Annotated in this window: 81 protein-coding genes, 3 pseudogenes and 1 riboswitch; of the genes and pseudogenes, 61 read left to right on the top strand and 23 right to left on the bottom strand. The window is 69.1% G+C overall.

The genetic code is table 11. The features are described from left to right. Positions 1 to 290: 290 nt before the first annotated feature. The 5 genes from ACWDKQ_RS07075 to ACWDKQ_RS07055 all read left to right on the top strand — a co-directional run bounded on the left by ACWDKQ_RS07075 (position 291) and on the right by ACWDKQ_RS07055 (position 6,330). Positions 291 to 2,537: a polyribonucleotide nucleotidyltransferase gene (locus ACWDKQ_RS07075; protein WP_450137833.1), complete on the top strand. Its 2,247-nt coding sequence runs from the start codon at positions 291 to 293 to the stop codon at positions 2,535 to 2,537. A gap of 340 nt (positions 2,538 to 2,877) precedes the next feature. Further along, on the top strand, positions 2,878 to 4,218 hold the full coding sequence (locus ACWDKQ_RS07070) for a M16 family metallopeptidase (protein ID WP_450137832.1): 1,341 nt from the start codon (positions 2,878 to 2,880) through the stop codon (positions 4,216 to 4,218). Positions 4,219 to 4,412: 194 nt separating this feature from the next. Next, positions 4,413 to 5,165, top strand: coding sequence for a 4-hydroxy-tetrahydrodipicolinate reductase (gene dapB, locus ACWDKQ_RS07065; protein ID WP_450137831.1), 753 nt, complete (start codon positions 4,413 to 4,415; stop codon positions 5,163 to 5,165). A gap of 21 nt (positions 5,166 to 5,186) precedes the next feature. After that, entirely contained in the window at positions 5,187 to 5,639 is a 453-nt protein-coding gene (locus ACWDKQ_RS07060) for a hypothetical protein (protein ID WP_450137840.1), read from the top strand. Positions 5,640 to 6,162: 523 nt separating this feature from the next. Beyond that, complete coding sequence (locus tag ACWDKQ_RS07055; protein WP_450137830.1) at positions 6,163 to 6,330, top strand: hypothetical protein; 168 nt, start codon at positions 6,163 to 6,165, stop codon at positions 6,328 to 6,330. A 317-nt stretch (positions 6,331 to 6,647) separates the two neighbouring features. Here ACWDKQ_RS07055 and ACWDKQ_RS07050 read toward each other — a convergent pair whose 3' ends face one another. Together ACWDKQ_RS07050 and ACWDKQ_RS07045 are read right to left on the bottom strand one after the other, a co-directional pair. Then, positions 6,648 to 7,139, bottom strand: coding sequence for a VTT domain-containing protein (locus tag ACWDKQ_RS07050; protein WP_450137829.1), 492 nt, complete (start codon positions 7,137 to 7,139; stop codon positions 6,648 to 6,650). Between the two features lie 84 nt (positions 7,140 to 7,223). Then, the gene (locus ACWDKQ_RS07045) at positions 7,224 to 7,787 is read right to left on the bottom strand and encodes an N-acetyltransferase family protein (RefSeq protein ID WP_450137828.1); all 564 of its coding nucleotides are present in this window, start codon (positions 7,785 to 7,787) and stop codon (positions 7,224 to 7,226) included. A gap of 228 nt (positions 7,788 to 8,015) precedes the next feature. Between ACWDKQ_RS07045 and ACWDKQ_RS07040 the strand changes: the two genes are divergently transcribed. Further along, a complete protein-coding gene (locus ACWDKQ_RS07040) occupies positions 8,016 to 9,233 on the top strand; it encodes a winged helix-turn-helix domain-containing protein (protein WP_450137839.1) in 1,218 nt (405 codons plus the stop codon). On the opposite strand, the gene ACWDKQ_RS07035 is transcribed toward ACWDKQ_RS07040, so the two are convergent. Then, the gene (locus ACWDKQ_RS07035) at positions 9,223 to 9,606 is read right to left on the bottom strand and encodes a winged helix-turn-helix transcriptional regulator (protein WP_450137838.1); all 384 of its coding nucleotides are present in this window, start codon (positions 9,604 to 9,606) and stop codon (positions 9,223 to 9,225) included. The genes ACWDKQ_RS07040 and ACWDKQ_RS07035 overlap by 11 nt on opposite strands. A gap of 45 nt (positions 9,607 to 9,651) precedes the next feature. Here ACWDKQ_RS07035 and ACWDKQ_RS07030 point away from each other — a divergent pair. Further along, positions 9,652 to 9,759, top strand: a pseudogene (locus tag ACWDKQ_RS07030) (NAD(P)-binding domain-containing protein); the annotation flags it as partial. A 42-nt stretch (positions 9,760 to 9,801) separates the two neighbouring features. Here ACWDKQ_RS07030 and ACWDKQ_RS07025 read toward each other — a convergent pair. Together ACWDKQ_RS07025 and ACWDKQ_RS07020 are read right to left on the bottom strand one after the other, a co-directional pair. Next, the gene (locus ACWDKQ_RS07025) at positions 9,802 to 10,785 is read right to left on the bottom strand and encodes a DUF4097 family beta strand repeat-containing protein (protein WP_450137827.1); all 984 of its coding nucleotides are present in this window, start codon (positions 10,783 to 10,785) and stop codon (positions 9,802 to 9,804) included. Positions 10,786 to 10,801: 16 nt separating this feature from the next. Beyond that, positions 10,802 to 11,365 carry a toxin-antitoxin system HicB family antitoxin gene (locus ACWDKQ_RS07020; RefSeq protein ID WP_450137826.1) on the bottom strand — a complete coding sequence of 188 codons (564 nt, stop codon included), beginning with the start codon at positions 11,363 to 11,365 and terminating at the stop codon, positions 10,802 to 10,804. 164 nt (positions 11,366 to 11,529) lie between these two features. Between ACWDKQ_RS07020 and thyX the strand changes: the two genes are divergently transcribed. The 6 genes from thyX to ACWDKQ_RS06990 all read left to right on the top strand — a co-directional run bounded on the left by thyX (position 11,530) and on the right by ACWDKQ_RS06990 (position 17,937). Next, positions 11,530 to 12,282 carry an FAD-dependent thymidylate synthase gene (gene thyX / locus ACWDKQ_RS07015; RefSeq protein ID WP_450137825.1) on the top strand — a complete coding sequence of 251 codons (753 nt, stop codon included), beginning with the start codon at positions 11,530 to 11,532 and terminating at the stop codon, positions 12,280 to 12,282. A 237-nt stretch (positions 12,283 to 12,519) separates the two neighbouring features. Continuing rightward, complete coding sequence (locus ACWDKQ_RS07010; RefSeq protein WP_450137824.1) at positions 12,520 to 13,977, top strand: serine/threonine-protein kinase; 1,458 nt, start codon at positions 12,520 to 12,522, stop codon at positions 13,975 to 13,977. A 44-nt stretch (positions 13,978 to 14,021) separates the two neighbouring features. Further along, positions 14,022 to 14,648 (top strand): TIGR03085 family metal-binding protein, encoded by a 627-nt coding sequence (locus ACWDKQ_RS07005; RefSeq protein ID WP_450137823.1) that lies wholly within the window; start codon positions 14,022 to 14,024, stop codon positions 14,646 to 14,648. Positions 14,649 to 14,806: 158 nt separating this feature from the next. Next, entirely contained in the window at positions 14,807 to 15,739 is a 933-nt protein-coding gene (dapA, locus tag ACWDKQ_RS07000) for a 4-hydroxy-tetrahydrodipicolinate synthase (RefSeq protein ID WP_450137822.1), read from the top strand. Positions 15,740 to 15,746: 7 nt separating this feature from the next. Next, a complete protein-coding gene (locus ACWDKQ_RS06995; RefSeq protein WP_450137821.1) occupies positions 15,747 to 17,471 on the top strand; it encodes a ribonuclease J in 1,725 nt (574 codons plus the stop codon). Between the two features lie 226 nt (positions 17,472 to 17,697). Further along, a complete protein-coding gene (locus ACWDKQ_RS06990; protein WP_450137820.1) occupies positions 17,698 to 17,937 on the top strand; it encodes a hypothetical protein in 240 nt (79 codons plus the stop codon). A 593-nt stretch (positions 17,938 to 18,530) separates the two neighbouring features. Here ACWDKQ_RS06990 and ACWDKQ_RS06985 read toward each other — a convergent pair. Next, positions 18,531 to 19,367, bottom strand: a complete 837-nt coding sequence (locus ACWDKQ_RS06985) for a lysophospholipid acyltransferase family protein (protein WP_450137819.1) — start codon at positions 19,365 to 19,367, stop codon at positions 18,531 to 18,533. Between the two features lie 120 nt (positions 19,368 to 19,487). Here ACWDKQ_RS06985 and ACWDKQ_RS06980 point away from each other — a divergent pair, with 120 nt between their 5' ends. Beyond that, the gene (locus ACWDKQ_RS06980) at positions 19,488 to 21,980 is read left to right on the top strand and encodes a DNA translocase FtsK (protein WP_450137818.1); all 2,493 of its coding nucleotides are present in this window, start codon (positions 19,488 to 19,490) and stop codon (positions 21,978 to 21,980) included. 131 nt (positions 21,981 to 22,111) lie between these two features. On the opposite strand, the gene ACWDKQ_RS06975 is transcribed toward ACWDKQ_RS06980, so the two are convergent. From ACWDKQ_RS06975 to ACWDKQ_RS06960, 4 genes and pseudogenes are all read right to left on the bottom strand, one after another. Continuing rightward, a complete protein-coding gene (locus ACWDKQ_RS06975; RefSeq protein WP_450137817.1) occupies positions 22,112 to 23,326 on the bottom strand; it encodes an alpha-hydroxy acid oxidase in 1,215 nt (404 codons plus the stop codon). 130 nt (positions 23,327 to 23,456) lie between these two features. Beyond that, on the bottom strand, positions 23,457 to 24,026 hold the full coding sequence (locus ACWDKQ_RS06970; RefSeq protein ID WP_450137816.1) for a phospholipase: 570 nt from the start codon (positions 24,024 to 24,026) through the stop codon (positions 23,457 to 23,459). A gap of 121 nt (positions 24,027 to 24,147) precedes the next feature. Beyond that, positions 24,148 to 24,681, bottom strand: a complete 534-nt coding sequence (locus tag ACWDKQ_RS06965; RefSeq protein ID WP_450137815.1) for an amino-acid N-acetyltransferase — start codon at positions 24,679 to 24,681, stop codon at positions 24,148 to 24,150. Positions 24,682 to 24,734: 53 nt separating this feature from the next. Then, positions 24,735 to 25,238: pseudogene (locus ACWDKQ_RS06960) on the bottom strand (amino-acid N-acetyltransferase). A 146-nt stretch (positions 25,239 to 25,384) separates the two neighbouring features. Here ACWDKQ_RS06960 and rimO point away from each other — a divergent pair. The 7 genes from rimO (at position 25,385) to ACWDKQ_RS06925 (ending at position 32,189) form a co-directional block, all read left to right on the top strand. Beyond that, positions 25,385 to 26,821 (top strand): 30S ribosomal protein S12 methylthiotransferase RimO, encoded by a 1,437-nt coding sequence (gene rimO / locus ACWDKQ_RS06955; RefSeq protein WP_450137814.1) that lies wholly within the window; start codon positions 25,385 to 25,387, stop codon positions 26,819 to 26,821. Further along, the gene (pgsA, locus tag ACWDKQ_RS06950) at positions 26,818 to 27,441 is read left to right on the top strand and encodes a CDP-diacylglycerol--glycerol-3-phosphate 3-phosphatidyltransferase (protein ID WP_450137813.1); all 624 of its coding nucleotides are present in this window, start codon (positions 26,818 to 26,820) and stop codon (positions 27,439 to 27,441) included. The genes rimO and pgsA overlap by 4 nt, the downstream gene beginning before the upstream one ends. Continuing rightward, positions 27,438 to 27,929, top strand: a complete 492-nt coding sequence (locus tag ACWDKQ_RS06945) for a CinA family protein (RefSeq protein ID WP_450137812.1) — start codon at positions 27,438 to 27,440, stop codon at positions 27,927 to 27,929. The genes pgsA and ACWDKQ_RS06945 overlap by 4 nt, the downstream gene beginning before the upstream one ends. Positions 27,930 to 28,111: 182 nt before the next feature. Continuing rightward, positions 28,112 to 28,585: a helix-turn-helix domain-containing protein gene (locus tag ACWDKQ_RS06940; RefSeq protein WP_450137811.1), complete on the top strand. Its 474-nt coding sequence runs from the start codon at positions 28,112 to 28,114 to the stop codon at positions 28,583 to 28,585. A 475-nt stretch (positions 28,586 to 29,060) separates the two neighbouring features. Further along, the gene (locus ACWDKQ_RS06935; RefSeq protein WP_450137810.1) at positions 29,061 to 29,897 is read left to right on the top strand and encodes a PspA/IM30 family protein; all 837 of its coding nucleotides are present in this window, start codon (positions 29,061 to 29,063) and stop codon (positions 29,895 to 29,897) included. An 11-nt stretch (positions 29,898 to 29,908) separates the two neighbouring features. Next, on the top strand, positions 29,909 to 30,754 hold the full coding sequence (gene pspM, locus ACWDKQ_RS06930; RefSeq protein ID WP_450137809.1) for a phage shock envelope stress response protein PspM: 846 nt from the start codon (positions 29,909 to 29,911) through the stop codon (positions 30,752 to 30,754). Between the two features lie 157 nt (positions 30,755 to 30,911). Next, complete coding sequence (locus tag ACWDKQ_RS06925) at positions 30,912 to 32,189, top strand: uracil-xanthine permease family protein (protein WP_450137808.1); 1,278 nt, start codon at positions 30,912 to 30,914, stop codon at positions 32,187 to 32,189. 135 nt (positions 32,190 to 32,324) lie between these two features. Here ACWDKQ_RS06925 and ACWDKQ_RS06920 read toward each other — a convergent pair whose 3' ends face one another. From ACWDKQ_RS06920 to ACWDKQ_RS06910, 3 genes are read right to left on the bottom strand one after another with little or no spacing between them, the layout of a single operon-like run. Then, complete coding sequence (locus ACWDKQ_RS06920; RefSeq protein WP_450137807.1) at positions 32,325 to 33,104, bottom strand: DNA-formamidopyrimidine glycosylase family protein; 780 nt, start codon at positions 33,102 to 33,104, stop codon at positions 32,325 to 32,327. Positions 33,105 to 33,111: 7 nt separating this feature from the next. Beyond that, a complete protein-coding gene (locus ACWDKQ_RS06915) occupies positions 33,112 to 33,750 on the bottom strand; it encodes a LysE family translocator (RefSeq protein WP_450137806.1) in 639 nt (212 codons plus the stop codon). After that, positions 33,747 to 34,583 carry a ParA family protein gene (locus tag ACWDKQ_RS06910; RefSeq protein ID WP_450137805.1) on the bottom strand — a complete coding sequence of 279 codons (837 nt, stop codon included), beginning with the start codon at positions 34,581 to 34,583 and terminating at the stop codon, positions 33,747 to 33,749. Before ACWDKQ_RS06910 ends, ACWDKQ_RS06915 begins: the two co-directional genes overlap by 4 nt. A 203-nt stretch (positions 34,584 to 34,786) precedes the next feature. Between ACWDKQ_RS06910 and ACWDKQ_RS06905 the strand changes: the two genes are divergently transcribed. Both ACWDKQ_RS06905 and ACWDKQ_RS06900 read left to right on the top strand, forming a co-directional pair. Next, the gene (locus ACWDKQ_RS06905; protein WP_450137804.1) at positions 34,787 to 35,518 is read left to right on the top strand and encodes a class I SAM-dependent methyltransferase; all 732 of its coding nucleotides are present in this window, start codon (positions 34,787 to 34,789) and stop codon (positions 35,516 to 35,518) included. 309 nt (positions 35,519 to 35,827) lie between these two features. Next, positions 35,828 to 36,244 carry a DUF3040 domain-containing protein gene (locus ACWDKQ_RS06900; protein WP_450137803.1) on the top strand — a complete coding sequence of 139 codons (417 nt, stop codon included), beginning with the start codon at positions 35,828 to 35,830 and terminating at the stop codon, positions 36,242 to 36,244. Positions 36,245 to 36,642: 398 nt separating this feature from the next. Here the strand turns inward: ACWDKQ_RS06900 and ACWDKQ_RS06895 are convergent, their stop codons facing one another. From ACWDKQ_RS06895 to ACWDKQ_RS06885, 3 genes are read right to left on the bottom strand one after another with little or no spacing between them, the layout of a single operon-like run. Beyond that, positions 36,643 to 38,892: a transglutaminase family protein gene (locus ACWDKQ_RS06895; protein WP_450137802.1), complete on the bottom strand. Its 2,250-nt coding sequence runs from the start codon at positions 38,890 to 38,892 to the stop codon at positions 36,643 to 36,645. Beyond that, positions 38,889 to 40,142, bottom strand: coding sequence for a DUF58 domain-containing protein (locus ACWDKQ_RS06890; protein ID WP_450137801.1), 1,254 nt, complete (start codon positions 40,140 to 40,142; stop codon positions 38,889 to 38,891). The genes ACWDKQ_RS06895 and ACWDKQ_RS06890 overlap by 4 nt, the downstream gene beginning before the upstream one ends. 2 nt (positions 40,143 to 40,144) lie before the next feature. Further along, positions 40,145 to 41,140, bottom strand: a complete 996-nt coding sequence (locus ACWDKQ_RS06885; protein ID WP_450137837.1) for an AAA family ATPase — start codon at positions 41,138 to 41,140, stop codon at positions 40,145 to 40,147. A 627-nt stretch (positions 41,141 to 41,767) separates the two neighbouring features. Here ACWDKQ_RS06885 and mraZ point away from each other — a divergent pair. The 4 genes from mraZ (at position 41,768) to ACWDKQ_RS06865 (ending at position 46,095) form a co-directional block, all read left to right on the top strand. Further along, positions 41,768 to 42,199: a division/cell wall cluster transcriptional repressor MraZ gene (gene mraZ / locus ACWDKQ_RS06880; RefSeq protein ID WP_450137800.1), complete on the top strand. Its 432-nt coding sequence runs from the start codon at positions 41,768 to 41,770 to the stop codon at positions 42,197 to 42,199. Positions 42,200 to 42,450: 251 nt separating this feature from the next. After that, a complete protein-coding gene (rsmH, locus tag ACWDKQ_RS06875) occupies positions 42,451 to 43,437 on the top strand; it encodes a 16S rRNA (cytosine(1402)-N(4))-methyltransferase RsmH (RefSeq protein ID WP_450137799.1) in 987 nt (328 codons plus the stop codon). A gap of 22 nt (positions 43,438 to 43,459) precedes the next feature. Beyond that, on the top strand, positions 43,460 to 44,242 hold the full coding sequence (locus tag ACWDKQ_RS06870) for a hypothetical protein (RefSeq protein WP_450137798.1): 783 nt from the start codon (positions 43,460 to 43,462) through the stop codon (positions 44,240 to 44,242). Continuing rightward, positions 44,242 to 46,095: a peptidoglycan D,D-transpeptidase FtsI family protein gene (locus ACWDKQ_RS06865; protein ID WP_450137797.1), complete on the top strand. Its 1,854-nt coding sequence runs from the start codon at positions 44,242 to 44,244 to the stop codon at positions 46,093 to 46,095. The genes ACWDKQ_RS06870 and ACWDKQ_RS06865 overlap by 1 nt, the downstream gene beginning before the upstream one ends. A gap of 73 nt (positions 46,096 to 46,168) precedes the next feature. On the opposite strand, the gene ACWDKQ_RS06860 is transcribed toward ACWDKQ_RS06865, so the two are convergent. Then, the gene (locus ACWDKQ_RS06860; protein ID WP_450137796.1) at positions 46,169 to 46,357 is read right to left on the bottom strand and encodes a DUF397 domain-containing protein; all 189 of its coding nucleotides are present in this window, start codon (positions 46,355 to 46,357) and stop codon (positions 46,169 to 46,171) included. After that, positions 46,314 to 47,114 carry a helix-turn-helix domain-containing protein gene (locus ACWDKQ_RS06855; RefSeq protein ID WP_450137795.1) on the bottom strand — a complete coding sequence of 267 codons (801 nt, stop codon included), beginning with the start codon at positions 47,112 to 47,114 and terminating at the stop codon, positions 46,314 to 46,316. The genes ACWDKQ_RS06860 and ACWDKQ_RS06855 overlap by 44 nt, the downstream gene beginning before the upstream one ends. A gap of 815 nt (positions 47,115 to 47,929) precedes the next feature. Here ACWDKQ_RS06855 and ACWDKQ_RS06850 point away from each other — a divergent pair. The 21 genes and pseudogenes from ACWDKQ_RS06850 (at position 47,930) to ACWDKQ_RS06750 (ending at position 70,804) form a co-directional block, all read left to right on the top strand. Continuing rightward, the gene (locus ACWDKQ_RS06850; protein ID WP_450137794.1) at positions 47,930 to 48,184 is read left to right on the top strand and encodes a hypothetical protein; all 255 of its coding nucleotides are present in this window, start codon (positions 47,930 to 47,932) and stop codon (positions 48,182 to 48,184) included. Between the two features lie 365 nt (positions 48,185 to 48,549). Continuing rightward, entirely contained in the window at positions 48,550 to 50,118 is a 1,569-nt protein-coding gene (locus ACWDKQ_RS06845) for a UDP-N-acetylmuramoyl-L-alanyl-D-glutamate--2,6-diaminopimelate ligase (protein ID WP_450137793.1), read from the top strand. Next, on the top strand, positions 50,115 to 51,584 hold the full coding sequence (locus ACWDKQ_RS06840) for a UDP-N-acetylmuramoyl-tripeptide--D-alanyl-D-alanine ligase (RefSeq protein ID WP_450137792.1): 1,470 nt from the start codon (positions 50,115 to 50,117) through the stop codon (positions 51,582 to 51,584). Before ACWDKQ_RS06845 ends, ACWDKQ_RS06840 begins: the two co-directional genes overlap by 4 nt. Then, on the top strand, positions 51,581 to 52,654 hold the full coding sequence (gene mraY, locus ACWDKQ_RS06835) for a phospho-N-acetylmuramoyl-pentapeptide-transferase (protein ID WP_010306504.1): 1,074 nt from the start codon (positions 51,581 to 51,583) through the stop codon (positions 52,652 to 52,654). The genes ACWDKQ_RS06840 and mraY overlap by 4 nt, the downstream gene beginning before the upstream one ends. 76 nt (positions 52,655 to 52,730) lie before the next feature. Further along, positions 52,731 to 54,131, top strand: coding sequence for a UDP-N-acetylmuramoyl-L-alanine--D-glutamate ligase (gene murD / locus ACWDKQ_RS06830; protein ID WP_450137791.1), 1,401 nt, complete (start codon positions 52,731 to 52,733; stop codon positions 54,129 to 54,131). 6 nt (positions 54,132 to 54,137) lie between these two features. After that, the gene (gene ftsW, locus ACWDKQ_RS06825) at positions 54,138 to 55,553 is read left to right on the top strand and encodes a putative lipid II flippase FtsW (protein ID WP_450137790.1); all 1,416 of its coding nucleotides are present in this window, start codon (positions 54,138 to 54,140) and stop codon (positions 55,551 to 55,553) included. A gap of 35 nt (positions 55,554 to 55,588) precedes the next feature. Next, positions 55,589 to 56,704, top strand: coding sequence for an undecaprenyldiphospho-muramoylpentapeptide beta-N-acetylglucosaminyltransferase (murG, locus tag ACWDKQ_RS06820; protein WP_450137836.1), 1,116 nt, complete (start codon positions 55,589 to 55,591; stop codon positions 56,702 to 56,704). Continuing rightward, positions 56,701 to 58,140 carry a UDP-N-acetylmuramate--L-alanine ligase gene (gene murC, locus ACWDKQ_RS06815; protein WP_450137789.1) on the top strand — a complete coding sequence of 480 codons (1,440 nt, stop codon included), beginning with the start codon at positions 56,701 to 56,703 and terminating at the stop codon, positions 58,138 to 58,140. Before murG ends, murC begins: the two co-directional genes overlap by 4 nt. After that, entirely contained in the window at positions 58,137 to 58,880 is a 744-nt protein-coding gene (locus tag ACWDKQ_RS06810) for a cell division protein FtsQ/DivIB (RefSeq protein ID WP_450137788.1), read from the top strand. Before murC ends, ACWDKQ_RS06810 begins: the two co-directional genes overlap by 4 nt. A gap of 937 nt (positions 58,881 to 59,817) precedes the next feature. Next, on the top strand, positions 59,818 to 60,087 hold the full coding sequence (locus tag ACWDKQ_RS06805) for a hypothetical protein (RefSeq protein WP_450137787.1): 270 nt from the start codon (positions 59,818 to 59,820) through the stop codon (positions 60,085 to 60,087). Between the two features lie 185 nt (positions 60,088 to 60,272). Next, positions 60,273 to 60,458, top strand: a complete 186-nt coding sequence (locus tag ACWDKQ_RS06800) for a hypothetical protein (protein ID WP_450137786.1) — start codon at positions 60,273 to 60,275, stop codon at positions 60,456 to 60,458. Between the two features lie 37 nt (positions 60,459 to 60,495). Continuing rightward, positions 60,496 to 60,594 (top strand): annotated as a pseudogene (locus tag ACWDKQ_RS06795) (hypothetical protein); the annotation flags it as partial. Positions 60,595 to 60,728: 134 nt separating this feature from the next. Then, positions 60,729 to 62,324, top strand: a complete 1,596-nt coding sequence (locus tag ACWDKQ_RS06790; protein ID WP_450137785.1) for a salicylate synthase — start codon at positions 60,729 to 60,731, stop codon at positions 62,322 to 62,324. Positions 62,325 to 62,366: 42 nt separating this feature from the next. After that, a complete protein-coding gene (locus tag ACWDKQ_RS06785) occupies positions 62,367 to 63,191 on the top strand; it encodes a class I SAM-dependent methyltransferase (protein WP_450137784.1) in 825 nt (274 codons plus the stop codon). A gap of 36 nt (positions 63,192 to 63,227) precedes the next feature. Then, positions 63,228 to 63,731: a transposase gene (locus ACWDKQ_RS06780; RefSeq protein ID WP_450137783.1), complete on the top strand. Its 504-nt coding sequence runs from the start codon at positions 63,228 to 63,230 to the stop codon at positions 63,729 to 63,731. 456 nt (positions 63,732 to 64,187) lie between these two features. Then, complete coding sequence (locus tag ACWDKQ_RS06775) at positions 64,188 to 65,165, top strand: LuxR C-terminal-related transcriptional regulator (RefSeq protein WP_450137782.1); 978 nt, start codon at positions 64,188 to 64,190, stop codon at positions 65,163 to 65,165. A 32-nt stretch (positions 65,166 to 65,197) separates the two neighbouring features. Next, positions 65,198 to 66,436, top strand: a complete 1,239-nt coding sequence (locus ACWDKQ_RS06770) for a nitric oxide synthase oxygenase (RefSeq protein WP_450137781.1) — start codon at positions 65,198 to 65,200, stop codon at positions 66,434 to 66,436. A 273-nt stretch (positions 66,437 to 66,709) separates the two neighbouring features. Next, positions 66,710 to 68,050 (top strand): ABC transporter substrate-binding protein, encoded by a 1,341-nt coding sequence (locus tag ACWDKQ_RS06765; protein WP_450137780.1) that lies wholly within the window; start codon positions 66,710 to 66,712, stop codon positions 68,048 to 68,050. Beyond that, the gene (locus ACWDKQ_RS06760) at positions 68,047 to 68,937 is read left to right on the top strand and encodes a carbohydrate ABC transporter permease (protein WP_450137779.1); all 891 of its coding nucleotides are present in this window, start codon (positions 68,047 to 68,049) and stop codon (positions 68,935 to 68,937) included. Before ACWDKQ_RS06765 ends, ACWDKQ_RS06760 begins: the two co-directional genes overlap by 4 nt. Continuing rightward, a complete protein-coding gene (locus tag ACWDKQ_RS06755) occupies positions 68,930 to 69,730 on the top strand; it encodes a carbohydrate ABC transporter permease (RefSeq protein ID WP_450137778.1) in 801 nt (266 codons plus the stop codon). Before ACWDKQ_RS06760 ends, ACWDKQ_RS06755 begins: the two co-directional genes overlap by 8 nt. A gap of 81 nt (positions 69,731 to 69,811) precedes the next feature. Continuing rightward, the gene (locus tag ACWDKQ_RS06750) at positions 69,812 to 70,804 is read left to right on the top strand and encodes a helix-turn-helix transcriptional regulator (RefSeq protein WP_450137777.1); all 993 of its coding nucleotides are present in this window, start codon (positions 69,812 to 69,814) and stop codon (positions 70,802 to 70,804) included. 37 nt (positions 70,805 to 70,841) lie between these two features. On the opposite strand, the gene ACWDKQ_RS06745 is transcribed toward ACWDKQ_RS06750, so the two are convergent. Continuing rightward, on the bottom strand, positions 70,842 to 71,759 hold the full coding sequence (locus ACWDKQ_RS06745; RefSeq protein WP_450137776.1) for an SDR family oxidoreductase: 918 nt from the start codon (positions 71,757 to 71,759) through the stop codon (positions 70,842 to 70,844). A gap of 556 nt (positions 71,760 to 72,315) precedes the next feature. On the opposite strand from ACWDKQ_RS06745, the gene ftsZ reads away from it, so the two are divergent. From ftsZ to ACWDKQ_RS06685, 12 genes are all read left to right on the top strand, one after another. Next, positions 72,316 to 73,758: a cell division protein FtsZ gene (ftsZ, locus tag ACWDKQ_RS06740; RefSeq protein ID WP_450137775.1), complete on the top strand. Its 1,443-nt coding sequence runs from the start codon at positions 72,316 to 72,318 to the stop codon at positions 73,756 to 73,758. Between the two features lie 105 nt (positions 73,759 to 73,863). Beyond that, positions 73,864 to 74,583, top strand: a complete 720-nt coding sequence (gene pgeF / locus ACWDKQ_RS06735) for a peptidoglycan editing factor PgeF (RefSeq protein ID WP_450137774.1) — start codon at positions 73,864 to 73,866, stop codon at positions 74,581 to 74,583. Further along, a complete protein-coding gene (locus ACWDKQ_RS06730; protein ID WP_450137773.1) occupies positions 74,580 to 75,314 on the top strand; it encodes a YggS family pyridoxal phosphate-dependent enzyme in 735 nt (244 codons plus the stop codon). The genes pgeF and ACWDKQ_RS06730 overlap by 4 nt, the downstream gene beginning before the upstream one ends. Before the next feature lie 68 nt (positions 75,315 to 75,382). Beyond that, positions 75,383 to 76,015 carry a cell division protein SepF gene (locus tag ACWDKQ_RS06725; RefSeq protein WP_450137772.1) on the top strand — a complete coding sequence of 211 codons (633 nt, stop codon included), beginning with the start codon at positions 75,383 to 75,385 and terminating at the stop codon, positions 76,013 to 76,015. Between the two features lie 19 nt (positions 76,016 to 76,034). Beyond that, on the top strand, positions 76,035 to 76,319 hold the full coding sequence (locus tag ACWDKQ_RS06720; RefSeq protein ID WP_450137771.1) for a YggT family protein: 285 nt from the start codon (positions 76,035 to 76,037) through the stop codon (positions 76,317 to 76,319). A 47-nt stretch (positions 76,320 to 76,366) separates the two neighbouring features. Further along, complete coding sequence (wag31, locus tag ACWDKQ_RS06715) at positions 76,367 to 77,200, top strand: DivIVA-like cell division protein Wag31 (RefSeq protein WP_450137770.1); 834 nt, start codon at positions 76,367 to 76,369, stop codon at positions 77,198 to 77,200. 89 nt (positions 77,201 to 77,289) lie between these two features. After that, positions 77,290 to 77,712: a hypothetical protein gene (locus ACWDKQ_RS06710; RefSeq protein ID WP_450137769.1), complete on the top strand. Its 423-nt coding sequence runs from the start codon at positions 77,290 to 77,292 to the stop codon at positions 77,710 to 77,712. A 356-nt stretch (positions 77,713 to 78,068) separates the two neighbouring features. Beyond that, positions 78,069 to 81,221: an isoleucine--tRNA ligase gene (ileS, locus tag ACWDKQ_RS06705; RefSeq protein ID WP_450137768.1), complete on the top strand. Its 3,153-nt coding sequence runs from the start codon at positions 78,069 to 78,071 to the stop codon at positions 81,219 to 81,221. Positions 81,222 to 81,507: 286 nt separating this feature from the next. Further along, positions 81,508 to 81,623, top strand: a riboswitch (SAM riboswitch). Positions 81,624 to 81,662: 39 nt separating this feature from the next. Then, positions 81,663 to 83,000, top strand: coding sequence for an aminotransferase class V-fold PLP-dependent enzyme (locus ACWDKQ_RS06700; RefSeq protein WP_450137767.1), 1,338 nt, complete (start codon positions 81,663 to 81,665; stop codon positions 82,998 to 83,000). A gap of 226 nt (positions 83,001 to 83,226) precedes the next feature. Continuing rightward, positions 83,227 to 83,877 carry a signal peptidase II gene (gene lspA / locus ACWDKQ_RS06695; RefSeq protein ID WP_450137766.1) on the top strand — a complete coding sequence of 217 codons (651 nt, stop codon included), beginning with the start codon at positions 83,227 to 83,229 and terminating at the stop codon, positions 83,875 to 83,877. Between the two features lie 41 nt (positions 83,878 to 83,918). Beyond that, positions 83,919 to 84,803 (top strand): RluA family pseudouridine synthase, encoded by an 885-nt coding sequence (locus tag ACWDKQ_RS06690; protein ID WP_450137835.1) that lies wholly within the window; start codon positions 83,919 to 83,921, stop codon positions 84,801 to 84,803. 45 nt (positions 84,804 to 84,848) lie between these two features. Continuing rightward, the gene (locus ACWDKQ_RS06685) at positions 84,849 to 85,148 is read left to right on the top strand and encodes a hypothetical protein (RefSeq protein ID WP_450137765.1); all 300 of its coding nucleotides are present in this window, start codon (positions 84,849 to 84,851) and stop codon (positions 85,146 to 85,148) included. 48 nt (positions 85,149 to 85,196) lie between these two features. Here the strand turns inward: ACWDKQ_RS06685 and ACWDKQ_RS06680 are convergent, their stop codons facing one another. The 4 genes from ACWDKQ_RS06680 to ACWDKQ_RS06665 all read right to left on the bottom strand — a co-directional run bounded on the left by ACWDKQ_RS06680 (position 85,197) and on the right by ACWDKQ_RS06665 (position 89,236). Continuing rightward, positions 85,197 to 86,579, bottom strand: a complete 1,383-nt coding sequence (locus ACWDKQ_RS06680) for an NAD(P)(+) transhydrogenase (Re/Si-specific) subunit beta (RefSeq protein ID WP_450137764.1) — start codon at positions 86,577 to 86,579, stop codon at positions 85,197 to 85,199. Beyond that, positions 86,576 to 86,881: an NAD(P) transhydrogenase subunit alpha gene (locus ACWDKQ_RS06675; protein WP_450137763.1), complete on the bottom strand. Its 306-nt coding sequence runs from the start codon at positions 86,879 to 86,881 to the stop codon at positions 86,576 to 86,578. Before ACWDKQ_RS06675 ends, ACWDKQ_RS06680 begins: the two co-directional genes overlap by 4 nt. A gap of 94 nt (positions 86,882 to 86,975) precedes the next feature. Continuing rightward, positions 86,976 to 88,076: an NAD(P) transhydrogenase subunit alpha gene (locus tag ACWDKQ_RS06670; RefSeq protein WP_450137762.1), complete on the bottom strand. Its 1,101-nt coding sequence runs from the start codon at positions 88,074 to 88,076 to the stop codon at positions 86,976 to 86,978. A 152-nt stretch (positions 88,077 to 88,228) separates the two neighbouring features. Continuing rightward, on the bottom strand, positions 88,229 to 89,236 hold the full coding sequence (locus ACWDKQ_RS06665) for an AsnC family protein (RefSeq protein WP_450137761.1): 1,008 nt from the start codon (positions 89,234 to 89,236) through the stop codon (positions 88,229 to 88,231). A gap of 217 nt (positions 89,237 to 89,453) precedes the next feature. Here ACWDKQ_RS06665 and ACWDKQ_RS06660 point away from each other — a divergent pair. Further along, positions 89,454 to 89,557: PHP domain-containing protein (locus tag ACWDKQ_RS06660; RefSeq protein WP_450137834.1), on the top strand; the 104-nt coding region annotated here is incomplete at its 3' end.

Here is an 89,557-nt window from a genome sequence, read left to right as displayed (position 1 = left end):
GCACGGCCTTCCCGGCGTTCACGGCGGCCCGGCGGGCGGCCAGCGGTTCGAGCTGCACGCGGATTTCGCCGCTCCCCCCGGTGCATGAAAGACGGACGGCGCCGGGCGCCGTCGCAACTGAAGAGCGCTCACGGTGGCACGCACCGGACAGGCGTCCGCCGGTCCTCGGTAGTGGCTGCCGGGCAAGTCGTCGCAACAGACGTTCCCGGGGGCTTCGATCGATGGCCGGCCTCGTCGGACCACGAACCGGATGCTCCTGCCGTGGGCCTCGTGAACCCGAGGAGTCAACCTTGACTGAACCCCAGATCGATGAGGGCGTGTACGAGGCGACCGCCGTGCTGGACAACGGCGCGTTCGGCACCCGGACCGTCCGGTTCGAGACGGGCCGACTGGCCAAGCAGGCCGCCGGCAGTGTCGTCGCCTATCTCGACGACGACACCATGCTGCTGTCCGCCACCACGGCGTCCAAGCAGCCGAAGGAGCACTTCGACTTCTTCCCGCTGACCGTCGACGTCGAAGAGCGGATGTACGCCGCGGGCCGCATCCCCGGCTCGTTCTTCCGCCGCGAGGGCCGCCCGTCCACCGACGCGATCCTGACCTGCCGGCTGATCGACCGGCCGCTTCGCCCGTCCTTCGTGGACGGCCTGCGCAACGAGGTCCAGGTCGTCGTCACGGTGATGAGCCTGGCGCCGGGCGACCTCTACGACGTGCTGGCGATCAACGCCGCATCGGCGTCCACCCAGCTGTCTGGTCTGCCGTTCTCCGGCCCGGTCGGCGGCACCCGAGTGGCGCTGATCGACGGCCAGTGGGTGGCCTTCCCGACCCACGAACAGCTGGAGCGGGCCGTGTTCGACATGGTTGTCGCGGGCCGCATCGTCGGCGACGACGTGGCGATCATGATGGTCGAGGCCGAGGCCACCGAGAAGACCGTCGCGCTGGTCGCCGGTGGTGTGCAGGCGCCGACCGAGGAGGTCGTCGCCGCCGGCCTGGAGGCCGCGAAGCCCTTCATCCGGACCCTGTGCCAGGCGCAGCAGCAGATCGCGCAGGCCGCCGCCAAGGCAGTCCAGGAGTTCCCGGTGTTCCCGGCCTACGCCGAGGACGCCTTCACCGCCGTCGAGCAGGCCGTCTCCGGTGAACTCGCAGAGGCGCTGAAGATCGCCGGCAAGCAGGAGCGGGAGAACCGCCTCGACGAGATCAAGGCCGCGGTGCTGGAGAAGGTCGGCACCGGCGAGGGCCAGCAGTTCGAGGGCCGCGAGAAGGAGGTCGGCGCCGCGTTCCGGTCGCTGACCAAGAAGCTGGTTCGCCAGCGGATCATCCGCGACCAGGTCCGCATCGACGGCCGCGGGCTGACCGACATCCGCAGCCTGTCCGCCGAGGTCGGCGTGATCCCGAGGGCCCACGGATCGGCGCTGTTCGAGCGCGGCGAGACCCAGATCCTGGGCGTCTCCACGCTGAACATGCTGCGCCTGGAGCAGAACATCGACTCGTTGTCCCCGGAGACGACGAAGCGGTACATGCACCACTACAACTTCCCGCCCTACTCGACCGGTGAGACCGGCCGGGTCGGCAGCCCGAAGCGGCGCGAGATCGGCCACGGTGCGCTGGCCGAGCGGGCGCTGATGCCGGTGTTGCCGTCGCGCGAGGAGTTTCCGTACGCGATCCGGCAGGTCTCCGAGGCGCTGGGCTCCAACGGGTCCACCTCGATGGGCTCGGTTTGCGCCTCGACGCTGTCGCTGCTGAACGCGGGTGTGCCGCTGAAGGCGCCGGTGGCCGGCATCGCGATGGGCCTTGTCTCCGACGAGGTCGACGGCCAGACCCACTACGTGGCGCTGACCGACATCCTCGGTGCCGAGGACGCCTTCGGCGACATGGACTTCAAGGTCGCCGGCACTAAGGACTTCGTGACCGCCCTGCAGCTGGACACCAAGCTCGACGGCATCCCGTCCGAGGTGCTGGCCCAGGCGCTCGGCCAGGCCCGCGACGCCCGGTTCACCATCCTCGAGGTGATGGCCGAGGCGATCGGCAAGCCAGACGAGATGAGCCCGCACGCCCCGCGAGTGACCGCCATCAGCATCCCGGTGGACAAGATCGGCGAGGTCATCGGCCCGAAGGGCAAGATGATCAACTCGATCACCGAGGAGACCGGCGCGGAGATCACCATCGAGGACGACGGCACGATCTACGTCGGTGCCGCCGATGGCCCGTCCGCGGAGGCCGCGATCGACAAGATCAACGCCATCGCGAACCCGCAGCTGCCGAAGGTCGGCGAGCGCTTCCTGGGCACCGTGGTCAAGACCGCGGCCTTCGGTGCGTTCGTCTCGCTGCTGCCGGGCAAGGACGGCCTGGTGCACATCTCCAAGCTGGGCAACGGCAAGCGCATCGGCAAGGTCGAGGACGTGGTGAACGTCGGCGACAAGCTGCGCGTGGAGATCGCCGACATCGACAGCCGCGGCAAGATCAGCCTGGTACTGGTCAACGACGAGGCCGAGAAGGCCGAGGGCGAGGTCAAGCCGGAGGCCGAGACTTCGGCGCAGTGATCGGAAGACGCACACTTCGATGCGGCCCGTCCCGGACTCCCGGGGCGGGCCGTATCGTCTTGGGTGGTTTGGAACTCGTGCGGTTCAGGGGTGTGGCGACGTGTTCAACTTCAACTGGACATTGGCATCAGGAAAGCGGCGTCAGCCGCTTCCTGCCACGCACACAACTGGCGCCGCTCGGGTTCTCAGGCTGTGCCCGCCCCGAAGGGCTCCTCTGGGAGGACCTACCCCAGCGTGGCGTATTGGTCACGCAGGAGTCGGGGATCCCGGACCGAGGGGGCGACGGTAACTCCCGCAGGGGGCCGCTACCCGTACCGCTACGCACACTTTTAAAAGGGACATGAAGCAGAAGCAGACACGCGCCGGGCACCTTCAGCGCCCCGGAACCACTCGAGTCCTCGGTCGAAACGGAGACGCCGCTGTGCGCCGCACGGTGTTGCCCGGCGGGCTGCGGGTCGTCACCGAACCCGTGCCGGGCGTGCGTTCGGCCTCCGTGGGGATCTGGGTCGCGGTGGGCTCGCGCGACGAGGGGCGGCCGCACGCAGGCGCCGCGCACTACCTGGAGCACCTCCTGTTCAAGGGCACCGCCAAGCGCACCGCGGTGGACATAGCGCAGGAGATCGACGCGGTCGGCGGCGAGCTGAATGCGTTCACGTCCAAGGAGCACACCTGCTACTACGCGCACGTGCTTGACAGGGACCTGCCGCTGGCCATCGACATGCTCTGCGACGTGGTCTTCGACGCGCTGAACGCGAAGTCCGACGTGGACGTCGAGCGCAGCGTGGTCCTGGAGGAGATCGCGATGCGCGACGACGACCCCGAGGACCTGCTGCACGAGCTGTTCACCTCGGCCGTGCTGGGCGACCACCCGCTCGGCCGCTCGGTGCTGGGCACCGAAGACTCCATCGCCAACATGACCCGGGCCCGGGTGCACGGCTTCTACCGGCGCAGCTACGAGATGCCGAAGATGGTCGTCGCCGCGGCCGGGAACGTCGACCACGGCCGCGTCCTGCGGCTGCTCCGCAAGGCGCTCGGCGACCGGCTTGACGGCGACGTGCGGCCCGCGCCGCCGCGCATGGGCCGGGCCCGGTTGCCGAAGCAGCAGCCGCTGGCGCTGCACACCGACGACACCGAGCAGGCGCATCTGCTGATGGGCTGCCGCGGCTTCGACCGCCACGACGAGCGCCGGTTCGCGCTCGGGGTGCTCAACGCGGCGCTGGGCGGCGGCATGAGCTCGCGGCTGTTCCAGGAAGTTCGCGAGCGGAGGGGCCTGGCTTACTCGGTGTACTCGAGCACCACTGCGTACTCCGACGCCGGGACGTTCTCGGTGTACGCGGGCTGCACCCCGGATAGGCTCGGCGAAGTCGCGGCTGTGATCCGCGGCGTACTTGCCGGTGTCGCGGCCGACGGGTTGACCGAGGACGAGGTGGAGCGCGGCCGCGGGCAGCTGCGCGGCGGCCTCGTGCTCGGCCTGGAGGACAGCGCCTCGCGGATGAGCCGGATCGGCAAGACTGAACTCAACTACGGCAGGCACTTCACGGTCGAGCAAACCCTGGAGCGCATCGACGCGGTCACCGCGGCGGAGGTGGCGGAGCTGGCTTCCGAGCTCCTGCGGCGCCCGCTCACGACCACCATCGTCGGGCCGTACGACTCACCGGCGGATCTGCCCGACGGGGTGTGAGTCACGTCCTGCCCGGCGCAGTGCCCACAGGGCCGACGAGGGACACTCGCAACCGGAAGCGCTCACCTGCACTGACCAGGTAAAACCGCTTTGCGGGTCGCGAGTCCTGCTCGTTCGGGTGCGCCTGGTGCGGGAAAAGCACCGGTGCATAGACTCGCGGCAGTCCGGCGTCGAGGTGGGAAGGTAGTCGTCACGTGAACAGCCCGATCAAGGTCGGCGTGCTGGGTGCCCGCGGGCGGATGGGATCCGAGGCGGTTCGCGCCGTCGGAGAGGCCCCCGACACCGAACTGGTCGCTGCGATCAACCGCGAGGACAGCCTGACCGGGCTGGTCGAGGGCGGCGCACAGGTCGCCGTCGATCTCACCCACCCCGACGCGGTCCTCGACAACATCCGGTTCTGCGTCGAGCACGGCATCCACGTGGTCGTCGGCACCAGCGGGCTCGGCGCCCCGGAACTGGACACCGTTCGCTCCTGGCTGGCTGACCGGCCGGAGGTCGGCGTGCTGGTCGCGCCGAATTTCGCGATCGGGGCGGTCTTGTCGATGCGGTTCGCAGAGCTGGCCGCGAAGTTCTTCGAGTCCGTGGAGATCGTCGAACTGCACCACCCGAAGAAGGCCGACGCCCCGTCGGGCACCGCCGCGCGCACCGCTGAGGTGATCGCGCAGGCGCGCGCCGAGGCGGGCTTGGGCGCGGGGCCGGATGCGACGACCAAGGAGCTGGACGGTGCCCGCGGCGCGGACGTCGACGGCGTCCGGGTGCACTCGGTGCGTATGACCGGTCTCGTCGCGCACCAGGAGGTGCTGTTCGGCACCGAGGGAGAGACCCTGACCATCAGGCACGACTCCTACGACCGCCGCTCGTTCATGCCCGGGGTGCTGCTCTCCATCCGCGAGGTGGGCGCCCGGCCGGGCCTGACCGTCGGCCTCGACGCGCTGCTGGGGATCTGAGTGGCCGAGCAGCGCAAGCTGATGAACCCGCGGACGTCCGCGTTCGTGGTCGCGATCGTGCTGCTGGTGTACCTGGTGCTGATGGGTGGCCGTGCGGTCACCATGATCACCAGCGGACAGCCGGTGTTCATCGCCCTCGGGGTGGCGGTTTTCGTGCTGCCGGTGCTCGGCGCCGTGCTGGTCGTCGACCAGTTGCGCTTCGGGGTGAGCACCGAACGGCTCGCGCAGCGGCTCTACGACGAGGACGCTTTGCCCGACGTCTCACACCTGCCGCGCCGCCCCTCCGGTCGTGTGGAGCGCGAGGCGGCCGACGCTTACTTCGACGAGAAGCAGGCTGAACTCGAAGCAGCGCCGCAGGATTGGCGCCGCTGGTTTGCGCTGGCACAGGCCTACGACCTGGCCGGTGACCGCAATCGCGGCCGCAAGGCGATGCGCCGCGCGATCGAACTGGAACGCGCGGAATCCGCCGAGTGACGCGGGTTTCGCTCCGTGGAAAGACTCGAGGGGCGTGCAAATCGCACCACCCCGGTCCGCGCCCCATATCACCCAAAAACCGAGAGATCATTAACTCCTCTACCCCACTTCGGGTGAACGCGGGCGCGTGCTGCGGTTCTCCGGGTAACGATGGTCAGGCGATCTCAAACATGTGGTTGGGCCATTGGCAGTGTTGCCCGCGGTCCTGATCATCCTGCCATGTCAAGGTTCGCCACTTTGGTGGTTCGCCTGCATGTCGATGTGGTGCAGCAGCTCAGCGTTGCCTGTTGCGCTCGCTAGGAATCTCCTTTCGTGGTACCGGGCCCAGCGAGCCGACGCGGGTTCTCCCCGGTCCGACGTGTTCCCTTCGGCACTCCGGCATTAACGCTTCCTCCCTAGCGCTGCTTTATCCGCCGCGCGATAGGTGGGGCTCGGGCGTGCCTTCAGCAAGTGATTCCACGAATTCTCGGAGCACGAATGAAGATCCGTTTTCGCAGACTGCTCGCCCGGGTCGGCCGTCGTTGTGCTGGCGGTCGGCGCGGTCACGCTACCCGTCCAGGACGCCTATGCGGATGTCGACGTTTCGACGCAACCCGTGAAAGGCGCCGATGCCAAGGACTGCACCGGTACCAGCCACGTGGTGAAAAGCGCGTTGGAGAAGTCGGAGTCCAACGGCCAGCGCAAGAAATGACTGCTTGTCTGGGCCGACGACGAGAACATCGCCGACACAGTGGTTCCGGACGTGCGGAACCTGCCGGGATAGCTGGGCCTCGGCAATGTCGCGAATGCAGCGCCAGGACCGGGTTCCCTCGCGGTCATCGACGCGACACCGGGATCACCCGGATACGGCGAGGTGGTCAACACCGTCCACCGTTGGGCCACTGGTGGAGAACGAGCCGCGCTACATGCGATACGTGTGGCAAAAGGGGGACACCATGTACGAGGGTGCGTTGTTCGGCGCTCGCCGGGGGCTTTCGAGGCCCGGATTTCAGGCGGCGGAGTCGGGATTCACAGCCAACCGACGACGACTCCCGGAGCGATCGCGAGCGCGCCGAACCGGACGAAACGCCCGATGAAGCCCGTGACCACGAACATGGCCAGCGGAACCTTCGCCCAACCCGCGATCACCGCGATCGCGGCGAACGGCGGCAGGCTCGCGGCCGCGCTGATCAGCAATACCGCGCCCGTCCACACCGGCCGCTGCTGGCAGTTCGACCGGAACTTCTCCAACCACTCGCGCCAGCGGCCCTTCTGCTCGCGCTCGCCGTCCTTGCGCCGGAACAGCCAGGGCAGCCGGATCGCGCCGCGCGCCGCGTAGAAGTGCAGCAGCTTCCCGGCGATCTGGCCGGCGGCGATGACCAGCGCCAACAGCCACCACGGGATATCCGTGCCGTTGAGCACCAGCCCGATCGCGAACAGTTCGACGCTGATCAACGGGAGCAGAGCCGAGGCCACCGACACCCCGAAAGTGGTGGACAGCAAACCGATCACGGCCAGCACGATCGCTCCCAGCGCGCTTGAACCCCAGCTGGCGGAGAGGCCAACAACCCGCGTCCACCGGGAACCGGCGAGCACCGCCCGAATTCATCGATCCTCGAACCGCATTTCAATCGGGCCCGACAACCGCAACTCCCGCAGCGGCCGCCCCCCGGCGTCCAACGTGCGTACCGTACCGTCCGGTGCCCAGCCCGCGCTGCGGAAGAACGCCATTGACGCGGTGTCGGCCTCCGGCACCCACGTAATGCCCCGCGTGGCGCCGCCAACGGCGAGCCGCTTCGCCATCGCGCCGAGCAGCCGCCCGGCGTGACCACGTCGCCCCCAGCGCGGTTCCACCAGCAGCGCGCTGACCAGCGCGACCGTGGCCAAATCGGACGGTGGCGTGCCGTTGGCCGAAGCCGCCTCGGCTTCCGGGGCCGGACCGGCCGCGCAGAACCCCACGATCCACTGGCCCTCCGTCGCTACCAGCACCGATGCGGGCCCGCCGGTCAGGGTCCGGTGCCACTCCTGCTCGGTCGTCGCGCCGTCCAGCCCGTCCAACACCTCCGCCGGTAGCAGCTCACTGAAGGCGGTGCGCCACGTTGTCAGCTGGATGCGAGCGATCTCCGCGGCATCGGACGGCACCGCTTCCCGCACGTCGGCATCGGCCATGGCGACAAACTAACGTGTCTGGCCGATCATCCAACCGGCCGGTGGGGTCGTTCAGAAGCCGCTCGCTTTCTTTATGAGTTGTCGCGGTCCGTCTCCTTGCCGGAACTGAAGCTGTACGGCGGGGCGTTCGACCCGCCAGCGCGAGCAAACGGGCCGTTCGCTCCAACTACCGGGCGTCGTTGCTCGGTGGTGATCCGGCTGTCGGGGATTGCTGGCACGATCTGCCGGGTGCAGACCATGAGCCGCGACACCGCACGCCGACTCGCCCTCGCAGCCCAGGGCTTCGCCGACCCACCGCCACGCGGCGAGGTGACACGCCGACACCTGCAGCGAGCTCTGGCCCGCACCAAACTGTTGCAGCTCGACTCGGTCAACGTGGCCGTCCGAGCGCACTACATGCCGCTGTTCAGCCGACTCGGCGGCTACGCACCGGAGCTCCTCGACGCGACGGCCTGGTCGAACCGGGCACGGCAACCGCGGCTGCTAGTCGAGTACTGGGCGCACGAAGCCTCGCTCATCCCGGTCGAGGACTGGCCGCTGTTGCGGTGGCGGATGCGGGACTACGGCGGTGCCTGGCGGCAGCGGAGCCGCGAACTGCTGGAACGCTCGCCGCAACTGATCGACGACGTGCTGACCGCGGTCAAGGAACTCGGGCCGATCGGCGCGGGCAGCCTGGAACGCGAACTCGGCGGTAGCCAACGGCAGGGGCGCGGACCCTGGTGGAACCGCACCGACACGAAACGGGCCTGCGAGCTGCTGTTCGCGATGGGCGAGCTGACCACCGGCACCCGGCGCGGCTTCGAACGGCTCTACGACCTACCCGAACGTGTGCTGCCCGCGCACGTGCTCGCGCACGAGCCGGAGGACGACGAAGCGATCCGCGCGTTGGTGGAGCGTTCCGCGCACGCACTCGGCGTCGCCACCGAACCTGATCTGCGGGACTACTACCGGCTCTCGCCCGCGCAGTCGCAGCAGGCCGTGGCCGAGCTCGTCGAGGACGACGTCCTCGAGCCAGTCGCGGTGCACGGCTGGCGGCAGCCCGCGTACCGCTACGCGACTGCCCGCATACCCAGGAAGATCACCGGCCGTGCGTTGCTCTGCCCGTTCGACCCGCTGATCTGGGAACGTTCCCGCGCCGAACGGCTTTTCAAGTTCCGCTATCGCATCGAGATTTACGTCCCCGAACCCAAGCGGCAGTACGGGTACTACGTCTTCCCCTTCCTCCTCGATGGTGAACTGGTGGCCCGCGTCGATCTGAAGGCCGACCGGACCGCAGGCGTGCTCCGGGTGCCCGGCGCGTTCCTCGAATCCGGCCGCGATGCGGGCGAGGTGCTTCCGGAACTGTCCGCCGCGCTGCGCGACATGGCGTCTTGGCTGGGCCTCGACGACGTCGCCATCGGCGGCAGGGGAGACCTGGCCAAGCCCCTGCGCGCAGCTAGCCGCTGACTGCGACCACGCGCGCGAAAGATTCGGTGACCGTGCGGACGGCGGCCTCGTTAGCGGTGCGTTCAGCTCGTTCAGGTGCCCTCCGCGCGGTCGTGTTTCTTGCGCTGCCACGACTTCGTCGCCGTGGCGAAATCCGAAATCCCCATTCGCCGAGCGCCTCGACCGGGCCGAGCAGGCTCTTGCCCAAATCGGTGAGCCGGTACTCGACCCGTGGTGGAGCTTCCCGGTAGGTGCACTTGTCGACCAGGTCGTTGTACTGGAGTCGGCGCAGCGTTTCGGAACGCCCCTTGGCGCGGGATCCCGCCGATCCGCCGCCGCAAGTCAATCGGCTTAACGGCCCCCTGCGGAGCGCCCAGACGACCCCGGGTTCCACGTGTTGGACAAGCCGGAGCAGCCAGGTGAAGACGGGAAGAGCTCGATGGGATTGGGGATTCTGGGCGTTGGAAACATGGCCGACGCACTCGGTGCACAGTGGACGCGGGTCGGTCACCAGGTGATGGTGAGCGGTCACGACCCGGTGAAGACGCGTGCGCTTGCCATTTTGGTGCACGCGCGCGGTTTCCCTGTCTTACGTAGCGGTTGTCAAAACGGCATCACCCGTTCCTGTGCGGCCGAAGATCTGCAACTTCGGCTCCTTCTCGGGAGGTTCTTCAGACACTGCCAGGTCGCTGCTCGCGGTGCCGGTGGACGAGGTGAGGTCGACCTCCGCCGCGGTTCCGCGGTGAATCGACACCTGCAGTTCGCCGGAACCGGTGATCAGCTCGACCTGCCCGGCAGTTGCGTCCGCGATCGTCAGATCGCCGCTGCCCGAACGCGCCATCACGTCGCCGGACACGGTGCCCAGCCAAACGTTGCCGCTGCCGGTGGCGACCGACGACGCCGCCTCGATCGCGCTGATCTCGACGTCGCCGCTGCCGCTGCGCGCGTGCACGCCGCCGGCCATCGTCCCGAGTCGTAGCTGGCCGGAACCGGTCCGGACCGTGGCCCGATCCGTGGCGCGCTCGACCCACACGGAGCCGGAACCGGCCTGGATGCTGACCCGCCCGGCTGCGCCGGTCACGTGCACCTCGCCGGAGCTGGAATGCACACCCACCTCTGAGTCCAGCGGGGCGCGCACCTTGACCGCCAGCGGGATGTTGCGCAGCGGCGCGTTAGCTGGGGTTCGGACAGCGAGCCGGTTGCCGGTGAGGTCGATCCGCGTCTGCCGCACGGCCTCGGAGACCGGCTCCTGCGGCCCGCGACCGCGCTCGGCGTCGCCGCCGGTGCGGATTCCCGCCTCGCCGAACTGCTCGGTGACCCAGCTCAGCAGTCCAGTCAGGCCGCTGCGCCAGTCCGGCCCACTGGCACCAGGATCATGCCGGACCTCGACGTGGGTGGTCGCGGTTTCGGCCAACTCGACCACGACAGGCCCCAGGCTGTTGCCGATGTCGATGCGGATCGGCCCGCTGGTGTCGAAGTCCTGGCTGCGCACCAGTTCGGCCAACCGCTCCTCCGCGCCCGGCCGGTCTTCGGGCTCTGCCGGGCCGTTGCCCCTGGTCTCGTCGTTCGCCATCGCGATCCCTCCTCTCTCAGCCTTCCACCCAGCCGCGCAATCGCGAGCCGGGGTCGCCGCGCCACCTCCCGCGCGGGCCGCCGCCGGGCGGTCCCCACGGTCGACCGCGCCCGTGCCGGGGGTGGTCCCACGGGCCGCGCGGACGACCGGTGTGCAGCGCGCCCTGGACCGCCTGGGCGACCCAGGTGTTCAGCGACACGCCCTGGCTCGCGGCGGCCTGTTCGGCCTGCGCCTTTATCTCTTCCAGCAGGCGCAGCGTGATGCGGCTTATGTCGCCGCTCTCGCCACTAGGTGGAAGTGGCGGTGGCTCCGCTTCGTCGTCCACCGTGGGTGGCGCCGAGCCGCCGCTGACCACCACCCTGACGTCGCGGCCGTCGAGGCGGATGTCTACGACCTGGCCGTCCAGCCGGGTCGTCACCTCCGCTGCCAGGTCGGACAGTGCGTTCATGATCGCCAGCCGCGCGGCCGGCTCGACCGCGCCGGACAGCACCGCCGCGGTCTGCCGGGTCTGCTCGTCGCCCGCGGAGGCCGCGGAGGTCAGGTCCTCGCGAAGCTGCTCGATGTAAGGGCTCAGATCCATGACACCACTATGACGTCATCAATGGCGTCATGCAATGACCTGATGGTGTCAACTGGCGTCATGGGATCTTGTCGGGTCCGCCGGTTACGCTCGATGCACACATTGGGGAGTCGTCCGCGGCAGTCGCCGACCGCCGTGCAGAGCAGGAAAGGGGCCCGCCCGTCGTGACCGAGATCGTGCGGCCGAAAGTGCAGCTGATCGGCAAGACCGAGTTCTTCCCGCCGGAGGACGTGGACTGGTCGACCGACACCGACGGTGGGCAGGCGCTGGCCGAGTTCGCCGGTCGCGCGTGCTACCAGTCGTGGCGCAAGCCGAACCCGGCCACCGCCACCAACGCCGGCTACCTGCGGCACATCCTCGAGGTCGGCCACCTGTCCGTGCTGGAGCACGGCTCCGTGTCCTTCTACCTGTCCGGGATGTCCCGCTCGCTGACCCACGAGTTGATCCGGCACCGGCACTTCTCCTACTCGCAGCTGTCGCAGCGGTACGTGCCGGAGCGCAACGCAGCGATGGTCGAGCCAGACGTCATCGCCCAGGACCCGGAGCTGCACGAGAAGTTTGTGGCGGCCACCGAGGCCAGCGTCGCCGCCTACACCGATCTGCTCGCCGCGCTGGAGGAGAAGTTCGCCGACGAGCCGAAGGCGACGCTGCGCCGCAAGCAGGCGCGGCAGGCGGCCCGCGCGGTGCTGCCCAACGCCACCGAGACCCGGATCGTGGTGACCGGCAACTACCGGGCGTGGCGGCACTTCGTCGCGATGCGCGCGTCCGAGCAGGCCGATGTCGAGATCCGCGCACTCGCCATCGAGTGCCTCCGCCAGCTGCATAAGGCCGCACCGAACGTGTTCAGCGATTTCGAGATCACCACGCTGAAGGACGGCACCGAGGTCGCCTCCAGCCCGTTCGTCACCGAGGGCTGAAGCTGCGCGCACGCGGGCTTCCGGGGCCCCGGCCAAGGGTTCCGGGTGCCCGCGTTCTGCTGTCCGGGGCCGCGACAGATCCGCAGGTGGCACCGCCACGAGGTCGGCTCGCACGGCTTCCCCGCGGCCGGGAACCGATCGTTGTGCAGCACAGTCCAAGGGGCGGCCGGAATCGTCTGATTGGATGATCGGCGACGTAGGGACGTGTGCGCTGCGTGGTCGCGCGCGGGGACTTCGGTGGAGGACGGCGCAGTGGTGGAGCGGGTCGGACCGCAGCAGGCTCGGGTGATCGGTGGTCGCTACCGGGTCGTCCAGGAGCTCGGGCGCGGTGGCATGGGGATCGTGTGGCGGGCCTGGGACCAGGTCATCGGCCGCGAGGTGGCGATCAAGGAGCTGCACCTGCCCGACGGCGTGCCGCTGGCCGAGCGGGAGGTCTTCGAGGCGCGGGTACTCCGCGAGGCGCGCACCGCAGGGCGGCTGAACGACCCCGCGGTGGTCACGGTGCACGACGTGCTGGCCGAGTCCGGCACTACCTACATCGTGATGGAGCTCGTGCAGGCGGTCACGCTCAGCGACTACATCGCCCAGTGGGGTCCGCTACGCCCAGAGCAGGCCGCGGACCTGGCGCGCAAGGTGCTGTCCGCGCTGGAGGCCGCGCACGCGGCCGGAATCGTGCACCGCGACGTCAAGCCCAGCAACATCATGGTGGCCGACGGGCGGGTCAAGCTGACCGATTTCGGGATCGCCCAGACCCTGGACGACCCGCGGCTGACCACCAGCGGCGCGATCGTCGGCTCGCCGTCGTTCATGGCGCCGGAGCGGATCAAGGGCGCCGACGCGTCGCCGGCCAGCGACCTGTGGTCGCTCGGTGCGACGCTGTTCTTCGCGGTCGAGGGCTGGGTGCCGTTCGAGCGGCAGACGACAGCAGCCACGCTGCACGCGGTGCTCAACGAGATGCCCCAGTTGTCGCGCCCGCACGGCGTGATCGGTTCGGTGATCACCGGGCTGCTGATCGGCGACCCGCGGGCGCGGTTCACCGGCCCGCAGGTCCGGGCATTGCTGGACAGCGCGCCCGCGGGCGGTGCGCCGGAGCCGACCACCCACCCGGTCGGGCCGCCCACCCGGGTCGCCCAGGGGGCGTCGCAGCAGAAGCGGTCCAAGCGCCCGTGGCTCATCGTTGCGGGCGTCGCCGCTGTTGTGCTGTTCGTCGCTGGCGTCCTGATCGGACGGTTCGCGCTGGTCGGCGGCGGTGCGCCGACCGCGATGGATTCGACCCTGGTGTTCGGCAAGGGCGGCGACGTCGACGAATTCGACCCGGACGGCAAGGACTGCGGAATCGGGAAGATCACCCGGGGAAAGCCCGTCAACAACACGACGTTGTGCTCCGACCCGCACGACTTCGAGTTCTACGCGTCGGGAGCTGCGTTCAGCTCCTCCAGCTACGACATGGCCTATCCAGGGGAGGCCGCACTGACCGCATACGGCGAGGGCTACTGCTCGATGTACTTCGCCTCGGACAAGGTCGTCACGCCGGGCAAGCAGACCACGTTGCGCTACGTCGCCCTCATCCCCTCGGAGCAGTCCTGGAACGCGCACCGGCAGGCTGAAGGCGACCGCAAGGTAGGTTCGCAGCAGATCTACTGCGCCCTCTACAGCGCGTCCGGCGACAAGCTGCAGGCGGCCGCGACGAAATGATCGGTTGCGTCGCCGCGCCGATCGGCGGTGGCTAGAGTGGTCGCATGGGTGTGGCCAGCGATGAACGCCAGCAGTTGTGCGACCTGTTCGAGCAGCTCGGCCCCGACGCGCCGACGCTGTGCGAGGGGTGGACCACCAAGGACCTCGCGGTGCACCTCGTGGTGCGCGAGCGGCGTCCGGACGCGGTGGTCGGCAAGTTCGTGAAAGCGCTCGTGGATCGCAGTGAGCGGATCCAGAACGAACTGCGCGCGCTGTCCTGGCCGGAGCTGGTCGACCAGATCCGGCAGGGCCCGCCGAAGTGGAACCCGCTCAGCTTCGGCGGAGTGGACGAGGCGGTGAACGCTGCCGAGTACTACGTGCACCACGAGGACGTCCGGCGTGCGCAGCCGGGCTGGCAGCCGCGCCCGTCCGACCCGGTGCGTGAGGAAGCGCTCTGGAAGTCGCTGACCCGGGTGGCGAAGATGTTCTACGGGCGCAGCCCGGTGGGCGTGGTGCTGCGACGCCCGGACGGCACCGAGATCGCGGCCAAGCGCGGTCCGCGCACGGTGCGGTTCAGCGGCGAGCCCAGCGAGCTGATCCTGCACGCCTTCAGCCGCCGTGCGGCGAAGGTCACCGTCGATGGCAACGAGGCCGACGTGCTCGCGGTCGAGGACTTGCGCCGTTCGTTCTAAGGATCTTTTCCGGGCGAGCCGAAAACTCGCTCGCGCAATGCTCGCCCGGCAGGAAGAAGCACGGCGTTGCGGGGGCTGCGGACGCCGGGTTTCCGGGATCTGGTTCGAGGTCGGTCCGGTGGATCTGAACGAGGAACTAACCAGGTAGCGTCAGGGCCATGACCGTCTGCCCCACCGCCATTACGGGCCGCCCGTTCGGCCGCGTCCTGACCGCCATGGTCACGCCGTTCGACGAAGACGGAAAGCTCGACCTGAAGCTGGCGCAGGAGCTTGCCACGTATTTGGTCGACAGCGTCGGCAATGATGGGTTGGTCGTCAACGGCACCACCGGTGAGAGCCCCACGACCAGCGACCACGAGAAGGAGCAGCTGCTGCACGCCGTGGTCGAGGCGGTGGGTGACCGCGCGACCGTGGTAGCCGGCGCGGGCACCAACAACACCGAGCACTCGGTCGAACTGGCCCGGGCCGCGGAACGGGCCGGTGCGCACGGCCTGCTGGTCGTGACGCCGTACTACTCGCGTCCGCCGCAGGAGGGGCTGTTCCAGCACTTCTGGACGGTTGCCGACGCCACCGAGCTTCCGGTGATGCTCTACGACATCCCGCCGCGCTCCGTCGTGCCGATCCAGGTCGACACCCTGAAGCGACTGGCCGAGCACCCGCGGATCAAGGCGGTCAAGGACTCCAAGCATGACTTGCTCGCCGGCAGCGAGGTGCTGGCGAGCACGGACCTCGCGTACTACTCGGGCGAGGACCCGTTGAACCTGCCCTGGTTGTCGGTCGGCGCGGTCGGGTTCGTCAGCGTGATCGGCCACGTGGTGGGGGACCGGCTGCGCAAGATGCTGGACGCCTTCGAGGCTGGCGATGTCGAGGGCGCCAGGGAGGTCCACAATGGACTCCTGCCGGTGTACCGGTCGATGAACTTCGTCGGCGGCGTCATCTTCTCCAAGACGGCGCTGCGGCTCTGCGGCTACGAGACCGGCCAGCCGCGATTGCCGCTGCCGGCCGCTACCGAGGAGCAGGTGCGGTTGATCACCACCGACCTGTGGGATGCTGGCCTGGTACTGGTCAATCCGGACGCCGCACAGAGGTGAACCAGCGTTGAGCGCAAAGGCGACAGCCATCGAGTACCACCCGGTGACGCCGACATCATCGGCCCCACCACCCCCGTTGGCTGACGGTGGGCTACGCGTCGTGGCGCTCGGCGGCATCGGCGAGGTCGGCCGGAACATGACCGTGTTCGAGCACGAGGGCCAGTTGTTGATCGTCGACTGCGGCGTGCTGTTCCCGGAGGACGACGCCCCCGGCGTGGACCTGATCTTGCCGGACTTCGCAGCGATCGAGAACAGGCTCGACGACATCGACGCGCTGGTGCTCACGCACGGGCACGAGGACCACATCGGGGCAGTGCCGTTCCTGCTGCGGCTGCGGCCGGACCTGCCGGTGGTGGGGTCGAAGTTCACCCTCGCTCTGCTCGCCGCGAAGTGCCGAGAGCACCGGCTCAACCCGGTGCTGGTCGAGGTTTCCGAGGGTCAGCGCAGCCGGCACGGCGGCTTCGAGCTGGAGTTCTTCGCGGTCAACCACTCCATCCCGGACGCGCTGGCGGTCGCCATCCGAACCCCGGCCGGCATCGTGCTGCACACCGGTGACATCAAGCTCGACCAGCTGCCGCTGGACAACCGGCTGACCGACCTCGCCGGGTTCTCCCGGCTCGGCGACGAGGGCGTGGACCTGTTCCTGGTCGACTCCACCAACGCCGAGGTGCCCGGGTTCGTCACGCCCGAACGCGAGATCGGCCCGGTGCTGGACCGGGTCATCGGCAAGGCGACCCAGCGTGTGATCGTGGCCTGCTTCGCCAGCCACGTGCACCGCGTGCAGCAGGTGCTGGAGGTCGCCGAGACGCACGGTCGAAAGGTGTGTTTCGTCGGCCGGTCGATGGTGCGCAACATGGGCATCGCGACCGATCTGGGCATGTTGCAGGTGCCCGACGGGTTGCTGGTTGACCTCGACGAGGCGCTGTCGATGCCGGAGCACATGGTCGCGTTCGTCTCCACCGGTTCGCAGGGCGAGCCGCTGTCGGCGCTGTCGCGGATGGCGCGCGGCGAGCACAAACAGATCCGGATCCGAGCCGGAGACACCGTCGTGCTGGCGAGTTCGCTGATCCCCGGCAATGAGACCGCGGTTTTCGGCGTGGTCAACGGCCTGGTCCGGTTGGGTGCCAACGTGGTGCACCAGGGCCACGCGAAGGTGCACGTGTCCGGTCACGCCTCGGCCGGTGAGCTGCTGTACCTCTACAACGCGGTGCGGCCGAGCAACGTGATGCCGGTGCACGGCGAGTGGCGGCACCTGCGGGCGAACGCCGAGCTCGCGCGGCTGACCGGTGTCCCGGCAGATCGCGTGGTGATCGCCGAGGACGGGGTCGTGGTGGACCTGGTGGACGGGATCGCCGCGATCGCCGGCCGGGTCGAGGTTGGGCACGTCTATGTGGACGGCCTGTCGGTCGGTGACGTAGGCGAGTCCACACTGTCGGACCGGCTGGTGCTGGGCGAGGGCGGGTTCATCGCGATCACGGTCGCCGTCGAGGCGTCGACCGGCCGGGCGGTGTCCTCCCCGACGATCTCCGGGCGCGGGTTCTCCGACGATCCGAAGGCGCTGGACAACGTGGTGCCGCTGGTGGAGATGGAGCTGGCCCGCACCGAGGCGGAGGGCATCACCGACACTCACCGGATCGCCCAGGCGGTGCGCCGGGTGGTGGGTCGCTGGGTGGCCGAGACTTACCGGCGGCGGCCGATGATCGTGCCGAACGTGCTCCCGGTCGAATCCTGACCCACCGCTCGCTCGGGTGGCTTGTTGGTCCGTTTTGTCGGGCGCATTTGATCACTGCCAGTTGCCGTGATCTCCACGGGGTGATCTGAGAAACCCGTTGGGAGCACACGGCAGGCTTGATCGGGACCTCGCTGCAAGGGTTGGTGACACCGGTTCGGAGCGCATCCGCCCCGAAGTGGAGCTCTTCGGACCGGCGGAATCACCACACGGGAGATTGGGGTCTGAAGTGCGTACTTCCGCTCGACTCTTCGGCGCTGCCACCGCTGCGGCCGCGATGCTGGCTGTCGGTTCCCCGGCGTTCGCCGACAGTTACGGCAACGACGGGATCAACGTCCTTGACGACAACAACACCAGCGTCGCGCCGGTCCAACTGTGCGGCAACAACATTGGCGTGTTCTCCATCGTGGCGCCGTTCGCGTCTCCGCAGATCAACAAGTGCGTCAACGCGCCGATCCTGGACCACTGACGGCGAAGACCTCGCGTCACACGTCAACTGCGGAGAAGGGCCGACCTCCCCCACGGGAAGTCGGCCCTTGCGCCGCATCACCAGCGCGCCCCGGCCTCCCATTCGCTGCCCGCGTTTCGACCATGATCCGGATTTACCGAACCATGCTGCAAGAAAGGGCCGGTCTCCTCGGACAGACCGGCTCTTTTCTGCAGGTTGATCAGTGCCGGCTGGACTTCAGGGCTTCCTGCAGGACCGCGGGTTGTTGCGGACGGACGTTCAGCGCGCCCACGCCCTCAGGGTTGGCTGGGGGAGCGGTTCGCACTCGGTGTCCGGGCCTTCGGCAGGCTGCCGCGCCAACAGCTTCACGCTGAGGCTATTGAGCTCGGACTGGAACTGGGAGTTCCCGGGAACTTCGGGAGGGAATGCTTACGTCGTCGGTGCCGATGCGACCGAGAAAACCATGGCCAGGACGAGGACGACGGGAGAGTCTGCGGATGAGGGCGCGTGGTAAACGCATCGCGACCTCCCGGTCAGCGAGAACGGACAAGCCACGATCACGCGCTACGATGTTGCGCCGCTCACGTGCGGACGACCGGGCTAATCTGCTTCATTCACGGGCGCCAGGGGCTGCGTTTGTCGGTGGCCGGGCGAGTCGGGTCGAAGTGGTGGGGGGCGCCGAGTTCGCCCGCTCGCAGCGGCACCATGCCGGCGGCGATCGCGCGCATGATGCGGTCGCGGGCCCTGGCGGCGTCGCCGACCCGGTCGGCGGACAGGTCGCTCAGGTCCACCGGCGCTCCGAAGTGGACTTTCAGCTTCGGCCTGCGGCGAACGGCCCGCAGCCACGACGCGAACAGGATCCACAGGTCGCCGAACCCTCCGACGCGGACCATGCCGTAGCACATCGCCTCGTGGGCACCCCACTGGCTGATCGGCACCACCGTTGCGCCGGACGTCAGCGCCATCCGGGCCACGCCGGTCTTCCCGCGCTCCGGCCACATGTCCGGTTCGAGGGTGATGCGGCCCTCCGGGTACATCAGCACTGGGTGGTGTTCGCTGGTCAGCGCCGAGACGACCCGCCCCAGCGCCTCGCCCGCGGTGCTCTTGCCGCGGTCAGCCCGGACGTGCCGGCAGGCGCGGAGGACCTTGCCCAGCACCGGGGTGTCGAACAGCCCGCCGGTGGCGAGGAAGCGCGGCGCGAGCCGCCGGGTCCGGCAGGCGGCGATCAGCACCAGCGCGTCGAGGTTGCCGATGTGGTTGGCGGCCAGCAGCAGCGGCCTGCCGCGCATCGAATCCGGCACGTCGCCGGTCACTTCCAGCCGCCCGGAGAGCCCGACGACCGCCCGGTCCACCCGCATCAGCACGCGCCACAGCAGCGGCGCGTCGCGGAACAGTTTCTCGCGGTCGGTTCGGCGTGTCGGCTCGTGCGGGCTGGAAGGTAAAGCAACCATGATGGTCAAGGATCTCACGCGTGGTGCCCCGGTTGGAGCGGATCGCCCGAAAAACCGTCCGGCCAGCGATCTTCCGTGGCTGGTGTGACGCGAGAGGTCGGTGAAGATACCGTGTGGGGCATGGCGAGCCGAACATCGAGCGGGGGACGTGGCTCGACGCGCGGTAAGAGCGCGACCAAGAGTAACGGTTCCGCTGCCCGGAGAGGTGGAGCGGCCAGGTCGACCACCGCGCGGAAGAGCACGGGGAGCGCCAAGCCTCGCCCCGGATCGACGCACGCGCCCCGCAGGCCGGCGCCCAAGCGTTCCAGCAAGACCCGTTCCAAGAGTGGCGGGAGTCTCGCGCGCGGCGTAGGGAGCGTGGTCCGGGCGGTAGGCAAGACCAAGGATCTCGACCCCGCGCACCGCCGCGACGGGCTGGCGCTGATCTACCTCGCGACTGCGGTGATCGCCGCCGCCGGTGTCTGGTGGCAGGCCGGGGGGCCGGTCGGGCACTGGTTCGACTGGGCCCTGCGCTCGGTCATCGGCATGGCCGCCGTGGTGCTGCCGGTGGTGCTGCTGGTCACGGCCGTCCTGCTGATGCGCACCGAGAACAGCGCGGAGGCGCGGCCGCGGGTGGTGATCGGGTCGATGCTACTGATCTTCACCACGCTCGGCGTCCTGCACATCGTGGCGGGTTCCCCGCTGAACCCCGAGGACTGGCCGAACGCCGGCGGGGCCCTCGGGTTCGTCGCCGGCGGGCCGCTCGCGCACGGCCTCACCAGCTGGGTCGCCGTGCCCGTGCTGGTGCTGATCGGGCTGTTCGGGGCGCTCGTGCTCACCGGCACGCCGGTGCGCGAGGTCGCGGCGCGGTTGCGCGGCCTCGGGCAAGAGGCCGAGGAGGCCCGGTCGACGGCCGGCACCAAAGAGATCGAGGGCGATACTGCCTCGGTGAAGCTGCGCCGCCCGTCGCGGCGCCGCCAGGCGGCGATGTCCGATGAGGACCGCCAGCTGTCGCTGGACGACGTGCCCGAGGAACAGCCCAAGCCGGCGAAGCCGAGAGCCGCCGCGGTGCCGGCCAAGCCGGTCGCCGAAGCTGCCGGCGAGAAGCCGAAGAAGAGCAGCAAGCCGCAGATCAGCCGGAGCGTCGAAGGCGACTACCAGCTGCCGCCGCTGGACGTGCTCACCGACGGCGACCCGCCGAAGAGCCGCAGTCGGGCCAACGACAGCATGATCGAGGCGATCACCGCGGTGTTGGAGCAGTTCAACATCGACGCCCAGGTCACCGGCTTCACCCGGGGTCCGACCGTGACCCGCTACGAGGTGGAGCTAGGCCCCGGGGTGAAGGTCGAGAAGATCACCGCGCTGACCAAGAACATCGCCTACGCCGCGGCGACCGACAACGTCCGGCTGCTGGCGCCGATCCCCGGCAAGTCCGCGGTGGGCATCGAGGTTCCCAACAGCGACCGGGAGATGGTGCGGCTCGGCGACGTGCTGCGCTCCGCCGAGGCGGGCAAGGACAGCCACCCGCTGGTGATGGGGCTGGGCAAGGACATCGAAGGCCACATGGTCACTGCGAACCTGGCGAAGATGCCGCACCTGCTGGTGGCCGGCTCGACCGGGTCCGGTAAGTCCAGCTTCGTCAACTCGATGCTGGTGTCGCTGCTCGCGCGGGCCACCCCGCAGGAGGTCAGGATGATCCTGATCGACCCGAAGATGGTGGAACTGACCCCGTACGAGGGCATCCCGCACCTGATCACGCCCATCATCACCCAGCCGAAGAAGGCCGCCTCCGCGCTGGCCTGGCTGGTGGAGGAGATGGAGCAGCGCTACCAGGACATGCAGGCCAACCGGGTGCGCCACATCGACGACTTCAACCGGAAGGTCAAGTCGGGGGAGATCACCACCCCGCTGGGCAGCGAGCGCGAGTACCGGCCGTACCCGTACATCCTGGCCATCGTCGACGAGCTCGCCGACCTGATGATGACCGCGCCGCGGGACGTCGAGGACGCCATCGTGCGGATCACCCAGAAGGCGCGGGCCGCCGGCATCCACTTGGTGCTGGCCACCCAGCGCCCGTCGGTGGACGTGGTGACGGGTCTGATCAAGACCAACGTGCCGTCTCGGCTGGCGTTCGCCACCTCGTCGCTGACCGACTCGCGGGTCATCCTGGACCAGCCGGGCGCGGAAAAGCTGATCGGGATGGGCGACGCGCTGTACCTGCCGATGGGCGCGTCGCGGCCGGTGCGCGTGCAGGGCTCGTTCGTCGGCGATGACGAGATCCACCGCATCGTCTCGTTCACCAAGAACCAGGCCGACCCGGAGTACACCGACGGCGTCACGGCGGCCAAGGCGGGTGAGAAGAAGGAGGTCGACTCCGACATCGGCGATGACCTCGACGTCCTGCTGCAGGCCGCCGAGCTCGTCGTGACCAGCCAGTTCGGGTCTACCTCGATGCTGCAGCGCAAGCTGCGGGTCGGGTTCGCCAAGGCGGGGCGGCTGATGGACCTTTTGGAGTCGCGCGGCGTGGTCGGGCCGTCGGAGGGGTCGAAGGCCCGTGAGGTGCTGATCAAGCCGGACGAGCTGGAGAACACGCTGTATACGATTCGGGGCGGGCCGCCGCCGGACGCAGAATGACCCGGTGGTGCAGGTCAGCTACAACCAGAGCAGCGTCTGCCGCAACTTCAGCCTGACCGTGCTGCCGACGTCGGACGGGAAGCCGGCCGCAATTTCAATCAAATGGAAATCCATTGAATTTGCGGGGGGAGTTAGTGGCGAAGCGTGGCATGTGTGGTGTTGAGGTCGCCAATGGCGTGGACGCCCAGCAGTTGGAGGGTTCGGACGATCTCGGCGCGGATGATGTCCACCGCTTTCTGCACGCCCCGCTCGCCCCCGGCCATCAGCCCATACAGGTAGGCGCGGCCGATCAGGCACGAATCCGCGCCCAGCGCGATCGCCGCGACGATGTCCGCGCCGCTGACTATGCCGGTGTCCAGCAGCACCTCGGCCCGGTCGCCGATGGCCTCGCGGACCGACGGCAACAACTCCAGCATGGTCGGGGCACGGTCGAGCTGCCGACCGCCGTGGTTGGACAGCACCACGCCGTCGGCGCCCAGATCGACCACGCGACGGGCGTCGTCGGCGTTCTGGATGCCCTTGACGATCAGCGGCCCCTGCCACAGCTCCCGCAGCCACTCCAGGTCGGCGTAGTTCAGCGACGGGTCGAACATGGCGTTGATCAGGTCTTGCACGGTGCCCGACCAGTGCTTGAAGGAGGCGAACGATAGCGGTTGGGTGGTGAGCAGGTTGAACCACCACGCCGGGTGCATCGCGCCGTCGGCGATGGTCTTGAACGTCAGTTCCGGGGGGATCCTGAGGCCGTTGCGGGTGTCGCGCAGGCGCGCGCCGCCGACCGGTGTGTCGACGGTGAGCAGCAGTGCTTCATAGCCGGAGTCCTGGGCTCGCTGCACCAGCTCACGGCTGGCCTCGCGGTCGCGCCAGAGGTAGAGCTGGAACCACTTGCGGGAGTTTGGCGCGGCGGCGGCCACGTCCTCGATGGACGTGGTGCCCATTGTGGACAGCGCGTAGGGGATGCCCGCGCGTTGGGCGACGCGGGCCACCGCAAGCTCGCCCTCGTGGTTCATCATCCGCGTGAAACCGGTTGGGGCGAAGGAAAACGGCAGCTCGGACCGCTTGCCGAAAATCGTCGTACTGGTGTCCACCTCGGACACGTCCTGCAGCACGGAGGGGTGGAACTCGACGTCGCGGAAAGACTGCCGGGCGCGGCGCAGGCTGATCTCAGCCTCGGCGGCGCCGTCGGTGTAGTCGAACACGGCGCGCGGCGCCCGGCGGCGGGCGATGGCCCGCAGGTCGGCGATCGAGTGCGCGGCGGACAGGCGTCGCTCGGTGGGGTTGAGCTGCGGGGGCTTGACCCGCAGCAGCGGACGCAGTTCGGACCAGCGCGGGAGTTGCCGCTTGACCATTCGTGTTCCCTTCTCGCCGTGCGCGGGGCGCGAAGGGCACATTACCTTTCCGCAGCGGCGAAAAACCCGGCCGACGACGAAGGGCGCGCCCGCTCGGACGCGCCCTTCGCAAACCGCGATCGGACCGGTCTCAGCCGGTCGCGCCGAGCCGCACGAGCTGGCCTTCGGGGGTGATCGCGTGGAACTCCAGCAGCAACCCGTTGCCGGAGAACAGCGCCTTGACCTGCGACTGGTCGACGGCGTCGGCGGTGGAGAAGCTCGTCCCACCGAACTCCCGCACCGCGTAGTAGTAGATGTTCGCGGTGCCCTTGCAGACCGCGTCGGTGCCGCAGACCGAGTTCATGTCGGCCTTGAAGTTGTCATCGATCTTCTTGCGGTTGTCCTCGCTGAACCGGTCCTGCTTCTTGTAGTTGCGGTAACCGAAGTCGTGCCGTTCGCAGCTGGTGCGGAACTTGTAACCCAGCGGTTTGTCCGGCGACATCGAGCAGCCGTCGGTGGACCAGTCGAGCTGGTCCGCGTATGGATGCTCGGCGCGGGTCGCGGTGAACGTGTCGAGGGAGGTCTCGAAGAGGTAATCGTCGGTCACCTTCCGCAGCTGGGTCTGGCTTAGGTCGGCGTGCGCGGTCCCGGCGGTGAGCAGCAGGGCGCCGGCTGCGGCGGCGCCGGCGATGAAGCCGCGGTGAGTAGGGGAACGTTCCACGGATTGGTCTCCTCGAAGCCGAAGGATCATTCTCCCGTGTTATAGCTGGTGCATGTGATGCCTGCGGGGCGGTTGAGCGTCCGGCACGACAATGGTGGCGGGGGATTCGACCGGACGGGTGCTAACCGTTGAGGTCGAGGAGCATTCGCGTGTTGCCGAGGGTGTTGGGCTTGATGTTGGCCAGGTCGAGGAACTCGGCCACGCCGGCGTCGACCGAGCGGCGCATCTCCTCGAAGACCTCGGGGCTTACCGGGGCGCCGTTGATGGTGCGGAAGCCGTGGCGGCCGAAGAACTCGGTCTCGAAGGTCAGCACGAACACCCGGGACAGGCCCAGCTCGCGGGCCAGGTCGACCAGCTGGTGCACGAGGCGGTGGCCGATTCCCCGGCCCTTCACCACCGGGTCCACGGCGACGGTGCGGATCTCGGCGAGGTCTTCCCAGAGCACGTGCAGCGCGCCGCAGCCGACTACGCGGCCGGGCTGGTCGAGTTCGGTCAGCTCGGCGACCCAGAACTCCTGGATGTCCTCGTAGAGCGTGACGAGGTCCTTGGCGAGCAGCACCTCTCCGGCATAGGTGTCGACCAGGGATTTGATCGTCCGCGCGTCGGCGATCCGAGCCCGCCGAATCATTATCGCCGATGACGCATAGTCATTCATGTGAGTATCGTAGCGCCGTGATCCGGCTGCGGCATGCGCATTCGCGGTGCGCGTCACGCACCCAGTCGCAACAGCATGCGCGTGTTGCCGAGGGGTGTTCGGCTTGACGTGCGCAGGTCCGGGAACTGGGCGACGCCTACGTCCGGCGAGCAGCCGATCTCCTCGTAGACGTCGGGCGGGACCGTGGTGTCGGCGATCGGGAGGAAGCCGTGGCGGCCGAAGAACTCGGTTTCGAAGGTCAGCACGAAGATCCGCGACAACCCCAGCTCGCCGGCGGTGGCGATCAGGCGCCCCAAGAGGCGTGCCCGATGCCGCAGCCCTTGGTGATCGGGTTGACCGCGACGGTGCGGATCTCGGCGAGGTCTTCCCAGGGCACGTGCAGCGCGCCGCAGCCGACTACGCGGCCGGGCTGGTCGAGTTCGGTCAGCACGGCGACCCAGAACTCCCCGGCTGTCCTCGTAGAGCGTGACGAAGTCCTTGCCCTGCGCCACTTTTCCCGCGTAGTGGTCGATCAACGCCTTGATCGCGCGGTCATCGTGCAATCTGGCCGGTCGCACCGCGGCGGAAGCGCTCGTGTTAGGTAAGCCTAATCATTGATCGGCTTAATTGGTCGTCGGCTGCCCGTAATCTTCGCCACGGCGGCGGTTTTTCGGCTGGTGGGCTCGTGCGCAGGGCGTGACGACGGGGACGTTACGCTCGTCGCATGTCAACCGAGCAAAATCACCGCCGAGTCGCCATGGTCACGCTCGGTTGCGCCCGCAACGAGGTCGATTCCGAAGAGCTCGCCGGCAACCTGCACGGCCGCGGCTGGGACCTCGTGGAGGCCGACCAGGCCGACGTCGTGGTGGTCAACACCTGCGGCTTCGTCGAAACCGCGAAGAAGGACTCCGTCGACACCCTGCTCGCCGCCGCCGACACCGGCGCGAAGGTCGTCGCGGTGGGCTGCATGGCCGAGCGCTACGGCGCCGAGCTCGCCGAACACCTACCGGAGGCCGATGCGGTGCTCGGCTTCGACCACTACGCCAACCTCGCCGACCGGCTCGACGACGTCCTCGCCGGGCAGGCCATCCAGCCGCACCAGCCGCAGGACCGACGCAAGATGCTGCCGATCAGCCCGGTCGCCCGCCCCGCCGCGGCCGCCGAGGTCGCGGTGCCCGGGCACGGCTGGATCCCGGCCGCCCGCTCGGTGGCGCGCCGTCGGCTCGACGACTCACCGGTCGCCGCGTTGAAGCTGGCCTCGGGCTGCGACCGGCGCTGCTCCTTCTGCGCCATCCCGTCGTTCCGCGGCTCCTTCCTGTCCCGGCCGCCGGAAGAGGTGCTGGGCGAGGCCGTCTGGCTGGCCGAGCACGGGGCCAAGGAGCTGTTCTTGGTCAGCGAGAACTCGACTTCCTACGGCAAGGACCTCTCCGACGCGCGGGCGCTGGAGGTGCTGCTGCCGAAGCTGGCAGCCGTCGAGGGCATCGACCGGGTGCGGGTCTCCTACCTGCAGCCCGCCGAGACCCGGCCAGGCCTGGTGCGGGCCATCGCCACCACCCCCGGCGTCGCGCCGTACTTCGACCTGTCGTTCCAGCACTCCAGCGAGTCGGTGCTGCGCCGGATGCGCCGCTTCGGTTCCACCGAGTCGTTCCTGGCGCTCATCGAGCAGATCCGCGAGCTCGCCCCCGACGCGGGCATCCGTAGCAACGTCATCGTCGGCTTCCCAGGCGAGACCGAGGACGACTTCGCCGAACTGCAGGACTTCCTCACCCGCGCGCGGCTGGACGCCATCGGCGTGTTCGGCTACTCCGACGAGGACGGCACCGAGGCCGCGGAGTTCGACGACAAGATCGACCCGGACGTCGTCGACGAGCGCGTCGAGCAGCTCTCGGACCTGGTGGACGAGCTGATCGCGCAGCGCGCCGAGGACCGCATCGGCACCGAGGTGCGGGTGCTCATCGAGCGCGTCAGCGACGAGGAGTGCGCCGGTCGTGCCGACCACCAGGGACCGGAGGTGGACGGGGAATGCCTCGTCGCTGATCCTGGAGAGGTCAGCGTGGGCGATGTGCTGCACTGCCGGGTGGTGGATAGCGTTGGCGTGGACCTCGTGGTGCGCCCGATCGACAGCACGCCCGCACAGAAACGGTCCGGGGAGCAGCCATGACGGCCGATGGCGCGACATCCGATTCCGCAGCGGTGAACCCGACCGAGCCGCCGCCCGTGCCGCTGGTCAACATCGCCAACATCCTGACCGTTTCCCGGCTGGCGCTGGTACCGGTCTTCCTCGTCGCGCTGTTCTGGGATGGCGGGCACGACACCCTGTGGCGGTGGATCGCCACCGGGGTGTTCGTCATCGCTTCGATCACCGACCGCATCGACGGCGATCTGGCCCGCAAGCGCGGCCTGGTAACCGACTTCGGCAAGGTCGCGGACCCCATCGCGGACAAGGCGCTGACCGGTGCCGCGCTGGTCGGGCTGAGCCTGCTCGGCGACCTGGGCTGGTGGATCACCTGGGTGATCATCGGCCGCGAGGTGGCCGTCACGCTGCTTCGGTTCTGGGTGATCCGCTACGGCGTGATCCCGGCTAGCCACGGCGGCAAGGTCAAGACGTTGCTGCAGGCCATCGCCATCGGTCTCTACCTGCTGCCGCTCGGCAGCTGGGCCGACATCCCGCGCTGGATCGTGATGGGCGCGGCGCTGGTCGCCACCGTCGGTACCGGACTCGACTACGTCGTGCGCGCGGTGCGGCTGCGCGCCGCCGGCCGGGCCAAGGTCGACGCGTGATCCTCGATCAGATCGGGCTGTCGTTGTCGCAGGTGGCGGCCCTGCTCGCCGCGTTGCGGCGGCGCGGTGAAACGGTGGCGACCGCGGAGTCGCTGACCGCTGGGCTGGTAGCCGCGGTGCTGACCGAGGTTCCGGGCGCCAGCGACGTGGTCCGGGGCGGGCTGGTTGTCTACGCGACCGATCTGAAGGCGGAGCTGGCAGGGGTCGACCGCGATCTCCTCGCCGCGCACGGCGCGGTGCACCCGCGGGTCGCGGAAATGCTCGCGGACGGCGCTCGGCAGCGCTGCGGGGCGGACTGGGGCATCGGGCTCACCGGGGTCGCCGGGCCGGACCCGCAGGACGGTGTGCCACCAGGCACCGTGCACCTCGGATTCGCGGGGCCGGGCGGCGCGAGGGTGCACTCGGTGTGCCTCGACGGCGATCGGTACGCCGTGCGGGCTGCGGCCGTTCGGGTGTCGCTGGAACACTTCGCGACTCTCTTGCGTTGATGCGGCAGGATGCTGTGCGCTGGCACAAGAGCGCGCGCGGTCGGGCCCTGCCGACCGATTACGGGACGTTCGCCCTTGGCGGACTTGTCGGCGATCGTTCTCGTTCGGGCCCTCGGATGAGTAACGTAGGTGGCGTTCACGCGTGGTGCACGCGGTAGGCGACGAAGGAAGGGAGGCGCGCGATGACCGTATTGTTGCGGGAGGCGGTCGGTGAACGGCTGCGCCGCGCCCGGACCGCACAGTCTCGGACCTTGCGGGACGTTTCGCGCGCTGCCCGGGTGAGCCTCGGATATCTCTCCGAGGTGGAACGGGGCCGCAAGGAGGCGTCCAGCGAGCTGCTCGCCTCGATCTGCGCCGCGCTGGACTTGCCGCTGCCGGAACTCCTGGTGACAGTGGCCGGCGACCTCGACGAGACGCTGCTGGTGCCGTCGGCCGTCGAGCAGGCCACGTCGGCGGAGATCGACGGTGGCCGCTTGGTGCCCAGCCTGATCGGTACCGAGCTCTCCGACGCAGAACTGGCCCAGCAGCAGCTAGCCGGTGCCGAAGCTGGTGCGGGCGCGGAGCCGCACGTCTGCGCGGACCGGCTGCAGCCGATGCTCAGCCAGCGGATCGGCGCGCCGGTGCGCAAGCCCGGGGGCGTTGTGGTGGCCGCGTAAAAATTGTTGATTGATTCGCTCCGCGTGGCGCGGCGGATAGCGGAACCGCAGGGGCCCCTTCTCGTTGTGGGATCCCCGGCATCAAGAATGCCATTCACAACGTCGGGGCGTCCTCGCGAGACAGCTCGGCGGATGTGGGGTGTCCCCCGCACCGGCGCTGCTGAGAACCTGCGGCGGTGCGAGTTGCGTGTGTGGGCTAACTGGCTTCGCCGCTTCAAAGACAAGGACGTAGCGTGAGTGAGTGCCGGGGCGGGCTGTTGTCCGCTTTGGCACTCACGTCCGTTTCGGGGGTCGGTGGTCGGCGGACTGCGGCGTTCTGGTTCGATCTTGGGTCGTGGCCCCGGGTAAATCCCCGGGATCTACCGTGTTTGGTGGAAGCCGACACGACTACCTGACACGATGGAACCAGCGGGCACGCCCGGTGTGGATGTGTCGGCATGGGGCAGCCAAGCACAGGAGAAGGCAGGCGGAGGAGATGGCCAATCCGTTCGTGAAGGCCTGGAAGTACCTTATGGCGTCGTTCTCGTCGAAGGTCGACGAGTACGCCGATCCGAAGGTGCAGATCCAGCAGGCCATCGAGGAAGCGCAGCGGCAACACCAGAGCCTCTCCCAGCAGGCTGCTTCCGTGATCGGGAACCAGCGGCAGCTGGAGATGAAGCTTAACCGCCAGCTCGGCGAGGTCGAGAAGCTTCAGGCCTCGGCGAAGCAGGCACTGGTCATGGCGGACCAGGCGCGCGCCAACGGCGACGAGGCCACCGCTGGGAAGTACGAGGAGACCGCCACCCAGCTGGCCAGCCAGCTGGTCACCGCCGAGCAGGGTGTCGAGGATCTCAAGACCTTGCACGACCAGTCGCTGGGCGCCGCCGAGCAGGCGAAGCAGGCGGTGGAGCGCAACGCGCAGATCCTGCAGCAGAAGATCGCCGAGCGCACCAAGCTGCTCAGCCAGCTGGAGCAGGCGAAGATGCAGGAGCAGGTCTCCGCCTCGATGCGGCAGATGACCCAGATCGCCGCGCCCGGCAACACGCCGTCGCTGGAAGAGGTCCGGGACAAGATCGAGCGCCGCTACACCACCGCGCTGGGTGAGGCGGAACTGGCGCAGAACAGCGTCCAGGGCCGGATGCTCGAGGTGCAGCAGGCGTCCATCGACGCCGCCGGCGCCAACCGGCTCGCGCAGCTGCGCGCCTCGATGGGCGGCGGGCAGCAGCAGGTGACCGGCGGTGCGCAGCAGCAGATCGCGGGCGGTTCGGCCACTTCCGCTGAGCCGGCGGCCAACCCACAGCAGCAGCAGAACCCGCAAGCCGGCCAAGCCTGAGCGAGCGAGGGGTGAAGTCCCGCAAGCAGCAGCTGGCGCAGTTGGGCGAGGCCGCGCTTGAGCAGTTGCGCGGCCCACTCCTCTCAGAGATGCGGCGCAAGTTCGCCACCTGGCGCGATCCGCGGGCTCGGCTGCTCCGGCAGCGCAAGCGCGCCAAGCGGACCGCCGCGGGTAGCACGGTGTCGACCGGCGTCTTCGGCGCTGGGGCATTCGTTTCGGCGTCCACCCCGACGTTCTGGGGCATGTGGGGCGATCTGGGGTGGTTGTTCCAGGACGTGGCGACCTTCGGCCTCGGCGGGGTCGCCGTCGCCAGCGGCGTGGGCGCGGTCAGCGCGGGACTGAAGTACCGGCGGCTCATGAAGATGCCGCTGCCCGAGCCGCTGCCGGAGCCCGCGGCGCTGCCCCCGCAGGGGTCGGCGGCGCGGGAACCGATGCAGCGGCTGCGCGATGCGGAGCAGAGCCTGCACCGCGCGTTGGCGCAGCTGATGTCGGCGGGCGCGGGCAGCGCCGCAGCCGACGCACGGGGGACCGCGGACAGCGCGGCAGCGGAGCTGCGACGGGTCGCGGAGCGGCTGGTCGCAGTGGAGGCGGCGCTCCCGCACGCGCCAGCGGCGCAGAAGTCCGCGTTGCGGGCTGATGTGCAGCGGCTGCGCCAGGAGCTGGACGAAGGCCTCGACGGGTACGGCGCGTTGGTCGCCGCCGCAGGCCGGGCGGTCGCCGCCAGCGGCACGTCGGAGCAGAAGTACCTGATGCAGGACGCGACCGATCGGTTGGCCGGGCTTGCGGCCGGGTTGCGGGAGATGTTCGGGCCCGGCGGGCCGGGATCCGATCCGCAGCGCCGGTCCGATCCGGCCTGAGGAGACACGTCGCGCCGATATCACTGCTGGTAGTCGACGTATCGTCGGACCTACCGGTGAGTTGGCTTGATTGTGTGATGCGAAATAGTAATCTTCCTCCAGTCATCACATGCCGTGGCAGGGGCGCGCCCGACCGGGCGGCTCGGGGGAGGACGATGTGGCGTTGTGGACCGTGCACGGCAACGGTCGACGCCTGGTGTGCGATGCCGTCGTGGCATCCGAGGAAAGGCTGAGCTGGCCGCTTACCATCGGCTTCGGTCTGCAGCACCTCCTGGCGATGTTCGGCACCACGACGCTGGTGCCGCTACTCACCGGCTTCCCCCTGACGACCACGCTGCTGCTGTCCGGTGTTGGCACGCTGCTGTTCCTGCTGCTCACCCGCAACCGGGTGCCCAGCTACCTGGGCGCGTCGGTGGCCTTCGTGGTGCCTCTGGGCACGGCCGCGGACCAGGCCGGTGCGAGTCCGGCCGCGCTGCTCGGCGGGATCATGTCGGTTGGCCTGGTGGTGCTGGCCGTCGGCGTAGCGGTCAAGGCGCTGGGCGTGCGGCTGTTGGAGTCCGCGATGCCGCCGGTGGTCACCGGGGCGGTCGTGCTGATGATCGGCTTGAGCCTCGCGCCGCAGTCTGTGTCCTCCTTCGGGCAGCAGCCGGTGCCCGCGGCGTTGACGCTGGGCACGGTCGTGCTGCTCACCGTCATCAGCCGGGGCATGGCCGGGCGGGCAGCGGTGCTGATCGGCGTGCTGGTCGGGTGGACCTACGCCGCGCTGGCCGGCGACCTGGTCCAGGAGCGGCTCGACGAACTGGCCGCCGCGCCCTGGTTCGGGTTTCCCCAGCTGATCGCCCCGCAGGTGCACATCTCGGTGATGCCGTTCGTGCTGCCGCTGGCGGTAGTGCTGGTCGCGGAGCACGTCGGGCACCTCAAGGCGGTCGCCGCGATGAGCGGCCGGAACCTCGACCCGCACGTCGGGGACGCGTTGATCGGCGGCGGGTTGGCCACCGCGTTGGCCGGTTCGGCGGGTGGGTCGGCGCTGAGCAGCTACGCGGCGAACGTCGGGGTCATGGCGGCGACGAGGGTGTATTCGACTGCGGCGTGCATGGTGGCCGCGCTGGCCGCGATCCTGCTGTCATTCTCGCCGAAGCTCGGAGCCTTGATCAACACGGTCCCGCTCGGGGTGCTCGGCGGCGCGACGCTGGTGCTGTTCGGGCTGATCGCGCTGGTCGGAGCGCGGATCTGGCTGGACGCCAAGGTGGACTTGGCGGATCCGGTGAACCTCGTGGCGCTGGGCACCGCAGTGATCGCCGGGGTCGGGGACCTGACGCTGCAGTTGGGCGAGCTCAGGGTCACGGGCATGGTGTGGGGCTCGGTCGGCATCGTGCTGATCTACCCGATCCTGCGGAGCCTCGCGGACGCCCGCGGTGCCGCCACCGAGCACTGACGCCAGGATTGCTGGCTACCGCTGCCAGGCGCTGCTGGTCCGGCGTTCATGAGTCGGGGAACCCGTAGTCCAGGCGGCGTCTGAGGTTGCGCTACATGCATCGCACGCAGAACGATTTTGGCAGCAGGTCCGCGGTCAGGGTTGGCAGTTGGGGCAGTGGTACGTGACCCGGGCTTCGACGCCGTCGCCCTGGGTGCCGCGGCGGACCGGGCCTCCGCAGCGCAGGCAGGTGCGACGGTCGTAGACCCAGTGCTGGGTGCCGCGCCGCAGGCTGTTGGTGGTGGACTGCTCGGGATGCCAGGTGTTGCGCAGCAGCAGTTCCCGGCACAGCCGCACCGCCTGGGCCGCGTCGACCTCCGCGACCGGCGTCCACGGCGACCGGCCGAGCAGGAAGCACACTTCCGTCTTGTAGAGGTTGCCGACCCCCGCCATAGCGGTCTGGTCCAGCAACGCGAGGCCGAGTTCCCGGTCCGGGTCGGCGGTCAGCCGCCGGACCGCCTCGGCCGCGTGTTCGTCGCCCCACTTCGGGTCGAGCAGGTCCGGCCCCAGGTGGCCGAGCAGCCGGGATTCCGCCGAGGTCGGCAGCCAGCGCATGTCGTGCAGGTTGAACCCGACCGCGACCCGTTCCGCCGTGCTCAGCACCGCCCTGACCTGGTGCGCCGGTCGCCGCCACCGGGCGCCAGGGGAGTAGAGGTGCCAGGCGCCGTCCATGCGCAGGTGGCTGTGCAGGGTGTGACCGTCGTCGAAGCGGATCAGCAGATGCTTGCCAGCCGGCCGTACCTCGCGCACCCCGTGTCCTGCGAGGTCCAAAGTGGACAACCGTGGGTGCCGCAGCTCGCCGCAGGTCAGGACCTGCCCGGCCAGCGCCTCGTGCAACCGGTGGCAGGTGAGAAAGACCGTGTCGCCTTCGGGCAAAGCCGGCTCACCGCCCCTCGACCGCCAACTTCAGCCCCAGGCCGATCAGCACCGTCGCGGTGACCCGGTCCAGCCAGGCGCGTACCCGCTGCTTCTCAAACAGCGCGCGGGCCCGGCTGGCGACCCACACCAGCGCGGTGCCCCAGAGCAGGCCGATGGAGACGTGCGTGGCGACCAGCAGCGGGCCCCAGGCGAACGCCGTCGGCCCGGCAGGCAGGAACTGCGGCAGCAAGCTGATGTAGAACACGCCCACCTTGGGGTTGAGCAGGTTCGTGGTCATCCCGGCCCGCAGCGCCGTCCAACCGGTCAGCCGGACCGGTTCGGCAGGGACGTCTTCGGTCTGCTGAACTTTGTTGCGGGGCAAGGATTTCCAGATCGCCGAGCCGCCCAGCCACAGCAGGTAGGCCGCGCCCGACGCCCGCACGATGTCGTAGGCGATCTGGGACGCGGTGAGCAGCGCGGTCAGCCCCGCGACGCTCGCGGTGCCCCAGATCACGCAGCCGAGGTTGATGCCGAGGAACGTCGTGACCCCGGCGCGGCGCCCGCCCAGCAGCGAATGCCGCAGGATCAGCATCGTGTCCAGCCCCGGCGTCATGATGCCGATCAGCGCCACGACGAGGAACGCGGAGTACGACGTCGTGCTCATTCGGTCTCCTTCAGGAATTCCTCGTCGTCCGGCTCGAAGCGGCGCTGCCGACCCGCTCGCAGGGTGCGGGCGAGCACCAGGTTGAACGCTAGCGCGACCTCCCGCGCGCCCGGAGTGCCCCACTGGTGGATCGGCATGCACGCGCCTTGTGCTTGCTGCACGGCCAACCGATCGGGCAGCGCGACCGGCAGCACCAGGGGGCCGAAGATGTCCCGCAGCTCGTCGATGCGGAATTGGTGCTCGTGTGAGCGCGGCCGGACCCGGTTGACGATGACGCCGAGCGGCTGCAGATCGGGGTTGTTCGACTGGCGCTCGGCCTGCACGGCCTCGAATGCCCGCTGCACGCCGGAGACCGCGAAGATCGTCGGCTCGGTGACCAGCAGCGCGCGGTCGGCGGCGATCAGCGCGGAGCGGGTCAGCCGCCCCAGGGACGGCGGACAGTCCAGCAGCACCAGCTGGTACGGCAGCTCGCCCTCGGCGATCAGACCGTCCAGTTCGGACAGCGCGTCTGTGAGGTGGGACAGGTGATCGCCATCGGAGTGCTGGCCGTTGAGGCTCTCGGCATCCTCGGAGCCCACCAGGACGTCGACTTCTTCCCCCCACGAGCTGCCGGCCACCGCCGCCCGCAGAACCTCCGGGCGCGGATCGGCCAGCACGTCGCTGAGGCCCTTGGTGGCCTTGTCCGGCTCCAGGCATGCGGTCGCGTTGCACTGCGGATCGAGGTCGACGACCAGCGTCCGAACCCCTCGGCGCATGGCGGCCGAGGCAAGTCCGAGCACCACGGTCGTCTTGCCCACGCCACCCTTGAGACTCAGCACTGCCACCGTCTGCACGGTCGTAGCCTACGGAACCGGCGGCCGCGCCAGAACTTCTACCTGAAACTCGATCCGCTTGGCGGCGCGGGTAGCGGCCCCTTGCAGGAGCCGCTGACACCGTCTCGCTGCGCTCGGAGGCGGATTCCCCGCAGCGCCACCGGCCTCCCGCTGATTCGCACGCCGGTGAAACCCGCCCGCGGCCCCGCATTACGCTGCTCACCATGAGATCCGACGCCGTCCACCAGGTGCTGGAAACCGAACTCGACGACGCTCGGCGTCGCCGCGGCGGGCGCCCACCGCGGGTGCTCGACGTCGGTGGCGGTAGCGGCGTGTGGGCCGTGCCGCTGGCATCGGCGGGATGCTCGGTGACGGTGGTCGATCCGAGCCCGAACGCGCTGGCGACGCTCCAGCGCCGGGCCGTCGACGCCGGGGTGGCCGATCAGATCACCCCGTTGCAGGGCGACACCGACGCGCTGGCGGCGCTCAGCCCGGAAGGCGGCGCCGATCTCGTGCTCGCGCACGGCCTCCTGGAGGTCGTCGACGACGTCCAGGCCGCGGTTGCGGCGCTGGCGGCGGTCACCGCACCGGGCGGCGCCGTGTCGGTGCTGGTCGCCAACCGGTACGCGGCGGTCCTCGGGTGGGCGCTGGCCGGGCGTGTAGCCGAGGCGCTGCAACTGATCCAGGACCCGGACGGCCGGCTCGACGCGGCCTCAGACACCTTGCAGCGGCGGTTCGACACCGACGGCCTGCGGCAACTCCTGGCAGGAGCCGGACTCTCGGTGGAGTTGGTGCAGGGACAGGGTGTGCTCAGCGACCTGGTGCCCGGATCGGTGCTGGACAACAACCCCAGGGCGGCCGAGGCGATGGCCGAGTTGGAGCGAGTGGCAGCGCTGCGCTCCCCGCTGCGTGACATGGCAACCCGACTGCACGTAATCGCCCGCAGGCCCGCCTGACGACTGCTTCCAAGCTGGCTGCGCCACTTGGAAGGCGAGGAGCGCAAACGTAGAGGCGGGCCTTTGGCGCCGCCCTTTCCGCTGGGTGGATGCCCGCGGCGGAAGCGGAACGCGGATCGGCCACTGCCCCGAGGGGATGATGTCGGCAACCTCGCAAAGTTCTGGTGCTGGGACCGGGTAGTCGTCCCGTCGCGGGAACCGTATCCTCGTGGGTGACGCCCCCAAGCGTTCGCCGGTCTCCAGCCTGCGTGGGCAACCAGCCCACCGGGTCTCCGGCGCCACTGAGAGACCTGTGCCGGAGGAGGAGTCATGCCACTCTCCGAGCACGAGCAGCGACAGCTCGAACAAATCGAGCGCGCGCTCTATGCCGAGGACCCCAAGTTCGCCTCCACCGTGCGCGGAGGACGACTGCATCGACCATCCAGACGCCGGCGGCTGCAGGGCATAACCGTCTTCGTCCTGGGGTTGGCCCTGCTGGTAATCGGCGCGGTGATCCCGGCCCTCAGGCCGGCCGACATTCCCGTGTTGAGCGTGGTCGGCTTCCTCGTGATGTTCGGCGGAGCAGTGATCGTCCTGTCCGCGTTGCGCGGTGGCGGGGACGACATCGAATCGGGGCTGGAGAACGGCGGTGGTGACCGGCGGAAGAGGGGCGCGAACCGCAGTGCTGGACGCAGTTCCTTCGCCCAGCGAATGGAGGAGCGCTTCCGCAAGCGCTTCGATCAATAACATCTGATGACCTGATGATCGCCGTCGGCTGCCAACGAGCAGACCGGCGGCGATGATCGCTGTGCACCAGCGTCCCCAGACTCGTTTCGCGTGGCGGTGCGGGTAGCGGAACGTCGGGCGCCGACTTCGGTGCTTCAGACAGGGACCCTGCTGGTTAACTTCGGCGCGGCGTTGGGGCTGTTTGGGAAGGTGCGGGCGTGAAGCGAACGAACCGCGTTCGTGTCGTCTATCGAGGTGAACAGGCCGTCCACCACACACGGGTTGGCGAGGCAGAACCGGGACCACTCCCGCGGTGAAACCAGCCACTCGCGGAATTAGCCAGCAGGGTCGACAGGCAGCTCAAAACCGCACCAAGAGCAGCCTCGAAAAGCACACCGATCTTCGCGGACGCCTTGGCATCACCGGTTGGCGTGGCGGAGCTGCAGCACCGAGCGCGGGAACAGGCGCGAGCGCCAGTCCAGCGGCGCTGCGCGGCGCAGGCTGTCCAGCACACCGTGCAGCGTCTCCGGGAGCGTCACCTCCGGTTCCTGCCCCACTGGCGCGTACCACTCCCGCTCCACCGCCACCACCAGCGCCCGCATCGCCTTGGCCCCGGATTCGTCCAGGGCGTGATCATCGATGAAGCCCGTCGCGACGCGTCGCACGGTGTGGGTGGCCACCGGTCGGGTCCCCCGGTCCTGGAACTCGTCCAGCACCTCTCGCCACGCGATCCCCGCAGCACCGTCGGTTCCTTCGGCGACCGCGCGCAGCCGCCGCCGCCTGCGCACCTCGCGCACCAGCGCGGGTGTCACCAGCAGAGCCAAGCCGAGCACGAGGACGCCGATCGTGATCGGCCACGGGTTCGTGCTGTCCTCTTCTCGTGGCGTGCGCGCCGCGCCGACATCGGCGCCGTCCGGGTGCGCCGACCCGGGCTGTGAGCCGACGGTGGGCGGTGTGCTCGGCACCGGCTGACCCGGCGCCTGTGCTTGCGGCTGTGAAGGGTTCAGCTCGCTGTTGAGGAACGCCGGCAGCGCGGTGCGGCCGTCACTGCGCGGCGTCGGGTCGAAGGTCTGCCAGCCCCAGCCCGGGAAGTACGCCTCGACCCAGGCGTGCGCGTCCTCGGTGGTGATCACCCGCTCGTCGCCATCGCGGTAACCGGAGGTGAAGCCGATCGCCACCCGGGACGGGATGCCCACGGCACGCAGCAGGACCGCCATCGACGAGGCGTACTGCTCGCAGAACCCGCGCTTGCCGCGGAACAGGAAGTCCGACAAGGCGTCGCTGCCGGTCGCCGGGGCGGTCTTCAGGTCGTAGCGGAAACCGTTCGACGGATCGGTGAAGTACCGGTTGAGCATGACGGCCTTGTCGAAAGCGGTGGGCGCGTTCGCGGTCAACCGCCTGGCCAGGTCGGCCGCCTGGGGCGGGATTCCCGCGGTGTCCAAGTAGGCCGGGGCTATCGGCGTCGGGCCCTGGGCTTCGCGCAGCTGGTCCGCGGTGGGCTGCTGGACGAGGAACTGCTCGACGTAGGGGCGGCTTTCCTGGTTGGTCTGGGTGAACACGATTCCGGCGGCCGGGTCGTAACGCCAGTTGGTGCCCATCCCGGAGACGAACAGCGGGATGCCGAACACCGGCAGCCACGGGTCCCGATAGCCGATTGGCTGGATCTCGACCCGCTCGCTGTCTCCGAGCATGATGTCGGTGCCCTCCGGCAGCGCGAGCTTGGTGTTGGCGTCGACACCCTGGGTGAGGCCTTCCAGCTCCCAGCCGCGTTTCGGGTCGAACTTCCGCAGCGTCATCGCCCGCAGGTAGGTGGCCTCCCGCAGACCGCGAACCCGGAACAGCTCGACGACGCGGTCCCGGTTGAGCTGGCCGCGCAACGACGTGAACGGTTGCAGCCCGATCCCGTCGGTGCCGCCGAACTCCTCCGGCACCGCGCCGGGCAGCCGGCCCTCGGTGCCGACCCCGGTGAACACCACGCCGGTGAGCAGCGCGATCACCCCGGCGGTGCCGGCGACCGCGCCCGTGGTGCGGCCGAACAGGGTTTGCGCGACCTGGCTGCGGTCTTCGTGCCGGCGCCACCTGCGATGCTGCCCGCCCGAAGCCAGCAGCACGGCGTAGCCCAGCGCACCGGCGACGAAGGTCCACCACGGCAGCATGTCGTCGGCCAGCGACGCGGGGATCGCGAAGACGCACAGCAGCAGCAGCCCGGCCACCGCCGGGCTGCGGTATGTCACCACGATGAGGTCCGTGACCAGTGCGACCACGCCCAGACCGAGGCAAACCATGGCCTGCAAGGCCGGTTCGGCGGGCACCGGCGCAACGCCGGTGCGCACCAGTTCGGCGGCGTCGCCGAGCAGCTTGCCGAGATCCGCGATCGCTGCCGGGCCAGGCAGCAACCCAAGGATCGCGTGCTCGGCGAACTGCGCGGTCAGTACCAGCAGCAGGCTGACCAGCTGGGTGATCACGGTGGCCGCGACCGGCCTGCGGAACCGCTGGCCCAACGCCCCGATCGCGGCGACGGCGACCACTGTGACCATCGCCGGGAAGACCCACCGGGCGTCGGCCAGCACGCCTGCGAACGCCGTCGACGCGCACAGCACGGACAGCGCACCGGCCGTGGTCGCCACCAACGACATGTCGATGGCGCCGGTCATCCGGTTCGCCGTCACGTCACGACCTCCGATTCGGGTGCCGTGGTCTCCCGGCAGAGTCGTTGCCAGACCTCAGCGATCGAGACCCGGGGGCCGCCCGCGATGACCACGGTCCAGCCGGCCGCGCGCAGCCGCCGGGCGGTCTGCCGCGGGTCGAAACTGCCGCTGTTCTCCCCGTTCCAGGCCCCGACGTCGAGCAGCAGTGCGAGGCTCCGAGTCGCTTGTGGACGGAGCTTGGTCAGCTCGGTGACCGCCGCGGTGGTCGTTTCGCCGAGGACCGCGATGAGCTCGTGGCCGCCACCTGGATCGCGGGTTGCCACCAGGTCGCGCTGCGGCGAGCTGCGGACCGCAGCCAGCGAGTCGAGCACCGCATCGTCGTCGTGCCCGCCGTCGTACGGCCCGGCGCCGCCCGCCAGCAGCTGCCCGTCCTCGGTGACCAGCCGGACTTGCTGGCCGCTCCGGTGCAGGTGCAGGCAGATGCTGGCCACAGCGGAAATTGCCCACTCGACGCTGCTCCCCGCGCCGCTGCCCCGGTGCGCGGCCGACCGCCGGTCCAGCAGCACCGTGACGCCGCCGTGCCAGGGGCGTTCCTCGACGCGCACCATCAGCTCGTCGCGGCGCGCGGTGGACTTCCAGTGCACGCGCCGGATGTCGTCGCCGTGCCGGTACTGCCGCACCATCGCATCGTCCTCGCCGTGCCCGGAGCGCAGGCGCGTAGTGCCGTCGTCGCCGGTGCCCAGCCCGGAACCGGCGGGCAGTCCGGTTAGTGGGAAGACCTTCGGCACGGCCACCAGGCGGCTGCGGTCGGCGAGCTCCCGCTCGAACTCGGAAAGCCCGAACGGATCGCCGATCCGGGTGCGCAGCGGTCCGATGTGGTGGATGCCGCGCAGCGTCGGCGTCACCGCGTACTCCAGGAGCGTGCCGCGGTGCCGGGGCACCGCGGCCAGCCGGAACCGCGGCCGCCCGCCGAGCGCGTGCGGGGTGTTGTCCTCCAGCACCAAACCGTCGACCGGTAGCCGTCCGCTGCCGGAGACGTGCAGCCGCACGGTGGCCTCGGAGCCGACCGGGATCCGCGGCGGCACCACCTGCCGGCGGGCGGCGATCCCGAACCGGATGCGGCTGGACAGCAGCAGCGCCAGCAGCGGCAGCGCGATCACGAACGCCGAGACGCGCAGCAGATCCCGTTCGTCCAGCACGAGTGCGCAGATGCCGGCGGCCGCGCCCGCTGCCAACAGGCAGCGCCCGCGGATCGTCAGCCCGGAGAGCACGACTACCTGCGTTCGCCGTCGCTGTCGCCGCGCGGCACCGGGATCCGGTTGAGCAGCTGCCGCACCAGGTCCGACGCCGAGCAGCGCGCGGCACGCGCCTCGCTGGTCAGCATTAGCCGGTGGGCAAGCACCGGGATGGCGATCGCCTGGACGTCGTCCGGGACGACGAACTCGCGTCCGGCCAGCGCGGCCTGCGCCCGGGCGGCGCGGACCAACTGCAGGGTCGACCGGGGCGAAGCGCCCAGCCGCAGCTCGGGCAGCTGGCGTGTCGCGGTGACCAGGCCGATCACGTAGCGCCGGATCTCGGTGGACAGGTGCACCCGGCGCACGGCCCGCAACAGGGCCTGCACCTCGCCGCTGTCGGCGACGGGGCGCAGGTCGCGCAGCGGATCGTGCCCGGCGTGCTCGTCCACCATCGCCAGCTCCGCCTTGGCGTCCGGGTAGCCGATGGACACGCGGGTGGTGAAGCGGTCCCGCTGCGCCTCGGGTAGCGCGTAGGTCCCCTCCATCTCGATGGGGTTCTGGGTGGCTATGACCATGAACGGAGCGCTGAGCGGGTAGGTCTCGCCGTCGACGGTGACCTGGTTCTCCTCCATGCACTCCAGCAGCGCCGACTGGGTCTTCGGCGAGGCCCGGTTGATCTCGTCGCCGACGACGATGTTGGCGAACACCGGGCCGGGCCGGAACTCGAAGGACTCGGTCTGCCTGTTGTAGATGGACACGCCGGTGATGTCGCTGGGCAGCAAGTCCGGGGTGAACTGGATACGGCTGACCGTGCAGTCGATGGACCGGGCCAGCGCCTTGGCCAGTGAGGTCTTGCCCACGCCGGGCACGTCCTCGACCAGCAGGTGGCCTTCGGCGAGCATGGTGACCAGCGCGACCCGCACCACCTCGGGCTTTCCGACCAGTACCTGCTCGACGTTGGCGGCGATTCGCTGGATGGTGCTGTGCAGTTGGGCGATGCGCGGCGTCGCGGCGTCGGCCGCGGCGTCGGGCAGCTGAGTTTTCGGCGTCACGCCACCTCCTGAGCGTTGCGGCGCGCGATCACCTGGTGCGGCGGGGTCGGCTCGCCGGAGCGGTCGCGCATGCAAACCTCCAAAGTCTGCGGCCGGTGGGCGGCTCCGGTGGTCCGCGTCGGCGTCCTCTGGCGAAGCGGCAACGATCGCCTGATCGAGTCCGGCGTGCACGTGCAGTGTGCCAAACCGGCGATGTCCGGTGGGACACCCGCATCGAACCTCGGCCGAACGCGGCGGACGGCCTCCCCACTTCGCCCCACGGCGGCGGGCCACCGGGGTCGGGTCGGGCGGGTCACGAGCATAACCGCGCACCCCGACGGGTTGATCAAGGTTGGGCCCGTCGTTCCCCCCCACCTCGCCGCCACGCTGTGCTACCAGCGCAAACGGTGCCAATACTGCTGGGGGAACCGTGGCAACTCGAGTTGACGGTGGAGTGAAGTGGGGTACTGTGGGGGAAGGTGGGGCAAACGGGGGTCCTACCTCTTCCAATGGCCACAGATCATCGGGTCCGGCGGAAGTTCCGGCCCGGTTTGCGTTCAGGGAGTGGGCGCCGTCGGGGCGGGTCCGGGGCCGTCAAGCGGGCGGCCTGGGCGGGGGAGGTGGACCGGGATGTTTCTCGGCACCCACCACCCGAAGCTCGACGACAAGGGGCGTCTGACGCTGCCGGCGAAGTTCCGGGAGGCATTGGCGGGGGGGTTGATGGTCACCAAGGGACAGGACCACTGCCTCTACGTCTTCCCGCGCGACGAGTTCGAGCAGATGGCGCGCAAGGTCGCCGATGCACCGTTCACCAACGAGGCGGTCCGCGCCTACCAGCGGTACCTGTTCGCCGGCACCGACGAGCAGCAGCCCGACGGGCAGGGTCGGATCTCGATCGCGGCGGAACTGCGGCGCTACGCCGGGCTGACCAAGGAGTGCGTGGTCATCGGCGCGATCAACCGCCTGGAGATCTGGCACGCGGAGAGGTGGCAGAGCTACCTCGACGAACACGAGGAGAGCTATGCGAAGGCGCAGGAGGAGGTGCTGCCCGGCGTGTTCTGAGTGTTCCGCCGGCTGGCGGGACGGGAATTGACGGCAAGTGATCCGGGTTTCGTGAGGCCTCGGTCCGCTCGGCTATCGCATGCCTGGTGCATCTTCCCCGGCACCAGGACGCGACGGGCGGGCGGGGACCTGACGGGATCCGGACGACGAGGGGGCTTACCGGTGATCGCCACGCGTGGTTCTGCGCGTGGCGATCGGGTATTCGATCGCGATGTTCAATGAGAACGGGCACGCGGGAGGGAGGGACCGCCGTGGCCCAACAGCGGCATGATCAGGGCGGATCCGCCCGCGACAAGCATGTGCCGGTACTGCTCGACCGCACGCTGGAGCTGCTAACGCCGGCGCTGTCCCGCGAGGGCGCGGTGGTCGTCGACGCCACGCTCGGCATGGGCGGACACTCGGAGGCGATGCTCGCCGCGCACCCGGGCCTGACCCTGGTCGGCCTGGACCGGGATCCGGACGCACTGCGTCTGGCCGGTGAGCGCCTGGCGCCGTACGCCTCCCGGATCCACCTGGTGCACGCGGTGTACGACCAGTGGGCGGAGGTGCTCGACGACCTGGGCATGTCCGAAGTGGACGGCGCGCTGTTCGACCTCGGGGTGTCCTCGCTGCAGCTGGATGAGACCGGCCGCGGCTTCGCCTACGCGCACGACGCGCCGCTGGACATGCGGATGGACCCGGGGGCGCCGCGCACCGCCGCGGACGTGCTCAACACCTACAGCGCGGACGAGCTGGCGCGGGTGTTGCGCACCTATGGCGAGGAGAAGTTCGCGGGCAAGATCGCCGCCGCGATCGTCCGGGAACGCCAAAAGAAGCCCTTCGCCAACAGCGCTCGGCTGGTGCAGTTGCTCTACGACACGGTGCCGGCGGCGAGTCGGCGCACCGGTGGACATCCGGCCAAGCGCACCTTCCAGGCGCTGCGCATCGAGGTCAACGCAGAGCTCGACGTGCTGGACCGCGCGCTTCCGGCGGCGCTGGATTCGCTGGCCGCGGGCGGTCGGATCGTGGTGATGTCCTACCACTCGCTGGAGGACCGGATGGTCAAGCGGGCCTTCGCCGAGCGGGCGAAGTCGCGGACCCCGGTCGACCTGCCGGTGGAACTGCCGGGACACGGACCGGAATTCCGATTGCTCACCAGGGGCGCCGAGCTCGCCGGTGAGCAGGAGATCGAGGCCAACCCCCGGGCCGCGTCGGTGCGGCTGCGGGCCGCGGAGCGGATTGGCCGGGGAAACGCATGAGCTGCAAGGCGAGGGAGGCGAGATGACTGCACCTACGCGCGCTGGCAAAGCCGCCTCGCGGACGGGTCAGGCCGCCCAGAAGTCTGCGCAGAAGAGCAGCCAGAAGTCTGTGCAGAAAACCGGGCAGAAATCCGCCCAGAAGACGACCCAGAAGTCCGGGCAGAAGACCGAGAAGCCGCGGACGCGGTCGGCTGCGGCTGAGCGCGCGTACGCGCGCCGCGAGGAGCGGCGGGAGCGGTCGGCGCGGGAGCCCGCCGCCAGGCGGCCGCGCCAGGTGCGGCAGGGCGTGGAGGAGCGGCGTCCGGCAGCGAAGCCGAAGCCGAAGGCGAAGCAGCTGCACGAGCGGGTTTCGCTCCAGCGGTTGCCGCTGGTGGTCGTCGTGATGTCGGTGCTGGCCACCGGCTTGGCGGCGACGTTGTGGCTGTCCATCGCGGCGGTCAGTGGCAGCTACCAGCTGCAGCAGGGCGAGGACAACCTCAACGCCCTGGGCGAGAGCAGGGAACGGTTGCTGCGCGAGGTCAGCTCGATGAGCTCGACGCCGGAGATCCAGCGTCGCGCCGAGGAAGCCGGCCTGCGGCCGGCGCCGTCTCCGGCGCGCCTCGTCCAGCAGCCGGACGGCTCGGTGATCGTCGTCGGCGAGCCCAAGAAGGTCACCGCTGCGCAACCTTCGGCGGACCAGCCGCCCGCCCCGCCCGCGCAGGGTGAGCAACCCCCGGCGGGGCAGCCTCCGTCGGAGAACCAGGCCCCGCAGCAGCCGCCGCCAGTGGACCAGCAGCCGGACGCGGCCGCATTGGCGGGCCGCTGATGGCCCGTGGGGCGACCGGCGGCATCAGGAGGCGCACCGCGCGCACCAATGTGGCCGGTAGCAACCGGCGGCTGCTCGTCGGCCGGTTGCTGCTGGTGATCGCGCTCATGCTGACCGCGGGCAAGCTGATCCAGGTGCAGGGGTTCGAGGCCAGTGCGCTGTCCGAGAAGGCACAGCGGCAGCGGGCGGCCAGCCAGGTCATCCAGGCCGAGCGCGGGTCCTTCGTGGACCGCAGCGGGAACGTGCTGGCGTTCAGCGGTGAAGCGCGGCAGCTCTTCGCCAACCCGAGGCTGCTGACCAAGACATTCGACGACGAGCACGCCAAGGATCCCTCGAAACCCACGGCGGAGCAGTACAAGAAGGAGGTCGCCCGCTACATCCCGCAGGTCACGCAGGGGAAGATCTCTGAGCAGGAAGTGCTCAACGCGCTCTTCAAGGACGTCCAGTTCACCTACTTCGGCCCGCCGATCGATCCGAGCCAGGCGCGGCTGATCACCGAGAAATACCCGCACATCGGGGCCGATTACCGGGGGACCCGCGAGTATCCGGCCGGAGACCTGGGCTCGAACATCATCGGTGCGGCGAACTGGCGGCCGGACGAGCAGAAGCTGAAGGGGCAGATGGGCCTAGAGGCCTCGTTGGATCCGCTGCTGGCCGGCACCGACGGGGCGAAGGTCGCCGACACCGCGATGGGGTCGAACCTCGTCATCCCCGGCACCGAGCGGGAGTTGAAAGCGGCGATCCCGGGCTCAGACGTTGAGTTGACGATCGACTCGGACCTGCAGTTCATGCTGCAGCGCGAACTCGCCGACTACGCCCGCCAGGCCAGGGCCCGGAGCGCGAGCGCGGTGGTGCTGGACGCCAAGACCGGCGAGATCTACGCGCTGGCCAACGACAAGACCTTCGATCCGCGCGCCGGGTCGTGGGGGGAGAACCCCGGCACCAACCCGGCGGTGACCACACCCTACGAGCCGGGCTCGGTGAACAAGGTGATCACCGCGGCCGGAGCGATCGAGAACGGCATCGTCAAACCGGACACCGTGCTGCAGGTCCCGGGCTCCATCAAGGTCGCCGACCGGACCGTCGGGGACGCCTGGGACCACAGCACCGTCCCGATGACCTTCACCGGTGTGCTGGGCAAGTCCTCCAACGTCGGCACCCTGATGGTCGCGCAGCAGCTCGGCGAGCAGCGGTTCTACGACCTGGCCCGGAAGTTCGGGTTGGGCCAGCGGACCGGCAGCGGTCTGCCGGGCGAGAGCGCGGGCAGCCTGCCGCCACGCGAGTCCTGGTCCGGGTCGACGTTCGCGAACCTGCCGATCGGCCAAGGCCTTTCGATGACGGTGCTGCAGATGGCGGGCATGTACCAGGCGATCGCTAACGACGGGGTGCGGATTCCACCGCGCATCATCGCCGCGGAGGTCCGGCCGGACGGCACGCGCGTGGAGCGCCCGCGCCCGGAGGGGGTGCCGGTGGTCAGCCCGGAGACGGCGCACACCGTGAAGGACATGCTGCGCGCGGTCGTGCAGAAGGCTCCGCAGCCCAACCGCGGCACCGGTCCGGATGCAGCGCTGCCGGGCTACCAGGTCTCCGGCAAGACGGGGACGGCGCAGCAGATCGACCCGGACTGCCGCTGCTACAGCCAGTCGAAGTACTGGATCACCTTCGCCGGGATAGTGCCCGCGGACAACCCGCGCTTCGTGGTGGGGCTCGTGCTGGACCAGCCCGCGTACGGCAGCCCCGAGGGGTCTTCGGCGGCGCCGTTGTTCCACAACATCGGTGCGTTCCTCACCCAGCGCTACCAGATCCCGCTGTCCAAGGAGCAGGCCCCGTTCCAGCTCCTCCAGGTCGGCTGACCGGCGGTCAGCCGACCTCGTTGACCGCAGGAAGGCGATGATGCCCCGGTACCACGTACCGGGGCATCATCATTCAGTGGTCAAAACGACCGTTCTTCACGGCGCGAACGAACACAGGAACATCGACCTCAAGCGTGGGACCGTTCGGGTCTTTCGAGTCCCGGATTTGGTCAAGAGCCGAGGTTAATTCGACACAGTCTCCGTTAGGATTGCTGTGGCTACTTTTGCGCCAGCGTTGTTTGATCACTTGAACTCCAATCATCTGCAATAACTTGCGCGATAAAGCGTTTCGAATCGGCAGGGCTCAGGGTGTGTCGACTGATCATTCTAATGGCCGTCCGATACGCATCAATGTCATCGGAGTTGGTGACAAATGCGCCAGAGCTATAGTGTTCAAAGTGCACGAACGGCGGCGCATCCGCGAACTCATAAAGAACAAATGGGCCAGCGGCGCCGGGGTGCCAACCGACACCAAGAGGAACGACCCGGATCGTAATGTTAGGCTGATCGGCCATTGTAAGTAGGTGTCGGAGTTGCTCGGTCATTACCTCGGGCGAAGCCATAGGCTCCCGCAACGCCACTTCGCTAATCAGCGCTTCAAGTCTTACAGGGTCTCGACCGGTGAGCACTTCGCGCCGGGCGATCCGAACTGTGACTCGGCGTTCGATCTCGTGCTTGGGTAGTTCATTGGCTACGGCTAGCGCGCGTACGAAATCGGTAATCTGGAGCAGTCCAGGCAGGATCATGGGTGACCATACAACTATCGACTTTGCCTCGCGCTCGCTTTCCATCGCGCCTGCTAGTTGTTCGGGCAGGCCGGGTATGCCGACAGCGAGCCAGTTGGGCTCACTCGCTCTCCGAGCAAGCGCGAGAATCCTCTCGCACTCGTCCGGTTTAGCTCCTAGAGCGCCCAAAATTCGGGCCGTAAGCTCTACGCTGGGAACTTTCTTGCAATTTTCGATCTTGGACAGGTTTGATTGGTCGAAGGACAACTTGCGGCCAAGTTCGCGCATACTCATGTTTCGTTATTGGCGAGCTTGACGCAAAGCAGCGGCTAGCGCTCTGGCGCGCGGTCCATTGGCTGTAGCCACGCGATCCATCCTTACGTGTTGTCGGATGTTGATCGCCCGATTAGGGCAATTGTGAGGTTGTGGTTACCTCACCCACTCTCAAGCCAACGCAGGTCAACCGTTGCATATCTAGCGTACTTGTTGGGTCAACACTCTTTGGAGGAATCATGCTGGGTGAGGGCACTTTGCCAGTGTCGGGATGTCGGAATGTGGAGGGGCCTCCAATCGCGGACGAAGCGCGAGCACTCCGCTACCGAAGTCATCCGGCCGTCGCCGAAGGTCTGCGGAACACCAGCGAATCTGATATGTCCGCCCCGGCGTACTCGCATCCGACAAGGCGGAACGTCGCCTGCGGCAACGGTTTTCAGCATTTCGAGAGTGTCTCCACGTGGATCAGCGACGGCCGTGTGGTGTTGGTTGCTCCGTCGGCCGAGGTGGCTCTGATGACGTCGGAAGCCGCCCGCAGGTTGGCCGACAACTTGCGTGACCACGCGGACGCGATCGATGCCGAACGGCGGGTTTTCGATCGGCGAGACGTCTCGCTCATCCGGCGCTAAGACCTGCCCGGTCCGTCCCGTGGCCTCCCGGCGGGACGGGTCGGGCACATGAGGCGGGCGGCGTCGCGTCGAGAACCGAGCGGTGCCCCCGAAGCACCGCACTCCCCTCGGCTCCGCGCGCCGCCCGCCACCCCCAAAGCGCGGCGGCCCTCTGCTGCCCCCGGCCCCCGGTAGGGCCGCTGCACCTCACACACCGAGAGGTTGATCATGGTAAAACCGCACCTGAACACGACACCGAACCAGCAGCGCTACTTCTGGCTGCCGGTACCAGACGAGTCCATCGACTACGGCCTGGCGCGCCACGCTTTTGCCGGTACACGCCTGGACGCGGGCGCGGCCGGTGAATCGTTCTGCGGCATCACCTTCGCCTTGGCTCGACCGTCCGAAATGGACTGGATTCACGCCAAAACCTGCCAGGACTGCAACACGTTGCTGAAGCAGCTGAAGGGATGTCCGACGTGATAGCGCCATGGAAATCGACGGTCTGATTTCAATGGAAATTGCGGACCGTCGGCGTTCGGACCACGACGCGCCGACGACTGTGGGCAACTTGCGCAATTTCAATGTCCTGCGCTGGACCTGAGCCGAACTCCAGCGACATGGTTTTCCTCGTTTTCCTCCTCCTGAAAACCGAGTCTGCGAATTTCTACTTGATCACCCCGCAGCCGCGACGCGGTTCAACCGCGACTGCGCTGAACGGCGCAGGCGGTGCCCGGCCGAACAGGTGACCGACCATCGGGATGCTTCCTCAGGTGCTACGGGTAGCCTGTCGCGACGTGCCTTCCGCGGTCGCGACAGCTCCACCTCGCCCGGTCCACGTCGAGCCGGTGGAGATCGAGAAGCTCGCCGATGTCATCGGCGCGCATGTGCTTCGCGCCCCAGGTCACAGCGCTGCCGCAGCGCCGGTGACCGGGGCGACCCTGCGTGCTCAACACGTGCGCCCAGGCGACCTGTTCGCCGCCCTGCCGGGCACCCGCGTGCACGGCGCCGACTTTGCGCGGCACGCGCTGGACTCCGGCGCCGTCGCCGTGCTTACCGACCAGGCCGGGATCGATCGGGCCGCGCTCATCGAGCACCCCGCCGTCCGCGAGGGCCGGGTGTCGCTGCTCGTGCACGACGATCCGCGGGGCGTGCTCGGCGCGGCCTCAGCGTTGATCTACGGCGACCCGTCGAGCCGGTTGAAGGTGCTCGGCGTGACCGGCACCTCCGGGAAGACCACCACCACCTACCTGCTGGAGTCCGCGCTGCAGGCCGCCGGGTTCGGCACCGGGCTCGTCGGCACCGTCGAGACCCGCATCGCCGGCGACCGGTTGGACAGCGCGTTCACCACGCCGGAAGCGCCGGACCTGCAGGCGCTGCTGGCCGTGATGGTCGAGCACCGGGTGACCTACGTGCCGATGGAGGTCTCCAGCCACGCGCTGGCCATGGGCCGGGTTTCCGGCACCAAGTTCGCCGTCGGCGCGTTCACCAACCTGTCCCAGGACCACCTGGACTTCCACCGCGACATGGAGGACTACTTCAAGGCCAAGGCCCTGCTGTTCGACGGCCGCGCCGAGCAAGAAGTCGTCTGCATCGACACCGAGTGGGGCGAGCGGCTGGTCAAGCCGCACACCATCACGGTGTCCACCGCGGGCGACGCGACCTGGTCCGCCACCGATGTCCGGGCGTACCCCACCGGGGAGCAGACCTTCACCGCGCATGGGCCCGACGACCTGGAGATGCACGTCCGGCTGCGGCTGCCCGGCCCGTTCAACGTCGCAAACGCACTGCTCGCGATCGGGATCCTGCGCGCCGCTGGGGTGCCCACCTGGGCGATCGAGCGCGGGCTCGCGGAGGTCGACGTGCCGGGCCGCATGGAGCGTGTCGCGCTCGGGCAGGACTTCACCGCCGTGGTGGACTACTCGCACAAGCCCGGAGCGGTGGCCGCGGTGCTCGACGCAGCCCGCGCGCAGGTCGACGGCAAGGTGATCGTCGTCCTCGGTTGCGGAGGCGACCGTGACGTCGCGAAGCGGCCGTTGATGGGCGAGGCGGCCGCCCGCCGGTCCGCGCTGCTGATCGTCACCGACGACAATCCGCGCAGCGAGGACCCGGCCGACATCCGGGCGGCCATGCTGGCCGGCGCCCAGGAGGTGCCGGCCGACCAGCGCGGCGACGTGATCGAGATCGGCGACCGGCGCGCGGCCATCGCCGCCGCGGTCGAACGGGCCGAGCCGGGCGACATCGTCGTCGTCGCGGGTAAGGGCCACGAGACGGGGCAGGAGGTGGCGGGCGTGGTGCACCCCTTCTCCGACCGGGAGGAACTCGCCGCCGCGCTCCGTCTATGTTTGGGCCAAAGGCCCAGGGAGCCAGAGGAAACCGATGTTCGTCGGGGGCAGGGCGACGAGGAGGCAAGTTGATCCGGCTCAGCCTCGCCGACATCGCGGAAGCGGTGGGCGGCAGGCTTCATCGTGCGGAAAGCTCGGAGATCGTCAGCGCGGGTGTCGAGTTCGACTCGCGCAAGATCGAACCCGGCGGGCTGTTCGTGGCCGTGCCCGGGGAACGGGTCGACGGGCACGACTTCGCGGCGCAGGCCGTCGCGAATGGTGCGGTGGGCGTGCTCGCCGCGCGGGAGGTCGACGCCCCGGCAGTGATCGTGCCGCCGGTGAGCAGCGACGCGGCAGGCGCGCTGGCGCTGGCCGGTGATGTGGACGGCTCCGGCGCCGCGGTGCTGGCCGGGCTGGCGAAGCTGGCCCGCCACGTGGTCGACCGGCTGCCGCAGCTCACCGTGGTCGGCGTGACCGGCTCGTCGGGCAAGACGTCCACGAAGGACCTGATCGCGCAGCTGCTGGAACCGATCGGGCCGACGGTCGCGCCGCCCGGCTCGTTCAACAACGAGCTCGGCCACCCGTGGACCGTGCTGCGCGCCGACGAGGGCACCCGGCACCTGGTGCTGGAGCTGTCCGCGCGCGGCGTCGGGCACATCGCGAACCTGTGCCGAGTGGCTCCGCCGCACATCGGCGCGGTGCTCAACGTCGGCCACGCGCACCTCGGCGAGTTCGGCTCACAGGAGGCGGTGGCGCAGGCCAAGGGCGAACTGGTCGAGGCGCTGCCAGCCGACGGCGTGGCGGTGCTCAACGCTGACGACCCGCTGGTCGCGGCGATGGCCGACCGGACGAAGGCCCGCGTGGTTTTCGTCGGGGAAAGCCCCGATGCGCACGTGCGCGCGGCGGACATCGAGGTCGACGAGCTGGCGCGACCGACGTTCACGCTGGTCACCGCGCAGGGCGAGGCCCGGGTTACGCTGCCGCTGTTCGGCGAGCACCACGTGGGCAACGCGCTGACCGCGGCCGCCATCGCGCTACAGCTCGGCGCGACCGTCGAGCAGGTGGCCCAGCGGCTCGGCTCGGTGCGCCGGGTGTCCGCGCGGCGCATGGAGGTCACCGGGACACCGGGCGGCGTCACGGTCGTCAACGACGCCTACAACGCCAACCCGGAATCGGTCCGGGCGGCGCTGAAAACGCTGGCCGCGATGACCCGGGGGCGCTCGGGCCGGGCGTGGGCGGTGCTGGGGCCGATGGCCGAACTCGGCGAGTTGGATGTCGAAGCGCACGACGAGATCGGGCGGCTGGCCGTCCGGCTGAACATCGACCGGCTGGTGGTGGTCGGCGAACAGGCCCGGGCGATGCACCAGGCGGCATCGCTGGAAGGGTCGTGGGGAGAGGAGTCGGTTCTGGTGCCGGACATCGATGCGGCCGTCGCACTGCTGCGCGCCGAGCTGCGTCCCGGTGACGTGGTGCTTGCCAAGGCGTCGAACTCCGCCGGGCTGTGGCGGGTCGCCGAAGCCCTGCTGGCCGAGGTAGATGCGGGGGGGCGCAAGCCGTGAAACCAATTCTGGTGGCGGCCGCCGTGTCGCTCGTCGTTTCGATCCTCTTCACCCCGTACCTGATCCGGGTGTTCTCCAAGCAGGGCTTCGGCCAGGAGATCCGGGAAGAGGTGCAGAGCCAGCACGCCGCCAAGCGCGGCACCCCGACCATGGGTGGCGTGGCGATCCTGGTTGCCATGTGGGTCGGCTACCTGGTGAGCCACCTGATGGGCGGCGATCCGATGACCGCCTCCGGATTGCTGGTGCTCGGCCTGACCACGGCCCTGGGCATCGTCGGGTTCCTGGACGACTTCATCAAGATCCGCAAGCAGCGCAACCTCGGGTTGAACAAGACGGCGAAGCTGGTCGGCCAGCTGATCGCCTCGGTGTTGTTCGCGATCCTGGCGATCCAGTTCGCCAACAAACACGGCGTCACACCCGCGTCGGTGGAACTGTCGTTCCTGCGCGACATCTCGGTGATCTCCTTCGGCGCGATCGGGTTCGTGATCTTCGCCTACGTGGCGATCAGCGGCTGGTCGAACGCGGTCAACTTCACCGACGGCATGGACGGCCTAGCGGGCGGCACCGCGGCGATGGTGCTGGCGACCTACGTGCTGATCTCGTTCTGGCAGCTGCGCAACGACTGCTTCGGCGAGGCCGGCCCGACGGCGGGCTGCTACACGGTGCGGGACCCGCTGGACATCGCGGTGGTCGCCGCGGCGGCGATGGCTGCCTGCGTCGGCTTTCTGTGGTGGAACGCGGCGCCCGCGAAGATCTTCATGGGCGACACCGGTTCGCTGGCGCTGGGCGGCCTCCTAGCCGGGCTTTCGATGGTCACCCGCACCGAGCTGCTGATGATCGTCATCGGCGGTGTGTTCGTGGTCGAGGCGCTGTCGGTGGTGCTGCAGATCGTGGTGTTCCGCTCAACCAGGCGGCGACTGTTCCGGATGGCGCCGTTCCACCACCACTTCGAGCTCGCCGGGTGGGCGGAAACGACGGTGATCATCCGGTTCTGGGTGCTGGCCGGGATCAGCTGCATGTTCGGCGTGGGCCTGTTCTACGCGGACTGGCTGGCGCTGGCCAACCCCTGACGCCGTTACCGTTGCAGGGTTTGCGATCCGCGCGGCGGTGACGCCCGGCGGACGAGGAGACAAGGGAGACGACTCGGTGGCAGGGCGGTTCGAGGGGCGGAACGTGCTGGTGGCCGGCGCCGGGGTGTCCGGCCGCTCGGCCGCCGAGGCGTTGCTTGCGGTGGGTGCGGCGGTCACCGTCACCGACGCCTGCGCCGACCGGCTGGCCGTGCTGGCGTCGTTGCGGGCGCAGGGCGCGGAGCTGGTCGCCGGGCTGAGCGAGCCGCCGGCGGGCACTGACCTGGTCGTGACCAGCCCCGGTTGGCGGCCGGACTCGCCGCTGCTGGCTGCGTCGGTCGCGGCCGGGGTCGAGGTGGTCGGCGAGGTTGAGCTCGCTTGGCGGCTGGACCAGGAGAAGGCGACGCCGGCCACCTGGCTGGCGGTCACCGGGACCAACGGAAAGACGACCACGGTCAGCATGCTGGAGTCGATCCTGCGCGCCGCCGGGGTCGACGTGGTGGCCTGCGGCAACGTCGGGCTACCGGTGGTCGACGCGGTCCGCGCCGGGCACGAGGTGCTCGCCGTGGAGCTGTCCAGCTTCCAGCTCCACTGGTCGGACTCCGTGGCGGCGTTCGCCGCCGTCGTCCTCAACCTCGCCGCGGACCACCTGGACTGGCACGGTTGCCTAATCGCCTACGGCGATGCCAAGGCGAAGGTCTACTCCGGCAACTCCGTTGCCGTCGCCAACGCAGACGACGCGTGGTCGACCCGCCTGGCGTCCGCCGCCGCGGCGGATGCCAGGCGGGTCTCCTTCACGCTGGGCGCTCCGCAGGAGAACCAGCTCGGCGTCGAGGACGCCTCGCTGGTGGATCGCGCCTTCGGCGACGGTGTGGTGCTCGCATCGCTGGCGGACGTGCATCCGGCGGGCCCGCACAACGTGGCGAACGCGCTGGCCGCGGCGGCGTTGGCGCGGGCCCACGGCGTCGCTTCGGCGGCGGTGGCTGAGGGGCTGCGGTCGTTCGAGCCGGGAGCGCACCGGTCGGTGCCGGTGGCCGAGGCCGCCGGTGTGTCCTATGTGGATGATTCGAAGGCGACGAACCCGCATGCGGCGGACGCCGCGCTTCGCGCGCACCCGACAGTGGTGTGGATCGCGGGCGGGTTGCTCAAGGGTGCCGAGGTCGACGACCTGGTCGCTGCCAACGTCGATCGGCTGGCGGCAGTGGTGCTGATCGGGCGCGATCGGGAGCGGTTCGCGGCCGCTCTGGCCCGACACGCCCCGGATGTGCCGGTCCGCGAGGTCGCGGCAGGGGACGATGCGGGCATGCTGGAAGCTGTTCGCGCGGCCAACGACTTCGCGCGGCCGGGTTCGGTGGTGCTGCTCGCCCCGGCTGCCGCGTCGATGGACATGTTCACCGATTACGCCCACCGGGGGCGGGCCTTCGCCGACGCGGTGCGCACGGTGCTGGCGGACGCTACGGCTGCCACGCACGGCGGGTGATCCGCAGTGACCACCGCGACCAAGCCCGCGCCCAAGCGCACTGCGAGCAAGCGCGCGAGCTTGGGCGTGCTGTCGCCGCTGACTGCCTGGTTGACCCGGCCCCTGGCCTCGTTTCACCTGCTGCTGGCTGTCTTCGGCCTGCTGACGATCTTCGGCCTTGTGATGGTGCTCTCGGCCTCCAGCGTCGACGCGTTCAACAAGGACGGCTCGTCCTACAGCGTGTTCAGCAAGCAGGCGATGTACTGCCTGGCCGGGCTGGTGGTGTTCTACGCCGCGCTGCGGGTGCCCGTCCGGCTGATGCGCCGGTACAGCCTGATCCTGCTGACGATCTGCCTGGGGCTGCTGGTGGCGGTGCTGACCCCGCTCGGCGCCAACATCAACGGGGCGAAGAGCTGGTTCGTGGTCGCAGGGGTGTCCTTCCAGCCGGTGGAGTTCGCCAAGATCGCCTTCGCGATGTGGGGCGCGCACGTGCTGGTCACCAAGCGCGGCCTGATGACGCAGTACCGTCATCTGCTGGTGCCTGTGGTGCCGGCGGCGCTGCTGATGTTCGCGCTGGTGATGATGCAGCCGGACCTGGGCTCGACGATCACGCTGTTCATAGTGCTGCTAGCGCTGCTGTGGTTCGCGGGGGCGCCGCTGCGGTTGTTCGTGGTGATGCTGTTGGGGGCGGTGACCGCTGGTGTGGCGTTGGCCATGGTCGCCGACTACCGGATGGCGCGGTTGACCGCGTTCCTGGATCCGCTCGGTGACCCGTCCGGCAACGGCTACCAGGCGCGGCAGGCGTTGTTCGCGCTGGCCGACGGCGGGCTGTTCGGCCGCGGGCTGGGGCAGGGCTGGTCGAAGTGGCAGTACCTGCCCAACGTGCACAACGACTTCATCTTCGCGGTGATCGGCGAGGAGCTCGGGTTCGTCGGCTGCGCGATCGTGCTGATGCTCTTCGCCACCACCGCTTACGTGGGCATGCGCATCGCGTTTCGCAACACCGACCCGTACATCCGGCTGGTGTCGGCGACGTTGACCGTGTGGCTGGTGGGACAGGCGATCATCAACGTCGGCTACGTCGTGGGTCTGTTGCCCACCACCGGGCTGCCGCTGCCGCTGATCTCCTCCGGAGGATCGTCGGTGGTCACTGCGATGCTGGTGTTCGGCCTGCTGGCGAACTTCGCCCGGCACGAGCCCGAGGCGATCGCCGCGCTACGGTCTTTGGGACCAGGTCGGGTCGGCAAGCTGCTGCGGCTGCCGACCCCGGCGCCGTACCGGCCACCGGCCAAGCGGCGTCCGGCACGACCGACCCCACGAAGCCGGCCCGGCGCGAAGAGCTCCGGGGCGGCGGCAACTCGCCGGGGAGGCGGGAGCACGCGCGCGCGTGGTGCGCGCAGCGGGCCCGGATCCCGGGCGCAGACACGAGGAGGACACCGTTGAGCGGGGACCAGACGGTCCGCATCGACCAGGGCGCGATGGCCGACCCTCGGGGTGCCGCCGTGGGCCGGCGGCCGCTGTCGGTGGTCGTCGCCGGGGGCGGCACGGCCGGGCACATCGAGCCCGCGCTGGCGCTGGCCGACGCGGTGCGCCGGCTGCGGCCGGACGCCCGGGTGACCGCGCTGGGCACCGAGCGGGGCTTGGAGAACCGGCTGGTGCCGGCCCGCGGCTATCCGCTGGAGCTCATCCCGCCGGTGCCGATGCCGCGCAAGCCCAACATCGACCTGCTGAAGCTGCCGCTGAAGGTGCGGGATTCGGTGAAGCAGACCCGCGCGGTGCTGGAACGAGTCGGCGCGGACGTGGTGATCGGCTTCGGCGGCTACGTCTCGCTGCCCGCCTACCTCGCCGCGCGTGGCCGCGTGCCGATCGTGGTGCACGAGGCGAACGCGCGCGCCGGGCTGGCGAACAAGGTCGGCGCGAAGTTCGCGGAACGCGTGCTGGCGGCGACCCCGGACAGCGGCCTGGCCGGGGCGCAGACCATCGGCATCCCGCTGCGCGAGTCGATCACCCGGCTGGACCGCGTGAGCCTGCGGATGCAGGCCCGCCAGCACTTCGGGCTGCACCCGCACGCCCCGACGATTCTGGTGTTCGGCGGCTCGCAGGGCGCCCGCACCCTCAACACCGCCTTCTCCGGCGCGGCGGAAGCGCTGGCGCGCGCCGGGATCGGCGTGCTGCACGCGCACGGACCGAAGAACACCATTGCGGTGCAACAGGTCCCGGGCGCACCGGCGTACACGGCCGTGCCGTACCTGGAGCGGATGGACCTGGCTTACGCGGCGGCGGACCTGGTGGTGTGCCGGTCCGGCGCGATGACCGTCGCCGAGGTCTCGGCCGTCGGGCTGCCCGCGGTGTTCGTGCCGCTGCCGCACGGCAACGGCGAGCAGGCGCTCAACGCGCAGCCGGTGGTCTCCGCCGGTGGCGCGCGGCTGGTGGCGGACGCGGACCTGACCACGCAGCGGGTCATCGACGAGATGCTGCCGCTGGCGCTGGACGCCCAGCGGTTGCAGGAGATGAGCCGGGCCACGCTGGGCAGCGGCCACCGCGAGGCTGACCAGGTGCTGGCGCAGATCGTGCTGGAGGTTGCCCGACGATGACCGGACAGTCTACTTCGGACTTCCATGCCGTGCTGGCGCGGGTGCACCTGGTCGGCATCGGCGGGGCTGGGATGAGCGGCATCGCCCGCATCCTGCTGGCCCGCGGGCAGCAGGTGTCCGGCTCGGACGCCCGCGACTCGCGCACCGTGCTGGCGCTGCGAGCGCAGGGCGCGCACATCGGCATCGGCCACCAGGCGGAGAACCTCGACCAGTTCGACGCGGACCCAACGGCGGTCGTGGTTTCCACGGCGATCAAGCCGGACAACGCCGAGCTGGTCGAGGCGCAGCGGCGGGGGATCACCGTGCTGCGCCGGGCCGAGGCGCTGGCCGCGCTGATGGCCGGGCACCGGGTGGCCTGCGTGGCGGGCACCCATGGCAAGACATCCACGACGTCGATGCTGACCGTGGCGTTGCAGCACTGCCGGTTCGACCCGTCCTTCGCGATCGGCGGCGACCTCAACGAATCGGGCGCGAACGCGCACCACGGTGACGGCAGCATCTTCGTCGCGGAAGCCGACGAGAGCGACGGCTCGTTCCTGGTGTTCGCGCCGTCGGTGGCGGTGGTTACCAACGTCGAGCCGGACCACCTGGACCACCACGGCACCGCCGAGGCGTACGTCGCGGTATTCGATGAGTTCGTGCGGCGGATCGAGCCGGGCGGGGTGCTGATCGCCTGCGCCGACGACCTGGGCGCTGCCGAACTGGCAGACCGGGCGGAGATCTCCGGCGTCCGGGTGCGGCGCTACGGGAAGTCGGTCACCGGAGACGCCGACGCGCGGCTGGTCGGCTACCAGCCCGAGCACGGTTCCGGCGTCGCGATCGTGCAACTCGGCGGCAAGACCATCGACGTGCAGGTTTCGGTGCCGGGCGAGCACATGGCTGGCAATGCCGTCGCGGCGCTGCTGGCCGGATTGGAACTCGGCGCGTCCCTCGACGGCCTGCTCGATGGGCTCGCCGCCTTCGGCGGGGTCCGGCGGCGGTTCGAGTTCAAGGGCCGCGCCGACGGCGTACGCGTCTACGACGACTACGCCCACCACCCGACCGAGGTGGACGCGCAGCTGCGGGCGGCCCGGCCGGTGGTCGGCGACGGCCGGCTGATCGTGGTGTTCCAGCCGCACCTGTTCTCCCGCACGGCGGCGTTCGCGAGCGAGTTCGCGACGGCGCTGGGCCTGGCCGACGAGGTCGTCGTGCTGGACGTTTACGGCGCGCGGGAGGATCCGCAACCCGGTGTCACCGGCGAGCTGATCGCCGGCGAAGTTCCGCTGCCGAGCGGAAAGGTGCACTACGAGCCGTCCTTGACGGCGGCCGCGCCGCTGGTTGCGGGCCTGACCCGGCCCGGTGACCTGGTGCTGACGATGGGGGCCGGGGACGTGACCATGCTCGGCCCGGAGATTCTCCGCGAGATCGACCGCGACGCCGCGGAGGAGCAGGGGTGACCACGCGCCGCCCCGCAACGGAGCGTCCCGGGCTGCGCAGCACCCGGGGCCGCCCGGTGCGGGGCGGCGCGACGGCCCCGCCGAAATGGCGCCGCTGGGCGTTCCCGTCGGTGTTGGCCGCGGTGACCGTGGTGGCACTACTGCTGTACTTCACGCCCCTCCTGGGTGTCCGGTCGGTGCAGGTCGTCGGCAACGCGACACTCGGCCAGGAACAGGTGGTGCATGCGGCGGGCATCGAGCCGGGCACGCCGATGCTGCAGGTCGACGTCGACGAGATCCGCGGCCGCCTGCAGGCCTTGCCGAAGATCGCGGCGGCTCAGGTGTCGCTGAGCTGGCCGTCGACGGTGCAGCTCGAAGTGACCGAGCGGGTGCCGGTGGCGTTCATGGTGGCCCGCAACGGTATCCAGCTCGTCGACGCCGGCGGCGTACCGTTCGAGACGGTCCTGGGACGCCCGGCCGACCTGCCGGAACTCCAGGTGCAGGCGGCGTCCCAGGACGACGCGGCGACCAAAGCGGCGATGACGGTGCTGATGGCCCTCTCTCAGCCGGTCCGCGCGGAGGTCGCGGCGGTGATCGCGCAACGGCCGAACGCCGTCCGCCTGCTGCTGAGGGGAGACCGTGAGGTCGACTGGGGTTCGTTGGAGGAAACCCCCCGGAAGGCGGCGATCCTCACACCCCTGCTCACCCGCCCGGGCAAGGTCTACGACGTGACCACCCCAGCCCTCCCAACGGTGGCCTGAGCGGGAGAACGCACGCGTCACCTGCCAGAATGGCTTGAAACGCTACGTTGCACTTGCTCGGCCTCGCGGCAGGAAAGGCATTGCCACCGCGACCTAGCGCCTGTTTCGAAAGTGGTTTGCGCAGCGGTGCGGGTACCGGAACCTCAGAGACCTTCTCGCTGCGGGATCCCCGACATCATGAATGCCAATTCACCACGTCGGGGACTGGATTCGCCGAGAGTCCTTTGGCGAGAGCCCTTCGGCGGGCACAGCCCCTGAGAACCCGCGACGGTGCCAGTTGAGTCCCATACCGCAAGCGGCTGCCGCCGCTTATAATACACGTTCTAGTACTCCTGGAGTACTAGTCGCACTGCATTTGAAGACGCTCACGAGAGGAAGCGCTGATGAGCATGACACTCGATTCGATGCCGAGCGCTACCAGCATCGGATGTTGAGTCGTTCGTAAATGGTGTGGAGCGGCAAGATTTGGGTACTGCGACACCGAAGTTGAGAACAGCGGAAATGCGCTCGGCGATCAGCTCGATACCGTTCTGTTGATCTATATATCGAGGACGCAGATGTCGCTGATCGAACAGCACCACGGCGTCTGGCTGAACGCCTATCGCGTTGGCACGCTGAACCAACGTGGGGACTACACTGGTTCGGTCGGTCCGGCAGCAAACTGCCTGGCCATTTGCTGTCAGCTCATGAGTCTTCCACCGAGCGTGGGATGGCAGCAGACTTCTAGTCATCGGCGAAAAAGAGCCGGGCGATCCAGGACAAAAGGCGTGAATTCGGTCTCGTACCGGGCCGTTCCGCGCTGAGATGGGAAGAGAATCATGTTGGCAACGTTCACCGTCCGTGCCGACCGTGTCTATTTGAGTGATTCGGGCGGATTCGACTGGTAATCATCGTGCCGGTTGGTGGCGCGCCCCAGACCAGCGAGGTTTCCGTGTATATGGCCCACACGACGCTCACCGCGACGTCAATGGCACTGAACCGGGAAATCAATTCGAGCCTAGTCGTTGACCTGATCTGGGTCATGGCAGGTACGGAGTACGGACTGGAGTATCTGCATGCGGTGACGCAACCAGGAAGGATTGACATCATCGCGTTCTGCTTGGTGACCGACACCAGGGCCGCGCATCGTGCCGGTCGCCGGATGTGCCAGGACGCTATTACTGCCTCACCGCAGTTGCGCGGATGGCGGATTTCGCCAGGCGCTTGACCGGCAAACAATGCCGATTCCGAAATTTGCAAGTCGCACACGAGACATCGCACACGAGACACCGGAATCTCCGGTCAGTACGCCAAGCCCAGGTTGTCGCCGGTGGACGCTGCGGGGCGACATGGTCGACTCTTCGGTGGCCACGGCCACGGCCACGGCCACGGCCACGGCACGACCCGCACCGCATGCTGATCTCCTACACCCACGCCGCTGCGACCATGAACTTCCTGCGGACACTGGAAGCCGGATCTTCCCCAGCCCAGCTGGCCCGTATCTACACCAGTCACGAGGCACTGGTTCTGGACTACGAGGCCGGACCGCTGCGGATGGTCGGCGAGAGGCTCTACTCGTTGTCGGCGCACACGCTGTAGATCGGCGAGCGGACCCAATCCCTCGGAGAACGCGCACATCGCCTTCGCCGAGCAAATCGCCAATCCCATCGGCGTCAAGCTCGGTCCAACCGCGACTCCCGACGAAGCCATCGAATACGCCTACCGGCAATGTCCCGGGCATGAGCAGGGACGGCTCATTTTCGTCTGCCGGATGGGCGCCGACGCAGTCCGTGACGACACAGGTTTCCAGCACTTGGCTGAAACCAGGAACTTCGACCGGATTCGCGAGGAGGTCCGCGGTTTTTCGACGTGCACCACGACCTGGGCACCTATCCCGGTGGCATCCACGTCGAAGCAACCGGCGAGGACGTCACCGAATGCCTCCGCGGAATCCAGCAGATCACCGAAGCCCAACAAGGAGATATCATGAAATGTTATCGCGAAGCGCGTCTTGAGGGATCGTTCGACCCGATCGCCGTGGTGTCGAGTCTGACTGGCTCCGGCCTGCTCACGCAGCATGTCGTGTACGAGCGCGACAAGTGCTGGTACGTGGGTGCAAACCCGCTGAGCGAGGTCATTGTCGACCCGAGATACGTACGCAGCACCGTCGACGGCAACGACATCACCGAGCCCTGGTCGGGCACACCGTGGCGGCAGGTGCAGGCCGCGCTGCGGCGTGCACCGCTGGCGGATTGGACCGCCTACGGTTGGGCGGCCTTCGAACTGGCCAGCCAACCGGGCGGCGCGTCGTCCGAACCGCTGGCGCACCTGATTGTGCCCGGTGTCGAACTGCGGATCACCGAGCACCACATCACGATCCGCAGCGTCGACCAAGCGATGCTCGACTCGGTGCAGACCGTGGTCCAAGCCGCTGCGCCATTGCATGTGCGGTCGTCGTCCATGGTCGACATCCATGTCGGCCGCGAGTCCTACCTCAGCAACGTGGCGTACGCCGTGGAGCAGATCCAACAGGGGCACCTGCAGAAAGTGATCATTTCTCGCTGCGTTCCCGTGCCCTTCAAAGTGGACATGTGCGCCACCTACGTGTTGGGCCGTTCCGGGAACACGCCGGCCCGGTCATTCCTGCTCGATCTGGGAGGCTGGCAAGCGGCCGGCTTCAGCCCGGAAACCGTCGTCGAGGTCCATCCTGGCGGCGTGGTTTCGACACAGCCGTTGGCAGGCACCCGCGCCCTCACCGGTGACAAGGAAACCGACGCGGCGCTGGGTGCCGCGTTGCTGACCGATCCGAAGGAGATCTTCGAGCACGCGGCGTCGGTGAAACTCGCGTTCGAGGAACTGGAGACAATCGGCAGCCCGGCCTCGACACAAGTCAGCGAATTCCTCGCGATCAAGCCCCGCGGCAGCGTTCAGCACCTCGCGTCCCGAGTGAATACCACGCTGGACGAGTCGCACGACACCTGGGATGCGATGGGCGCGGTGTTCCCCTCGATTACCGCGTCCGGAATTCCGAAAGCCCCAGCCTACAAGCTCATCACAGGGCTGGAGTCGGAGCCGCGCGGACTATATTCCGGCGCGGTGCTGAGGACCACTTCGGACGGGTTGCTGGACGCCGCGCTCGTGCTGCGGTCGATCTACCAACGGGACGGGCGCACATGGTTGCGTGCCGGTGCCGGTGTGGTCGCATCCTCGCGCCCCGAACGGGAATACGAGGAGACCTGCGAAAAACTGCGAAGCGTTTCGCGGTATGTCGTCGCAGACGATGAATCGCTTTCGTATCGAGGGCGTGAACCGGAGGAGACGAACGAGAAGTTGGGCTGTGTACATCGGGATCTGGCGGTATGGGACGAGCAGCGGGAAACGGGCGCCGTGATCCCAGCGCAGCAGTCGACTACTCCGACCAAGGCCCCCACCCGTACCACGGCCGACGCGACCGGCGAGGTCTGACCACCCTTTCTGACATCCCGAGAACCAGGAGAGAAGGCTTTCATGTCCCTTTATCTGTTCGACAACGCGGCCGATCAAGCACAATCGCGGTTTTCCGCTTTGGAGACCTGCTATGACCCCGTGAGCCGTGGCAACCTGCAGCGGTTGGATGTGCGCTCAGGATGGAATTGCCTGGAGGTCGGAGGCGGCGGCGGATCACTCGGCGCGTGGCTTGCCGATACCGTGGGCTCTACGGGACAAGTTCTGCTCACCGATATTGCTCCACGAGTCGAGCCGGCCAACCGACGGGCGAACCTCACCGTCAAGCAGCACGACATCGTCAACGACGACCTGCCGGAGGCCGTGTTCGACCTCATCCACGCCCGTTTGGTGCTCCTTCATCTTCCGCAACGGCGGGAAGTTCTTGAGCGGCTCATCACTGCCCTCAAGCCGGGTGGGTGGCTGGTCCTGGAGGAGTTCGACTGCGAAGCGACTCCGGTGCTGACTGCTGCGCACCCTGAGGAGATCGACTTGTTCGACAAAGTGCACAGCCGCTTGATGCACCTTCTCGTCGAGGCCGGGGCCGACACTGCGTGGGCACAGGGGGCCCACGCGGCTATGACGGACGCCGGGCTGGAGGAGGTGTTTTCCACCACTTACGCCGAATCCTGGACTGGCGGCAGCGTCGGCATCCACCTGCACCGCGTCAACACCGAGCAGGTCGAGGACCAGCTCATCGCCAGTGGCGTCGCACCAGAGGATCTGCGGGAGTTCTGGTCTCTCTTGGATGATCCGCGATTCACGGTCAACTCCTACCCGCTGGTGACCGTGCAGGGACGCCGTCGGCAGCATCGGTCGCTACCTGCTCCGCGTCAACGCCGAGCATAAATATCAGACCAATTAAATCGGTCTATCCGGGTTCGGATGGGCCTCGATATCACGGGTGGTCATGCCCCGCGATTACAACGGCAGGATCGCCCCGTCGATACTGCCCAGCCGGAAAGATCGTTTCGGCACGATCGCGGGGCGTGGATCGTGTTCTTCGACGAGTCCGGACCGTCGCCGGCACCGACCGTGCGCCGCAGCCGGGCGCCGATAGGACAACTACCAGTGCTGGAGCACCGGTTCAGTTGGAAACGCGCCTCGATGGCCGCCGCGCTGTGCTACCTACCCAGCCCGCGTGATCGACGCAGAGCGTGGGTGGCTTTCCGCGTCCAGTACAACACCAACACCCTCATCGAGGTGCTGGGTGAACTGCGTACTTTCCTTGCCCCACAACCGGTCACGCTGTTCTGGGACGGCTTTCCCGTCCACCGCAGCGAAGCCCGACATCAGCTACGAAGCGACCACCTGTGCCCAACGCGGTATCGACCGCGTCCGCACCACCGAACACCTACCGCACTCAAACAAGCCGGACTTTCACTCTAATGCACGAAGGTCAGTGCCAAAGCCAGAAGGGCTTTGCCCGAAAATGCTACCGGTTCTTGCCTGATCGGCCCCGGTGTAAGCCACACCAGTTGTCGTCGACTCCTGCCGACGATTCACTGTCGTGCACGCTGTACACAGCGTGCGCAGCGTATTCCACCAGTCGTAGCCGGTGGCCACCGTGTCTTTTGACGTTGCCTGCTTCTCTGGGTTGTCTTCGCCGACGTTCGAGATTGCTGACGATCTGGAAGGACATTGGGGCGGAAGTCCATGCCGCAAAGCCGTTGTGCAGTAGACAAGGCACAAGTAACCGTGCGGGGACGCCGTCGGCAGCATCGGCAGCTACCCGCACTGCGTCAACACCGAAGCAGATCGAGGACCAGCTCATCACTAGCACCCGACTGATCACGAGTGAAGCCCTTTGTTGATCACGTCTTCAGCTCAAGGAAGGAAGATCGCGTGCTAGCCGCGCTGGGACTGGACGAGGTGACCTTGTCGGTCTATCGGACGATGGTCGCCAACCGGGATTGGGGTGTTGTGCAGATCGCCGAAAACCTATGCATTTCACAGGACGAGACTCGCATCTCGCTCGGCCGATTGGCCGAACTCGCCCTGGTCCGACGGTCACTTGACCGTTCTGACCAGCTTCGTCCTGTCGACCCCGAGTTCGGGCTTCAGTCGCTCCTCCAACGTCAGCAAGCCGAACTACTGCGTCACCAGCAAGGACTCATCGAAAGCCAGGCCGTGGTCACCAGCCTTATCGCCGAGCTACGATCCGCCGGCCCCCGAACCGAGATCGAACAATTGATCGGCATCGACGAGGTGCAGGCTCGACTGGAACGGCTGGCCAAAAGCGTCACCACCGAGTGCCTGTCCTTTGTGCCTGGCGGTGCTCAGCCCGCGGAAAGCATCGCCGCCGGAGCACCATTGAACGAAGCCTGCCTGAACCGAGGTGTATCGATTCGGACCATCTACCTAGACAGCGTGCGCAACCACGTGGCAACGGTGAACTACGCCCAATGGCTAACCGAACTCGGCGGCGAAATCCGCACCACCCCAACACTCCCGGAACGACTGCTCATCGTCGACCGGGAAGTAGCCCTAGTCCCGTTAAACCCAGACAACGGCAGAGAAGGCGCAATCCAGCTAGTCGGCAAAGGCATCATCACAACACTCGTGGCGTTCTTCGAACACGTGTGGGCAACCGCGACCCCGCTCGGCTGTCTGCCCGAACGCGACGAACGGGGACTCAGCGCCCAAGAACGCGAATTACTGCGGATGCTTGCCGCCGGACTCACCGACCAAGTCACCGCGAAACGCCTGGGCCTATCCGTACGCACGGTACGCCGCATCGTGGCAGACCTCATGAAACGCCTCGACGCACACAGCCGATTCGAAGCCGGCACACGAGTCGCAGAACGCGGTTGGCTGCAGTGACGCGATCAAGCCGGTCGCGCTAACGTGTGAATGTGTTCAGGGTCAGCGGCGAGGCGCCGGAATCGGTCTTTTCGGAGCAAGCTCAGCGGACCAGGCGGTTGCACGCGGTTCGCCGGTCGCCGACCCGATCCACGCCGCCGGTTGACGTCCGGGAGGCCGAGGAGTTCCTGCGGCTCTTCCACTCCGAGAACCGCCGCTCCGGGTCGCTGCAGCAGCGGCTGGATCGGGTGCGCTACGAGATCGATGCGGTCGGAACCTACCGGCACACGCCGGAGGAGCTGACCTTCGGCGCTCAGGTGGCGTGGCGCAACAGCGCGCGCTGCATCGGGCGGTTGTACTGGCGGAGCCTGAAGGTGCGCGATCTGCGCGACGTTCACAACGTGTCCGGAATAGCCGCACATTGCGTGCAACACCTGAGGATGGCCGGGAACAACGGCAAGATTCGCCCGGTGATCAGCGTGTTCGCGCCTGAGACACCGCAGCGCCCGGCACCGCGGATCTGGAATGAGCAGCTGGTCCGTTACGCCGGGTACCACAACCGGGACGGCTCGGTACTCGGCGACCCGCGCTACGTGCGCTTTACCGAGGCGCTGACCAGGTTCGGCTGGCGACCGCCGGCGCGGCGCTCCGCGTTCGACGTGCTGCCGCTGGTGGTGGAGACGGCCGAGGACGGGGCGCACTTGTTCGCGCTGCCCGCGGAGCTGGTCGAAGAGGTACAGCTGAGCCACCCCGAGCTGCCCTGGTTCGCCGAGCTCGGGCTGCGCTGGCACGCGGTTCCGGTGATCAGCAACATGCGGCTGAACATCGGCGGGGTGTCCTATCCGGCGGCGCCGTTCAACGGCTGGTACATGGGCACCGAGATCGGCGCCCGCAACTTCGGCGACACCGTCCGCTACAACCTCGTCCCGGTGGTGGCCGAGAAGCTGGGGCTGGACACCTCGCGCGAGGACACGCTGTGGCGGGATCGGGCCCTGGTCGAGCTCAACCGCGCGGTGCTGCACTCCTACCGGCAGGCCGGGGTGACCATCACCGACCACCACACCGAGTCGCAGCGCTTCCTGACCCACCTGGCCAAGGAGGAGTCGGCAGGTCGCAAGTGCCCGGTGGATTGGTCCTGGATCGTGCCGCCGATGTCCGGCTCGCAGACCCCGGTGTTCCACCGCTACTACGACGAAGACCGGCAACGCCCCGACTTCCTCCTCGACGAGGACGCCACCCGCCGCGCCCTCGACGGCGGACCGCCCCGCTTCGGCACCGGCGCGAGGCCGTAGCTCGGCCCCTGATGGACGGCCGCACATCGTTCGGGACACTGTGGACGGTCGTGGTGCCGACGATGGGCGACAAGCTGACCTGGCCGGATATTTCTGCAATTTCAATGGAAAACAGAGCTTCGATGCCCATTTGAAATTGCGGCACCGCGCAATCGGAGCTTAAGTGGCCGCAGGGTCTTGGTCCGCCCCCTAATGGCGCATTGACTTGATCGGTGGGCGATCAATAGCGTCAGCAATCGTTTTCCGGCACGGTAGCTTACGGGGGTGATCGGCTTGGCTCGTCCGGGTGTCGGCCAGACCAGTCGACGCGGCTTCCTGCGCGGCGTGGGCGCCGCCGCCCTCGCCGGCCCCGCGCTGGTCGGCTGCGCTCCGGCGAGCAACCCCCGCGAGATCACCTTCTGGAACTTCTACGGGCCCGGCGGCCAGCAGAAGTCCCAGAGCGAGTGGGTCGTCCAGCTGGCCGCCGAGTGGAACGCCACCCACGACATCAAGGTCCGGCTGCGCTACGTGCCGACCAAGGACTACACCTCCGGACCGACGCTGCAGACCTCGTTCAGCGCGGGTGCGGGCCCGGACGTCTTCCTGCTCAGTCCGGGCGATTTTCTGCGCTACTACAACGGCGGCGCGCTGGCCGACCTCACCCCGCACCTGGATCCCGCGGTACGGGCCGATTTCCTGCCGCAGGTCCTGCAGACCCGGCTGGTCGACGACCGGGTCTACGGCCTGCCTATGGAGATCGAGCCCCTCGCGCTCTATTACAGCGAGACCGCCTTCGAGCAGGCCGGGCTCGCCGAGGGCGACCTGCCGCGCACCTGGGACGACCTGATCGCGGTGGCGGAGCGGCTGACCACCCCCGACCGCTTCGGGATGCTGTTGGAGACCAACCCCGGCTACTACCAGAACTTCACCTGGTACCAGGCGATGTGGATGGCTGGTGGCGAGGTGTTCATGCCCGACCAGCGCCGCGCCGCCTTCGACAGCGCAGGCGTGCACGCGGCCCTGAAGTTCTGGCAGGACGCCGTGACCGCCGGGGTAGCGCCGCGCCGCGTGCGGGGCTCGGGCGGCAACGACTCGATCTCCAACATCGCCGACGGGTACTGCGCGATGCAGCAGCTCGGAATCTGGGGCATCGCCGAAATCGCCGAGCAGGCCCCGGATTTCCGCTACGGCGTCACCCCCATGCCGGCCCCGCCCGGCGGCGCCTACACCACGTCGCTGGGCAGCTGGGCGATGGTCGCCAACGCCAAGGGTGCCAACCCGGAGGCAGCGGCCGAATTCGTGGTGTGGACGCTCGGTTCCACCGATCCGGCCTGCATCGAGCGGATGCGGCGGTGGAACACCGTCGCCAAGACGAACCTCCCGCCCCGCTACTCGGTCCAGCGCGCCGCCCAGCAGCACGGCGCCTTCGACGGCGGTCCGATGCGGGTGTTCGCCGAGAAGGTGATGACCGAGGCCAGGCCCGAACCGAGGTTCCCACCGGAGGTCTATCGGGCGATCTCCGACGCGTTGCAGTCCTGCCAGCTCGACGGCGGTGACCCGGCGTCGGCCGCCGGTGCCGCCGCCGAGCAGATCGACACGTTCTTGTCCACCTACGACGGAGCGCCGATCCATTGAGCCCACGACGAACGAGAGATAGCCGATCCGAAGCCGCGGCGGCGTTCGCCTTCCTCGCCCCCGACGGGCTCGGACTGCTGCTGTTCGTCGCGATCCCCACGGCCCTGGCGCTGGTGGTGGGCCTGTTCGACGTCGACGGCTTCGGCAACATCTCCTGGGCCGGGCTGAACAACTTCCGGCTGATGGCCGGCGACGACCTGCTGTGGCGCAGCTTCGGCATCACCGCCACCTACGCGGTGCTGTTCGTGCCGCTGGCGTTCGCCGCCGCGCTCGGGCTCGCGCTGCTGGTCAAGGACCACTTCCCGGGCGTCGGGGCGGTGCGCGCCGCGCTGTTGCTGCCAAACGCGGTGAGCCTGGTGGTCATCGGCCTGCTGTGGCAGTTCCTGCTCACCGACAAGACCGGCGCGGTCAGCCGGTTGACCGGCCTGGACGGGATTTCCTGGCTCGGCGACCCGAATCTGGCGTTGGTAACCCTGGTGCTGATCAGCGCGTGGTTCCTGATGGGCTACCAGATGCTCATCTTCCTCGGCGGCCTGCATGACATCCCGCGCGAGCTGTACGACGCGGCGATCGTGGACGGCAGCGGGCGGTGGCAGCGGTTCCGCCACGTGACCTGGCCGATGCTGCGCCCGACGAGCTTCTTCGTGCTGGTCACCTCGACGGTCAACGCGGTCACCGGCATGCAGGCGTTCGACCTGGTCTTCGTCACCACTTCCGGCGGCCCGGCCAATGCCACCACGACGGTCGTCTACTACGCCTACCAGCAGGCCTTCCAGTTCGGCCGGTTCGGCTACGCGGCGGCGATCTGCGCGCTGCTCGTGGTCTCGCTCGGCGCGGTCACCGGCGCCATGTTCGCCCTGACCAAGGGAGGTCGTTTCGATGCCTAGGATCCGCGCGCGGGCGGCGCTGGCCTACCTGGTCGCGCTGGTGACGGTCGCGCCGCTGCTCTGGCTGCTGTTCAGCGCCTTCCGGCCGGAAGGCGAGCTCTACGACCTCGGCTGGCCCAGCGGGCTGACGCTGTCCAACGTGGCCTACGTGCTGACCGAGGTGCCGTTCCTGCGCTACCTGGCGAACAGCGCTTTCGTCGCGGTCACCGTCACCGTGATCGCGCTGTTCCTGCACTCGATGGCGGCTTACGCGCTGGCGCGGTTGTCGTTTCGGGGCAGGGGATTCGCGTTCGCTTCGGTGGTAGCGACGCTGTTGATCTCGATGCCGGTGATCCTGGTGCCGCTGTTCATCGTGGTGCGCGGGCTGGGCCTGGTCGACAGCTACGCGGGGCTGATCGTGCCGGGGCTGTTCAACGCCTTCGGCATCTTCCTGCTCCGCCAGTTCTACCTGGGGGTGCCGAGGGAGTTGGAGGAGGCCGCGCACCTGGACGGCTGCGGGCACTGGCGGATCTACTGGCACGTCATCCTGCCGCTGAGCCGCCCGATGCTGGCGGCTCTGGGCGTGCTGTTCTTCCTGGCCAACTGGAACTCGTTCCTGTGGCCGCTGGCGGTGGCGCAGGACGAGTCGCTGCGGGTGGTCCAGGTCGGCATCGCGTCGCTGCAGGGCCAGTACGCCTCGAAGCAGCACTACGTGATCGCGGCGGCGATGCTGGCGGCCATCCCGACGGTCCTGGTCTTCCTCCTCGGCCAGCGCTGGCTGGTCGCTTCCCTGAAGACCACCGGCCTCCGCTGAGGCTCATGGCCACGAGCAGCGGAAACCGTGCCGCGGCCGCGTGCGCGGCGAGCAGTCGTCGGCTCGCCGTAGGGTTGGGGAGTGCGAGCGTCGCGGTTGGTTTCGTTGCTGTGCTTGTTGCAGGTCCGGGAGGTCATGACCGGACCGGAGCTGGCCCGGGAACTGGAGGTTTCCGAGCGGACCGTGGCCCGCGACGTGCTCGCGCTGGCCGCCGCCGGGGTTCCGGTGTACGCCGAGCGCGGGCGGACTGGCGGATACCGGCTACTCGGGGGCTACCGCGCGAAGCTGACCGGGCTCCACCAGGCCGAAGCCGAGGCGTTGTTCTTGGCCGGCGTGCCGGGCCCGGCGATCGACATGGGCCTCGGCGAAGCCGTCACCGCCGCGCGGCTCAAGGCCTCGGCGGCGTTGGCCCCGCCGTTCCGCGATGCGCCGCAACGGGTGGGGCAACGGTTCCACCTGGATGCGCCCCGCTGGTTCCGCGAGGCCGAAACCCCTGCGGTGCTGCCGAAACTGAGCCGCGCGGTGTGGCGCGACCGCAAGGTCGTCGCCCGGTACCGGCGCGGCGACCGGGAAGTGCGGCGCGAGCTGGAACCGCACGGGCTCGTGCTCAAGGCCGGTGTCTGGTACCTGGCGGCCCGCTGCGGCCAGCGGTTCCTGACCTACCGGGTCGACCGCTTCAGCCACGTCGAGGTCGCCGACGAGGAATTCGCCCGCGACGAGACCTTCGACCTCCCGACCTTCTGGGAGGAGAAGTCGGACGAGTTCAACCGCTCCCTGCTGACCGAGCGCATCCGGGCCCGGATCAGCCCGGCGGGCCTGCGAAAACTGCACGCGACCACGGAAGGCACCGCAGCCCGGGAGGCGGAAGCCACCGCGAGCGAACCCGACGCCCAGGGCTGGGTCACCGTGGACTTCCCGGTGGAGTCCCTCGACGTCGCCTACGACCAGATCCTCAACCTTGGCCCGGAAGCCGAGGTCCTGGCCCCACCGGACCTCCGCAAGCGCCTGGCCGCAGCGGCGACCCGCCTCGCCTCCCTCTACAGCGATCGTGACTCGGGCGAAGGGCACCTCTGACAGCGAGGTCGGTCGGAGGTGCCTTGCACGCCGTTGGTCAGCGGTAGTCCTCGGGTTTGCCGGGCTTGCCCGGCCATTCGACTTCCAGGATGTAGCGCCAGGCGTCCGGCCGGGAGCCGTCCACGTCCGTGAACCCGTAGACCTTAGCCAGGTAGCCGCTCGAGAGCGACTCGGTGTTCCAGCGGGCCACGTCCGGGTCCGTCGCCAGCGCGACCACTGCCCGGCCGACGAATTGCGGCGACTCCGAGATGCCGAAACTCACCGGCGCCGTGATGGACTCCCGCCAGTTCTCCTCGGTGACGCCGAAGACTTCGAGCATCATCTCCGAGCGCAACCAGCCCGGGGTCAGCGAAACCGCCGTGCCGCCGTGCTTCTTCAACTCCTCGCCCTGGGCGCGGGCGAGGCGGTGCGCCGCGACCTTGACGATGTCGAAGAACGCGCCACCCTCGCTGCGGTAGTACTGCTCGTGCACCTCGGCGGTGCCGTCGGTGAGCTCCACGACCAGCCCGCCCGGCCGCTTGTGCAGGAGGTCCAGCGCGAAGTGGCTGGTGATCATGTGCGCCTCGATACCGATCCTCAGCCGCTGCAGGCCCTTGTCCAGGTCCTGCTCCCAGATCGGTTTGCGCCAGTCCATCAGGTGCTCGCCGCCGAGGTCGTTGACCAGGAGGTCCAGCCGCCCCTGCTCCGCCTCGATCCGCCGGACCAGCGCGCGGACCTGGTCCGGATCGGTGTGGTCGCAGCGGACCGCGATGCCCCGGCCACCGGCCTGCGCCACCAGCTCAGCAGTGTCCTCAATAGTCTCCGGCCGGTCGTAGTCCGAGCGCTGCTCCCGGGTGCTGCGCCCAGTCCCGTAGACCGTCGCGCCGGCCGCCCCCAGTTCCACGGCGATGCCGCGCCCCGCGCCGCGGGTCGCCCCGGCCACCAGCGCGACCTTGCCGTGCAGTTGTCCAGTCATGCCTGGCATTCCTCCTGTTCCCGAATCGGTCGAGGAGAGACCATGACAGCGAATCCGGACACCTGTGGTCATGATTTCCGGACGAGTTCGAATCTGGACTTACACGAATCGGGGACCCCGCAGACCAGGCGGCGTCTGAGCTTGCGCCGCCCGCACCGCTGCGCAGACCGACCGCATGGACAGGCACATCTGCCTGCCTCGACCGGATGAGCCGGGCTCGGGGTACGGTGTTGGTGGTGATCACGTCCGCGACGGGACCACCACACAAGGGGAGGAACAAGACTGGGCTCGCTGCGGCGGACGGACCCGCTGGCGAAAGCGGTCGGGACGGAAGCGATTAGGTGCGCGGCACAAAACACCTGCTACGGCTCCCGGCGTGGCTGCTGGACGCGGAGGCAGTTGGTTGCCTACGGTCCGGACCGGGCACGGGATTGGCCGAACCTCGCATCCCGCACCGACAGCGACCGGGGGAACCCGCGTCGGCGACGACCGGTACTGCGGCCGTCCCGGCGGTCGACGCAGAGCGCACAGAGCCACGATCAGGAAGGCGGATCCGATGACGCCCCCGCACAACTATCTCGCGGTGATAAAGGTCGTCGGCATCGGTGGTGGCGGCGTCAACGCCGTGAACCGCATGATCGAGGTCGGGCTCAAAGGTGTCGAGTTCATCGCGGTGAACACCGACGCGCAGGCCCTGCTGATGTCGGATGCCGACGTCAAGCTCGACATCGGCCGCGAGCTGACCCGCGGCCTCGGGGCCGGTGCCGCGCCGGAGGTCGGCCACAAGGCCGCCGAAGACCACAAGGAAGAGATCGAAGAGGTCCTCAAGGGCGCCGACATGGTGTTCGTGACCGCCGGTGAGGGCGGCGGCACCGGCACCGGCGGCGCACCGGTCGTCGCGTCGATCGCGCGCAAGCTCGGTGCGCTGACCATCGGCGTGGTCACCCGGCCGTTCTCCTTCGAGGGCAAGCGCCGCGCGGCCCAGGCCGAGCAGGGCATCAAGGAACTCCGCGAGTGCTGCGACACCCTCATCGTGATCCCGAACGACCGGCTGCTGCAGCTCGGCGACATCGGGGTGAGCCTGATGGACGCCTTCCGGTCCGCGGACGAGGTGCTGCTCTCCGGTGTCCAGGGCATCACCGACCTGATCACCACGCCGGGTCTGATCAACCTCGACTTCGCCGACGTCAAGAGCGTCATGTCCGGCGCGGGCAGCGCCCTGATGGGCATTGGCTCGGCGCGCGGTGAGGGCAGAGCGGTGCAGGCCGCGCAGAAGGCGATCAACTCGCCGCTGCTGGAAGCGTCCATGGAGGGCGCGCACGGCGTGCTGCTGGCCATAGCCGGTGGTTCCGATCTCGGCCTGTTCGAGATCAACGAGTCGGCGTCGCTGGTGCAGGAATCCGCGCACCCCGAAGCCAACATCATCTTCGGTACGGTCATCGACGACTCGCTGGGCGACGAGGTGCGGGTAACCGTGATCGCCGCCGGATTCGACGCCGGCACGCCCACCCACAAGAAGCTCGAACCGACCAAGGTCGGCGCGCGCCCCGAGGAACCCGAACCCGCTCCGGCCGCGGACAAGTCCGCGCCGCAGCCGGTGGTGGAAACCCGCCCCGAGCCGCCGCAACCCGCACACCAGGCGACTCCGGCACCGCAGCCCGCTCCGACGGCACCACCGACCCCGGCCTTCGTCCCGCAGGCAGAACAGCCGGTCGCCCAGCCGACGGCGCCGCCCGTTCAGGAGACCCCGGTGCAGCCGGAGCCCGCGCCGGAACCGCAACAGCGGCCAAGCCTGGGCCAGCGGCCCGGCCTGTTCGGTGGCGATGGCTCCTCGACCGGGCAGCAGAGCGTCTCGGTGCCTACCCGCGCGAGCGGCGGCTACCCGACGCACGGCGGCAACCCCACCACGGGTCGCACCGGCGCGCTATCCAGCCGAGGCATCCCGGTGAACGACGACACCGACGACGACGTCGACATACCACCTTTCATGCGCCGCTGAAGTACGAGACAGGTGCGGCCCGCGCCGTGCGGAACATGAGCGAGAATCGACACCGGAAACGCCTTCGTTTCCGGTGTCGACTTGTTTGCGGGAGGCTGAGCAGCAGTGCGGATTCGGCGCGTGATCACCACGCGGGAGGGCGGGAGTTCCCGACCGCCCTTCGACTCCTTCAACCTGGGTGGCCGGGTCGGCGACGACCCCGCGGCCCTGGCGGCGAACCAGCGCAAGCTGGCGGACGGAATCGGCCTGCCCGAGGACCGTCTGGTGTGGATGGAGCAGATCCACGGTCGCACCGCGACTGTCGTCGACGGGCCGCAGGCCGCGCCGGTGGAAGCCACCGATGCGCTGGTGACCACGGAGCCGAACCTGGCGCTGATCACGCTCACCGCGGACTGCGTGCCGGTGCTGCTCGGCGACCCGGAAACCGGCGTGGTCTCCGCGGTCCACGCCGGGCGGGTAGGCGCTCGCGTCGGAGTCCTCGTCGCGGCGCTGAAGGCGATGCAGGAGGCCGGCGCCCGGCTGGACCGCGTCGAGGCGCTGCTCGGCCCGGCGGCCTGCGGTGAGTGCTACGAGGTGCCCGCCGGGATGCAGGCCGACGTCGAGAAGCACCTGCCTGGCAGTGCGTGCAAGACCCGCAAAGGCACCACCGGGCTCGACCTGCGGGCGGGGCTCTGGGAGCAGCTGGCCGCCGCCGGGATCGCCAAGATCGGCGTCGACCCGCGCTGCACCATGGAATCCCCGGAGCTCTACAGCCATCGCCGCGACCAAGGGCGCACCGGTCGGTTCGCCGCGGTGATCTGGGCCGAGCCGGAGGAGACCGAGTGAGCGAGGAGTTGCGGCGGGCCGAGTTGGCGGAGTCGCTGCGGGAGGTCCGCGACCGTGTCGACCGGGCCTGCCGCGCGGCCGGGCGGCAGCCCGAAGAGGTCGAGCTGGTCGCGGTGACCAAGACCTTCCCGGCGTTGGACGCGGCCCTGCTGGCCGATCTCGGGATGACCGAGTTCGCCGAGAACCGGGAGCAGGAGGCGCGTGGCAAGGTCGCCGAGTTCGTCGCGTTGCGGCCGGAGGCGACGGCGCGCTGGCACATGGTCGGGCAGCTGCAGCGGAACAAGGCCCGGGCGGTGGTCCGGTGGGCCGACGTGGTCGAGTCGGTGGACAGCGAGCGGCTCGCCGAGGCGCTGGGCCGCGCCACCGCGAACGCCCTGGACGCGGGCGAGCGACAGCGGCCGTTGGACGTCTTGTTGCAGGTGAGTCTAGACGAGGCGGTCGGGCGCGGGGGCTGTCGACCGGAGGACGTGCCCGCGCTGGCCGATATGGTCACGCGGACGAGTGGTCTTAGGCTGCGGGGTGTGATGGCCGTCGCCCCGTTGGGCGGCGAACCCGATGTGGCTTTTGCCACACTTTCCGTGATCTCCGAGCGGCTGCGCAGAGATCACCCGGAAGCTGTCGATGTGTCGGCGGGCATGTCCGGCGACCTGGAAAGTGCCGTTGCGCACGGCTCGACCCGGGTGCGTGTCGGAACCGCGTTGCTCGGTGGGCGGCGGTTAACCTCGCCGTAGCCGTGAACAGGGGGGTCGAAGGCTGGCCTCGTGCTCGGTGCTAGGAGTCTCAGAGGAAGGGCATGCCGATGAGCGCTTTGCACAAGTTGAAGGCCTACTTCGGCATGGTCCCGGCCGACGAGGTGGACGAATACGACGACGAGGCCGGATACCGCGACCGGTACTCCGACGCCGACCGCGACGTCTACGACGGCCCGGCCGAGCGGGTGCCGACCCGTCGGCGGGTCGGCACCCGCGGCGGCTACCAGGCGGAAGCCGAAGCGGAACCGGAGAGCTTCGTCGAGGAGTACCGCGAACCGGCGCCGCGGCCGCGCAGGCAGTGGACACCGGACTCGTCGGCGCGCAGTGCGGCACCCCCGGATCCGCCACGGGAGTCGGTCTCGCGGCTGCGTGCTGTGACCGACACGGGCACCCAATTCAACTTGAGCAAGATCACAACCCTGCACCCGCGCAGCTACAGCGAGGCCCGCACGATCGGCGAGCAGTACCGGGACGGCACGCCGGTAATCATGAACCTGACCGAGATGGAGGAGGCCGACGCCAAGCGCCTGGTCGACTTCGCCGCTGGTCTGGCATTCGCGCTGCGGGGCTCGATAGAGAAGGTCACGAACCGCGTGTTCTTGCTCTCACCGCCGAACGTGGACGTCGCGGCGGAGGACAAGCGGCGCCTGGCCGAGGGTGCCTTTTTCAACTACGGGTGAGTGGTGGCACAGTTGAAGCGTGAACCTGGTGCAGATCGTCCTGTTTTACGTTCTGTTCTTCTTCTGGCTGCTGCTCACGGCCCGTATTGTGATCGAACTCGTTCGGGTGTTCGCTCGCGATTGGAGGCCCGTTGGGGGGGTTGCAATCGCGTTGGAGAGCGTCTACACAGTGACCGACCCACCCGTAAAGTTGGTGCGTCGGTTGATTCCGACGGTCCGGATCGGCGGCGTCGGACTGGACCTATCGATTATGGTGCTGCTGCTGGTCGTGTTCATACTGATGCGACTGATGCAGCCCGGGTGACGGGGAACCCGGGCTACCCGCAGCCGAGGAGTGCGTGAGGTGATCTTGTGGGCTTGACCCCCGCGGACGTGCATAACGTCGCGTTCAGCAAACCGCCGATCGGTAAGCGGGGCTACAACGAGGACGAGGTAGACGCATTCCTCGACCTGGTTGAAGCCGAGCTTGCCCGGCTGGTCGAGGAGAACAACGACCTGCGTAGCCAGGTGGAGCAGTTGGAGTCCCAGCTGCAGACCGCGCAGGTCGACCTGGACGAAGCCCGCAGCCAGGCGGCGTCCGTTCCCTCGACCCCAGCTGCCCCCCCGGAGGAACCGCGCCGGCTCACCCCGGTTCCGGCGCCGACCGCCGTCGAGCAGACTTCCCCGGGCGGTGATCACCACGTGCAGGCCGCCAAGGTGCTGGGCCTCGCGCAGGAGATGGCCGACCGGCTGACCGGTGAAGCCAAGGCCGAGGCCGACGGCATGTTGTCCGAGGCGCGGACGAAGTCCGAGCAGCTGCTGTCCGAAGCGCGCTCGAAGTCCGACAGCATGGTCAACGAGTCCCGAACCCGTGCCGAGACGATGCTCAACGACGCCCGCACCCGGGCCGAGACGTTGGAGCGGCAGGCGCGCGATAAGGCCGCCAGCCTGGAGCGCGACGCGCAGCGCAAGCACGCCGAAGTGATGGGCAACATCACGTCGGAGAAGAACGCCCTCGAGAAGAAGATCGAGACACTCCGCACGTTCGAGCGCGAGTACCGCACTCGACTGCAGACCTACCTGGAGTCGCAGCTGCGCGAACTGCAGGACCGGGGCTCGGCCGCGCCCGCAGACAGCGGCGCCAGCCGGTCGTCCGGACAGCAGGCCAGCTACAGCTTCGGGGCGCGTGCGGCCGAAGCCGGCTGATCAAGTTCGTTCGCATCGGCGGCGACGGGACGAAACGCCCGTTGCCGCCGACGTGTGTCCGGCCCGTTCGGCGAGGGACGTGAGATCGCGTGCTGTTTGTCGTGCTGGCGTTGGTCCTGGTGGCCGGCGGTGTCCTGGCCGGCGCGGTCGCCGCTGGCGAACCGGACCTAGCATGGTTGTCGGTGTTTGCGAGCGCCGTCGGTGTGGTCCTGCTGGCCGCAGATCAGCGGCGGCGCCGGACCGGAGCGGGCGAGCATCCGCCGGCCGCGTCGGCTTCTGCCGATGGCAAGGAACCGGGCGAGGAGCGCAGCAACGCCGCAGCAGCTGCGGATCCGGACGCCGAGGTGTTGGTGCTCGACGAACGGCCGCGCTACCACGTGCGGACCTGCGAGTGGCTCGGCGAGCGGAAGACGATCGCCCTGCCGCTGCGCGAGGCGCGGGACCTCGGCTTCACGCCGTGTGCCCGCTGCGCGCCGAACGCCACGCTGGCTGCCGAGGTCCGCCGGGTTTGACCGCAGCTTCAATTGAAACCGTGGTCCCCGGTCCCTGGGCGCGCGGTTTCAGTTGAAACCGGGCACTGGTGAAAGCCGGTGGCCAGCTCCCGGTACGCTGGAACGACCAGGCGATGATCCGGCCATCACCGGGGAGCCTCCGGAAGAACGGGTGCCCGGCCTGGGCACCTCAGTAGAACCGGACGGGTCCAGCCCGTCACAGCTGGCAACGAGTGGTCGTCGGCGTCGATCGGCGGCAAGCGGGGTGGTACCGCGGATCTCGTGCGAGCATGCGCGCGAGGTGTCGTCCCCGCGTGGACACCGAGGTTTCGGTGACCGTGCGGCGGAAACAACACACCGCGAGGAGCGCATCCGCGATGGCTTATCCCAAGGTTCAGTTCGGCGACGCCGGTGAGCGCGGCGTGGCTGCCCAGCCCGCGTTCCCCGAGATCGAGCGCCGAGTGCTGGATTTCTGGGCCGACGACAAGACTTTCCAGGCCTCGGTGCAAGCCCGCGAGGCAGGCGCCAACGGCGCCAATGAGTTCGTCTTCTACGACGGGCCGCCGTTCGCCAACGGACTGCCGCACTACGGGCACCTGCTCACCGGCTACGTCAAGGACGTGGTGCCGCGCTACCAGACGATGCGCGGCCGCCGGGTGGAGCGCCGGTTCGGTTGGGACTGTCACGGGCTGCCCGCGGAGGTCGAGGCGGAGAAACAGCTCGGCATCAACTCGAAGTCCGAGATCGAGACGATGGGTGTCGCGGCGTTCAACGAGGCGTGCCGGACCTCGGTGCTGCGCTACACCTCCGACTGGGAGGCCTACGTCACCCGGCAGGCCCGGTGGGTGGACTTCGACAACGACTACAAGACGCTCGACCTGGACTACATGGAAAGCGTCATGTGGGCGTTCAAGGCCCTTTGGGACAAGGGTCTCGTCTACGAGGGCTTCCGGGTGCTCTGGTACTGCTGGCGCTGCGAGACGCCGCTGTCCAACACCGAGACCAAGATGGACGACGTCTACCGCCAGCGTCAGGACCCGGCGGTGACCGTGGGCCTGCGGCTCAACGCGCCGGGCAAAGCATTCGACGGCGCGCTGGCCCTGGTGTGGACGACGACCCCGTGGACGCTGCCGTCCAACCTGGCCGCCGCGGTGCACCCCGAGGTCGACTACGTGCTCGTCGCGCCGGCCAACAGTGCCCAGCGGTACCTGCTGGCCGAAGCCCGTCTCGGCGCGTACGCGCGGGAGCTCGGCGAGGATGTCGTCGAGCACGTCGTGGCCCGGTTCAAGGGGACCGAGCTGCTCGGTACGAAGTACGCGCCGCCGTTCGACTTCTTCGTGGGGCGGGAGAACGCGCACCAGGTGCTGGCGGCCGACTACGTCACGACCGAGGACGGCACCGGCCTGGTGCACATCGCGCCGGCCTTCGGTGAAGAGGACAAGGTCGTCACCGACGCCGCGAACATCGAGCCGGTGATCCCGGTCGACGCGCATGGCAAGTTCACCACCGAGGCCCCGCCGTACGAGGGGCTGCAGGTCTTCGACGCCAACAAGCAGATCATCCGCGATCTCAAGGACGCCGGGCTCCTGCTGCGGCACGAGACCTACGACCACCCTTACCCGCACTGCTGGCGCTGCGACAACGCGCTAATCCAGCGGGCGGTGTCGTCCTGGTTCGTGGCGGTCAGCCAGTTCAAGGACCGGATGGTCGAGCTGAACCAGCAGATCAACTGGGTGCCGGAGCACATCCGAAACGGTCAGTTCGGCAAGTGGCTGGAGAACGCCCGAGACTGGAACATCTCCCGGAACCGCTACTGGGGTTCGCCGATCCCGGTGTGGGTCTCCGACGACCCGGCCTACCCGCGCACCGACGTCTACGGTTCGCTGGACGAGCTGGAACGCGACTTCGGGGTGCGCCCGGCCAACCTGCACCGCCCGGAGATCGACGAGCTGACCCGGCCGAACCCGGACGACCCGACCGGGAAGTCGACGATGCGCCGGGTGCCGGAGGTGCTGGATTGCTGGTTCGAGTCCGGCTCGATGCCGTTCGCCCAGGTGCACTACCCGTTCGAGAACTCGGAGTGGTTCGAGCACCACTACCCGGGCGACTTCATCGTCGAGTACAACGGCCAGACCCGCGGCTGGTTCTACACGCTGCACGTGTTGGCGACCGCGCTGTTCGACCGCCCGGCCTTCGCCAGCGTGGTGGCGCACGGCATCGTGCTTGGCGACGACGGCCTGAAGATGTCGAAGTCCAAGCGCAACTACCCGGACGTCAACGAGGTCTTCGACCGCGACGGCTCGGACGCGATGCGCTGGTTCCTGATGTCCAGCCCGATCCTGCGCGGCGGTGACCTGGTGGTCACCGAGCGCGGCATCCGGGACGCGGTGCGGCAGGCGGTGCTGCCGCTGTGGAACTCCTGGTACTTCCTGGCGTTGTACGCCAACGCCGAGGGCATCTCGGGCGAGTTCGGAGTGGACAGCAAGCACGTGCTGGATCGCTACGTCCTGGCCAAGACCCACGAGCTGGTCGGCGACGTGCAGTCCGCATTGGACACCTTCGACCTCGCTGGGGCCTGCGCGGAGGTGCGCGACTTCCTCGAAGTGCTGACCAACTGGTACGTGCGGCGGTCCCGCGACCGCTTCTGGGCCGGTGACCGGGATGCCATCAACACGCTGCACACCGTGCTGGAGGTGACCTGCCGGGTGGTGGCGCCGATGCTGCCGCTGACCGCCGAGGCGGTCTGGCGCGGGCTGACCGGAGGCCGCTCCGTGCACCTGGCGGACTGGCCCCTGGTCAACGAGTTGCCCGCGGACGCCGCGCTGGTAACCGCGATGGACGAGGTGCGCCAGGTGTGCTCGGCCGCGTCGGCGTTGCGCAAATCCAACAAGCTGAGGGTGCGTTTGCCGCTGGCCAAGCTCGTGGTCGCCACCCCGGACGCGGAGGCGCTGCGGCCGTTCGCGGACCTGATCCGCGACGAGGTCAACGTCAAGGCACTCGAGCTGAGCACCGACGTCGCCGCGCACGGTCGCTTCGAGATCGCGGTGAACGCGCGGGCCGCCGGTCCGCGGCTGGGTCGCGACGTGCAGAAGGTGATCAAGGCGGTGAAGTCCGGCGAGTGGCAGCGCACCGGCGGCACCGTGGTCGCGGCGGGCATCGAATTGCAGGACGGCGAGTTCGAGGAGCGCCTGGTCTCCACCGATCCCGGCGCGGCCTCGCCGCTGCCCGGCGGCAAGGGGCTGGTGGTGCTGGACACCGAGGTGACCCCGGAGCTGGCGCTCGAAGGCTTGGCCCGCGACGTGGTCCGGGTCGTCCAGCAGGCCCGCAAGGAGGCGGACTTCCAGGTCTCCGACCGGATCACGGTGGCGATTTCGGCCCCTGCCGAGGTCCTGGCGGCCGTCGAGTCGCACCGCGACTTCATCGCGGGCGAAACCCTGGCGAACGACATCGAATCCGGCGATGTAGCGGACGGCTTCACCGGCAGCGTCGGTGAAGGCACCGAGATCAAGATCGCCGTCACCAGGGTCTGACGTGGCCGTCCCGGGTGGCACCGGCGACGAGGGCGGTGTCACCCGGGTGTCTTGGTGGTTGTTGATGTGGACGGTCCGTTCGCGCCGTCCACTGAGGCGAACAGGTCGTTCGCTGCACATCGACACCCCGGCGTTCCAAGTGTCGCCCTGGTGTCAGGGCGTGCAGTTGTGACCGCCGTGCGGGTGTCGAGATCGCCGCGTCGGCGCCGTGTGACGGAGACCGCTCCCACAGTTCGGGAATGGTGTTGCCCGCGGTGCGCGCGGTTTCCTAGAGTGCTGGACCGAAGGTCATGAGCGCCAGCGTCAAGCCCCGGCTTGCTGGCCGGCAACCCTCCAACCGCGGTGGGGTGCCCCGGGTGAAGACCTGGCCGGTCGTGCAGGGCGATCCGGCAAGCGCGGACCCCTCTGGGCGGGTCCGATGAGGCCCCCGAGGAGGCCGTCGTGTCGTCTGCCGTCATCGAAATCCCGGTGCAGTCCCATTTGGACTACCGGATTCCCGCCGTGGTCGGCGCCGCGCTGCAGGTCCCGCTGGTCAACGGCCAACGCATCGGATATGCGAATCTCGATCATGCGGCCAGCGCGCCGTGCCTGGAGTCCGTGCAGTCGGCGGTCAACGAGCTGCTGCCCTGGTACGCGAGCGTGCACCGCGGCGCGGGGTTCGCCTCCCAGGTGTGCACCCGGGTCTACGAGGGAGCGCGCGACGAGCTGCGGAACTTCGTCGGCGCCCGCCACACCGACTCGGTGATCTTCACCCGCAACACCACCGACGCCCTGAACCTGCTGGGACGCACGCTGCCGCGCGGCACGTCCGTCGTGGTCTTCGATACCGAGCACCACGCCGCGCTGCTGCCCTGGACCGGCCCGCGGGTGCGCCGCCTGCCCGCGCCGGAGACGCCGGCGGACGCCACCGCCGCGCTCGATGCCGCGCTGGCCGACTGCCCGGAGGGACCGCGGCTCGCGGTGATCACGGGTGCCTCCAACGTCACCGGGGAGCTGTGGCCCGTCGCGGAGCTGGCGCGGGTGGCTCGCCGCCGCGGTGCTCGCACGGTTCTCGACGCCGCGCAGCTCGCACCGCACCGGCCGGTCCGGATTCGCGAGCTCGACATCGACTACGTGGCGATCTCGGGGCACAAGCTCTACGCGCCGTTCGGTGCGGGCGCGCTGATCGGCCGCGCGGACTGGCTCAACGCCGCCGAGCCGTACCTCGCGGGTGGCGGCGCGACCCGTTTGGTGCAGGAGCGGTCGGTGAGCTGGGCGACGGGGCCGGAGCGGCATGAGGCGGGCTCGCCGAACACCGTCGGCGTGCACGCCTTGGCCAAGGCCTGCGCGACGCTCGCGGCGAACTGGACGGACGTCATCGAGCACGAGGAAGCGCTGCTGCACCGGCTGCGAGCCGGGCTTCGCGGCGTGCCGGGGCTGCGCGAACTCCGCCTGTTCGACGCCGATCACGACCGGGTCGGTGTGGTGAGCTTCACCGTCGACGGTCAGGACCCGGGCCTGCTGGCCACGGCGCTTTCCGCGGAGCACGGCATCGGCGTCCGCGACGGCTTGTTCTGCGCGCACGTGGCCACGCGGCGGCTGCTCTCGCGGGCGGGCTCGGACACCGAGCGCGCGGTCCGCGTCAGCGTCGGGCTGGGCAGCACAGCAGAGCACGTCGACCGCCTCGTGAACGCGCTGCGGAGGCTGGTGGCCGAAGGCCCGACTTGGCGCTACGAGCAGGTCGACGGCCGCTGGGTGCCAGTCAACGACCCGCGCCCCGCGCCCGCCTTCCTCGACTGACGGGGCTCCGCCACGCCTGGTCACGGCCCGTAAGTGAATTGCGGCGTCTTGGCACGGCGACATAGCACCCGAAAACACTCACGGGTCCTGTTCTTTGTCTTGAAGCGCCGAAGCGCTTAGCCCACACTCGCGACTTGCACCGCCGCGGGGCCTTAGGCCCAACGTGTTCAAGGGCGCATCGCGGGGAGTGGTCCTGCCGAACCGGGTGCGGGCGGGTTCAGGGACAATGGTGGTCGTGAGCACCGAGCAGTCCTCCCCGAGGGAGTCCTCAGCAGAGCAGGCGGGCACCGAACCGACTGCCGCAGAACAGGCGTCCGAGACGCAGACCGGGGCGGCGGAGGAGTCGCCCAAGCGCGGGTCCGGGAAGCTGCTCGGGTTGTTGGGCGGGGTCGCCGTGGTGGCCTTGGGCGTCGACATCCTCACCAAGGTCGCCGTCGTGGCGAACTTGGAGGGCAACCCGCCGGTCAAGCTGCTCGGCGGTCTGCTCTACCTCGACGTGCTCCGCAACCCCGGTGCCGCGTTCTCGCTGGCCACCGGCATGACGTGGCTGCTCGCGCTGCTCGCGATCGCCGTCGTCGGGGTGATCATCTGGCTGGCGCCGAAGCTGCGCTCGCCGGGTTGGGCGGTGGGCCTCGGCCTGGTGCTCGGCGGGGCCTGCGGCAACCTGGTCGACCGGATCTTCCGCGCCCCGGGCCCGTTGCAGGGGCACGTGGTGGACTTCCTGTCGGTGTTCGCGCCGGGTGGCACGGTGTGGCCGGTGTTCAACGTCGCCGACTCGTGCATCGTCTGCGGCGGCATCCTGGTCGTGCTGATGTCGCTGCTGGGCCGCGACTACGACGGCACGGTGCACCGCAAGAAGAAGGCTTCGGGGTCGTGAGCGACCTCCGAACGCTGCCGGTTCCCGAGGGGCTGGACGGCATGCGGGTGGACGCGGGCCTCTCGAAGCTGCTGGGCCTTTCCCGCAGCGCCGTCGCCTCGCTGGCGGAATCCGGTGACGTGCTCGTCGACGGCAACCCGGCCGGCAAGTCGGACCGGTTGGCCGCCGGGGCGTGGCTGGAGGTGACGCTTCCGCCGGCGCAACAGCCGCTGCAGGTCGTCGCGGTGCCGGTAGACGGGCTGCGGATCCTGCACCAGGACGACGACATCGTTGTGGTGGACAAGCCGATCGGCGTCGCGGTGCACCCGAGCCCCGGCTGGGAAGGACCGACGGTGGTCGGCGGGCTCGCTGCGGCGGGCGTGCGTATCGCGACTTCCGGGGCCGCCGAGCGGCAGGGCGTCGTGCACCGGCTGGACGCGGGCACCACCGGTGTCATGGTCGTCGCCAAGAGCGAGCACGCGTACTCGGTGCTCAAGCGCGCCTTCAAGGAACGCACCGTCGACAAGCGGTACCACGCCGTGGTGCAGGGACACCCGGACCCGAGCCGCGGCACCATCGACGCGCCGATCGACCGGCATCCGCGCCACGACTACAAGTTCGCGGTCGTCACCGGCGGAAAGCCCAGCATCACCCACTACGAGACGGTGGAGGCCTTCCGCGCGGCATCGCTGGTGGACGTGAAGCTCGAAACCGGGCGCACGCACCAGATTCGGGTGCACTTCGCGGCGATCAAGCACCCCTGCGTCGGCGACCTGACCTACGGCGCGGACCCGGTGCTGGCCCGGCGGCTGGCCATCACCAGGCAGTGGTTGCACGCGCGCAGCCTCTCATTCGAGCATCCCTCCGGTGGCTGGGCAACCTTCGAGAGCCAGTACCCCGCCGATCTCCGGCACGCGCTGGAGGAGCTCCGCGACCAGGACGGTTGAGCAGGGTACGGTGTCGGACAAGCCTGTTACGAGCAAGGGGGCTTGATGGCACAGTCGAGATCGTTCGAGGGGGCGGACGAGCCGACTCCGCCCACGGGCATCCCGGTGGTCGACCCGGGAGCCGACGCGGAGACCCCGCCGAGCGGTTTCACCAGCCTCGGCGACGTCATCAGCGCAGACGACATCGGCACGGCGCCGCCGTCGGTGTTCGGCGCCCCGGAACCGGAGGGTTCGCGGGGCGACGCGGGGGACTGGCCGAAGCTGGAGTACCGCAGCCGCAACAAGCCGGAACGCCCCAAGCGCAACAACCCGCTGAACTTCTTCCGCCGGGACAAGGGCGCGTGAGCCTTCTGAGCAGCCGTAGCAGCACAAGTGGCTCAATGCTGCGACCGCCTACAGCGCTTTGAGTTCTTCGACCACTTCTCGGACCGAGGACTTCGCGTCGCCGAAGAGCATCGCGGTCTTCTGGTCGGTGTAGAGCGGGTTGTCCACTCCCGCGAAGCCCGCTCGCATCGAGCGCTTCAGGACGATGACCGCCTTCGCCTGGTCGACGTTGAGGATCGGCATGCCGTAGATCGGCGAGTTCGGGTCGGTTCGGGCCGCCGGGTTGGTGACGTCGTTGGCACCGATCACCAGCGCGATGTCGGTGCGGGCGAACTCGTCGTTGATCTCGTCCATCTCCTTGAGTTGCTCGTAGGGCACGTCCGCTTCGGCGAGCAGCACGTTCATGTGGCCAGGCATCCGGCCCGCGACCGGGTGGATCGCGTAGTCGACGACGACCCCCTTGTCCGCCAACAACTTCGCCATGTCCTGCACGGCGTGCTGGGCCTGCGCGACCGCCATGCCGTAGCCGGGCACCACGATCACCTGACCCGCGTAGGCGAGCTGGACCGCCACGTCCGCCGCGCTGACCGAGCGCACCGTGCCGCCGCCGGTGACCGCCGGTGCCGCGGTCTCGCCGCCGCCGAACCCACCGGCCACGATCGATGGGATCGACCTGTTCATCGCCTTGGCCATCTGGTCGGTGAGGATCGAACCAGACGCGCCCACCAACATGCCCGCCACGATCATCGCGGTGTTGCTCAACGCCAGTCCGGCCGCTGCCGCGGACAGCCCGGTGAACGCGTTGAGCAGCGACACCACCACCGGCATGTCGGCCCCGCCGATCGGCAGCACCACCGCGATCCCGGCCAGCCCCGCCAGCACCAGCACCGCCACCAGCAGCAGTTCGGCGCTGCCGCCCAGCCCGATCGCCACGGCGCAGCCGACCGCCCCGGCCAGCAGCAGCACGTTTAGCGGCATCTGCAGGCGGCCGACGCTGATCGGGCGGGCCGGCACGATCTCCTGCAGCTTGCCGAAGGCGACCAGCGAGCCCCAGAACGAGATCGATCCGATGATCGCCGCGAACAACGTCGCGATCGCCACGTTGGCGGGTTCGCCCTGGAAACCGGTGGTCTCCCGGAACTCCACCCAAGCGGTCAGCGCCACCGCGCCGCCGCCGACGCCGTTGAACAGCGCGACCATCTGCGGCATCGCGGTCATCTTCACCCGCCGCGCGGCCGGTACCCCGATGACCGTGCCGATCACCAAGCCCAGCATGATCAGCCACCAGTTGCCCAGGCCCGGGGTGAGCAGCGTGGCGACGACGGCGACCACCATGCCAGCTGCGGCGATGGCGTTGCCCCGCACCGCGGTGCGCGGGCCGGTCAGCCCCATCAGGCCGTAGATGAACAGCGCGAACGCCAGGATGTAGAGCACCGATCGCAGCGTGATCACTTGTCGGCACCTTTCCGCACCGCGTCCGGCTTCCGCTTGAACATGCCCAGCATCCGGTCGGTGACCAGGAAACCGCCGACCACGTTAATGGTCCCGAACACGATGGCCAGCAGCGCCAGCAGCTGCGACGCGACACTGTCCACACCAGACCCGAGCACCAGCACACCGCCGAGCAGCACGATGCCGTGGATCGCGTTGGTGCCGGACATCAGCGGAGTGTGCAGCGTGTTCGGCACCTTCGAGATCACCGCGAAGCCGACGAACCCCGCCAGCACCAGAACGGCCAGATCGGCCAGGAACATCGCTCCTCCTCCCGTTCGCCTGGAAGTTGTCGGGTGAGGGGTACCCGTGACCGGGCAACTGCTCCACGGGTGCCCCTCACCTCGTCGTCGACGGTCATGTCGGGTCCGGTCGGCTGATGCAGGTCGCGGCCAGGATCTCGTCGGTGAAGTCCGGGGCGAAGCGCCCGTCGACGAGCATCAGCTCCAGTAGTGCCTGGACGTTCCGGGCGTAGAGCTCGCTGGCGTGCTCCGGCATCGCGGACGGGAGGTTCAGTGGGGCCGCGATGGTGATCTCGTGGTTGACCACGGTGCTGCCGGGCTCGCTGAGCTCGCAGTTGCCGCCGGCCGCCCCGGCGAGGTCGACGATCACACTGCCCGGCCGCATTCGGCGCACCGCCTCGGCGGGGACCAGCATCGGGGCTGGCCGGCCCGGCACCAGGGCGGTGGTGATCACTACGTCGACGTCCGCGATCGCCGCGTTGAGGCGGTGTGCCTGCTCGGCGCGCTCGTCGGCCGTCAGCTCCCGGGCGTAGCCGCCCTCGCCGACCGCCGAGAAGCCCAGGTCCAGCCACTTCGAGCCCACCGAGCGCACCTGGTCGGCGACCTCCGGTCGCACGTCGTAGCCGGTGGTGCGGGCGCCGAGCCGCTTCGCGGTCGCCAGCGCCTGCAGCCCGGCCACCCCCACGCCGAGCACCAGCGCCGACGCGGGCTTCACGGTGCCTGCCGCGGTGGTCAGCATCGGGAAGAACCGGGTGCACTCGCTCGCCGCCAGCAGCACAGCCCGGTATCCCGAGACGTTGGCCTGGGAGGACAGCGCGTCCATCGATTGGGCCCGGGAGATGCGCGGCACCGACTCCAGCGCGAAGCCCAGCACCCGGGCGGCCCGCAGCCGTCCGGCGATGTCCGGGTCGGTCAACGGAGACAGGAAGCCGATCAGCGCTGAGCCGGGGGACATCCGGCCGATCTCCGCTTCGGTCGGCGCGTTCACCTTGACCACGACATCGGCGGACCACGGATAACCGATGGTCGCGCCGGCCTTGGCGAACGCTTCGTCCGGGATCAGCGCGGCGTGCCCGGCGCGGGCCTCGACCACGACGCCGAGCCGATGCGCGCACAGCCGTTCCACCACGCCCGGGACGAGTGCGACGCGGCGTTCGCCGGGCACCGTCTCGCGCGGGACACCGACGCTGGTGCGACCGCTCTCCGGAGAGGTCATGACTCCAGCTCTCCATACCGCAGCGCAAACCGCAAGACCACACGCCCGTTCGTCCCGGCGGATCACTAGGTCAGACGCAAGGCCTTGCCAGAATTACTGGCCGAGCGCCTGGCTTGGACCGCGTTCCACCGTCGGTCGCGCTTGACCGCCCGTCAAAGGTCGGTGATGTCCCAGGTGAGGGTGCGTTGTTCGTCCCCGGGGCGGGGCGTCCAGCGCACCGTCGTGAGCTCGGTGGACTCCGGCAGCACGTATACCGTGTGCCCGCCCGCGGTCTCGCCCGGTTGCACGCCGATGCGGTGCGGGGGACGGGACGACAGCGACACCGGCGCCTTCGACACCGCGGAGCCGTCCTTGGCGATCAGCTCCAGGTACAGGTCGGGTAGCGAGGCGAACGGCGTCGCCCCGCGGTTGGTCAGCTCGGTGTGCACGACTACCGCGCGCTCGCCGTCGTGCAGCTCGTAGCCTGCCGCGGTGAACAGGAAGTCGGCCGGGTCCACGACCTCCACGAGGAGGATGGTGATCCGCTCGCCTTCCAGACCCTCGACGTCCAGCTTGGTGCCCACCTTGCCGCTGCGCACCGGCTGCTGCGGCGCGGGCTGGGTGCCCGGCCGCTGCTGGTCGCCGCGCGCCCACGCGGCCGACCCCGGCGGGCCCCAGACGTTCATCGGGTTCGGCGGCCCCGGCGGGGCCGCCGGCTGCTGGAAGGACGTCGGCGGCGGGCCCTGCGGGGCGAACGGCTGCGGGCCGCTCGGGCCGCCGTAAGCGGGTCCCGGGTAGGCGCCGCTGGGCATCGGGTAGCCGCCGGTCGGCTGCGGGTAGGGGCCGGACTGCTGCGGGTAGGGGCCGGATTGCTGCGGGTAGGGGCCGGACTGCTGCGCCGGGTGGGCGCCGGTGCCCGGCGCGGGCACCTGGTACGGCCCGCTGGCCATGCTCTGCTGCGCCGCCCAGTGCTGCGCGGCGGCGACCGCGTTGCGGATGGCTTGCGGATCGCATTCGACGCCGACGATCAGCGGCAGGCCCGTCGTCGAAAGGGCAGCAAGACGTGCGGCGACATCGCGCACATCCATGCCGAGCCGACCGGCGATCTCGGGAACCGCCGCACGGCCCATCTCGGCGACGACGCTCAGCAGACGCACGTCCACGGGATCAGGGCCAGCCACGTCGTGCCACGCTACCCGCTCTGGTCTTCCCAGGCGTAAACGGCACTGGTTTTGATCCTGAGCGTCCGGCCGCACCGCGCCCGGGGCGGGTGTCGACTGGCGGGTCACACCAGGCCTTGCGGGAAAGACCGCGCAACACCGGGGGAATCTCCGATCGCGTCGGAGGCGCGAGTTAGGCTGGCAACTCTCCCACAGCCTGCCGAAGGAGGACTTCCCCGTGCCTGTCGACCCCTTCGTTCACCTGCATGTGCACACCGAGTACTCGATGCTCGACGGTGCGGCGAAGGTGGGGGCGTTGTTCGCCGAAGCCGAGCGGTTGGG

The sequence above is a fragment of the Saccharopolyspora sp. NPDC000995 genome (genome assembly GCF_053599315.1).
Note: the sequence above shows the minus strand (reverse complement) of the source record. Positions and strands in the feature narration are given on the sequence as shown.

What these genes read in the sequence shown, in the direction of transcription:
- ACWDKQ_RS07070 (WP_450137832.1), top strand. Translation starts at nt 2,878, where the DNA reads ATGAAGCAGAAGCAGACACGCGCCGGGCACCTTCAGCGCCCCGGAACC.
- ACWDKQ_RS07060 (WP_450137840.1), top strand. Translation starts at nt 5,187, where the DNA reads ATGAACCCGCGGACGTCCGCGTTCGTGGTCGCGATCGTGCTGCTGGTG.
- ACWDKQ_RS07045 (WP_450137828.1), bottom strand. Translation starts at nt 7,787, where the DNA reads ATGGCCGATGCCGACGTGCGGGAAGCGGTGCCGTCCGATGCCGCGGAG.
- ACWDKQ_RS07025 (WP_450137827.1), bottom strand. Translation starts at nt 10,785, where the DNA reads ATGGCGAACGACGAGACCAGGGGCAACGGCCCGGCAGAGCCCGAAGAC.
- ACWDKQ_RS07020 (WP_450137826.1), bottom strand. Translation starts at nt 11,365, where the DNA reads ATGGATCTGAGCCCTTACATCGAGCAGCTTCGCGAGGACCTGACCTCC.
- ACWDKQ_RS07005 (WP_450137823.1), top strand. Translation starts at nt 14,022, where the DNA reads ATGGGTGTGGCCAGCGATGAACGCCAGCAGTTGTGCGACCTGTTCGAG.
- dapA (WP_450137822.1), top strand. Translation starts at nt 14,807, where the DNA reads ATGACCGTCTGCCCCACCGCCATTACGGGCCGCCCGTTCGGCCGCGTC.
- ACWDKQ_RS06985 (WP_450137819.1), bottom strand. Translation starts at nt 19,367, where the DNA reads ATGGTTGCTTTACCTTCCAGCCCGCACGAGCCGACACGCCGAACCGAC.
- ACWDKQ_RS06980 (WP_450137818.1), top strand. Translation starts at nt 19,488, where the DNA reads ATGGCGAGCCGAACATCGAGCGGGGGACGTGGCTCGACGCGCGGTAAG.
- ACWDKQ_RS06975 (WP_450137817.1), bottom strand. Translation starts at nt 23,326, where the DNA reads ATGGTCAAGCGGCAACTCCCGCGCTGGTCCGAACTGCGTCCGCTGCTG.
- ACWDKQ_RS06965 (WP_450137815.1), bottom strand. Translation starts at nt 24,681, where the DNA reads ATGAATGACTATGCGTCATCGGCGATAATGATTCGGCGGGCTCGGATC.
- rimO (WP_450137814.1), top strand. Translation starts at nt 25,385, where the DNA reads ATGTCAACCGAGCAAAATCACCGCCGAGTCGCCATGGTCACGCTCGGT.
- pgsA (WP_450137813.1), top strand. Translation starts at nt 26,818, where the DNA reads ATGACGGCCGATGGCGCGACATCCGATTCCGCAGCGGTGAACCCGACC.
- ACWDKQ_RS06940 (WP_450137811.1), top strand. Translation starts at nt 28,112, where the DNA reads ATGACCGTATTGTTGCGGGAGGCGGTCGGTGAACGGCTGCGCCGCGCC.
- ACWDKQ_RS06935 (WP_450137810.1), top strand. Translation starts at nt 29,061, where the DNA reads ATGGCCAATCCGTTCGTGAAGGCCTGGAAGTACCTTATGGCGTCGTTC.
- ACWDKQ_RS06915 (WP_450137806.1), bottom strand. Translation starts at nt 33,750, where the DNA reads ATGAGCACGACGTCGTACTCCGCGTTCCTCGTCGTGGCGCTGATCGGC.
- ACWDKQ_RS06905 (WP_450137804.1), top strand. Translation starts at nt 34,787, where the DNA reads ATGAGATCCGACGCCGTCCACCAGGTGCTGGAAACCGAACTCGACGAC.
- ACWDKQ_RS06900 (WP_450137803.1), top strand. Translation starts at nt 35,828, where the DNA reads ATGCCACTCTCCGAGCACGAGCAGCGACAGCTCGAACAAATCGAGCGC.
- mraZ (WP_450137800.1), top strand. Translation starts at nt 41,768, where the DNA reads ATGTTTCTCGGCACCCACCACCCGAAGCTCGACGACAAGGGGCGTCTG.
- ACWDKQ_RS06870 (WP_450137798.1), top strand. Translation starts at nt 43,460, where the DNA reads ATGACTGCACCTACGCGCGCTGGCAAAGCCGCCTCGCGGACGGGTCAG.
- ACWDKQ_RS06865 (WP_450137797.1), top strand. Translation starts at nt 44,242, where the DNA reads ATGGCCCGTGGGGCGACCGGCGGCATCAGGAGGCGCACCGCGCGCACC.
- ACWDKQ_RS06860 (WP_450137796.1), bottom strand. Translation starts at nt 46,357, where the DNA reads ATGATTGGAGTTCAAGTGATCAAACAACGCTGGCGCAAAAGTAGCCAC.
- ACWDKQ_RS06855 (WP_450137795.1), bottom strand. Translation starts at nt 47,114, where the DNA reads ATGAGTATGCGCGAACTTGGCCGCAAGTTGTCCTTCGACCAATCAAAC.
- ACWDKQ_RS06850 (WP_450137794.1), top strand. Translation starts at nt 47,930, where the DNA reads ATGGTAAAACCGCACCTGAACACGACACCGAACCAGCAGCGCTACTTC.
- murG (WP_450137836.1), top strand. Translation starts at nt 55,589, where the DNA reads ATGGCCGACCCTCGGGGTGCCGCCGTGGGCCGGCGGCCGCTGTCGGTG.
- murC (WP_450137789.1), top strand. Translation starts at nt 56,701, where the DNA reads ATGACCGGACAGTCTACTTCGGACTTCCATGCCGTGCTGGCGCGGGTG.
- ACWDKQ_RS06805 (WP_450137787.1), top strand. Translation starts at nt 59,818, where the DNA reads ATGGCCCACACGACGCTCACCGCGACGTCAATGGCACTGAACCGGGAA.
- ACWDKQ_RS06800 (WP_450137786.1), top strand. Translation starts at nt 60,273, where the DNA reads ATGCTGATCTCCTACACCCACGCCGCTGCGACCATGAACTTCCTGCGG.
- ACWDKQ_RS06785 (WP_450137784.1), top strand. Translation starts at nt 62,367, where the DNA reads ATGTCCCTTTATCTGTTCGACAACGCGGCCGATCAAGCACAATCGCGG.
- ACWDKQ_RS06780 (WP_450137783.1), top strand. Translation starts at nt 63,228, where the DNA reads ATGGGCCTCGATATCACGGGTGGTCATGCCCCGCGATTACAACGGCAG.
- ACWDKQ_RS06755 (WP_450137778.1), top strand. Translation starts at nt 68,930, where the DNA reads ATGCCTAGGATCCGCGCGCGGGCGGCGCTGGCCTACCTGGTCGCGCTG.
- ACWDKQ_RS06745 (WP_450137776.1), bottom strand. Translation starts at nt 71,759, where the DNA reads ATGACTGGACAACTGCACGGCAAGGTCGCGCTGGTGGCCGGGGCGACC.
- ftsZ (WP_450137775.1), top strand. Translation starts at nt 72,316, where the DNA reads ATGACGCCCCCGCACAACTATCTCGCGGTGATAAAGGTCGTCGGCATC.
- ACWDKQ_RS06725 (WP_450137772.1), top strand. Translation starts at nt 75,383, where the DNA reads ATGAGCGCTTTGCACAAGTTGAAGGCCTACTTCGGCATGGTCCCGGCC.
- ileS (WP_450137768.1), top strand. Translation starts at nt 78,069, where the DNA reads ATGGCTTATCCCAAGGTTCAGTTCGGCGACGCCGGTGAGCGCGGCGTG.
- lspA (WP_450137766.1), top strand. Translation starts at nt 83,227, where the DNA reads ATGGTGGTCGTGAGCACCGAGCAGTCCTCCCCGAGGGAGTCCTCAGCA.
- ACWDKQ_RS06690 (WP_450137835.1), top strand. Translation starts at nt 83,919, where the DNA reads ATGCGGGTGGACGCGGGCCTCTCGAAGCTGCTGGGCCTTTCCCGCAGC.
- ACWDKQ_RS06685 (WP_450137765.1), top strand. Translation starts at nt 84,849, where the DNA reads ATGGCACAGTCGAGATCGTTCGAGGGGGCGGACGAGCCGACTCCGCCC.
- ACWDKQ_RS06675 (WP_450137763.1), bottom strand. Translation starts at nt 86,881, where the DNA reads ATGTTCCTGGCCGATCTGGCCGTTCTGGTGCTGGCGGGGTTCGTCGGC.
- ACWDKQ_RS06670 (WP_450137762.1), bottom strand. Translation starts at nt 88,076, where the DNA reads ATGACCTCTCCGGAGAGCGGTCGCACCAGCGTCGGTGTCCCGCGCGAG.